Annotated in this window: 89 protein-coding genes, 1 tRNA gene and 1 pseudogene (2 of these 91 only partly in view); 54 read left to right on the plus strand and 37 right to left on the minus strand. The window is 57.6% G+C overall.

Features of this window, described 5'->3' with window-relative positions; all coding sequences use genetic code 11:
- Both ETAA8_RS32470 and solA read right to left on the minus strand, forming a co-directional pair.
- Positions 1-1,349 carry the 5' portion of an NfeD family protein gene (locus ETAA8_RS32470; RefSeq protein WP_202921408.1) on the minus strand. Its footprint begins 187 nt before the window's first position, so only the first 1,349 of its 1,536 coding nucleotides appear in the window; the start codon lies at positions 1,347-1,349; the stop codon falls past the left edge of the window.
- 107 nt (positions 1,350-1,456) lie between these two features.
- A complete protein-coding gene (gene solA, locus ETAA8_RS32475; RefSeq protein WP_145099034.1) occupies positions 1,457-2,584 on the minus strand; it encodes an N-methyl-L-tryptophan oxidase in 1,128 nt (375 codons plus the stop codon).
- 145 nt (positions 2,585-2,729) lie between these two features.
- Here solA and ETAA8_RS32480 point away from each other — a divergent pair, with 145 nt between their 5' ends.
- From ETAA8_RS32480 to tilS, 3 genes are all read left to right on the plus strand, one after another.
- The gene (locus tag ETAA8_RS32480; protein WP_238397631.1) at positions 2,730-3,797 is read left to right on the plus strand and encodes an ABC transporter ATP-binding protein; all 1,068 of its coding nucleotides are present in this window, start codon (positions 2,730-2,732) and stop codon (positions 3,795-3,797) included.
- 28 nt (positions 3,798-3,825) lie between these two features.
- On the plus strand, positions 3,826-6,144 hold the full coding sequence (locus ETAA8_RS32485; RefSeq protein ID WP_145099037.1) for an ABC transporter permease subunit: 2,319 nt from the start codon (positions 3,826-3,828) through the stop codon (positions 6,142-6,144).
- 81 nt (positions 6,145-6,225) lie between these two features.
- A complete protein-coding gene (tilS, locus tag ETAA8_RS32490) occupies positions 6,226-7,242 on the plus strand; it encodes a tRNA lysidine(34) synthetase TilS (RefSeq protein WP_145099040.1) in 1,017 nt (338 codons plus the stop codon).
- 23 nt (positions 7,243-7,265) lie between these two features.
- On the opposite strand, the gene ETAA8_RS32495 is transcribed toward tilS, so the two are convergent.
- Positions 7,266-8,912 carry an MFS transporter gene (locus ETAA8_RS32495; protein WP_202921409.1) on the minus strand — a complete coding sequence of 549 codons (1,647 nt, stop codon included), beginning with the start codon at positions 8,910-8,912 and terminating at the stop codon, positions 7,266-7,268.
- Positions 8,913-9,353: 441 nt separating this feature from the next.
- Between ETAA8_RS32495 and ETAA8_RS32500 the strand changes: the two genes are divergently transcribed.
- The 23 genes from ETAA8_RS32500 (at position 9,354) to ETAA8_RS32610 (ending at position 36,333) form a co-directional block, all read left to right on the plus strand.
- Positions 9,354-9,563, plus strand: a complete 210-nt coding sequence (locus ETAA8_RS32500; protein WP_145099043.1) for a hypothetical protein — start codon at positions 9,354-9,356, stop codon at positions 9,561-9,563.
- Between the two features lie 561 nt (positions 9,564-10,124).
- Positions 10,125-11,441, plus strand: coding sequence for a hypothetical protein (locus tag ETAA8_RS32505; protein WP_145099046.1), 1,317 nt, complete (start codon positions 10,125-10,127; stop codon positions 11,439-11,441).
- Positions 11,442-11,677: 236 nt separating this feature from the next.
- The gene (locus tag ETAA8_RS32510) at positions 11,678-12,223 is read left to right on the plus strand and encodes a dihydrofolate reductase (protein WP_238397842.1); all 546 of its coding nucleotides are present in this window, start codon (positions 11,678-11,680) and stop codon (positions 12,221-12,223) included.
- Between the two features lie 166 nt (positions 12,224-12,389).
- Positions 12,390-12,788: a DUF4440 domain-containing protein gene (locus ETAA8_RS32515; RefSeq protein WP_145099052.1), complete on the plus strand. Its 399-nt coding sequence runs from the start codon at positions 12,390-12,392 to the stop codon at positions 12,786-12,788.
- Between the two features lie 277 nt (positions 12,789-13,065).
- Entirely contained in the window at positions 13,066-14,169 is a 1,104-nt protein-coding gene (locus ETAA8_RS32520; RefSeq protein ID WP_202921410.1) for a S1C family serine protease, read from the plus strand.
- A 235-nt stretch (positions 14,170-14,404) separates the two neighbouring features.
- Positions 14,405-15,451, plus strand: coding sequence for a S1C family serine protease (locus tag ETAA8_RS32525; protein WP_145099058.1), 1,047 nt, complete (start codon positions 14,405-14,407; stop codon positions 15,449-15,451).
- Between the two features lie 135 nt (positions 15,452-15,586).
- The gene (locus ETAA8_RS32530; RefSeq protein WP_202921411.1) at positions 15,587-15,871 is read left to right on the plus strand and encodes a DUF4404 family protein; all 285 of its coding nucleotides are present in this window, start codon (positions 15,587-15,589) and stop codon (positions 15,869-15,871) included.
- 382 nt (positions 15,872-16,253) lie between these two features.
- A complete protein-coding gene (locus ETAA8_RS35095; protein ID WP_202921412.1) occupies positions 16,254-17,282 on the plus strand; it encodes a QcrA and Rieske domain-containing protein in 1,029 nt (342 codons plus the stop codon).
- A gap of 82 nt (positions 17,283-17,364) precedes the next feature.
- The gene (locus ETAA8_RS32540; protein WP_145099064.1) at positions 17,365-18,141 is read left to right on the plus strand and encodes a cytochrome b N-terminal domain-containing protein; all 777 of its coding nucleotides are present in this window, start codon (positions 17,365-17,367) and stop codon (positions 18,139-18,141) included.
- 102 nt (positions 18,142-18,243) lie between these two features.
- Entirely contained in the window at positions 18,244-19,626 is a 1,383-nt protein-coding gene (locus ETAA8_RS32545; protein WP_145099067.1) for a cytochrome b family protein, read from the plus strand.
- A gap of 91 nt (positions 19,627-19,717) precedes the next feature.
- The gene (locus ETAA8_RS32550) at positions 19,718-24,727 is read left to right on the plus strand and encodes a hypothetical protein (protein ID WP_145099070.1); all 5,010 of its coding nucleotides are present in this window, start codon (positions 19,718-19,720) and stop codon (positions 24,725-24,727) included.
- A gap of 210 nt (positions 24,728-24,937) precedes the next feature.
- Positions 24,938-25,714, plus strand: a complete 777-nt coding sequence (locus ETAA8_RS32555) for a cupredoxin domain-containing protein (protein WP_145099073.1) — start codon at positions 24,938-24,940, stop codon at positions 25,712-25,714.
- A gap of 32 nt (positions 25,715-25,746) precedes the next feature.
- Positions 25,747-26,676, plus strand: a complete 930-nt coding sequence (locus tag ETAA8_RS32560) for a cupredoxin domain-containing protein (protein ID WP_145099076.1) — start codon at positions 25,747-25,749, stop codon at positions 26,674-26,676.
- A gap of 83 nt (positions 26,677-26,759) precedes the next feature.
- Complete coding sequence (locus ETAA8_RS32565; RefSeq protein WP_202921413.1) at positions 26,760-27,998, plus strand: c-type cytochrome; 1,239 nt, start codon at positions 26,760-26,762, stop codon at positions 27,996-27,998.
- Between the two features lie 69 nt (positions 27,999-28,067).
- Entirely contained in the window at positions 28,068-28,874 is an 807-nt protein-coding gene (coxB, locus tag ETAA8_RS32570; protein WP_145099082.1) for a cytochrome c oxidase subunit II, read from the plus strand.
- An 8-nt stretch (positions 28,875-28,882) separates the two neighbouring features.
- Complete coding sequence (locus tag ETAA8_RS32575) at positions 28,883-30,694, plus strand: cytochrome c oxidase subunit I (RefSeq protein WP_145099085.1); 1,812 nt, start codon at positions 28,883-28,885, stop codon at positions 30,692-30,694.
- Positions 30,695-30,781: 87 nt separating this feature from the next.
- Entirely contained in the window at positions 30,782-31,810 is a 1,029-nt protein-coding gene (locus ETAA8_RS32580) for a COX15/CtaA family protein (RefSeq protein WP_145099088.1), read from the plus strand.
- Complete coding sequence (gene cyoE, locus ETAA8_RS32585; protein WP_145099091.1) at positions 31,807-32,721, plus strand: heme o synthase; 915 nt, start codon at positions 31,807-31,809, stop codon at positions 32,719-32,721. The genes ETAA8_RS32580 and cyoE overlap by 4 nt, the downstream gene beginning before the upstream one ends.
- 46 nt (positions 32,722-32,767) lie before the next feature.
- Positions 32,768-34,159 (plus strand): cytochrome c oxidase subunit 3, encoded by a 1,392-nt coding sequence (locus ETAA8_RS32590; protein ID WP_145099094.1) that lies wholly within the window; start codon positions 32,768-32,770, stop codon positions 34,157-34,159.
- 59 nt (positions 34,160-34,218) lie between these two features.
- The gene (locus tag ETAA8_RS32595; RefSeq protein WP_145099097.1) at positions 34,219-34,686 is read left to right on the plus strand and encodes a cytochrome C oxidase subunit IV family protein; all 468 of its coding nucleotides are present in this window, start codon (positions 34,219-34,221) and stop codon (positions 34,684-34,686) included.
- A gap of 35 nt (positions 34,687-34,721) precedes the next feature.
- Positions 34,722-35,507 carry an SCO family protein gene (locus ETAA8_RS32600; protein WP_202921414.1) on the plus strand — a complete coding sequence of 262 codons (786 nt, stop codon included), beginning with the start codon at positions 34,722-34,724 and terminating at the stop codon, positions 35,505-35,507.
- A 20-nt stretch (positions 35,508-35,527) separates the two neighbouring features.
- Positions 35,528-35,977, plus strand: coding sequence for a DUF420 domain-containing protein (locus tag ETAA8_RS32605; RefSeq protein ID WP_238397843.1), 450 nt, complete (start codon positions 35,528-35,530; stop codon positions 35,975-35,977).
- Between the two features lie 62 nt (positions 35,978-36,039).
- Entirely contained in the window at positions 36,040-36,333 is a 294-nt protein-coding gene (locus tag ETAA8_RS32610; RefSeq protein WP_145099106.1) for a hypothetical protein, read from the plus strand.
- A 4-nt stretch (positions 36,334-36,337) separates the two neighbouring features.
- On the opposite strand, the gene ETAA8_RS32615 is transcribed toward ETAA8_RS32610, so the two are convergent.
- On the minus strand, positions 36,338-36,697 hold the full coding sequence (locus tag ETAA8_RS32615; RefSeq protein WP_145099109.1) for a DUF983 domain-containing protein: 360 nt from the start codon (positions 36,695-36,697) through the stop codon (positions 36,338-36,340).
- A 139-nt stretch (positions 36,698-36,836) separates the two neighbouring features.
- Between ETAA8_RS32615 and ETAA8_RS32620 the strand changes: the two genes are divergently transcribed.
- From ETAA8_RS32620 to ETAA8_RS32660, 9 genes are all read left to right on the plus strand, one after another.
- A complete protein-coding gene (locus ETAA8_RS32620) occupies positions 36,837-37,028 on the plus strand; it encodes a hypothetical protein (RefSeq protein WP_145099112.1) in 192 nt (63 codons plus the stop codon).
- A gap of 3 nt (positions 37,029-37,031) precedes the next feature.
- Positions 37,032-39,425, plus strand: a complete 2,394-nt coding sequence (locus ETAA8_RS32625; RefSeq protein ID WP_145099115.1) for an outer membrane protein assembly factor BamB family protein — start codon at positions 37,032-37,034, stop codon at positions 39,423-39,425.
- 320 nt (positions 39,426-39,745) lie between these two features.
- Positions 39,746-40,915, plus strand: a complete 1,170-nt coding sequence (locus tag ETAA8_RS32630; RefSeq protein WP_145099118.1) for an AAA family ATPase — start codon at positions 39,746-39,748, stop codon at positions 40,913-40,915.
- Between the two features lie 29 nt (positions 40,916-40,944).
- Complete coding sequence (locus tag ETAA8_RS32635; protein ID WP_145099121.1) at positions 40,945-42,342, plus strand: CpaF family protein; 1,398 nt, start codon at positions 40,945-40,947, stop codon at positions 42,340-42,342.
- Positions 42,339-43,295 carry a type II secretion system F family protein gene (locus ETAA8_RS32640; RefSeq protein WP_145099124.1) on the plus strand — a complete coding sequence of 319 codons (957 nt, stop codon included), beginning with the start codon at positions 42,339-42,341 and terminating at the stop codon, positions 43,293-43,295. Before ETAA8_RS32635 ends, ETAA8_RS32640 begins: the two co-directional genes overlap by 4 nt.
- A 38-nt stretch (positions 43,296-43,333) precedes the next feature.
- Positions 43,334-44,311, plus strand: coding sequence for a type II secretion system F family protein (locus ETAA8_RS32645; protein WP_145099127.1), 978 nt, complete (start codon positions 43,334-43,336; stop codon positions 44,309-44,311).
- 2 nt (positions 44,312-44,313) lie between these two features.
- Positions 44,314-44,739, plus strand: a complete 426-nt coding sequence (locus tag ETAA8_RS32650; protein WP_145099130.1) for a TadE/TadG family type IV pilus assembly protein — start codon at positions 44,314-44,316, stop codon at positions 44,737-44,739.
- A gap of 10 nt (positions 44,740-44,749) precedes the next feature.
- Positions 44,750-45,196 (plus strand): TadE/TadG family type IV pilus assembly protein, encoded by a 447-nt coding sequence (locus tag ETAA8_RS32655; RefSeq protein ID WP_145099133.1) that lies wholly within the window; start codon positions 44,750-44,752, stop codon positions 45,194-45,196.
- A 148-nt stretch (positions 45,197-45,344) separates the two neighbouring features.
- Positions 45,345-46,832, plus strand: a complete 1,488-nt coding sequence (locus tag ETAA8_RS32660) for a pilus assembly protein TadG-related protein (protein WP_145099136.1) — start codon at positions 45,345-45,347, stop codon at positions 46,830-46,832.
- Positions 46,833-46,877: 45 nt separating this feature from the next.
- Here ETAA8_RS32660 and ETAA8_RS32665 read toward each other — a convergent pair whose 3' ends face one another.
- Complete coding sequence (locus tag ETAA8_RS32665) at positions 46,878-49,625, minus strand: right-handed parallel beta-helix repeat-containing protein (protein WP_145099139.1); 2,748 nt, start codon at positions 49,623-49,625, stop codon at positions 46,878-46,880.
- Positions 49,626-50,026: 401 nt separating this feature from the next.
- Between ETAA8_RS32665 and ETAA8_RS32670 the strand changes: the two genes are divergently transcribed.
- Positions 50,027-50,479, plus strand: a complete 453-nt coding sequence (locus ETAA8_RS32670) for a DUF4304 domain-containing protein (protein ID WP_145099142.1) — start codon at positions 50,027-50,029, stop codon at positions 50,477-50,479.
- Positions 50,480-50,515: 36 nt separating this feature from the next.
- Positions 50,516-51,211 carry a hypothetical protein gene (locus tag ETAA8_RS32675; protein ID WP_145099145.1) on the plus strand — a complete coding sequence of 232 codons (696 nt, stop codon included), beginning with the start codon at positions 50,516-50,518 and terminating at the stop codon, positions 51,209-51,211.
- A gap of 162 nt (positions 51,212-51,373) precedes the next feature.
- Here the strand turns inward: ETAA8_RS32675 and ETAA8_RS36045 are convergent, their stop codons facing one another.
- The 6 genes from ETAA8_RS36045 to ETAA8_RS32700 form a co-directional block, all read right to left on the minus strand.
- Positions 51,374-51,688 carry a DUF7716 domain-containing protein gene (locus tag ETAA8_RS36045; RefSeq protein WP_449224060.1) on the minus strand — a complete coding sequence of 105 codons (315 nt, stop codon included), beginning with the start codon at positions 51,686-51,688 and terminating at the stop codon, positions 51,374-51,376.
- 36 nt (positions 51,689-51,724) lie between these two features.
- A complete protein-coding gene (locus ETAA8_RS32680) occupies positions 51,725-52,267 on the minus strand; it encodes an RDD family protein (protein WP_145099148.1) in 543 nt (180 codons plus the stop codon).
- Between the two features lie 524 nt (positions 52,268-52,791).
- Positions 52,792-53,337 (minus strand): hypothetical protein, encoded by a 546-nt coding sequence (locus ETAA8_RS32685; protein ID WP_145099151.1) that lies wholly within the window; start codon positions 53,335-53,337, stop codon positions 52,792-52,794.
- 503 nt (positions 53,338-53,840) lie between these two features.
- Complete coding sequence (locus ETAA8_RS32690; RefSeq protein ID WP_202921415.1) at positions 53,841-54,155, minus strand: transposase family protein; 315 nt, start codon at positions 54,153-54,155, stop codon at positions 53,841-53,843.
- 194 nt (positions 54,156-54,349) lie between these two features.
- Positions 54,350-64,717, minus strand: coding sequence for a choice-of-anchor I family protein (locus ETAA8_RS32695; RefSeq protein ID WP_145099156.1), 10,368 nt, complete (start codon positions 64,715-64,717; stop codon positions 54,350-54,352).
- Positions 64,718-64,981: 264 nt separating this feature from the next.
- The gene (locus ETAA8_RS32700; protein WP_145099159.1) at positions 64,982-66,451 is read right to left on the minus strand and encodes a neutral/alkaline non-lysosomal ceramidase N-terminal domain-containing protein; all 1,470 of its coding nucleotides are present in this window, start codon (positions 66,449-66,451) and stop codon (positions 64,982-64,984) included.
- Positions 66,452-66,580: 129 nt separating this feature from the next.
- Between ETAA8_RS32700 and ETAA8_RS32705 the strand changes: the two genes are divergently transcribed.
- From ETAA8_RS32705 to ETAA8_RS32715, 3 genes are all read left to right on the plus strand, one after another.
- Positions 66,581-67,849 carry a hypothetical protein gene (locus ETAA8_RS32705; protein ID WP_145099162.1) on the plus strand — a complete coding sequence of 423 codons (1,269 nt, stop codon included), beginning with the start codon at positions 66,581-66,583 and terminating at the stop codon, positions 67,847-67,849.
- A 113-nt stretch (positions 67,850-67,962) separates the two neighbouring features.
- Positions 67,963-70,305, plus strand: a complete 2,343-nt coding sequence (locus ETAA8_RS32710) for a DUF1549 domain-containing protein (protein ID WP_145099165.1) — start codon at positions 67,963-67,965, stop codon at positions 70,303-70,305.
- 10 nt (positions 70,306-70,315) lie between these two features.
- Entirely contained in the window at positions 70,316-71,590 is a 1,275-nt protein-coding gene (locus ETAA8_RS32715; RefSeq protein WP_145099167.1) for a DUF1501 domain-containing protein, read from the plus strand.
- Between the two features lie 5 nt (positions 71,591-71,595).
- Here ETAA8_RS32715 and ETAA8_RS32720 read toward each other — a convergent pair whose 3' ends face one another.
- Positions 71,596-73,359 (minus strand): glycoside hydrolase family protein, encoded by a 1,764-nt coding sequence (locus ETAA8_RS32720; RefSeq protein WP_145099170.1) that lies wholly within the window; start codon positions 73,357-73,359, stop codon positions 71,596-71,598.
- Between the two features lie 120 nt (positions 73,360-73,479).
- The gene (locus tag ETAA8_RS32725) at positions 73,480-75,390 is read right to left on the minus strand and encodes a DEAD/DEAH box helicase (RefSeq protein WP_202921416.1); all 1,911 of its coding nucleotides are present in this window, start codon (positions 75,388-75,390) and stop codon (positions 73,480-73,482) included.
- 533 nt (positions 75,391-75,923) lie between these two features.
- On the opposite strand from ETAA8_RS32725, the gene ETAA8_RS32730 reads away from it, so the two are divergent.
- The 3 genes from ETAA8_RS32730 (at position 75,924) to ETAA8_RS32740 (ending at position 78,115) form a co-directional block, all read left to right on the plus strand.
- Positions 75,924-77,240 carry an alpha/beta hydrolase gene (locus tag ETAA8_RS32730; RefSeq protein ID WP_145099173.1) on the plus strand — a complete coding sequence of 439 codons (1,317 nt, stop codon included), beginning with the start codon at positions 75,924-75,926 and terminating at the stop codon, positions 77,238-77,240.
- Positions 77,241-77,395: 155 nt separating this feature from the next.
- A complete protein-coding gene (locus ETAA8_RS32735) occupies positions 77,396-77,743 on the plus strand; it encodes a hypothetical protein (RefSeq protein ID WP_145099176.1) in 348 nt (115 codons plus the stop codon).
- A 174-nt stretch (positions 77,744-77,917) separates the two neighbouring features.
- On the plus strand, positions 77,918-78,115 hold the full coding sequence (locus ETAA8_RS32740) for a cold-shock protein (RefSeq protein WP_145099179.1): 198 nt from the start codon (positions 77,918-77,920) through the stop codon (positions 78,113-78,115).
- Positions 78,116-78,288: 173 nt separating this feature from the next.
- Here ETAA8_RS32740 and ETAA8_RS32745 read toward each other — a convergent pair whose 3' ends face one another.
- The gene (locus tag ETAA8_RS32745) at positions 78,289-79,335 is read right to left on the minus strand and encodes a porin family protein (RefSeq protein ID WP_145099182.1); all 1,047 of its coding nucleotides are present in this window, start codon (positions 79,333-79,335) and stop codon (positions 78,289-78,291) included.
- Between the two features lie 136 nt (positions 79,336-79,471).
- Positions 79,472-79,969: a tRNA (cytidine(34)-2'-O)-methyltransferase gene (locus ETAA8_RS32750; protein WP_145099185.1), complete on the minus strand. Its 498-nt coding sequence runs from the start codon at positions 79,967-79,969 to the stop codon at positions 79,472-79,474.
- A 178-nt stretch (positions 79,970-80,147) separates the two neighbouring features.
- On the opposite strand from ETAA8_RS32750, the gene ETAA8_RS32755 reads away from it, so the two are divergent.
- From ETAA8_RS32755 to ETAA8_RS32770, 4 genes are all read left to right on the plus strand, one after another.
- On the plus strand, positions 80,148-81,377 hold the full coding sequence (locus ETAA8_RS32755) for a glycoside hydrolase family 88 protein (protein WP_145099188.1): 1,230 nt from the start codon (positions 80,148-80,150) through the stop codon (positions 81,375-81,377).
- 209 nt (positions 81,378-81,586) lie between these two features.
- Positions 81,587-82,687 carry a fatty acid desaturase gene (locus ETAA8_RS32760; RefSeq protein WP_145099191.1) on the plus strand — a complete coding sequence of 367 codons (1,101 nt, stop codon included), beginning with the start codon at positions 81,587-81,589 and terminating at the stop codon, positions 82,685-82,687.
- Between the two features lie 105 nt (positions 82,688-82,792).
- Positions 82,793-84,139, plus strand: a complete 1,347-nt coding sequence (locus ETAA8_RS32765; protein WP_145099194.1) for a DUF1501 domain-containing protein — start codon at positions 82,793-82,795, stop codon at positions 84,137-84,139.
- 210 nt (positions 84,140-84,349) lie between these two features.
- Entirely contained in the window at positions 84,350-85,351 is a 1,002-nt protein-coding gene (locus tag ETAA8_RS32770) for an IS1595 family transposase (RefSeq protein ID WP_145099197.1), read from the plus strand.
- Positions 85,352-85,591: 240 nt separating this feature from the next.
- Here the strand turns inward: ETAA8_RS32770 and ETAA8_RS32775 are convergent, their stop codons facing one another.
- The 3 genes from ETAA8_RS32775 to ETAA8_RS32785 form a co-directional block, all read right to left on the minus strand.
- Complete coding sequence (locus tag ETAA8_RS32775) at positions 85,592-86,281, minus strand: DUF3800 domain-containing protein (protein ID WP_145099200.1); 690 nt, start codon at positions 86,279-86,281, stop codon at positions 85,592-85,594.
- 68 nt (positions 86,282-86,349) lie between these two features.
- A tRNA-Pro gene (locus ETAA8_RS32780) sits at positions 86,350-86,447 on the minus strand.
- 216 nt (positions 86,448-86,663) lie between these two features.
- The gene (locus ETAA8_RS32785; RefSeq protein WP_145099203.1) at positions 86,664-87,221 is read right to left on the minus strand and encodes a hypothetical protein; all 558 of its coding nucleotides are present in this window, start codon (positions 87,219-87,221) and stop codon (positions 86,664-86,666) included.
- A 221-nt stretch (positions 87,222-87,442) separates the two neighbouring features.
- Here ETAA8_RS32785 and ETAA8_RS32790 point away from each other — a divergent pair, with 221 nt between their 5' ends.
- From ETAA8_RS32790 to ETAA8_RS32805, 4 genes are all read left to right on the plus strand, one after another.
- Entirely contained in the window at positions 87,443-87,622 is a 180-nt protein-coding gene (locus ETAA8_RS32790; protein ID WP_145099206.1) for a hypothetical protein, read from the plus strand.
- 1 nt (position 87,623) lies between these two features.
- Complete coding sequence (locus ETAA8_RS32795) at positions 87,624-88,094, plus strand: hypothetical protein (protein ID WP_145099209.1); 471 nt, start codon at positions 87,624-87,626, stop codon at positions 88,092-88,094.
- On the plus strand, positions 88,087-88,473 hold the full coding sequence (locus tag ETAA8_RS32800) for a hypothetical protein (protein WP_145099212.1): 387 nt from the start codon (positions 88,087-88,089) through the stop codon (positions 88,471-88,473). The genes ETAA8_RS32795 and ETAA8_RS32800 overlap by 8 nt, the downstream gene beginning before the upstream one ends.
- Before the next feature lie 137 nt (positions 88,474-88,610).
- Positions 88,611-90,224 (plus strand): ATP-binding protein, encoded by a 1,614-nt coding sequence (locus ETAA8_RS32805; RefSeq protein ID WP_145099215.1) that lies wholly within the window; start codon positions 88,611-88,613, stop codon positions 90,222-90,224.
- Here ETAA8_RS32805 and ETAA8_RS36030 read toward each other — a convergent pair.
- From ETAA8_RS36030 to ETAA8_RS32835, 6 genes and pseudogenes are all read right to left on the minus strand, one after another.
- Positions 90,162-90,617: pseudogene (locus ETAA8_RS36030) on the minus strand (transposase); the annotation flags it as partial. The gene ETAA8_RS32805 and the pseudogene ETAA8_RS36030 sit on opposite strands and share 63 nt — an antisense overlap.
- 106 nt (positions 90,618-90,723) lie before the next feature.
- Complete coding sequence (locus ETAA8_RS32815; protein ID WP_145099218.1) at positions 90,724-90,939, minus strand: transposase; 216 nt, start codon at positions 90,937-90,939, stop codon at positions 90,724-90,726.
- Positions 90,940-91,248: 309 nt separating this feature from the next.
- Positions 91,249-91,773: a hypothetical protein gene (locus ETAA8_RS32820; protein ID WP_145099221.1), complete on the minus strand. Its 525-nt coding sequence runs from the start codon at positions 91,771-91,773 to the stop codon at positions 91,249-91,251.
- A 62-nt stretch (positions 91,774-91,835) separates the two neighbouring features.
- Entirely contained in the window at positions 91,836-92,270 is a 435-nt protein-coding gene (locus tag ETAA8_RS32825) for a BON domain-containing protein (RefSeq protein WP_145099224.1), read from the minus strand.
- A 506-nt stretch (positions 92,271-92,776) separates the two neighbouring features.
- Positions 92,777-93,265 (minus strand): MDR/zinc-dependent alcohol dehydrogenase-like family protein, encoded by a 489-nt coding sequence (locus ETAA8_RS32830; RefSeq protein WP_145099227.1) that lies wholly within the window; start codon positions 93,263-93,265, stop codon positions 92,777-92,779.
- Positions 93,266-93,383: 118 nt separating this feature from the next.
- A complete protein-coding gene (locus ETAA8_RS32835) occupies positions 93,384-94,316 on the minus strand; it encodes an alpha/beta fold hydrolase (protein WP_315851593.1) in 933 nt (310 codons plus the stop codon).
- 232 nt (positions 94,317-94,548) lie between these two features.
- Between ETAA8_RS32835 and ETAA8_RS35100 the strand changes: the two genes are divergently transcribed.
- Positions 94,549-94,698: a hypothetical protein gene (locus ETAA8_RS35100; protein ID WP_202921419.1), complete on the plus strand. Its 150-nt coding sequence runs from the start codon at positions 94,549-94,551 to the stop codon at positions 94,696-94,698.
- Between the two features lie 115 nt (positions 94,699-94,813).
- On the opposite strand, the gene ETAA8_RS32845 is transcribed toward ETAA8_RS35100, so the two are convergent.
- The 6 genes from ETAA8_RS32845 to ETAA8_RS32875 all read right to left on the minus strand — a co-directional run bounded on the left by ETAA8_RS32845 (position 94,814) and on the right by ETAA8_RS32875 (position 102,634).
- On the minus strand, positions 94,814-96,142 hold the full coding sequence (locus ETAA8_RS32845; protein WP_145099237.1) for a hypothetical protein: 1,329 nt from the start codon (positions 96,140-96,142) through the stop codon (positions 94,814-94,816).
- A gap of 254 nt (positions 96,143-96,396) precedes the next feature.
- On the minus strand, positions 96,397-96,705 hold the full coding sequence (locus ETAA8_RS32855) for a hypothetical protein (RefSeq protein WP_145099240.1): 309 nt from the start codon (positions 96,703-96,705) through the stop codon (positions 96,397-96,399).
- Between the two features lie 101 nt (positions 96,706-96,806).
- Positions 96,807-97,562, minus strand: a complete 756-nt coding sequence (locus ETAA8_RS32860) for a LamG-like jellyroll fold domain-containing protein (protein WP_202921420.1) — start codon at positions 97,560-97,562, stop codon at positions 96,807-96,809.
- Between the two features lie 1,022 nt (positions 97,563-98,584).
- Positions 98,585-99,397, minus strand: coding sequence for a ZIP family metal transporter (locus ETAA8_RS32865; RefSeq protein ID WP_145099246.1), 813 nt, complete (start codon positions 99,395-99,397; stop codon positions 98,585-98,587).
- Between the two features lie 177 nt (positions 99,398-99,574).
- A complete protein-coding gene (locus ETAA8_RS32870) occupies positions 99,575-101,011 on the minus strand; it encodes a right-handed parallel beta-helix repeat-containing protein (RefSeq protein ID WP_145099249.1) in 1,437 nt (478 codons plus the stop codon).
- A 78-nt stretch (positions 101,012-101,089) separates the two neighbouring features.
- Positions 101,090-102,634, minus strand: coding sequence for a right-handed parallel beta-helix repeat-containing protein (locus ETAA8_RS32875; RefSeq protein ID WP_145099252.1), 1,545 nt, complete (start codon positions 102,632-102,634; stop codon positions 101,090-101,092).
- Positions 102,635-102,730: 96 nt separating this feature from the next.
- Between ETAA8_RS32875 and ETAA8_RS32880 the strand changes: the two genes are divergently transcribed.
- Positions 102,731-103,030: a GYD domain-containing protein gene (locus ETAA8_RS32880; RefSeq protein WP_145099255.1), complete on the plus strand. Its 300-nt coding sequence runs from the start codon at positions 102,731-102,733 to the stop codon at positions 103,028-103,030.
- A 33-nt stretch (positions 103,031-103,063) separates the two neighbouring features.
- On the plus strand, positions 103,064-103,531 hold the full coding sequence (locus tag ETAA8_RS32885; RefSeq protein ID WP_145099258.1) for a TIGR03067 domain-containing protein: 468 nt from the start codon (positions 103,064-103,066) through the stop codon (positions 103,529-103,531).
- Positions 103,532-103,732: 201 nt separating this feature from the next.
- Here ETAA8_RS32885 and ETAA8_RS32890 read toward each other — a convergent pair whose 3' ends face one another.
- From ETAA8_RS32890 to ETAA8_RS32920, 7 genes are all read right to left on the minus strand, one after another.
- On the minus strand, positions 103,733-104,821 hold the full coding sequence (locus tag ETAA8_RS32890; protein ID WP_145099261.1) for a formylglycine-generating enzyme family protein: 1,089 nt from the start codon (positions 104,819-104,821) through the stop codon (positions 103,733-103,735).
- 186 nt (positions 104,822-105,007) lie between these two features.
- A complete protein-coding gene (locus ETAA8_RS32895) occupies positions 105,008-107,416 on the minus strand; it encodes a DUF6288 domain-containing protein (RefSeq protein ID WP_145099264.1) in 2,409 nt (802 codons plus the stop codon).
- A 53-nt stretch (positions 107,417-107,469) separates the two neighbouring features.
- Positions 107,470-108,711 carry a sialate O-acetylesterase gene (locus ETAA8_RS32900; protein WP_145099267.1) on the minus strand — a complete coding sequence of 414 codons (1,242 nt, stop codon included), beginning with the start codon at positions 108,709-108,711 and terminating at the stop codon, positions 107,470-107,472.
- Between the two features lie 69 nt (positions 108,712-108,780).
- A complete protein-coding gene (locus tag ETAA8_RS32905; protein ID WP_145099270.1) occupies positions 108,781-110,163 on the minus strand; it encodes a sulfatase family protein in 1,383 nt (460 codons plus the stop codon).
- Positions 110,160-111,698, minus strand: a complete 1,539-nt coding sequence (locus ETAA8_RS32910) for an arylsulfatase (RefSeq protein ID WP_202921421.1) — start codon at positions 111,696-111,698, stop codon at positions 110,160-110,162. The genes ETAA8_RS32905 and ETAA8_RS32910 overlap by 4 nt, the downstream gene beginning before the upstream one ends.
- Before the next feature lie 226 nt (positions 111,699-111,924).
- Positions 111,925-113,847: a sulfatase gene (locus ETAA8_RS32915; protein ID WP_145099273.1), complete on the minus strand. Its 1,923-nt coding sequence runs from the start codon at positions 113,845-113,847 to the stop codon at positions 111,925-111,927.
- A 72-nt stretch (positions 113,848-113,919) separates the two neighbouring features.
- A protein-coding gene (locus ETAA8_RS32920; protein WP_145099276.1) for a sialate O-acetylesterase crosses the window boundary here: on the minus strand, positions 113,920-115,343 show its 3' portion. It continues 7 nt past the right edge of the window; only the last 1,424 of its 1,431 coding nucleotides appear in the window; its start codon lies off the right edge, out of view; the stop codon is at positions 113,920-113,922.

The raw sequence follows: 115,343 nt of genomic DNA on the forward strand, positions 1-115,343 counted from the left end.
GCGGGCACAACGGTGTCTGTCGCGTCGATCGATTCCGTGGCGTCGGCCATCGCGCCCCCTGGGGTCAGAATCAGCTGGCTGAGGAGCGGAATTCGCCCGAGGTACGAAGTCATGGCATAAGCAATTCCCGCGAAGATGAAACCGGCTGCCATGAGCGTGGCGATCGAGCCGATGGTGATTGTCAAATCGGCAGCAGTCTCCGGAATAATGAACCGCTGCGAGGCAAGGACCACCGAGACACCAAGCAGCAACAGGCCGGCCACGCCCGAGACACCAAAGCCGGGAAGGACGAAGAGTTCGATGGCGAGAAAGACGAGGCCGAGGCCAAACAGAATCACTTCGAGCCAACCCGATGTGCCCGAGAGAAAGCGACTCCAGAAGAACAGCGATGCGCAGGTGAGGGCGAGCAACCCGCCGATGCAAGTGCCCGGCGCGCAGCATTCGTACAGCACGCCGACAAGTCCCAACACAAACAGCAGCCCTGTGACCCACCAGAGGGTAAGGATGTAAACGGCGCGATCAATGTTATCGATGTCGTAGGTCTTCCATTTGCCGGCGACGTTATAGCGGGCCTTCAGTTCGTCCAGGTTGGCGACGGTTCCTTCGGCCAAAGTGAGCGCTTTCGCCCGCTCGCCCGAGACCGTGAGAAAGCTTCCTTTTTTGGACTCCAGAACCAATTCCCGCTTTTCCCAATCGGCACTATCAGCCTTGGAGCTGGCTTCTTTTTCGGTCAGGTATTCTTCGGCATTGGTCCGCTCGTTCACGTAGTGGAAGACTTCGCTGTCCATATCGACCATCGCTTCGGCCAAGGCTGGGGGCCGCTTGTGCTCGGCTGCGAGGACGCGCATTTCGGTGACCAGCGGGCTGCGGATTTTCTCCGGCGCGTGGCGGAACATAAAGTCCTGATCGAGAAAAATAACGCCGACGTCCCCCAGGCGGGCCGTGGGGCGCATGATGATTTCGTCGCAGCCCAGCGAAACGAGCGCGGCACCGCTGAGGGCTTCGCGGGGGATAAAGGCGACCGTGTGAACACCGCTAAGGCTGTTCAGCTTGTTGGCGATATCGAGGCTCTCTTGCAAATAACCGCCGGGGCTGTCGATTTCGAACACGATCAAATCGGCACCAGCCTGGCGCGCGGCGGCTAACTTGCGCTCGACGTATGCTTTCGTCCAGCCATCGATGGACCCGTTGAACTGAATGACCGCGGCCTTTTGGAATTTCGACTGCGGGCCAATCACTTCGGGCGCAGCCTCTTGCGCGAGCAACAGCGAAGCAAAAATCGCCAGCAGGAGTGCGCCGAGAGAGAATTGCCTCAGCCGGGACTGCGGGACGGAATGACGACGTCGCATAAGCAGTGTTGACAATGAAAAGTGGACACGAGCGGCAACCGACAGTTGCATTCTAGTGTGAGACGCAAGGAAATGCCCGTAACGATTCGAAAACCATATCACAGCACTCAGTGAAAGCGGGCCAATGACAAAAACTCAACGGGGAGCTTGGTTCGTTCCGTCAGCGCCCAATCGGCGAGGACTTCGCCCAGCACGCCAGTGAATTTGAAGCCGTGACCCGAGAGGCCAGCAGCGAAAAAAACGTGCTCGGCCTGTGGATGCCGGTCGAGGAGGAAATTCTCGTCGGGAGACATGGTGTAAAAACAAACGCTGCGGTGTGCGGGAGTAAGAGAGACGCCCGGCAAGTAATCGCGGGCGAAGGTGAGGACGCGATCTTGATCGGCAGGGTCGAGCAACCGAGCCTCGTGGAGCGGATCGGTCACGACCTGGCCGCCGCTATGTTCGCCGCACTTCAGGCCGCGCTCGTTGATGGCTGGCAGGCCGTAAAAGACGCCGTGGGGCAATTCGTATAAGTAGGCAGGCGCGCCATGGGCGGCTTGATACTCGGGCTGCGCAGTGGGGAGCCAATAAATGTGCTTGCGACGGACGATCAGTGGGACGTTGATCGCCCGGAGAAAATCGCCTGCCCAAGGGCCCGCGGTAACGATCAGCTTGGCCGCCGAGAACTCACCCTGATCGGTTCGCACAGTCACTCCCGCCGCCGAATCCTGCCAGCTAAGGACGTTGACGCCGCTGCGCAGTTCCGCGCCGCAATCAATCGCCGCGGCGCAATGGGCCTGCACGCAGCGTTCGACATACAGCAGCCCCGCCCGGCGCTCATAGACGGCGTGCATCTCGGCAGGAACACGAAAGCCAGAGAAACGCCGCTCCGATTCAGTGGCCGTCAGCAGTTCCACATCGAGGCTGTGCAACTCGGCGGCTTGCAGCACTCCACTCACGACCGCGCCTTCGCGGGGGCCAATTTGCAGCAGGCCGACTTGTGAAAAGAGTTTGTCGTCAACTTTTTCTTCGAGCTCGCCCCACAACTCATAAGCGCGGCGAAGGAGCGGCACATAATCGGCATGTTCGAAGTAAGCCTGGCGAATGATGCGGGTCTCGCCGTGGGAACTTCCCCGGTCGTGCCCGGCCGGAAAACGATCGAGCCCGAGGACGCGCGCCCCACGACGAGCCAATTGCCAGCAGGCAGCGCTCCCCACGCCGCCGGTCCCCAGAACGATCGCATCGTACGTACTCATAGTCGCCTATCATGCGAGCTGGCTGGTCTGCTGTCACCTGCCCGCACGGTTAACGGGCGAAACTAAACGCCGATTGGTCGGGTATTTATCTAGCGCTGTCGAGCATGGTTGAGGGCAATATCGCTGAGGCAACCAATACGGCAGAATGACGCTGTTCTTAGGAGAAGCGGGAAGTCGAGGGGACGAGTCATGGAATGACTCGACTACGGGGAAGAGAAAGGCGTGTGGCATGGGCGAAGCGGCCATCGAAGTCGAACAGCTATCGAAGACGTATGTCGAGGGAATGCTGCGGCGCAAAAAGCGCGAGGCGCTGCGGGAAGTCAGCTTTCAAGTTGAACGAGGGGAGATCTTCGGCCTGCTGGGGGGCAACGGCGCGGGGAAGACGACGTTCATCAAGATCCTGCTCGGCATTATTCGCCGCTCGCAAGGCAAGGCGACGCTGCTGGGCTATCCGGCCGGCGATATTCGCGGTCGCCGGCGAGTGGGCTATTTGCCCGAGAACTTGCGCGTGCCACGGCATTTGACCGCGATCACGGCGCTCGAATACTACGGCCACCTGAGCAACGTCCCCAGTAGCGTGATTCGGCAGCGGCGCGGCCCGCTGCTCGAGCGCGTCGGATTGGGCGCACGAGCGAACGACCCCGTCCGCAATTATTCCAAGGGCATGCTGCAGCGCTTAGGCCTCGCGCAGGCCATGCTGCACGATCCCGATATTTTCATTCTTGATGAACCGACCGATGGGCTCGATCCCCTCGCGCGGTCGCAAGTGCGCGGTTATTTGGCTGAACTGAAACAGCAGGGGAAGACGGTTTTTCTCAACAGCCACATTCTGCAAGAGGTCGAACTGATCTGCGATCGGGTGGCGATTCTCGACCGGGGAACGCTCCGCCGCGTGGCGAACGTCAAAGAAATCACGTCGGGCAAAATCGATGGGCTGGCAGGGGCGAATCAACTGCTGGAAGTGCAACTCGACCTGGTCGGCGACGAAGCCCGCCTGCGCGAGGTGCTGCCTGCCGATACGATCATCACCTGGCAGAAGTTAACAGCGGATTCGTTCCGCGTGGTGCTGCGGTTGCCCGATCAGGCAGCCGTCGACTTTTTTGTCGATGAGTTGCGCTTGCGCGGGGCGAGCATCATCGGCTTGGCACGGCGACGCATCAGCTTGGAAGAAGCGTACCTCGAAATTGTGGCTGCGGAATCGATCGACAACTAAGGCGTGCGTGCGAGAAGGCGATTGTTGAATGAGACCGTATCTGGCCATTGTCAAAGATTCGTTTCGCGAGGCGTTCGCTTCGCGCGTCTTGTGGATCGTGTTGATCATCATCACGCTTTTCCTGTTCGCCGTCTCGCCCCTTACTTATCGGCAAACGCTGACCACTGGCGTGCGAGAAGATGAGATTGCCTGGACCGATTTCATCGACCAGTTGCGCCAGGCTGACGAAGGGAAAGCGCGGCGCGGCGTGCAACGAATCTGGTCGCTACTGAGCACTGCTGGCCAGAAAGCAGTAGCCGATTACCAGCCCTTGCCTTCGTCTCCGCAACTGAAGGATTTCGCCCAGCATGCGGAGTATACGAAGCCGATTATGCGCGATTTGGAATCGATCCTGCAGAAGGACGATCTTTATCAATCGACCGCGTTCTCGACGGCCAACTTGCGGCTGGAAGGGAAAGAACTATTGCGGCGCGAGAGCGAACTAACATCCGAAGAGCGCCAGCGGCTCAATCGCCTGTTGTTTGAATCGGCCTTTGGCGATGCCATCGACGAGAGCAAGTCGACGTCGCTGCAGTTGCGATTTGGCTGGTTCGATATGCTGCCGCCACTCCCCATCAGCAAACCGCTGTTGGTGACTACGGTTCGCCGGCTCCTTCCCTTTCTCGTCGATAAGGGGTTGCTCGCCATCGGCCTGCTCGTGGCCATCGTCGTCACCGCGCCGGCCATACCGCACACGTTCGAAACCGGTTCGCTGCATTTGCTGCTAAGCAAGCCGGTTTCGCGATCGCTCCTCTACGTAAGCAAGTTCATTGGCTCGTGCGCGTTTGTGCTGCTATGTGCGACCTACCTGTTCATTGGCCTGTATGTGCTGCTGGGGCTGCGCTGGGCCGTGTGGGAACCGCGGCTGCTGTGGTGCATTCCGATCTATACTTTTGTGTTCGCCGTTTATTACTCGGTGGCCGCGCTCGCGGGACTGATCTGGCGGAATGTGATTGTCAGCATTCTGGTGGCGATCTTGTTTTGGGCCCTCTGCTTCACTGTGGGCTTTAGCAAGGTGACGATCGAAGCGTCGATGAACAAGTATCGCGTTCGCAAGATCGTGCCAGCTGGCCAAGACCTGCTCGTGATCGATGGCACGAACACTCCACTGGCTTGGAATGCTACGGAAAAGCGCTGGAACGTTGTTTTCCTCTCGAAAGAGCTGCGCGATGCTCAGCCCATTCTGTCGGTTGTGGCCGCGCTGCCGCCCATTCAGGGCCCGGTGTACGACCCCAAGGAAGATCGCCTGGTTGCGGTAATGATGTCGATTAACAACGGCCAGCAGACCGTGGTCACCGCCAGCGCTAAAGATAACTTCACGTTTCGCGATGGCCCCGCTGCGCCGCAACCAACGCTGGCGTTTTTGAACGAGCCCGATGGCCAGCCGCTGCTCTTTACGGGGCAAGGCTTGTTCCGGCCGCAAGGCGATCTGAGCACCAAGAAGGACGAACTGACGGTGCTGGGCTATAAGATTCCCTTCACCACGCGCGGGCCGCTGCGCGATGCGGGACCATCTCCCGCGCAGAGTTGGGACGAGCCGTTTTCGGCCACCTTCGGTCCCGATGGGACGCTCTATACCTTCTCGCGCGGCAAGCTGCAGAGTTATGCCAAGGGGGATAGCGGCAAGTATGTGCCGAAGGAGTCAGAAAAATTCGAGAAGCCTGGTCAGCGGCGCGGCTGGCTCGCGGCGAGCAAGAACACGCTACTTGTCGCCTTTCGCGATGGTTCGTTGCAACTGCGCGATCCGCAAACACTGAAGCTGCGAACGACCGTCACGCCCGCAAAGGATGAACGGCCGCGAGCGCTGGCTTCGTCTCCCGATGGCAAATGGCTGGCCGTGGTTGCCGAGAGTCGCCGGCTGTTCGTGCTCGAAGATGGCAAGGACGACTTCCAACTCGCGCGGGCGGGTGGCCAGGGTGATATTTCTGCGGTGCAGTTTGCGCCCGAGGGAAAAATGTTCGTGGTCGATCTGGTCGACCGCGTTACGGTGTACGAGACGGGAACCTGGAAGCAGACCGCGCGCTTTGCGCCGCCACTTCACTTGCAAACCATTTTTTATCACTACCTCATTCACCCGATCTATACCATCTGTCCCAAGCCGGGCGAGTTCTATCGCACCATCACCTATCTGCTGCTTGAAAAGGCAGAAGATAAAGGAACCGAAGATGGCGAGGAACCGCGCGAACCACAGGGGGATGCCCCGCCGCGCAAGGTCGAGAATCCCTGGCAGCCCGTTTACAGCAGCCTCGCCTTCATGCTGGTCATGCTCGCGCTGGGCTGCGTGTATATGGAGCGGCAAGAGTTCTAGCAGGGTTGAAGCGATGAAGGGAGGCAGGGATAAAGGATATCTTCCTCCCTTCGACCCTTTCCCCCTTCTACCCTCCCCCTCATGCTCAACCAACTCACCACAAGCTGGCCTGTTTCTGAGTGGCGCGATGTCACCGTGCTGGTGGCGGTCTCCGGCGGGGCCGATAGCGTGGCGCTCCTCTGCGGACTGCACGAACTGCGGTCGCACGAGCACGAAGCCAAGGGGAAGTTGATCGTCGGGCACTTTAATCATCGGCTGCGCGAGACGGCCGATCACGATGCCGACTTTGTGAAGGATCTGGCGGCCGATTTGCAACTGCCGTGCGAGATCGGCCGCGCTGAAGAGCCTCTATCGGCAACCGGTGGCGAAGGTTTGGAAGCGACTGCCCGCGCAGCGCGGTATGAGTTTTTGCTCCGGGCAGCGGAAAAGGTCGGCGCGCGGTATGTGGTCACCGCGCACACGTGCGACGATCAAGCTGAGACGATCTTGCACCGCGTCATTCGGGGCACGGGACTCGCCGGGCTCGCCGGCATTCAACGGGCTCGTCCCCTTAGCGAAGCAGTCACGGTCATTCGCCCACTGCTCGAAGTCTGTCGCGCGGAAGTGGTCGCGTATCTCTCCGACCGTTCGCAAACGTTCTGCCTGGACGAGAGCAACGAAGACCTCAGCTTCACGCGCAACCGGATTCGCCACGCGCTGCTGCCGCAAGTCGCCGCGCAATACAACCCGAATGTGCGCGAAGCCTTGCTCCGCCTCGCTCAGCTGGCCGGCGATGCTCAGCAGGTGATTGAATCGCGGGCCCGCGAACTGGTCGAACAGGCGGTGCACATCAAATCAACAGGCGAAGTTCGCCTCGACACTCGCCCGCTGCAAGGTCAACCCATGCACCTGGTGCGCGAACTGCTCATTCAAGTCTGGAAGCAACAAAACTGGCCGCTGCAGCAAATGGGTCTCGACGAGTGGAGCAACCTGGCTACGCTGGTTGTTGGTCCTGGCACCATGTCGAATTCTGCCACTAGCTCGCTCAATCTTCCCGGTTCCCTCCGCGCAAGCAAAGAGGCGGAGCAAGTGACCTTGCTCCGCCTCAAGAGTGTTTAATCGAATCGCTGAGTGAATAGCGACTACGCTTCGGCAATGCCAACCGGATCTTCGTGGATCTTCAGCGCCTTGTAGCCGCCAATCGACTTGAAGTAGATCAACAGGCCCAAGTAGATCACGGCCATCGTCGCTGGGATGGCGCTATCGGTTACCAGCGTGCGACGATCGCCACGAATGTCAGCTTCGACGACCTTCGTCTGCTCCGCGGTCCGCGGCTTCGCATCCTTGGCAGCTCCCAGCTTCTTGCCGTCGAGGCCGTAAGCATCAGGGAAGACGAGAAACTTGCTGGCCTGTTCGGCCTTGTACTCTTCAAACAGCGCCGGATCGGCCTTGGCAACTTCTTCACCCGCATAGCGATCCTTGAAGTAGCCGAGCCCCTTCGAACCAACAAGCCCAGCCGACATCATGCCGATGCCACCCATGATGCTGATGGCCACGGCACCTGACCGCGGAAAGCGATCGCTGGCTACCGCGAGCATCGTCGGCCAGAAGAAGGTCTTGCCGACGCCGTACACGGTTAGCGCCAACAGTGCCATCACAAAGGTCGATGCCATGCTCGTCAGGTTGAGGCCGATGAAGGCCAGCACGGCACAGGCGAGCAGAATCGCCACGGGCGACATGCCGAGCTTCTTTTCGATGAAGTGCGAACAGAAGCGGAGGCCGAACATAACTGCCGACGTGAATACGAACAGGAACTTCCCTTCGCTCGACGACAAGATGTTGCCCGTGATGTTCTGAATCCAGCCGTCCGTGCCCAGTTCCACCGCGCCGACCAGGGCGTGTGTGATGAATAGCACGAAGAGCAAAATCGAACCGATCGAAAACTTGGTGATGATGCCGATGCCGAGCAACAGCACACCGCCAATGGCATAACCGATGTATTGGGGAATTGGCGAACCGGGGGGAAACGCCGCTTTCGCGAGATCGCCAAAGAACAGCGCGAGCAGGAAGCAAACCACCGCTCCACCCAATAGACCGACGTCCTTGAACATTTCGCCGATGCTGAGGCCCTTCTCCGAAGCTTCCGACTTGGGAAACGACTGCCCCAGGAACATAATGCCGTACAGCACGGTCGGAATGAGATACAGTGCGAGCTGCATCTTCCAATGGATCTTGTAGATGTCGTCGAGCACCCAGCCGAGGGCGCTGCCGAGGATCAAACCGGCCGGCCAACTGGCGTGCAGAATGTTGAGGTAGTGGGTGCGGTTGTTCGGGAACAACGTCGCGACCAGCGGGTTGGCCACCGCTTCGAGCGTGCCGTTGGCAATCGCGAACAGGAACATGCCCACCGTCAGGTACATGTTGGCATTCGACTTGGCGAGGTCCAAAGCTTCTTTGGTCATGCTGGCGGCGTCTGCCGGTGCCATGGCCATGAACGTGACGATGGCCGAGGCAATGTGGAACAAGAAGGCAGCTGCCACCAGCCAACCATAGCCAACCTTATCGACGACGATTCCGCCGATAATGATGCCAAAGCAAAAGCCGGTGAAACCAGCAGCGCCGATGGCACCCAGTTCGGCACCGGTGAACCCGAATTCCCCGCCCCAGTTATCGAAGATACCGCCGCGAATCGCGAAACCGACGCCAGCGGCCAGGATTGCCATAAACCCTGCCCACAACAGGCGGTAGGCATTGGGCGCGATCGCGTCGCCCGCAAGGGACTTACTCATCGAACAGAACTCCGGGAGAGGACTCGGGAAGGTGGGCGGTTGACAAAGCTCGCGAGTATAGCCCGGTGGCCGCTAGCTGTAAATGAATTTCGCCACTAAGGGAGCCGAATTGCCCGGTAGCGGAAATTGCCGGTAGCTCACTGAGCGCTGCTTGGCGATCAAGTTCCTTTAGCCAACACCGCGCTGCGGCGCAAGCGACCCAGGAGTGCACTCCCCCGCTTTGCGGTAACCCGAAGACAAAACCCGCGAACCTTAGGGGGTTCAGAAACGTCGGAATAATACAGAGGGAGTTGTAGCGAATAACCCTGTAAGAAGTTCCCAAGCCCATTTCCCGTTTTCCCGTAGCTCAGTCACACCGTGACTGAGAACCGTCCGTCGGATTCGAGATTTCTCAGAGTTTGCCGCAGGGATGATCGCGGCCTTTCCCCTTGAAGGCATGCCATGCAAACCGGCCCCGGGCCTGATTTACAGTTGGTGCTCTGCCACAACCGAGCACACGGCAGGATTGCCGTCGATCTCAACGCCTTTGTCGAATTCGACTTGGTGCTTACCAAAGCCCTGCGCGCACTCGTCAGCAAATGGCCCGACCCTCGCCCCGCCAGTCCGGCCCACGGGCGAATGAGTCAGCCCCCCAAACGAAAGCCGAAGTAACACGTTGGTCAGTCACTCCGTGACTGACACCTTCTTCCGCCCTCTGACGCGGCCAATCGCAAACTCGTTGCTCAATCGCTGATCTTGTCAGCTGCAATTGCCTGTCAGGTATTCCGTACCTGACCTTCCGACGAGTTCGCTCTCCGCCCCCCTTCTCACGCCACCGCCCCTGCGGCGGTGGGTCATTGGCTTGTGCACTAGAGTTGCTGGGAACTATCTGAAAATGTTTTCAAAATGTGCTTGCGATGTGAGCAGCATGTCTTTAATGTTGTGAGTAGTTGCGCAGGATGTTCTGCGCAGTTCGTGAGAACGCCAGGCCGGGGTCGGGAGGTTTTTCGGGCTCGGGAGTGGTCGCATTGGCTGAGAGAGGTTGGCCCGAAAATCCTCCGGAACCCAATGGGGTGGAACGATCGCGCGAGGAGAGCGATCTCGCGAAGCTGCGCTTGTGGGTCAGGACAATGTTTCGGGTCGGCGCTGAGCGGCTGACGGCAACGTCTGCGCGCCCGAAAATTGCCCCGCCCCGGTTTGGGTTTGTTTGTTTTCATTTCGAAAGGAGCCGTTATGTCTCGCAAGCTACGCATCAGTGCCCAGGATATCGAGATTTTCAAGTTGGTTCGCGTCGAAGGGCGCAAGCAGAAGGATGTGGCGATCAGCTTTCAGCTGACGCCGAGCGCGATCTGCAAAATCGTGCAGAAGATGGAGCAGTGGCAAGGCTCGCTGGTGCCGCACATCACGCGGAAAACGGCGGAGTTTCGCGAGCTGAGCCGCGAGCAGCGGTTGTACAACTGCGTGCGATTGCGGCGACGGCAACTGCAAATGATGTACGAAGATTCGATGGAGGCGTGGCGCGAGTCGCGCAAGCCGCTCGTCTCGGCCAAGGTCGTGAAACGAAACGGCGTCATCGAGCGCGAGGAATCGTGGAGCCGGCAGTGCCGCGGCAATCCAAGCATGCTGCGCGAGGCCCGCGAGATCAGCCGCGAACTGGCCGAGCTCGACGGGCTCAAGCGCGACGGCACGGTGGACCTCAGCTGCGAGGGGAGACTGTTCGAGCCCGCCGCGCTGACGAAGGAAGAAATGATCGCCGAACTGCGCGCGGAGGTGGAACTGTCACTGCGGGAGTTGGCGAAGTGGGAGGGGGCGGGGAAAGAGGGGGAGAGTGGGAGTGAGGGAGAGGGGGAGAAGGAAGAAGAGAACAAGTTAGAAGGTAGAAGTCAGAATGCAGAAGTGAAGACGGAGGAAGAATTCTGGAAATTGAAAATGGAAAGTTTTGGGATTCAGGAGGAAGTGATTGTGGCGGAAGTCGTGGAGGAGTCAGTAGATAAGAGCGTAGCGAGTCATGTCGAAACAATTGAAGATTCCGGAAATTTCCAGACATCAATTCCCGCTCTTGTTTCTGTTCCTGTCTCCCCCTCTCCCTCACTCCCACTCTCCCCCTCTTCACCCGCCTCCTCAACTCCCAAGCTAGAGATTCCGCAGAACCTGACCGCAGAGGGGAGGAGCCGGTTAGCGCAGCAGTTGTCGCTGTCGTACAAGTTGCAGCATGCTCCGGAACTGCTCGAGCCCCACGAGCGGCCAGCGGAACTTCCAGTGCAGTCGCAGGGCGCGCCAACGCAGCCCGCACAGCCCGTGAAGAAGAGCAAGCTGCACGTCAACCAGCACGGCCGCATCTTTCGCGACGTGGGTGGCTACCTCATGCCGATCCCGGGCATGTGGGTCGAACCGGAGAAGCCGTGGAAGCGAGAGGAGCGGGAAAGGGCGGAGGAAAGGGAGAAGGCAGAACGCAGAATGCAGAATGAAGGAGAGCGGGGAGATTGCGAGCGAAGGAAAGGTCGTGCACAGTGCGGCCCCTCACCCCGGAGTACCGAGGCGAGGGAGTGAGGAAGGGAGGGTAATCGCGCGAGGAGAACGATCTCGCGGAATTGCGCTAGTGGGTCAGGACAATGTTTCGGGTCGGCGGTTGCCGGCTGAAGGTAACGTCAGCGAGCCCGAAAATTGCGCGGACCCGGGCTGGGACCTATTCTCTCGGCGGATAAATTGAACAAACACACGTTCGCTGGCGCTGCAGGAAATTTCACTTGTCACTCTCGTTCTCACTCTCCCCCTCTCCGGCTCGTATGCCCAGGCTGTCGTTGCTGGTAGCGGTGGCGCGAAATGGGGTAATAGGAAATCGCGGGGAGTTGCCGTGGCGGTTGAGCGCGGACTTGAAGCGGTTCAAGCAGTTGACGCTAGGCCAGACAGTGCTGATGGGACGCAAGACGTACGAGTCGATCGTGGCGGCCTTGGGCAAACCCCTGCCGGGCAGAGTGAGCCTGGTGCTATCGCGGCAAGCGGAGCCCGTTAGTGTGGAGGCGACGTTGCCCAGCGTGGCTATTGATGGCGCGGGGCAGGTCTTATTGGTGCGCGATGTGGCGGCGGCGCTGAGCCTCGCGCGCGAGCAGTCAGAACTGTTTGTGGTCGGGGGCGGCGAGATTTACGCCCTCACGCTGCCGCAGGCAGATCGGTTGTACTGGACATGGGTCGAGGCGGAGCCGGCGGGAGATACGTCGTTTCCGCGGGTCGAGTGGAATGAATGGAAATTGCAGCAGGAAACCCGCTACACAGCTGACGCCCGCAACCAGTACGATACGACGTTCGCGATTTACGAGCGTGCTCCCACTTAGCCCGACGCGTGAGCGAGGGTGAAGTGCAGCGAGTCCTGGGAAAATGGAGTGAGAGTTAAAGGTGCTCCCTCGCTGACGCGTCGGGCTAAGAAAGGCAAGACATCAGCAATACACGACAAAAAGACACGACAAACGAATTCACAACTCAAGTGAAGAAGGATCCATCATGGCTGCGAGTGTTACCGACGAACTGTTGCAACTGAACCAGACGCTGCTCAACGCGATCATCAGTGGCGATTGGGCGACGTACGAATCGCTCTGCGATCCGTCGATCACCTGCTTCGAGGCGGAGGCACGCGGGCAACTCGTCGCCGGAATGGCTTTTCACAAGTACTACTTCGATTTGCCTGGAACGCCGCAAAAGCCGGCGAAGGTGGTGACGATGAGTCAGCCCCATGTTCGCTTGCTCGGCGATAGCGGTGCGGTGCTGACCTACGTGCGACTGAATCAATCGCTCGACTCGGCTGGCGGTCCGCAGACTTCGCGTGTGGAAGAGACTCGCGTGTGGCAGAAGATGGGTGGCGCGTGGAAGCACGTACACTTCCATCGTTCGACACACACCTGACTGGTGGTGAGGCTGGGAATTGGATAGGAGCGCGGCAGAAGCAAGGAGATGGGCGTCATGGCAGAGCGTGCCGAGAACGTAGCTAGCGGCGATTGGCGGAGTGCGGCATTTTTTGGGGAATGAGAGGAAATTTGCAGGCGGGTCGGGTATGATTAACTCGACTTAGCAGGGAGCGCTCCGGCGGTTGGTCCCTCGCGCTGCGACCTTGCCTCTCGCTTGTTCAACAACTGGATGGCGGCCGATGACGGCAGGTAATACGTTCGGCAGGATGCACAGGATGCCCCAAATCGCGGGCATCTTGGTGGCGATCTTTCTCTCTCTCCCGTTTGCTCACGCCCAAGAGAGTAAGCCGGCGGCGAATCAGCCGGCACCCAATCAAGCTGCCGTCAAAGCACCGGATACGGCACCCTCTGTCGCGAAGACCACTTTGCCGGCATCTCCAGCAGCCTCGCCGGCGGCTGAAGAAACGATTGATCCGCGCCTGGCCAAGATTTTCGCCGGGGCCAATCCGAGCGGCATTGCCGACCTGCGACTGATGCAGGACCACGTTCGTAAGATCAGCGAAAAGCTGCAGAAGGCGACCGTGGGGGTGCAAGTTGGTGCTGCCCAGGGAAGCGGTGTCATTATTAATAAGGAAGGCTACGTGCTGACGGCCGCGCACGTTTCGGGACAGCCGAAGCGGCAAGTGTTGTTTCAGTTGTATGACGGTCGCAAGCTGTTCGGCGAGACGCTGGGGCTCGATCGGAGCGTTGACGGCGGCCTGATGAAGATCACCGAAGGGAAGGATTTCCCGCATTTGGAGATGGGGGATTCGTCGAAGCTGCGAGAAGGGCAATGGGTTCTCGCGACGGGGCATCCCGGTGGCTATCAATCGGACCGGAAGCCGGTTTTGCGGCTGGGGCGCTTGCTGCTGGTTGAGCGAACCGTGCTGACCACCGACTGCACGCTGGTGGGTGGCGATTCGGGCGGTCCGCTGTTCGATATGGAGGGGAAGGTCATCGGCATCAACAGCCGGATTGCGACGCCCCTAACGGCCAATATGCATGTGCCGGTGAATACGTTCAAAGATACCTGGGACCGGATGGTGAAGGCTGAGGCTTGGGGGCATTTTCCCGGCCAGGAGCCTTTTCTCGGTGTACGGGGTGAGAAAGATGCGAAGAATGCCAAGCTAGCTCACGTTTTCCCCGACTCCCCTGCGGAGAAGGCGGGGTTAAAGGTGGGGGATATTGTCGAGGCGTTCGACGGTGAGGTGATTACCGATTTTCCGTCTCTGTCGGCCCAAGTGCAGCAGCAGCAACCCGGAGATCGCATCAAATTGAAGGTAAAGCGAGGCGAAGAGACGTTGGAGTTGAAGCTCGTGCTCGGTAAGCGGGGAGAGTAGCAGCGAGACCGCTGTGCGCGTTGCCGCCGGCGGGAAGTGTTGCTGAGGTGAAGTGTCGCCGAAGTAATGTAAACGAGCTGTCAATAAATTCGTCTTTTGGCCACGAAGTCAGTATAGTTCAATGAGGAAGATCGTACGGAGTGAAACAAGAGCCAGAATTTCACGCCGTGCAGTAGTGATTCGAAGGACGTGATTAAATCGCGGTGAGGGATCATTTTCAGGGAGTGCTTGTTCCATGAATTTGTCTGCCGGCAGTTGGATGAAGTGGTCGCTGGTCCCCGTAGCTTTGCTCGCGCTGGCTCCGGTATCGTTACGGGCCACGGAACGTTCGCACTCGAAAGTGCTCGCCGCGTTTCGCGATGTGGTGAAAGACCCCGCTCAGAGTACGGTCCGCGTGTTTGCGGATGGTCGCAAGGCGGCTCTGGGCGCGGTGGTCGATTCGCAGGGCTTTGTGATTACGAAGGCCAGCGAACTCAAGGGAAAGCTCGAATGTCAATTGCTCGACGGTCGCCGCGTGACGGCGGACCTGGTCGGCAAAGACACCACGGTCGACTTGGCTCTACTGAAGATTAACGCGGGCAAACTGCACACGATTGCCTGGTCGGACAATATCGACGCCTCGGTCGGTAGTTGGTTGATTACTCCGGGTCTGGAGCTCGATCCTGTCGCCATTGGCGTGGTGAGCGTAGGGGCCCGCAAAATCGCCGCTCCCTCGGGTGCGCTCGGTGTGCAGTTGGATCAAAAAGACGATGTAGCCCGAATCGAAAAGATCATGCCCGATAGCGCCGCCTTGCGAGCTGGCATGGAAGCGGGCGATATCGTACTGAAAGTGAATACGAAGGATATCAAGGGTCGGCAGAACCTGATCGAGACGGTGCGCGGTTATATGCCGGGCGAGCGGATCGAACTGGTCGTAAAGCGCGGCGACAAAGAGATGTCGATTACCGTCACGCTCGGCAACCTCGCCACGCTGTTTCATGGCGGGGAACGGGCTGAGTTTCAGAACAACCTGGGCGGCCCGCTAAGTGAGCGTCGCGCAGGGTTTACGCTTGCCATTCAGCACGATACGGTCTTGCGTCCCGCCGATTGCGGCGGCCCCATTGTCGATCTCGATGGCAAGTGCCTGGGCATCAACATTGCCCGCGCCGGCCGCGTCGAAAGTTATGCCCTGCCAGCTTCGCTGGTTCGGGAAGTGATTGGCAAACTGAAGGCTGCGGCGGAAATTGCCCAGAAGAAAGTGACGGAAGTCTCGACTCCTGCCGAATCGGCAAAACCGCAATAGCGGCGAGCGAGAGACCCAAGTTGCACGTTCAACTGCTGCGGGCCCGGCGATTCTCCGTTAGAATTGACCGGGCCGCTTCGTTGAATGTGCTCACGAGTTTGTTTTGTAGATTCCTCTCCGAAAGTGATGCTGGCCATGACCGACAAAGCTGACCGCCTGCGCGCCGCCATTGCCGACTTGGAGCGGGAGCTTCACAACCTCGAAGCGTCAGACCCCGAGACCCGGGCCCTGTTGCAATCGGCCGCCGCGGATATTTCAACCGCTTTGCATCAAGCGACGGAAGAGGAGGGTAGTCTTCCCGATACCAGCGAGTCGAGGAACCTGATTGAGCAGAAGGTCCTGGAGTTTGAAGCTTCGCACCCGCAGATCTCGACGGCCCTGAGTCGCTTCATCGACATGCTGGGGCAGATTGGCATTTAACGACTTAGCAACGAGCAGAGTAAATCACTGGCAGACGAAAAAACACTTTTAAAACCGCGCTTCGCCCGATTCACCTTTTCGATTTGACGGGCTAAATTAACGCTCCCGCAACCGGGAGCCAGGCAAGGTACTCAACTTGCCAGCGGGACCGAAACCACCCGCTTCAGGGTGGTTGACAGAAGACGAGAACCGGCTAAAACTTAAACAAGCAGGGATTGTGAAAAATATCACAAGGTTTCCCGCCTGCCTGCTTGAGGGGTAAGTCATTTCCGGAAAACGACTTGCTGATCGCGCTGGTGAGGGTCGAAGGCGGACGATATATCCTGAAATTGTGCGCACGCCGCAGCTGAGGCGTCGTAATTGTGGGCAAAGGCTTGGCGTTATGGCCAAAAAAATGTCGGTTGAAGAGATTCTTGCGGCTGCCAAAGCTGGTGGCGCGAAAAAGCCAGCCGAACCTGCTGCGCCTGCTCCTGCCGCAGCAGCTCCTGATGTCGAGCCTGTGGCAGCTGAAGCTGCTCCTGCAGCGCCGGCACCGAAGGCTGCGGTGAAGGCGGGCTCAATGAGTGCTGCCGATATTCTGGCGATGGCCAAGGCTGGCAAAAAGCCCGCTGCACCTGCTGCTCCCGCACCAGTCGCCGCTGCCGCACCGGTTGCTGAAAAGCCCAAGCCAGCGCCACCCAAGACTGATGCCGCAGTTGCGGCTGCGGTCCCCAAAGATACCGCGAGTGTCCTTGCCGCCGCTCGCAAAGCAGCGAAGCCAGGGCCTGTTTCCAAAGCAGAGGCCGAGGCGAAGGGGATTGCTCCTGTCGTTCCTGCTGGCAAGAAGAAGCTCGAAGCGCCGCCAATGCCAGCCAAGCCTGCGTTTGCTCGGCCGGCCGCGGCAGCTGACCCCGACCGCCGGACGTTTATGGCAGCGGCCGCTGGTGCGCTGTTTGGTTCGTCGTTGGCCATCGGCTTTACTTCGTTGGCCGTCACTCACTTGATGTGGGTGCTGGGTTTGGCTCGCTACATGTTTCCGAATATTTTGATCGAGCCGCCGACTCGGTTTAAGGTTGGTCCGCCGACAAACTTTGGGCCCGGTCAGGTTGAGACTAAATTCATTCCCGAGTTCGGTGTCTGGATTGTCCGCTACGAGTTCGATGGCAAGCCAATGATCTTTGCCTTAAAGGCTGTCTGCACGCACCTTGGCTGCACGCCGAACTGGCTTGAGGCCGAGCAAAAGTTTAAGTGTCCTTGCCACGGTAGTGGTTTCTATAAGGACGGCATTAACTTCGAAGGTCCGGCTCCTCGTCCGTTGGAGCGCTATGCCATTAGTCTGGCCGACGACGGCCAGTTGGAAGTCGATAAGAGCCGCACGTTCAACCAGGAGCAGGGGCAGTGGAAAGATGCTGCTTCGTTCGTCTCGGTTTAGCTCTGGCTGCTTGTTGGTTCTGTCTGGCGCGAGTTGCTCGCTGGTTCCGCATTTTTTGGCGACTTGAATCACTGATATACCTATGGCCACGCTCGGCGAAATCATCCGCGAATCGCAGATTTGGAAGAGTGTCTTCCGTCATCCAGCTCCGTTGGATCGACGCAATCGCATCGTCGTGATGCTGACGAACTTCTTCCTGCACCTGCACCCCGTCTCCATCAAAAAGCAGGGCATTGCTCTCAGCTTTACGTGGTGCATGGGTGGTGTGACGTTCTTCCTGTTTCTGGTCGAAACCGTCACCGGCGTGCTGCTGATGTTTTATTATCGCCCCACGCTCGAGTGGGCGTACAACGATATCCTCGCGCTCCGCGATGTGACATCGCTCGGCATCTTGCGCGAGCTGCATCGCTGGGGTGCCCACGCGATGGTGATTACCGTTTGGCTGCATATGTACCGCGTGTTTCTCACGGGGTCGTACAAGCCGCCGCGTGAGTTCAACTGGGTGATCGGTGTCATCTTGCTCCTGCTCACGTTGCTCCTGTCCTTCACGGGCTACTTGCTCCCTTGGGATCAGCTGGCCATTTGGGCGATCACGGTGGGTTCGAACATGGCCCGTGCGACGCCGTTATTGGGCTACGAAGGTCCGGGTGCCATGTTCCTGCAGGTGGACGGCATCAACATGATTACGAACGCTTCCGACGCTCGCTTCGGTTTGCTCGGCGCGCGGTTCGTGGGCGAAGAAACGTTGAATCGTTTTTACGTGCTCCACTGTGTGGCGATTCCGCTGGCGGTTTCGCTGCTGCTGGCAATCCACTTCTGGCGAGTGCGTAAGGACGGCGGCATTAGCGGTCCGCTGTAGGTTGAAACTGGTCGCCGAGTAGTTGGCGGCTAAAGTGTGTTGGCGATTTTGTTCGGTCGGTTTTTGCCGCCGAACTTTTGATCAGGTGAATGGCAGGCTGCGATGCACGGACACGAACCACCAGAAATATTCGTCGCCAAGATTGCCGGCTTCTTGGGCTCGTATTACTTGCTCATGGCGGTAATGAATGCAGCCCTGGCGCTGATTGTCTGGCAGTCGGGGCGCGATCGCACGTTCTTCCGCCTGCCGGTCGTGAAGTTTCCGTTCACGGGTTCGGTCGTTTGGCTGCTGGTTTCCTTGGTCTTCCTGCTCATGGGCGCACTTGCCTATAGCGGCTCGGCTGAACTGGCTCCTTACATTTCGCTGCCGCTCTTCGTTCGCGAGGGGATCAACCGCGCAATGAACCCGACGGTCTACACCATCGGTTCGCTGGTGCTGCTTGGCTTTTTGTTTATCTTCCGTCGGTTCTTCGTGCAGCCCATCGTGGCTTGGGTGCTGCTGAATCTGTCGATGTTGCTGATGGGTATGTCGATGACCGATCAGAACTTCGCGCTGATCGTGATGAAGCCGGACAACGTGCCAATCGTTGGCTTGATGTTCCTCCTCGGCTTCTTCACCTGGCTGGGTGCCTATCAGGCCGTGCAAAACGACGATCGCGCCAAGTTAGGGCTGGAACCGCTCGAGAAGTTGGACAATGAGAAGGTGCTCGTCTGGCCCGATCTGGTCTACACCGAACTGATCTGCATGGTAGCTCTCACCGCCTTCCTGCTGGTGTGGGCGATTGCCCTGCAAGCTCCGCTGGAAGAGCCTGCGTCGGCAGTGAAAACCCCCAATCCGTCGAAGGCCCCTTGGTACTTTCTCGGTCTGCAAGAAATGCTCGTTTACTACGATCCGTGGATGGCGGGTGTGGTGCTGCCGAGCATGGTTGTCGCCGGCTTGATGGCGATTCCCTATATCGACTTCAACAAGCAGGGAAACGGCTACTACACCATCGACCAGCGGAAGTTTGCTTACGTCACCTTCCAGTTCGGCTTCCTCGTCCTCTGGATCACGCTGATTGTGATGGGTACGTTCCTGCGTGGTCCCAACTGGAACTTCTTCGGTCCGTACGAGATTTGGGACACGCACAAAGTCGAAGTGCTCAACAACGTCGACCTGTCGGAGTACTTCTGGGTGTGGGCGTTAGGCAGTAGTCGGCCAGCAGCGCCCGAAGGGTCGGCCGCCTTAGTCAAGTTCGGTTACATCATGCTCCGCGAATTGCCGGGCATCCTGCTGCTGATTGGTTACCTGACCGTCCTGCCACCATTCCTCGTGGTTGTAAGCAAGTTCTTTCAGCACCTGTTCGTCAAGATGGGTTTCATTCGCTACATGGTGATGACGAACCTGCTGCTGATGATGATGCTGTTGCCGCTGAAGATGGTGGCACGCTGGACTCTGAATTTGAAGTATTTCATTTCCTTGCCCGAATACATGATGAACTTTTAGCGCGCTCCGTTCCTGGGCTCCTTGAAAATTGCCGGTACGTAGTCCGTTAAGTCGAGTTTCGCAATAAAGGCCGCCGCGGCGGAGAGAAGTCATGCCCGCAACCGAATCGACCTGGCGTAGTATGACGCTCATGCATCGCATCTTTGCGGTGGGTGGCGTGGTGCTGACCCTGTGTACGGTCTGGATGTTTTATAAAGACCACTTTCGCTCTTGGAAGAAGTATCAAGAGACGAACGTCCTGGTCGATCGCCGCATGACCCAAATGCGGGAAGATCAGTACAAAACGGACGAAGCGAACAAGCAAGTTGCCAAGCTCGAAATTGCTTACAGCAAGGCCAAGGCTTCGCCCATTGATCCCGCCGCCATCGATGCATTCGGGGCTGAACTGAAGTCTTTCAAGGTCAACTTCAAAGACCTGCCGGCCGAGAGCGATCTGCCCGACCTGTCAGCTGAATTAAAGACGCTGCGCGAAGTATCGGACGCAGCAGTTGCCGATCGCGCGGCTGGCGATGCAGCCCGCGCGGCCGCTGAAGCGAAACTTGACGATGCGGAGTTGCAGCGAGCTGCCAAGGCGGCCGAAACCAAAGCGGCTGTGGTCGAAGCCGATGCGGCCAATCGCCGCGCAAGCATCGTCAAGCTGCTGCAGAGCAAGGTCGACAAAGCTTTCATTCACGAAACGCAAAAGCTTGGGGATCGCAAAGGACAATCGGCCCACGTCGATAAGGCCAAGGCCGATCTGGATATTGCCATTCGCGATAACCTGACCGGCGAAATGGCGGCTCTCCAAAAGGCCATCGATACCCAGGTCGACAAGCTCAATAAGATCAACGCCCAATATCAGGCCTTGAGCGCTCATCGCAAGACATTGGAAGCAATTGTCAAGCAGATCAACGCTCCCATCGAACTCGCTTTCAAGGACTTGGAAGACAGTCGTTCTGCTCTCAAGCGGCTCGCAACAACGGCCCGCGAGAAACGGGAAACGTTCATCGCCACCTACGATACCTTTCCGTACTTTGGCCCCGGCAAGCAGTTGCTGAACCTGCCGATTCTTGACGCCTTCGGTGCCACGCGCAAACCGGAGAATCGTTGGAGCGAAGGGCTGTTGCAGGACTATAACTTTGCCAAAGTTCGCCGCTTCGACCGCTGCACCACCTGCCACGGTTCGATGCAAAAATCGTTGCCCGGCGATCCCACCGCGCCTCTCTACACCAGCCAGGTGGCGTTCGAGGTAGTCGTCACTCCACGCACGCTCGAGGAGGTGAAGGCCAATCGTCTCGCTCTCAAATTGCCAGAAGTCGACGATCAAGGACAGCCGATTCCCTATAGCTTGGAAGAATGGCTAGGTCTGAAGTTGGCCGACCACGGCCTGGTCAACGTCGACGACGTTGTCATCAAGTACGTGCAACCGAAGTCGCCGGGTGCTGGTGCATTGCCAATCGACCCGAACGGCCCGGTTCAATTGCCAACCGGTGAAGAGATTCAGCAGCAGGCCGCCACTGGCATAACGCCGGTCGTGGAATCTCCAGTGCCGAAGAAGCCCGGCCTGCTGGTGGGCGACGTGATCGCCACCATCGCTGGCAGCGAACTTCGCGGGCAATATACCGGCGTTCAGCGCGCTGCAGTCTCGCTGATCGATCTCGCCGCTGCTGGCAAGCCATTCCGCATCGGTGTGTTACGAGGACTCAAGCACCCGTTTAACTCGCACCCTCGGTTGGACTTGTTCCTCAGCGATTCGAGTCCGCACAAGTTGTCGACTTTCGCCTGCACAATTTGCCACGAAGGGCAAGGAAGTGCGACCGATTTCAAGTGGGCTTCGCACACTCCGAACGATCCCACCCAAGCCGCCGAGTGGTCGAAGGAGCACGGTTGGTTTAATAACCATCACTGGATCTTTCCGATGTATCCGGCGCGCTTCACGGAAGCGACCTGTCTCAAGTGCCATCACGACGTCGTCGAGTTGGAACCGAGCCAGAAGTTCCCGGATCCTCCTGCTGAAAAGTTGATGCATGGCTATCGGTTGATTCGCATGTATGGCTGTTATGGCTGTCACGAAGTGAACGGCTACGATGGTCCAACACGTCGCGTCGGTCCCGACATGCGGCTCGAACCCAGCTTTTTTGCGGCAGCCCAGCAACTTGCCTGGGAGGTCAATCAGCGCGAGCAAGAACTGCGCACGATCAAGCCTGAGTCAGACGAAGACAAACAGGCTCTTGCCGCCCAGCTAAGCAAACTCGCAGCAATTACGAAGTTGGCCACTCAACTCACTGCCCATCCTGCTGAAGATGGGGTGCGACATACATTGCTTGGCATGATCGAAGAAGATCAAGCTGCCGCGCCTGGCAAATTTGGCCAAGTGCTTGCTCCGCAGAGCCATCGCCTGGCGGCAATGTTTCGCGATGTCGAGGCTCCGGGCACCCTTCGCAAGCCGGGTCCGAGTCTCCGCTCCGTGGCTCAAAAAGTTGATACTGCCTTTCTCTACGATTGGATTTGGAACCCGAAGAACTTCCGCGAAAGCACCCGCATGCCGCGCTTCTTCGGGCTGTGGGATCACCTGGCCGACGATGCGTCCCGGCACGTGGCAGAAGACTTGGAGCCAATCGAAGTTCGTGGCCTCGTCGCCTATCTAATGGACCGCTCGCAAAAGTTCGATCCAGTGCAACCGCCCGAAGGCGTCACTCCGTCAAGCGACGAAGAAAAACTGACCCGCGGTAAGCAGCAGTTCGAGACGCGCGGCTGTCTGGCGTGCCATACCCATCATGACTTCCCTGATACGAAGAAGTTCCGCAGAGAGAACGATATCGTCCAGGGGCCAGATCTGTCGAATATCGGAGCCAAGTTCAGCGCGGAGGCCAATCCGCAAGGTCCGACGTGGCTCTATAGCTGGATCAAGGAGCCGACCAAGTATCACGCCCGCACGGTGATGCCGAACCTGTTCCTCGAACCTCTGAAGCAGGTCGAAGTCGTCAAAGATGCCGAAGGCAATCCCGTCAAGGATGAAAACGGCATGGACAAAACCGAGACCAAGATCTTCGATCCTGCTGCCGACATTACGACTTACCTGCTCAGCGACAACAAGGGTGGTTGGAAACCGGTGAAGTCGGAGCAACAGCTAACCTCACCGATGTCGAAGGAAGAAGGAGAGGCGCTGAGGAAGTTGATGCTGGAGTACCTCAACGATGCCTTCTTCAAAGATGCAGCAGAGGAATACTTCACGACAGGCTTGCCGGAGGAAATGCGGTCGGAGTTGAAGGGTGCCGAGACCGAGTTGATTACTCCCAAGGGTGTCAACCTGACCGATGCTCAGCGGCTGCGCTACATTGGTTTGAAGACGGTTTCCAAGTATGGCTGCTTCGGCTGCCACGATATTCCCGGCTTTGAAGATGCCAAGCCCATCGGCACGCAGTTGCAAAACTGGGGTCGCAAAGATCCTTCCCGATTGGCCTTCGAACACATTTCGCATTACATCGGCGGTCACGGTGCTGCTCATGGTGCCCACGGAGCCACAGCCAAGGGACATGATCACGCGCCCGCGGCTGCAGCCAATCCGGGTGACGAGCGTGCGGGTGGTGGTGACGGCGCAGAGGCTGCGCCTGCCCACGACCATCAGCACGATCATATGGCGGAAGAGCACGAAAGCCTGCCGCCCGGCTCGGACGAGTATTATCACCATGAGTTGGAACATGGCAGCCGCATCGGCTTCATTTATCAAAAGCTGAAGGAGCCGCGCAGCTACGACTTCGACAAGACGCTGAACAAGCGCTTCAACGAACGCTTGCGAATGCCGCAGTTTCCGTTCACGGCCACCGATCGTGAAGCGATCATCACATTCGTGCTCGGGCTGGTTGCAGAGCCGCCGCGCGAGAAGTATTTGTATCGCGCCAACCCCCGGGACAAAGCCATTGCCGAGGGCAAGGTTGTGCTCGAGAAGTTCAACTGCGGCGGCTGCCATATCTTGGAAGCCGATAAGTGGAAGATCAGCTACCCGCCAGGTCAGTTTGGCGAACAATCACTCCCTGGCCCGGTGTTTCCGTTCCTCCAGGCTCATTTCTCACCAGCGGAGCTAAGCAAGCAAGCCACGCCCGATGCCAGCAATCGTCTGCACTCGACACTGCTCGGATTCCCAGCCCTCACCAAGGGGCAAGGGTTGCCGGAGTTGGTCGATCTGGAAGATGGCGAGTTGGTGCCGGAAGATCGCTACAACCCCAAGGACACCAAGCTGTCGGTTGAGATCATTGCTCCCACGATTGTCGATGGTTTTCCGTACTTGCCCGGCCAGGCCAAGATGTCGATTCCGGGCAGCACGGTCACGAGTGCGTACACCGACAACGGCGGTATGCTCACCCGGTACTTGTTGCCGCGTGTCACCCAGATCGAACAGCAGTCGAACCCGAATGCCAGTGGTAGCGAGGCCTATGGTTGGTTGCCTCCGCCACTGTTTGGCGAGGGGAGCAAAGTTCAGAACAATTGGCTCTACGAATTCTTGCTCCAGCCCTATCCGATTCGCCCGGCAGTGTTCTTGCGAATGCCGAAGTTCAATCTTTCGAGCGACGAAGCCACCAAGCTCGTCAATTACTTCGCCGCGATCGACAATGCGAACTACCCGTACGAATCGGCCGAAGTGAGACTCGATAGTCACCTGGCGGAAATGCAGGCTGCCTATGAGCGGCAGGCCATGCGCCCCGACGCCAATCGGCTGGATGACGCGATGAAGATCGTCGTCGATAAGAACTTCTGTGTGAAGTGTCATATCGTCGGCGACTATGATCCAGGTGGCAGCGTGCGAGCTAAGGCACCCGACCTGGCAGAGGTACACCGTCGTCTGCGCCCCGATTACCTGAAGCAATGGATCGGCAATCCGAAGATGGTCCTCCCCTATACGGCGATGCCCGTGAACATTCCGTACACACCGGGTGAGCCGCAAGGCAAAGCACCGGCGGAGTTGTTCGTCGGCGATAGCGTGCAGCAAGTGCAGGGGCTCGTCGATCTGCTCATGAACTTCGATCAATTTTCGAAGGGCAAGAACCAGATTACGCCGCTCGTGCCAGTGACTCCCCCCGCTGCGGCTGAGGGAACGACACCGGCTGCTGGCGCAACGAATTAAGTCCCGAGCAACAAAACCTCAATAGCAAAACTGAGTCCGCAAGATCTGCGGATTCCCGAACTGGCAGGCGAACACGGCGGTCCGCCATTGATAAGTTGATATGATGGTTCGATGGTCGAGATTCGTTTGTTTGTTTCCCGCCTGGCTCTGCTGCTACGTTCGAACGAGCGACCTGTAGTTGAGCCAACACCTTCACCAGGGAGTCCTCTCATGATCCGCATTACTCACCGCTTCGCCGCGATTGTCGCCGCGATCTTGTTGCCCACGTTCGCGCTGGCCGCCGACGGCAGCATCAAAATCAAGTTCAAGCTCGATGGCGAAGCCCCCAAGCCAGCCAAGCTGACGATCGATAAAGACCCGGCATTCTGCGGGCCTAAGATGCTCGTGGATGAGAGCATCAAAGTTGGCAAGGACAACGCCCTCCAGAACGTAGTGATGTACCTGTATCTTGCACCTGGCACCAAAGCTCCCGAGAGCGCTGCGGCCCTTGCTGCCCTGCCCAAGGAAGTAACGGTCGACAATCTGGGCTGCCGCTACGAACCTCGCGTGACCGCCATGTGCACCACGCAAACGTTGATCCTGGGCAACCCCGATCCCATCGGCCACAACGTGAAGGGGGACTTCTTCTCGAATCCTTCCTTCAACGATCTGATTCCTGCTGGCGGTTCGACGAAAAAGACGTTCGCCAAGAATGAGAACCGACCCATGCCTCTCGCGTGTGCGATTCACTCCTGGATGGGCGGTTACTTGTTGGTGCGCGACAACCCCTACTTCGGCGTCAGCAATGCGGAAGGTGTGCTCACCATTCCGAATGTCCCCGAAGGCAAGCGTACCTTTACCATTTGGCAAGAGAAGGCCGGTTTTGTGACCAAGGGCATTCAAGGCGGCAAAGAGACAGCCTGGAAACTCGGCCGCATGGAAGTCGATGTGAAGGGTGCTATGGATCTTGGCGAATTCGCCATCCCGCTGAGCCTGCTCAAGAAGTAATTGCCACTCACTCGGTTTAAGGAACGATAACCGTGCAACGGTTAGTTCAACTCAGTACGTTTTCACTCCTCGCCAGCGGCCTGCTGTTGGTCGCTGGTTGCGCGCGGTCGGTCGAACCCAACGCCTACACCCGGGCGGCGAATGTCGAATCGCTGCGGAAGGCCTTTGGCGCGGGTGGGACTGCCGAAGTTGGTCCTGCTGCTGCTGTTGCCGAGCCGACAGGTTGGGCGACGATCAAGGGTAAATTCGTGCTGCAAGGTCAGGATCCGGGGCGCACTCCGCTCAAGGTCGACAAAGACCAGGCCGTGTGTGCTCCGGGTGGCAAGCAGGTGTACGACGAGGCCTTGGTGGTCGACCCCAATACCAAGGGAATCAGGGATGTGGTGATCTATCTTTCGAAGAAGATTCCCAGCGACGAAAAGTGGGAACATGCCGACTACCTGGCCACGAAGACTGCCGAAGTGGAGCCACCCTTCGATCAAAAAAACTGCGTGTTCCTCAGTCACGTCTTCGTGATGCGTTCGACCCAGAAAGTACTAATTAAGAACAGCGATCCGATCGGTCACAATACGAGCATCAGCCCTTCGGCTGGCAGCAAGGCTGCGTCGATCAACGTGATTATCGGTGCCAATGACAGCACGATGTACGAACCCAAAGGGGAGTCTTCGATTCCCAATCCGGTGGCTTGCACCATTCACCCTTGGATGTCTGCCCGCCTGTTGACCCGCAGCAATCCCTACTTTGCCGTGACCGCTCCGGATGGCACGTTCGAAATCAAGAATGTTCCAGCAGGTGTTGAACTTGAGTTTGCCGTGTGGCAAGAGGCTGCAGGCTTCTTGAGCAAAGCATCAGTGAACGGTACGGAAGAGAAATGGACGAAGGGTCGCTTCAAGCGGACCTTGGCCAACGACGCAACGGAAGAAATGAACGTGACGCTCGACGTGTCGCAGTTTGTCAAATAAGTGAAGGCTGTGCCCTCTGAGATTTTGTCGAAAGCACTTGTAGCCTGCCCGCGGCCCAGCGAGTCGCGACCGGGATGAGATTTATGAACTTGCGTTGGATATTGTGCCTGCTTTTACTCGTCAGCGGTCTGCTGACTGCCGGCTGTGGTTCGCCACCGCCGCAGTTTCGCCGCTATTCCACTTTCATTCGCCAGGTCGAAGACCAGGTTCCCAAGGATGAAAATGGCAAGGCGTTTCGCTTTTCCGCTCAACAGCGGCAAGATCTGGACGAAATTCTGGCAGCCCTGTTTGGCACTCCAAACGATCCGCTGATTCCGGCCGTCAAAGACGTCGACATGACCCAGGTCATGACCAGCGGACCGTTGATGGTCGCTGCTGGTGCAGTCGGTAGCGACGCCCAGGGACGAGCCCGCGGCTTGTATCGCGAACATTGTGCACACTGCCACGGCATCACCGGTGACGGCGCTGGTCCGACCGCTGCTTTCTTGAATCCCTATCCTCGCGACTACCGCCGCGGCACATTCAAATTCAAATCGACTCCCGTTGGTGCGAAGCCAACGCACGCCGACCTCCGCAAGATCATCGTCGAAGGAATTCCTGGCACGGCGATGCCGTCCTTCCTGCTGCTGCCTGAAAGCGAAATTGACGCAGTCGTCGAATATGTCCGCTACCTGTCGGTTCGCGGCGAAGTCGAACGCAACCTTCTCAGCCAATGGGCCGAACAAAACCTGGGACCAGACGAACGCTTGATTAATGATCCGGCCAATCCCAGCCCCGAGAAAGTCGCTGTGATACAGGATGTCGTTGCCGGAGTCGTGGGAAGTTGGATCGCGGCCGAGTCAGAAGCCCTGGCAGTCGCTGGTCGTCCCGAAATGACCGGCAAAGAACTGGCCGAGTCGATCCAAACTGGCAAGCAATTGTTTCAGGGAACGCGAGCCAACTGTGCTTCTTGCCACGGTGTATCGGCCCTCGGCGACGGTCAAACAAATCTGTACGACAAGTGGACGGAAGAATTCATCACGGCCAAGGCCGATCCCAAACTAATACGCGAGTTTACTGGCCTGGGCATGCTGCAGCCGCGTAACCTCAAGCCCCGCAACCTCCGCATGGGAATCTTTCGCGGCGGTCGTCGTCCGCTCGATATCTTCTGGCGAATTCGCAATGGTATCGACGGTGCCCAGATGCCAGCTGCCAAGATCGACGCCCTGTCCGATCAAGAGATTTGGCACATTGTCAATTATGTCCAATCGTTGCCGTACGAACCCATCAGCGATCCGCGGCAAAACGTTCCCGAACCAGCTAATGCCCGCGAGATTAGATAGCGGCAATTCAGCGCCACCGGGTGACTGCCGTTGCCACCGTCTGCCAAGCAAGTCTGAGGAGAATTCATCGTGGGTCGATTTTGGAGTTTGTTGTTTTTGATGGTTCCGATTCTCGGCGTGCTCTGCTTTGTCTGGGCAATGGCCGGGTTTTGGCCCATGCAGAACCATTGGTTGCCCGAGAACATCGGCGGGGCTGACGCGCACGCCATCGATGGTCTGTTCCTCTTCATCCTCGGATTGACTGGCGTCATCTTTGTCGCGACTGGACTCGTTTTCTTCTGGTTTCTTTGGAAGTACGACGCAGCAGTCACGACCGAACCGGTGAAGTATTTTCACGGTAGCCATCAGTTGGAAGTGATCTGGTCGATCATTCCTGCTGCCGCGCTCTTGTTCATCGCCATCTTCCAGATGAGCGTGTGGGCGAATACCAAGATCAAGCGTCCCGAGCTTTCGCCTGGTGTGGCTCGGCCCGCTCTGGCTGAAATTACCGGGCGTCAGTTCGAATGGCGTATTCGCTACGCCGGCAAAGACGGCATCATTGGCACAGAAGACGATGTGTTCAAGGTGAACGACCTGCACCTCCCCATCAACGAAGACGTCGTGCTCCTCATCAAGAGCCAGGACGTATTGCATAGCTTCTTTTTGCCACACTTGCGCGTGAAGCAGGACGTGGTTCCTGGCATGCAGCAGTTTGTGTGGTTCCAGGCCAAGCGCCCCGGCACGTACGACATCGTATGTGCCGAGTTGTGCGGCTGGGGTCACTACAAAATGCGCGGCCGCTTCGTCGTGCAAAACCGGGCTGAATTCGACAAATGGCTGGAACAGGCGTGGCAGGAGCAAGAGGTTTCGTCCTTTGCTTTGCCCGCAGGAGAATAGGTTAACGCATGAGTACGACAGCAATTCAGCCGCATGGCTCGCATGGCCACAGCGGTTCGCACGGCATGGGCGTCGGCGAATTCGTTCGCACCTACGTCTTTTCGCTCGATCATAAGATCATCGGGCTGCAGTTTTTGTTTTCCACGCTGCTGTGGTTTCTCGTCGGCGGTCTGCTCGCCCTGGGCATTCGTTGGCAGCTGGCCTATCCGTGGCATGACATGCCGGTGATCGGCCGGATGTTGTTCTCGGCTGAGGGTGGCCAGATCTCGCCCGAGTTCTACACCACCCTATTCACGATGCATGCGACCGTGATGATCTTCTTTGTGATCATTCCGATTCTGGCGGGGGCCTTCGGTAACTACCTCATCCCACTGATGATCGGTGCCGACGATATGGCCTTCCCCACGCTAAACATGCTCAGTTACTGGTTCATGTGGCCAGCGTTTTTCTTCATCGGCATGAGCTTCCTTTGGCCACCTTATGGTGCCGGTGGTGGTTGGACTTCGTATCCACCGTTGTCGGTTGTGTGGGATGCCGCGCCGGGCAGTCACTGGCCGCAAACACTCTGGTTATTGGGTGTGACCTGCGTAGGTATTTCGTCGATGTTGGGTTCGGTCAATTACATGACCACCATCATTCAGATGCGGGCTCCCGGTCTCACCATGTTCCGCTTGCCCCTGACCATTTGGGCAATGTTCATCACCGCCATTCTGCAGGCCTTCGCGTTGCCGGTGCTCACAGCTGCTGGCTTCATGCAACTTACCGACCGCACCTTGGGCACGGGCTTCTTCCTGCCGGAAGGACTGGTGGTGAATAACAGCTTGCCGGCCACCGGCGGCGGTCAGCCAATCTTGTGGCAGCACTTGTTCTGGTTCTATTCGCACCCCGCCGTGTACATCATGATTCTGCCCGCGATGGGTATGGTCAGCGATATCATCGCCTGCTTCGCGCGCAAGCCCATCTTCGGCTACAAGCCAATGGTGTACTCAATCTCCGGTATCGCCGGGTTGGGCTTCATTGTGTGGGGGCACCATATGTTCGTCTCCGGAATGAATCCCTTCCTGGGCATGACGTTCATGGTCAGCACGATGATGATCGCGCTCCCGTCGGCCGTGAAAGTATTCAACTGGCTCGGCACCATCTGGGGTGGCAAGATTCAATTCACCACCCCCATGCTGTTCGCCCTCTCCTTCGTCTCGATGTTCATCATCGGCGGACTCTCGGGCATCTTCATGGCTGCCACGCCGGTCGACATTTTCATTCACGATACCTACTTCATCGTCGCCCACTTCCACTACGTGCTCTTCGCGGGCACGGCGATGGCCGTGTTCGGCTCGATCTACTTCTGGTTCCCGAAGATGTTCGGTCGCATGATGGACGAGAGCCTCGGTAAGGTTCACTTCTTCCTGACGTTCTTGTTCCTCAACGGCACGTTTTTCACGATGCACATTCTCGGTGCCGTCGGTTTTCCGCGCCGGCTGGCAGATCCCTATGACTACGAGACGTTCCGCCACCTCCTCCCCATGAATCAGTTCATGACCTGGTGCGCGATCGGCATGGTGGCGACGCAAGTGATCTTTGCGTTCAACTTCATCCGCAGCATTTTCTTTGGCCAGATCGTCGGTCGTAATCCTTGGGGTGCGAACAGCCTGGAATGGATGGCACCCAGCCCTCCTGGCCACGGCAACTTCGACTTCCAACCGATCGTCTATCGCGGGCCGTACGAGTATGGTTCGCCGGAAGTCGATACCGACTTTTATCCCCAGACTCAGCCGCCGCCCGCCGATCCGGCCAAGCGGTACAAAGATCCGCATCACTAACACTCGATTGGTTTTCAACGTCCCTTACGTCAACAAGCCTGAATAACCTTCTTCCGCTTTGCTGTTGTCTTTCCGAAACGTGCGCCGATGATTACTTCCTCACCGACAAGCTATCGCTGGCCTCATCGCCTGGCCCTGCTGTCGGCGGTGGTCACGTTTCCGTTGATTTGGGTCGGCGGGTTGGTGACGAGTTACGATGCAGGGATGGCAGTGCCCGATTGGCCGGGGACTTATGGCTATAACCTGTTCGCCTATCCCTGGACGACCTGGTTTTTTGGCCCCTGGGATATCTTTGTCGAACATGGCCATCGTCTACTGGGTGCAGCCATCGGCCTGCTGATGATTGCCTTAGTCGCGACGACTTTCGCCGTGCGAGCGCCGCGCTGGTTGATCCAATTCGCGTTCTTCTTGTTAGCCCTGGTCATCCTGCAAGGGATTCTCGGTGGTGCGCGGGTGAATCTCGATGAACGCCTGATCGCGCTCTTGCACGGCTGCACGGGGCCGGTGTTCTTTGTGTCACTTGTAGCCTTTGCTGTGGTCACATCTCCTCGGTTTCCGCTATCTCGCCCGCTGGAAAGTCAATCGACAGAAGACCGGCAGCCCGCGAATCGCTTGGCTACTGCCGCCTGGGGCTTTGCTGCAGTCTGCTATTTGCAATTGGTCCTCGGCGCTCTGGTGCGGCATGTGCCGGTCACCAGTACGGCGGGCTTCTTCCGCGCGGTGATGTTGCTGCACATTGTTCTGGCCGTAATGATTCTCGCTCAAGCCTTGTTGCTGGGCGTGACGATCATTCGCGCCAAGCAGGGAAATTCGGTCTCGCGCTGGGTAGGCTGGTCGCTGCTGCTGGTGGTGACGGTTCAGATCGGCCTGGGGATCATGACTTACGTTTCTAAGTATGCCTGGCCCGAATGGATGGGTTCGTTCCAGTTTGCCGCAGCACACGTGACACGCGAAAAATCGGTGCTTCAAGCGCTGCTGGCGACTGCTCACGTGGCCAACGGTTCGCTCATTTTGGCTGCTGCGGTCATCATGTCGCTGCAAGCCTCGCGTGTCTGGCGGCCTGCCGCTGTGATCGCCAGTAGTGCGCCATTCTTGCTCGTGAGGACCTCCGCATGAGCACTTCGACACTTCCCCTGGCCCGCCGCCGTAGCGAGTCTCTGACTCGCGCGCTCGATTACCTCGAACTTGCCAAGCCGCGCATTGGCCTGTTTGTTGCGCTGGTCGTCTTGGCCAGTTGCTATGTTGCGACTAATGGCTCGTCCAGCCTGCAAACGATGATTACGGCATCGCTGGGAACGCTCCTGGTTGGTGCCAGTGCCAGCGGCATGAATCATTGGCTCGAGCGCAAGCTCGATCAGCGGATGGTTCGCACAGCCTCGCGTCCGGTCGCCAGTGGGCGATTGTCTTCGTTCGAAGCCCTGAGCTTCGTCGCGGTGACGATGGCCGTTGGCAGCGCTCTCCTGCTATTCACCCAGAATCCTGCAGCACTCCTCTGGGGTGTGGGAACGTGGGCAGCATATGTCTTGATCTATACGCCGCTGAAGACCATCAGCAGTTGGAACACCTGGTTCGGCGCTGTGGCTGGTGCGATGCCTGTTCTGATTGGCTGGTCGGCAACTGGCGCCGAACTCAACGCACCGATTCTCGTGCTGTTTGCAATTCTGGTTGTCTGGCAGTTGCCCCACTTCATGGCCATTGCCTGGATCTATCGCCACGATTACGAGCAGGCCGGTCATCAGATGGCTACTGTGGTTGATAAAACAGGCCGACTCGCTGCCTGGCAAGCAATCTGCTTTGCGGTACTGCTAATCGTATTGCCACTCGGCCTATTCGCCGGGCCAAGCTCAACCACGGTGATAGTCGCGGCAGCACTCCTCGCGTTGCTGGCAGTAGCTCAGTGCTGGTTTGCCTGGCGGTTCTTCAACATTCAAAACGAACAAACGAGCCGGCGCTTGCTGCTCGCTTCGCTGATTTATTTACCCTCCACGTTGCCGCTCATTTGTTTGGCTGCGTGGCCTGTTGTTTAGTCCGCTCGCCTGAATATTTATCACCCGCTCAAACGGTAAGTCTGCTATGTCGGATCACTCCCACGCTCACGACGATCATGGTCACGGGCACATCAAGTTGCAGTACCAACGAAGCCTGCCGATTCCCAACGGCAAGCTCTGCTTGTGGCTGTTCCTGTCGACCGAAATCATGTTCTTCGCCGGTCTGATCGGTGCCTACATTGTGCTCCGCTTCGGCGCCCCTTCGGGCACTTGGCCATTGCCGCACGATGTGCACTTGGTCGAATGGATCGGGGCCATGAACACGTTCGTGCTCATCTGCTCCAGCGTGACGATCGTCCTTTCGTATGAAGCGGCCAAGTCGAATCAGTCCAGCATGTCGCGATTCTGGCTGGCCCTGACACTGATTCTGGGCACCGTGTTCATCGGCGTGAAGGGCTACGAATACAGCTCGAAGTTCGCCCACGGCATTTTTCCGTCGAGCCCGCGCAGCTTGATTCACGAACGGGCAGATATCTATTACGTCCAAGCGGTTCGGCAATCGCTGGCGGCACATAAAGCCGTTTTGGACGGCAAAGTTGCCGCCGAGCAAACGCTGACGGAAGAAGAGACGAAGCGTTTAGAAATCTGCAATCTGCTCGTCGACTATGTGAAGTGGACCGAGAACATTGCCTCGCTCGATAGCGACACCTTCAAGCGTCGCGCCGCGATGGAACGCCTGGCGATGGCCATATATCCGCTATTTCACGGTCACGATGCTCATCTTTCTCCGCAGCAGAAGCACGAACTCTTCACCAAGATGATGAAGACGGAACTCGCGGCGGTTGAGCGCGAAGGTTTCGATGTCAATCAAGCGATCAAGACCATTGCCGGCAACCGTGCCGGGGTAGCCAAGGAAGCTGAAGCGTTGACCGAGCAAATCAAGTTGCTCAATGAACAGAAAATGAAGCTCCAAGAGTCTGCCAAGCCGGCGGCAGCAGCCACGGGTGCAGTTGAATCAACGACCGCTACGACGTTCGTCGCGTTTCGAGATCAACCGAATCCCACCGCTCAGGTCGAAGCACAAATTGCCGAGGCAACCACCAAGCTGGGCGAAAAGACCAAAGAACTTGGCAAGTTCGACGAGCAGCTTGCTCCGCTCGATGCCCGGCTGAAGTCCATCACGGCTCGCACTCAGGTGCAAACAGTGCTGGAGGAAGCTCACGGCGGCTTGAATGAACATTTCTCCTGGCTCCGCCTGCCGATGAAGATTCCCAGCGGCAACATGTGGGCCAGCACCTACTTTTTGATGACGGGCTTTCACGCGATTCACGTGGCCGTTGGTCTGCTGGCGTTCGCTTTGATTCTGCCCATGCAGTTAGACTCGAAGAAGGCTGGAGTCATTGAGAACGTCGGTCTGTATTGGCACTTCGTCGATCTCGTCTGGATTTTCCTCTTCCCGCTGCTGTACTTGTTCTAAGCGATTTTTTCGAACGCCCGCCCGCTGGTATTGCCAGCTTGTAGATAGTGAGAGTTAACATGGATCACGACCACGGCATCGATAAAAAAGTGACGCGCCAACACCTGGGCGCCACCAAAGACGCCCATGCTTCGCACGGCGGGCTATCAGTTTATCTGGCAGTCTTTGCCTCGTTGTGTGTGCTGACGTTGCTCTCGTTCCTCGTTGGCAACTCCCAAGTCCTCCGCGAGAAAGCGCCGCAAGTAATGTGGGCCGCAATGATGGCCGTCTCCTGCGCCAAGGCGATGCTGGTGATGCTGTTTTTCATGCACTTGAAGTGGGAAGCCAATTGGAAGTATGTCCTCACCGTGCCGGCCAGCATGATGAGCCTCTTCCTGGTTCTCATGCTGGTTCCCGACGTAGGTCGCCGCACGCGGACCTACTCTGACGACCGCTGGCTGCACGCCGCCGAACCGCGCGAAACAACCGTTGAAGAGCACGATGCCGATCATCAGCATCCTCCAGCCAAGACTGGCGAAGGGCACTAAGCCCCGCGCCTTCTGCTTTGTGATTGTGAATGGTTATGAGTAAGGCGGTGTTGGGTTGGCTGGGCGTGTTGTTCATAGCGATGGGCGGCACCGTCCTCTGGTTGGGCTACAAGTACAGCCGTCCACCAATCGTCGTCTACACCTCCGATCCGGAGATTGATCGCGATTATCTGGTGAAGCCTGTTTCGGCTGGCGAGCCGATCCTGAAAGAGTTCACGCTCACCGAACGCGATGGCAGTAAGAAGGGCTCGGCCGATCTCGCGGGCCGGGTCAACGTGACGAACTTCTTCTTCTCGACCTGCCCGACGGAATGCAAGTATCAGAATCGCGAGTTTGAAATCATCCAGCGTGAGTATGGCCCAAGGGGAGTGCAGTTCCTCGGCATCACGTGTGACCCGGATACAGACACTCCGTCCCAATTGGCCAAGTACGCACAGCAATTTGAGATCGCCAACGACGGCGCTGCTTGGTGGTTTCTCACCGGCGATTTAACTTACATCCGGCGCGTGGCGGGTGAGATCTATCAAGTTCCGCTGAAGAAGTTTACGCACACCGAGAAGTTCGAAGTTCGCGATAAATGGGGCAATCCCCGTGGCAGTTTCTCGTGGAAGGATAGCGCCTCGCGCGCGGAAATGAAATTGCTGCTCGACCGCTTACTCACTGAAACGGAACCTCCTGCCGATGTGCAAGCGAAAGCGGCCGAACGGGCGGCGATGATCGAACGCGCCGATGCAAATGCGGCGGCAGAGAAAGCCAAGAACGAACAAGCATCTCCCCAGCCAGACGAAAAAGCTCCTCCTCCAGCCAAGACCAATTCTTAAGGAACGCTCGGTTGCAATCGGTGGTTCCTTATTTGCCGCATGTGAATGCCCTGCTGAATGGCCTGGCCACGGTCTTGCTTGTGGTGGGCTTTGTGCTCATCAAGCAGCGTCAGGAGCAGGCCCATAAAGTGACCATGCTCAGTTGCTTCGGCGTGTCGGTTGTTTTCTTGGTCTCTTATCTCACCCGCATCGTCTTTGCCGGCACCCATTTGTTCCCGCGCGACGAGTACCCTACCGCCGCCTTGTTCTACTATCCGCTGCTAGCCTCGCACGTCTTTCTGGCGGCAGGGGTTCCGTTTCTAGCGATTGCCACCATCTATTTCGGCCTGACCGATCAGCGCCGGCGGCACGTTCGTTTCGCCCGCTGGACGTTTCCCATTTGGCTCTACGTGTCGATTACCGGCGTGATTGTCTATTTGATGCTCTATCAGCTATTTCCCGAGACCGGCTTGCTACCTAAAATAAAGTAGTCTGGTTCAAGCAATCCGCTACCCATCGCGGGCGAACTGAACTCGAAAGTAGTTTTACCAGAATGACGCTTTCTCAATTCAAATCGATGTTCGCGGCAGTCGTCGTCCTGTTGCTGGTTGCTGGCCTCGCACAGGCTTGTCCAACGTGCAAGGACCAGATGGCGGCGGATCCAGCTGCGTACAACATCGCCCGCGGTTACTTTTGGAGCGTGCTGTTCATGCTGTCGATGCCCATCCTGATCATCACCGGACTGGGCAGTTACTTCTATTGGGAAGTTCGCCGCGCGTATGCCAGGCAGGCAATCGAAGAAGCACTCAATCCGCCCGAATCACAAGCGGTGTTGCCCAACTCTTAGGTGCCTACTCTTCGCCCGGCCGCGGATCCTGCCACTGATCGAACCCCAGCCATAGGCTGCGAGCATGTCGATGCAGCAGAATAGGCAGCAGGATGACGATGGCCACCAGCACGGCCATGTTTTGCGTGTCGGTCAGCACGTTGGCAAAGAACAGAATGAAGTACGTCACGAGCGAAGTAATCGCTGTGATGCCGTAGTTAATGTAGATCGAGCCGAGAAAGAAGCCGGGCTCACGCTCGAATTTCAGTCCGCAGTGCGAACAGGTTTCGTGCATGCGAAACAGCCCTTTGAAGAGTGGGCCGCGACCACAAACCGGACAAACAAGCCGCAGCGCACGACCGACAAGCTTAAGATAGCGAGACATTGGTTTCCTGGCGGCCGAACGAATGTGCGGGCGGCATCATGGAGCAACAGGCGAAGGTGTCAGCACCGATTATATCCCAATCGTCAGCTGCGGGATTTCGACGATTGAGAAACGCGGCCAAGCGCACTACGATAAAGCCATGCTAAGAAATGTTGGAAAAACGATGCAGGTTCTCGCGCTCCTTTTGCTGCCAGCCTCGATGCTGATGCAATTGACGGCCGAGATGCGGGCAAGTAGCGTCAGCGTGATGTTGCTGTTGATGCTGTTCGGCATCGCTCTGTTTGGCACCGGTCGCATGCTCGAAGGTTACGGCAGCAAAGCGGCGGAGTGAATCATGTCCCGCCGTGCCGCATTGTACTTCTTGCTTACCGTGGCCATTCTGGTCTGGCAGCAAAGCCCTGCGGCTAACGGCCAGATCTTTCCCGGCCCTACCAATCTGCCCGCTGCCGATTTGCAACTCCTCGATTCAGCCGGCGCGGCGCATCTCGAAAACGCCCGCCAACTCCTCGCGCAGCGGCAATGGGATGAAGCAGTGGAAGCGATTCGCCGCGTTCTCGAGAACGATGGCGGACGGCTGATTCGTGCCGATGTTCCCGCGCTCCAAGGATCACCATCGTTTGCCTGGTATGTGCCGGTGCGCGACTACTGCCATTGGCGGCTCGCGGCGCTGGCGTGGGAAGCTCCAGAAGCATTGGCCGCATATCGCAGACTCGTCGATCCCTTGGCCGAGCGCTGGCTCAGCGATGGCAAGCAACAACATCAGCCTGCGTTGTTCCGCCGCGTGATCGACGAAGCTTGGGCCAGCCGATCTGGCGACGATGCGGCGCTCGCGCTTGGCGACGATGCCTTCTCGAGCGGCAATCTCGTGCTCGCTCGCTATTGGTGGGAACGCACCGGTTTAGGCTTTGTTACGAGTGACGGCAAACCACTCTGGGTATTTGCGGAACCACGATCATCGGCAGTTGACCTCATCAAGTTACTTGCTCCCTCGCGCGCAATCGGTCCCAATTATCCGGATAGCGACCTGCCTGCCGCCGAGATTCGCGCCCGGTCGATTATCGCCGCGATTCTGCAAGGCGAAAGCGAGCGCGCACAACTGGAGCTTCGGTGGTTTCGTCTATTGCATGCCGCGGATGAAGGAACCATCGCCGGCCGCCACGGCAACTATGTCGAACTGCTAACCGCATTCAGTGAACAAGCCAAGACCTGGCCAGCTTTGCATCAGCCGTCGATCACGACAACTTGGGGTGGTACGCCCCTGCGCAACGGCGTGGTCGTTTCACCGCCCGATCCTGCCGGTCAGGCCTTGTGGAGCGTCAACTTGCCGCGCCTCACTTCCGATCGAGACATCATCGGTGCTGGCCGGCTGCGCGTGGCCGACGATATGAAAGCCCTTGCTGCCTACTATCCTGTGATTTGGAAGAATGACGTTCTCCTTCGCGCCGATGCGCGCGGCGATTCTTATCTGGCCGCCTACGATTTGACTTCCGGCAAACAGCGCTGGCGAATTGGCTATCAACGTCAAGCAAGTCGCACGGTGGAACCACCTGCAGACGACGGTTCCTTGGGCGAGATCAACGATGTGCATACCGACTTGCCGCGGCATGTTGGAGTTGCCCGCTTTACCTTAACGGTCGATGGCGACCGAGCCTTCGCTCGACTCGGTTCAGCCGTCACCTCTCCCCGCGCGCGCCGCTTGGAGCGATTGCTGGCGAAGGATCAGGGCTGGCTCATCGGCGTCGACCTGGCTGCTGAGGGCAAACCCCTCAATGGCTTTCCCATACGTCCCGAATCGGCCGAGTGGTCGTTCGAAGGAGCGCCAATCATTCACGACGGCGCGCTGTACGTCGCCATGCGCCATGTCGAAGGCTCGCGGTCGCAAGTTCACATTGCCTGTTATGAACTGGCGACCACGGCGGTCCCCACGAACGATGATGACGACGATTCGCGTCCCATCGGGCGGTTGCGATTTCGCACGCGAATCGCCTCGTCGGCCACATTAGGCGGGGGCAATCTCGACGAGGTCAGCCAATTACTGCTGACCGCCGCTCATGGGCAGATCTACTGCAACACCAACGCCGGCGCTGTCGGCGCGGTCGATGCTGCGTCAGGTCGGCTGAAGTGGGTTGTCACGTATCCGCGTGCCACTTTTGATGATGAATCTTCGGGTGGCAGCAGTTTCTTTCGCGATCTCAATCCGTGCCTCGCAGCCGACGATCTGGTGATCGTCGCGCCGCAGGATTGCGAGTTTCTCTTCGCGCTGGACGCAGTTTCTGGACGGCTGCGGTGGCGAACATTCGAGGGGGCTGCGGCCGACGCGAATTGCCTGTTGGGAGTGCGCAGTGGACGGCTCATTGCGGCGGGAGATCGGGTCTATTGGTTTGATACAAGAAATGGCAAGCAGCTCGCGCAGTATCCGGCGGGTCGTGCGCAAGGGCCACTTACCGCTTCTGCTTCGCCGCGCGGACTTGGCCAGGGAGTGCTGGCGGGGAATCAGATTTGGTGGCCAACTCGCGAAAGTATCTTGATCCTGCCGACAGAGCCGGCCGTTACCCCCTCCAACTTTTCGCCGGCCTTGCTGCGCGAGATCCCGCTGGTGCCGCGCGGAGTGCAGGGTGGCAATTTGCTGATTGTCGGCGATCGTTTGCTCATTTCGACTGGCACACAATTGACAGCGTTTGGACCACAGCCGCCAGGGACTCCCCAGCCTCAACTTGAAGCACGTTAAGACGGGCCGAATAAAGATTGGCTCGCGCTAAAATTAGTGGCCAATTGGCGTCACATGTGCAAATGGGTGGAGTTACCCAGTGCTCGTTGTCTTATTCACGTGAGTACGGCCAACAGCTGTCCTAGATGGTTCACTTGCCTACTTAAAAAGTACTCCTGCGCGTAGATGCTTCCCCGCGCTGCTGCTCTGATGCCTACCTGGGGAGAGCAAACTCTCCAGCTGTTCTTCGGCAGCAAGCGTGGTTGAAAGTTTGACATCGACCAGAGCGAGCCTAGCTTTGCGTGACCGTGCGGCTTTCCACCTTGGTGGTGTGTCAGCACATGAGGTTCAGCCGTCTTCCGACAGTCGAGCAAGAGAGGACGCGAGTTGCCTGGGCAACACGCGACAAGCGAATGCAGGCGTTGATTGCAGCCGATTTCGAGCATCGTGCCATCCCACTGCAAGCCATGCTGGCCGAGTTGGGGGTCGACTGCCCGCGCACCAACATCCTTAGCGCCAACGAGGCCGTCAACGTTCTGCGGAGCGGTAAGAGCTTCGACGTAGTGATTGCCAGTTGCAGCGACAAGTACAACGACGCGGTTCGGCTCGTGACTCAGCTGAATGCGACCACTCGCATTCCTTTAATCGCAGCGGGCATGACGGCGCACGTCAATGAGATCTTGAATCTGATTCGCGCGGGAGCCAATGACTATCTTGACCTGCACGGTAATGTGGCGGCCGACCTGGCCACCATTCTGGCGCGTTTGCGTAGCGATCATTCGACTCACGATGGCCATGCGACTTGCATTCTCTCGAGCAGTGGAGGCTGCGGCGCGAGTACGCTGGCTGTTAATCTGGCGGCGTCACTCGGCACGCCCGAGCAGCCAGCCTGCTTGATCGACTTGAATTTTCGGGGGGGCGATCTAGCCACGCTGCTCAATATTCGACCGCGGCATACGTTGGTCGATCTCTGTTGCCAAGGTCAGCGGCTCGACGAAGTGATGTTTCAGCAGTCGTTAGTGCAGCATTCGCCGGCGCTCAAACTGCTCGCTGCGCCGCCGCTCCTCACCCGCTTTACAGGCATCGATCTCGACTCCGTTGCCACCGTCCTGCGCATGGCCCGCGCTGCGTTTCGTCACTTAGTCATTGACCTGGAAGACAGCTCACATCCAGAACAAGCTCATGCGGTTCGTGCCTGCGACAAGCTCGTTGTTTTGTTGCGCATGGACTTCCCTTGTCTGCTGCGCGCGCGCCGCTTGCTCGATGATTTGCGCGAAGAGGGAATCGACCTGGCCAAAGTGCGCCTGGTCGCCAATCGCTTTGGCAATACGAAATCGCTCTCGCAGAAGCAGGCGACTGAAGCGCTGGGCATGCCAGTGTTTCATTGCCTGCCCGATGACGAAGGAGTGATGCTGGCCTCGGTGAATGTCGGCAACCCAGCGGTACTGGAAACGCCCACTGCCAAAATTTCGAAAGCTTATCGGAAACTAGCCGAACTGATCGCGATTTGAACTCGCAGCCTCCGTTGAACCTCTCCATCATGCAAACCAAACTTCCATCGTTGACCGACACACACCTGGACTTGCCTCCTGGCAAAGCGGATTCACGTCCCGATGTGGACGAGCGGTTGTTGCAACTGAAGCGAGATCTGCACCAACGACTCGTGCAGCGGATCGATCTGGCTGCGCTCCGTACGATGGACGAGCAGCAGTTGAGGTTGGAGTTTCGCAAAGGGGCCGAAGAGCTTTGTCGGCAACGTCCCGACTTGTTGGGTCTGGCCGAGCGCCGTCGAATTATCGACGAGTTGATCGATGAAACGCTCGGCTTCGGTCCACTCGAACCTCTGCTGCGTGATCCTACCATCTCCGACATTCTGATTAATGGTCCACGGCAAGTGTTTGTCGAGCGACATGGCAAACTGCAACCGGCAGGGGTTGTGTTCTATAGCGATGAACACCTGCTGCAAGTCGTGCAGCGCATCGCCGCCCGCGTGGGACGACGCATTGATGAATCGAGCCCGATGGTCGATGCTCGCTTGCCCGATGGGAGCCGCGTGAATGCCATCATTCGTCCCTTGGCACTCGATGGCGCGCTGGTTTCCATTCGGCGTTTTGGCGATAAGCCGCTGCAATCGGCCGATCTGGTGCAGAAGGGGACTCTCTCGGCCGAGATGCTCGCGTTTCTCGCGGCCTGCATTCAAGCCCGCTTGAACATCCTCATTTCCGGCGGCACGGGTAGCGGCAAAACCACGCTCCTAAACGTCCTCTCCGGATTCATTCCGCCCAATCAGCGAATCGTCACCATCGAGGACGCGGCCGAACTGCAACTGCAGCAACCGCATGTCGCCCGGTTGGAAACACGACCGGCGAACGTCGAGGGGAGCGGCGCGATCGTAGCTCGCGACTTGTTGCGCAATGCTCTCCGGATGCGACCGGACCGAATCATCATCGGCGAATGTCGTGGTGGAGAGACGCTCGACATGCTGCAAGCGATGAACACCGGGCACGATGGCAGCTTAACGACGATTCACGCGAATAGTTCGCAGGACGCGCTGTGTCGTCTGCAATTGCTGCTTGGACTCGCGGGGCTCGAGGTTCCCATGTGGTATATCGACCGGCAGATTGCTTCCGGTATTCAACTGGTCGTACATGTCGCTCGGCTCGCAGGTGGCGTGCGCAAGGTAGTGCAAATCACCGAGCTTCAAGAAATTCGAGAGGGTTCGCTGCAATCGGCCGACCTGTTCCGCTTCGAACAAACTGGCCTGAATGGCAAGGGTGAAGCCGAGGGGATGTTTCGCACCACGGGTGCGTCGCCCCGCTGCCTTGAACGATTGCATTCTTATGGGCTTAAGGTAAATCCCGCCTTCTTTCGTTCTCCCATCCCCGCGCCCACGAACTTCATTCCGGCAGTGTTAGCCGCTGCGGAGGCTCGCTCATGAACTCGCTCTTTGTCGCTGGCTTGACGTTTGTCAGTGTCGCCATGTGCGTCGTCGGTGTCGTCATGCTGGTAATCGACCTCTGCTTTCGCAACCAAAACCGCATTCGCCAACGAATGCAAGAAGAGTTTGGCGATGTGATGCAGCAGCGGGCGAAGAAATCGCCGCTGTTCAAAGACTTGCTGATGACAGAACCCGATGAGCAGTTGACCGTTGGCAACCTGATGACGCAATTGCAAACGCTGCTCGATCAGGCAGGCCTCCCCTGGACTGCACCGATGCTGCTACTCTCGATGTGCATCGGACCAGTAGTCGCCGCTCTGCTGACGGCAGCCATCACGCGCAATTGGTTACTCACCGCAATTGCTGCGGCCTGCATGCTGCCGCTTCCGTGGCTCTATGTCTGGCGAACGCGAGAATGTCGCCGCGCGAAACTCTGTGCTCAACTTCCCGATGCTTTTGACGTCATGAGCCGGGCACTAAGAGCCGGTCAATCGGTACCCGGGGCCTTTCAAGTCATTGTGAGCGACTTTCCGTCTCCCATCAAAGACGAGTTCGCCTTTTGTTACGAACAGCAGCACTTGGGAATTGCCCAGGAAGTTGCCTTGCGAGATTTAGCGCGGCGAACCGGCGTGATGGAACTGCAGATTTTCGTCGTGGCGATGGTCGTTCACCTGCGCGTCGGCGGCAACCTCAGCGAACTGCTGACGAAATTGTCGTCGATCCTTCGCAAGCGCGCTCAGATTCAGGGGCGCGTGAAAGCACTCACCGGTGAAGGCCGACTGCAGGCGGTGGTGCTCATCGCCTTGCCGGCCTTGGTATTCGCCGCGTTGTACTTGCTGAATCGTGAATATGCCCAGATTTTGCTGGATCGCCCGTGGATTCTGGCTGGCTGCGTGGGTTCGCAAAGCCTGGGCGCGATCTGTATTCAACGACTGTTACAGATCGATTTTTAACTCAATATAAATTTCGTCTGCCTGATCGAGGCTGAATCATGTTCGATGTTTTCAATCCCGTTGTGGTTCATTGCCTGGTCTACTTTATCGTGACCGGTGCTTTCCTGTCTGCAATCTACTTTCTCATCGATCACGATGGTCGCGTCCGCAATCGCTTGAGCGAACTGCGCGATCAAGAACGTGAACGGGCTGAAGCGCTCAGCAAGCAGCGCGGTATGCTTCGTTTGCTGATTCCGCTTGTTCCTCACGTGACCGAAGTGTTCCTACCCAACGACGAGCACACGCGCACTCGTTTGCAAGCGAAATTGACGCGCGCCGGAATCTATTCCACTTCGGCACTCTCGACCTACTTCACCATCAAGCTGGCTCTGATGGCCGGTCCGCCGCTGGTGGCGGTGGCACTGGGAGCTGTGGGAATCGCACCGTTTTGGCCCGCTTTGTTGGCAGGTGGAGTGCTCGGACTGTTCGGCATTGTGCTCCCCAGTGTGTGGCTTGCGCGGCGACAAGCAGCGCGACACGGCGTGTTACGCAAATCATTGCCCGACTTTCTCGATTTGATTATGGCCTGCCTCGAAGGAGGCCTGAGCATGCAAGCAGCCCTCAAGCAGGTTTCGGAAGAGTTGCGAACCGCACACCCAGTGCTGGCTAGCGAACTATTGATGGTCATCCGCGAAATGGAAATTGGTTGCACCCTCGAGCAGGCTTTGCAACATCTGGCCGAGCGAACCGCGCTCGATGAATTACGGACGCTCTGCACGTTTGTTTCTCAAGCCACCAAGTTCGGTACCACCATGGCCGATGCCGTCGCCCAACTCGCCATTGTGCTCCGCACCCAGCGCGAACATCGGGCTGAAGAAATGGCCCAACAAGCGGCGGTGAAAATCTTGTTTCCCACATTGCTCTTCATCTTTCCCACAATCTTTGTTGTGCTTGCCGGACCAGCTGCCATCAAGATTCGCGCGAGCTTAAGCCGCTCAGGCAACAGCGCTGCGCTCGCTGAAAACAGGAATCCCTAACCATGCGTCACCGATTCAAACAATTCAATCGCCGCGGCGCATCGGCAACCGAACTTGCGATTCTGCTGCCACTACTCATCACGCTGTGCCTGGTCTCCGTAGACCTTGGCCGTTTTGCCTTCGTCAGCATCGCCCTGGGAAATGCAACTCGCGTCGGTGCCGAATGGGGCGCTACGCATCGCTACGACACCGCCACTGCGGGCACCTGGAACGCCAACCTGGAAGCGGCCATTCTCGCTGAATTCACTGCAGAAGCTGATATCGACCCCGCTCAACTCGAAACCACCGTGACGACCGCAGAGGACGACTACGACCTGCTGCGCGTCACGGTCACGGCGACGTATCCGTGGAACACGATCATCACCTGGCCCATGATTCCGCGGCCACTCATGCTGGAACAGAGAGCCGTCATGCGGCGTTTTCGCTAAGGAGCCAATCATGCCACACACTACTCGCCGCAACCGCCGCGGAGCGGCCATGGTCGAAGGAGCTATCGTGCTGAGCGTATGCGCGCTGCTGCTCGGCATGCTGGAACTATCGCTCATGTTGGTGAACCACACCATGATGTCGGAAGGTGCCCGGCGCGTTGCGCGAGCAGCCATTGTGCGTGGCGATCGCTGCGGCAGCATGGGCGAGTGGGGACCGGCCCAGCTGACTATCAACGCCAACGATTCCCATGCAGCAGCAGCCGTACTTCGCGAAGTCCTGTTCACGCTTCCGCCTGCCGATGCCCAGATTCAGATCACGTGGCTCGATGCTGACAACAGTGCTGGCGATCGCGTGCGGGTGAACGTGAATCACACGCATCGACCAATCGTACCTGTCTGGGGCTGGAACACTGGCCTCGTTCTCAGTGGCACTTCGACCATGCAGATCATGCATTAGTAGGTCACATCGGCCTCGATGTGACCTGCAATTCGTAAGACCTTGAACCTCGCGCGTCGAAACTGCGATATCAATTCCAACAACAATCAGCCATTCATCTCAGTGTCAGGTCACATCCAGCGGATGTGACCTACCAATCGAGGTCTCGATGAAACCGACCACCTTCAAATCACAGCGCCGCGGCAAAGTCCTGGTGTTGGTCCTCATCACCCTGCCCGCACTTTGCGGGCTGATTGGCCTGGTCATCGACGGCGGACTCCTCACGTCCAATTCGCGGCAATTGCAGCATGCGGCCGATTCCGCAGCCACCGCAGCAGCCATGGAGAAACGCTGGGGAAAATCGAACACGGCGGCGCTAACCGTGGCGCAAGAGTTCGTCCAAACGCATCACCGCCTGACGTCGACAACCGTCACACTCAATTCGCCTCCGCTCAGCGGCCCGCATGTTGGTTCCGAGCGACACCTGGAGATCATCCTTACCACTCAGCAGCCGACGTTTTTCATGCGTGTCCTCAACGGACGCACTGCCGAAACGATTGCGGCCCGCGCCTGCGCGGGCTGGGAAGCGAGCACCATTCCTGCCGCCATCGTCGTGCTCGATCCGGGGCCTCCGCCGTTTCAAGTCTCTGCACTGCCGCCGTTCCTGCCACCACTTCCGGCGATCTTAGGAGGACTTGAAGTGCTCGGTGTTGGCAAGGTCGAAGTCGACGGCGCGGTGCACGTAAACACCGAGTGGGGAGGCAAGGACGAGAACAACCAGCAGATTGGCGAGCCAGCCGGGTTACTCGGCCTGTCGCACGCAGTTGCCGCTACACCGCTCCTTTCGCTCTCGAAGTTGAAGGCCCGAGAATTGCGCGTGGTTGGCGGCGTCGACAAAGTGACCAACTACGGCAAACTGCTCAGTAGCGATCCGCCGGTGTTGCAGGCGGGTCGGTTGCCGGTTCCCGATCCGTTTCGCCTCTTGCCGACACCCACTCTGGCCACCGATCCCACTAACGTAAGGGCCACGCAGTATGGCGGGCGGACGATCATCGGCATTCCGCTGATTGGTCCCACCATCACCCTGGAACCAGGCGTATACGACTACATCAATGTGATCTCGGGCAAGGTTGTTTTTAAGCCGGGAATCTACATACTGCGGCGGACGAATCCCGTTACCCAAATGGCGTTAAGCGTGCTGGCCGGTGAAGTGACGGCCGAGGGAGTCATGTTCTATATCACGGACACGACGAACTATGCACCCGCTTCGGGCGCGCCAGACAACACCGATGGTGAAACAACCGCACCCGCCGATCACATCGTCGGCACGCTTGTTCCCGTGGCGGCGATCAACGTCGGCTTGCTTGGCAGCAAGTTCACGGGGCTCAACGACCCGGGCAGCCCATTCCATGGCATGCTCGTCTATCAACGTCGCCACGATCGTCGGCCCATCGCGATCATCCAAGAGAATATTCTGGGTGCCGGCGCGATTCGAGGTGCCGTTTATTCCAAATGGGGACATACGATTCTAGTTGGCAAGGGGGATCTCGACCTCCGTTTCGTCAGCGGCACCATGCGCATCGTCGCGCTCCTCGACCTGGATATCGACCCCACAGTCACCCTGCCAGCCGCCGAAGACGTATACCTGGTGGAATAACCGTTGGGGAGAAGCCGTTGGCGAGTCATTTCATGACTCGCACTCTCAGTCACGGAGTGACTGAGTTACGGTGAGGGGATCGCGCAGCACATTCTCCAGAATTCTATATTGCGATTCGTAACTCGCTTCTCGTTCGACCGTTTCCTTTCCTCGACCTTCTGGCAACGCAGCAGCGGGGCTGAAGCCGACGTAAATGAGCGCACCCTTGCCGATCGGTTGTCGATAGAGAATCGCCTGCGTTTTGCCAGCGCCGATCAAGCGTTCGCCAGCTTCCGCCGAGAGTGGCAAGTGATTCGCGGCTTGCAGCCAGGCTTGCTCCGAACTTGCCGGCAGGTGAGCGAGCCACGGATGCTTCGGTTGGAGCACTTCGTAGCCGGCCGCCTTGGCGTTTTTCACCAGCTTGAGGTTCTCTCCCAACCAGAGTTTGCCTTCGAGGGCCGCGAACAAATCGAGCCGGTCGCGCATCAGCACGAGCACGCCGCCGCTGCGCAGGTACTCATCAACGAGCTTGAGATCGTCGGGCGAGAACGCCGTCGTCGCGACTTTCGCGCGCCCCAAACTACCGTCGTAAGCAACCAGATCATACTTTTTGAACTCCGTGGGCGAGATCCATTCTCGTTCGACGGCGGTTAAATCAGCACCTTGCTTGCGCAAGGCAAATTCAACCAGCGGAGCGTCGAAGGCGGGATAACCTTGCACGAGGAGAACTCTCTTGGCTTTGCTCTTCGGTTGCGACGACTCTGTCCGGACAAGACTCGAGACAGGAGCCTCCAGCCGCGTACTCACGGGTTGGCCGAGTACATTCCAGCGCCCCTGAATGCCAATCGACCAAGGTTCCATGCCCAGCGGAATTGCCCCGCGATCGGGCCCCCCTTCATCTTTCAGGCTGGCAAGCGCTGGCCAGGCCTTCGGCAACTCGACGCCACTGTTCACTGCGGGGCTATCAGCACTCAAGCGAACGTCAGCCACTTCGCGCCAATCGCTGGCATACTTCACAAAGCCCGGCGCTTGGTGCAGGTCATTGGCGGTCCAGCCTGGCGCGTAACGCTGCTGGCTAGCGGCGAAGGCCGGTGAGCGGCGGAACTTGTCGAACAGCGCGGGGAGCTTATCGCCGTCGGTCAAACTCCAAGCCAGGTTGCCATCGGCCACGAAGGAAGTCTCCGCCGGGGGCAACGTTCCACCCACCAAACCTTGCGACTGGCAAACGATGTTATTCAGCACCCAGCGCTCGGTGCCGTGGCTCATCGCGCGACCGAGGCCATCGGTCAGGTAGTCGTAGCGCGGCGGATCGACTACCAAAAACGTGTTGTGATAGATCTTCATCGACTCCCACGCGGGGCTGCCGTGATCGCCACCGAAGCGGCCGAATGAATTCAACTCTTGCACATCGTCCGGACCATTGGGCCAGCGATAATGCACAGGCTGGCGAAAATCAAACACGTTCCGCGCGATGGTCAGCCCCAGCCCAAGTTGCTTGCGGCTCTCGGGCAGCACTTTCTGCCGGCCATGACCGACGCCGAAGGCGAACGTGGTGAGAATGCGAGCAAAGCGGTTGAAGGTCACTTCCGTATTGCCGCCCCACACCGAGCCGTCGTAGGCCGTGGCCGAAGTGACAAAGATGCCGTCGTCGCTGATGTTCGCGACCAGGTTGTGGTGGAACTTCGTATTCCGCACACTGCCCAGAAAGATGCCGTCGACACTGTCGGTGAATTCGCAATTCGCGATCTCAAAATCCGAACTGTCGTCGCCGGTGGGAGACCAACGGCTGGCCGAGAAGAGCCGCGCTTCGACCGAGCGATACTTCAAGCTGCCGCGAAAAGTCCAGGGTGCCGCAATGCCGCGGACAGCGCTGTTGGTCATCAGCAGGCCCTGAGTATCGGTGGCCAGCATCGCCGTATTGCCGCCGTGAATGCTCAGCCCATCGAGGTGAATGTTCTGGCAATTGTGAATGTGCAGGGCCGATTGCACCGAGCCGCGCAAGGCCAAATCTTGCAGCACGATCCACGAGCAGCCCGTCAGTGAGAGGGGCGAATGTTCCCAGCCTGCGGTGACGACGAGCGGCAGTTTGCGAGGGTCACTTTCACCGCGATAGTTGTTCTCACCGAGGCCCGGCAATGTCGTCGGAGCCAGTCGGCAGTGAATGCGCTCCGTCTCTTCGTGAAAGAAGAGGCCGGGTCCGCAATAGACGAACGAATCTTTGCCGACTTTATTGTCGACGTTCCACCAAGGATTGTCCGTCTGCAAATCGCCGTGCAGGTTGTACCCATGCAGCGGAATCCACGAATCACCGAAATGCCCCATCGCATTCGTCGCCCCCGCCCGAATTTTGAAATCGGGATACGACTTCGTTGAACGATATTCGCCCGCGACGTTGCCGACCACCGGTTCCCAGGCAGTGGCTGGCGAATCATAAAACTCGCGCAGGCCGCCATCGATGACAACGAACTCGCCCGGGTAACTCCGAATGGTGATGGGCTGGCTTGCAGTCCCGCTGCGAGTGAGTTCAACGTGTTCGTAGTAGGTGCCAGCGCGGAGGACCAGCGTCTCGCCCGCCTGCAGCTGATTCACCGCATGCTGCACCGTCTGCCACGGAGCCTGCTCGGTTCCCGCTGCTGTATCCTTGCCCAGCTTGGCATCGACAAACTTCGCCGGACCTTTGCCGAGTGGACGAGCACTCGCCTGCGGCAAAGGACGAGCCGGCGGATGTGAAGCAAACCTGGCCGGCTCAGCTGCCGCGAGCAACTGACCCAGCGCGCAGCAAAGCAACAGGCTCAAACAGTTCGTAGCACGCATGGCGTGATCCTTCGGCGGGAGAACTTTTTAGGCGGGATTGGCCGCTTGCAGCAGACTGGCAAGCTGGCCGCATTCTAAGAAAGACGCACCGCCAGTGCCATTTATTTCTCGCCACCTTGCCGCGCTGCCTTTTCGGGTGCCACTGGCATCCTGCCAGTGCTTGTATCTCAGCTCGATCAAGCCCGGCTCGATGCGGCTCAAGAGCTATTTTGGCAGCGGGTGAGCTTGTCATTCAGTCGCCGCTCTGAGGTGACAATCACCAGGCCTCGTCACGAGCAATCAACCGGTGGCAATGCTTCACGCCTGTGGCAAAATGGATCTTGTTCCGCAAATGGCCTGGCTGAATCTGTTTACACTTCAGCACTGGCAGGATGCCAGTGGCACCCAAGGGGTCCCAGTGAATGAAGACGATCATTGAAACCGTGCTCGACGAAGTCCTTTCGGATGAGGGGTACCGCAAGCACGGCAAGACGTGGTATGCGATGTTGGCCGACGTAACGCATGTGATCAAACTCCAGCGATCTCGTTTTGGAAACCAGTACTACATCAATGTCTGTGTCTGGTTGGGGCCACAAGCGGAAGGCAAGCTGCCCAAAGAACACGAATGTCACTTGCGGAGTCGGGTAGAGGAGTTCAGCAAGGCGAGTCTGGACGCGATGCTGGATCTGGACAACCAGCGAGTCACGGACGAGAAGCGGTCGACCACGCTTCGCAGCACTTTACAGAAATCAGTATTGCCGGTCCTGGAAAAGATGGGCAGCATTGAGGCAGTTACCAAGCTTCATAAGAGAAAGCAATTGGGCGCCTTTGCGATCACGGCGGAGGCTTTTCCGCTGATCGGAAGTCCACATTAAAACTGTATTCGCAAGCGAATAAGCGAGCTTTTAGCGATGATTCTGCTCGATTTAGCTATCGGACATGTTGCCATCGACGGTCACGAGCCTGAGATAAGATCGCGTCGATTGCAGTTGAATTTTGTCTCGGCACCGATTGCGGCGCTCTTCCACCGCATGTTGCCGACGCCGTTCAAAATCAACTGCAACAAAATTGTTGTCGATCTCGTGTCATCGGCCTCTGGGGATTCTCGCCCAACGCATCAACTAAACGTCACCACGATCCCCTGGTCGTGGTCGCAGGCTGAATACGAGCATGCTTCTCCATTCGAACAGGAGCGGATGATCGCCAGGGGACTTCGTGACGCACTTGGCTGGGGAGCAAAATTTGAGAACTGGCCCGTGAGTGCGTTCGAAGCTGCCTACGTTGCCAGCGAACTACTCCATTTCGTGAATGAGTGGCATCTGTTTCGCGGCCAGTGGTTCACCGCTCCCGATCGAAATCGGAAGGCCAGAGTGTTCAGCCGCTACGACGAGCACGGCATTGCGCTCGAACTTGAAGTAGCCGAGAAGTCAACCAACTACACGCACGTCACGAGGTATCCTCTCACGCAGATTACCTCGGGCATGTACGGCTTGCACTGCGTGGCAAAATCGCTGAAGTGGATCTCGTCGAGCAAGATTCGGCTGGTGGGAATGACGCCATCTGAGTCGATCGATGTCGCAATCAAACTGAAAACGCCGCGAAAGTAGAATCGGACCTGACGTATGGGGCAGAGTATGTGCGCCAATGGCAGTCCAGTGGCAAGATAGCCCTTGCTCCGCGAATGGCCTGGCTGAATCTGGCTACACTTCAGCACTGGCAGGATGCCAGTGGCATCCAAAACAGTGCCAAGCCGATAGTGCTACCGACTGCTACTTGATCGATATGAATGCATCATGCTTGTAGAAGAACATAAACGCATCCAGGAGTTCGTCTAGTGTCAGAACTGGTTTCTGTTGCTTTGCGTTGGCAACGATATCCTGACCACTGCTCACCCCTAGGGCATATCTCAGACAATTAGTTCGTGCGATATCCGGCTCCTCACCTTCTTCGTAATCATCTGCACTCCATACGGCGAGCGTTGAGTTCAAAGACCACGGTTTGTTCGCTGGAAGGTAGATTGCTTCGTTCCACGGAAAGTCGTCCGGTGACTGAAGGAACTGCGACAAAGTAATCAATCTGTCCACGATCGTAGCCCTGGCTCTCGGCCTCCATCCCAGTTTTTACCCCCGGATCACGCGGGTGCCGCTGAGGGTGTCGTGCCAACCGCGGGGTTCTTGGGAGGTGAGGAACGAGAAGGCTTCGAACGGGATGTAGCGGGCGGCGGTGCGGCCGAGGAATTGACCGATAGAGGGGCGACCGCCATCCATCGAGATGACCTTGGTGCCGGTGAGCAACTTGCCGACCGTTTTCTGGCACAAAGCTTCGAGCAGAAAGAAATAGGAGAAGCCGACGATCAGTCCCAATAAGAAGCCCATGGCTTGTAAGGTGGCCTGGTCCTGCTCCGTAAACTGCCCACTACCCTTGGCGACCACGTAGACGATGCCCAGGACGACGCCAGCGCCGTAAGACAAGACGGTCAGTACGACGTTGTCGATGATGAGATTCAGAAATCGTCGTATTCCTGACGCGTTTGGCGCGCTCGCGTCGGTGGCGATGGCCTCGACCGCGAACGTCGGATCTGCGCTGGGGCTGGCGTAAGGATTGGGAACTTGCTCACGATAAACTCTCACGTCTAGCAAAAGTACGAATACAACCTTTGCCATACTGTAACACCTAAGAGCGGCGTTTGTAGTAGCACGCGCAGTTTGACTTACGTCGCAAAACCGCAAAAGGGGGGGGCAACAATGGGGTCGATTGTTGAACAGTGGATAGCGCAACTCTCGGGTTTGGCTGGGTGTTGGTGTCCAACTATCGAGTGATAGTTGGACAAGTTGGTTGAAATTGGTGCCACGCAAATCGGCGCAAGTGGAGTTTGGCTGGGATGACCACTGCGCAAACTAAAGGCCACATCGGGTGGATGTGGCCTGCTGGGTGCGCAGCAATCGCCTCTTCATCACGGCTAAAGATTCCGGCTAAAGCTACGGAGATGCCTGCAAGCGCATCGGTGGAGCGGCAGACGCGGTCGCGTTTGCCGCGGAGTTTATCTTTGAGAGACGTATCCCCTGGCAAGCCGGACACTGTCAAGCTTCGCAACGTGCTGAAGTCTGGGGCGCCTGTCGCTGGCGGGTTCTAAAAACGGCACCGTATTGATCGCTATTGCCTGACACGGGATGTGGGCAGAACTCGGCTAATCGTCGTCGTTGCTGTGCTTCTTATCTGGGTCGCGCCAAAGGGGGTAATTGTCTTTGTCTCGCAGAAGAATTTCGCGATCGCCGAGGTACAAGGTCTTGGCAAGCAGCAGTGGCCGACCATTCACGACGATTCGTGAACCGGTTACCATCAGCTTATCGGTGATTTGCAAATCGAAGTCCGAATTGAACATATACTTGGTTGTGCCGGCCAGCACGTCAATGAAATCGCCACCCGGCTGAAGTTTGACAATGACTCCGGTGTGGTCTCCGTCGAGCCTGACGTACCTCTTGCCCAGGACTACGTCGCGGATCGTAATTTCGGTCGCAGGATCGTAACGAAGGTCGAGATCCGGAGTGACTCGGTTAGCTGCGGTGACCGTTGGTCTGTCGGGGCCAGTGCGATCGACAATCGTGACCCGCTTGATGTCGCCTGGCTGCGGCGCGTTCACGACGACTCGTTGCGGTACGGGCCCCACCGCTGGTACGACGTCATTCTCGCGGAACACCTCGTGGTCGAACACGGCCTGAGGTTCGGGTGTCATTGGCCGGTCGCAACCTACGGATGCCAGAGAAATTGAAGCAATCAGCGTCGTAATTGCGGTTATGGATGCGCGCATATCAAAACCTCCTGCTGGCAGTGCTACTCGCGGTAGTGTGTAACTCACCTATCCCACGGGTAGCAACTGACGGAAAGGGTTAGCAACTCTCGTTCCGTTTTTCGCTGGGGTTCGCAAATGTTAAGTCGGAAGTGGAAGTTGGAAGGCACCTCTGCCGCGCGGACGCGGCGGCTGCCGTTGGGCAATTCCATCTTTATGCGTGAAGTGGACTCCGTTTTTCGGACCACGGGGATAGATGGTGAAAGGGAGTTGGATCGACGAGAACTGTAGGCAGCGCGTCGTCGCCTAAATGTTCAATTGCTTGGCTGCCGGAACTCTCGTTGGCCTCCTTCGTGAAATGCCGAATCACTATGAACTCGGTTAGTTATATATCCGACGCAACCAAGCGATTGATGACTTCACCATGCCTGCGGAACTGCGGTCGGCCTTTATTCAGATGGAACGAGCACCTGCTGAATCCAGGTAGGAAAGGCTTTGGAAAATGACGACAGATCGCACTTGGCCAAAGACCGACAGATCGTCGTCGCATGGGGCGGCTGCTCTCGATCGAAGCCCAGCGGTTCGCGAAGCTGTTCCCAATGCTCGGTCGCCCAGCGATTGAGAACCTCCATCTCTCGGATACGTGCGAGCAGTCCTAAAAGCACCAAAGCCAGGATGCTCTCGATCGGATGCCGAACACCATGCGGCTTCCGCGGATCTTTCACCTGTGCAATCACCCGAACCAATGACTCCATCGCAATCATGGGCGACCTCATTGCAGAATGTCTCCCTGCAATGAAACCCGCGCTACCGCAGACTCACCCACTACCCAACCATAGCCCGCAAAGTTCGCTTAGAAGACTTCGCAGGTCGCCTGCCAAAAGGTGCTGCCTGCACTTCTCCACCGCAGGACGATGCGCGCGAACGACGAAGCTATCCAGACTCATCGCAGTAGAGATTAGATCAGTCGGACGTCAGGTCCTGTGGCGGGGTTGTTGAAGTCGTTGGGGCCGGGGGCGGTGAGGGATTCGTCGGCCATGTCGGCGGCGTCCCAGCTGAAGAGGTCGCTGCCGTTGCCGCCCCAGGCGTCGTCGTCCGAGCCGTCGGGCGCGATGATGGGGAGCAGGGCAAGCACTTCGGGCGGTGGTGCAGCGGCGTTGGAGTTCAGCTGCCAGGCCGTCAGGAGTGCGAGCAGGGCTGCATCGTTATCCATTGGGTCGCTGTAGGTGTTCGCCGCATAGGTCATCGTGTTGGGAGCCGAAGTCCAGGTGCTGTTCTCTTCACCACCCAGCCCACCGGTGATCAGCAGGTCGTTGCCGTCCCCACCCGAGAGCGTGTCGCTCCCCGTGCCACCGATTAGCACGTTGTTCCCCGAGTGACCCAGCAGCCAATCGTTACCGTCGCCGCCCGACAGCAGGTCGTTGCCGCTGTTGCCTTGCAGCGTATCGTTGCCGCTGTAGCCATACACCCGGTCGTCTCCGGCCCCGGCATCGACGCTGTCGTTACCAGCCCCGGCATGGATGTAGTCGTTGCCCCCACCGGAGTTCACCACGTCGTGGCCACCACCGGCATAGATCACGTCGGCTCCGTTGCCCGAACTGATCGAGTCGTTACCGTCGTTCGGGCCTTGGAAGTCCTGCGGAGTCGGGTCGCCCGGATTCGTCGGCGCGTTATCCCCCCAGATCACGTTCTGGCCTTCGCCACCTGTGATCTGATCGTTCCCGTCGCCACCCACCAGCCAGTCGTTGTTCGAGCCCCCCGCCAGCGAATCGTTGCCCGCTTCGCCATAGAACACGGCCGGGATCTTGGCCGTGGTCTGCGACATCGTGTCGACTCCGTTGCCGCCGTACAGCACGGCCTTGCCCGGCACGTTGTAGTTCATGATCGCGCCGCCGATGCGCACCCGCACCTGATGCGGAAGCGCGGCCGTGGCATTGGCCGAGATCTGCATCAGGTCGTTCCCCGTGGTCCCGCGGCCGAACACGTCGCCGATCTGCACGCCCGTCAGCTTGCCGTTGTCGACCAGGTTGAGGTCTTCGATGCTGACCCAACTGAAGGGGGCCGTGTTGGCGCTGAGGACGTTCCCCGACGAACCGGCTCCCACGATCATCGCCGTGTTCTTCGGCACGTCCGTGACATCCAGGTTCAGCACATCGCCGACCGTATCGCCGGCCTGATTGAGCGCCGGTACCGGATCGCCACCGTCGATGAAGATGGTGCTTCCCCCCGCAGTCGCGGCCGTGGTCGGACGAATCAGCCGCGTCGTGGCGGGGACGGCTAGGCCCACGTGCATGGCTCCCGTGTTCCCGATGACCGGGGCCGGAGTTTCGCCGAAGATATCTTCACCATCGTTGCCGTACAGACTGATCGTCCCCACGCCGCTGGCCACGCGGGTGAACGGTAGCTCCGTCACCGGGGTGACCCCGCCCCATTGGTTCGACGTGAAGAGGAGGAACTGATCGTCGCCGTCGAAACCACGCAGGGCCACCGTGTTCAGGTCGTGCGGCACATTGGTCGGGGTGAACCGGCCGTCGATCGTGTCGCCCCCTTGCGTGCCCGTGTAATCGAAGCTGTCGATGTTGCGGAACGTCACCCCGCTGGCGTTGATTCCCGTCACCGCATAGTCCGCATTCATCCCGCCGGCTGCAGCAATCAGCACGTTCGGGTCAGCGGTCGTGTCACCACTGTCGATGATGAACAACTGATCGTTGTTGTTCGCTAGGTTGGCGTCTTCTCCGTCGACCACCACCGGGCCGGCAATGTCGTCGACCGTCAGGCCCGGACCCGCGAGGAAGAACTGATCGCTGCCCAGACCACCGAGCAGCGTGACCAGTCCGGTGTTCGAACTGGTGCTAAGGACGCGGAGCGTATCGGCGAGGCCGTCGTCCGTTGGACCACCGAAGCCGGTCGGATTGCTGCCGTCGAGCACGATGGTCGGGTTATTCGTCTGACCGCTGCCGAAGCTGGTCAGCGTCAGCGTGTCGCTGCCCCGCAGGCCGTAGACTTCGAAGCTGCTGAAGTTATCGCCGCTGAAGTCGAACGGCGTGTAACCGGTCGGCTGGACGCGGGTCTCACCACCACCGTTATCGGTCGTGTTGATCGTGTTGCCTGACAGGTCGCCCAAGATCTGCAGCCCACCGGCCGTGGCATTGAAGCCCGCCCGATTCACTTCGCTGACGCTGGTGAAGTAGGTGATCAGCGTGTTCGCCGGATTGGTCGTGCTGATCTCGCCGTCGTTCGCAGCAGTTCCCGAGCCACTGCCGATGCCGTACACCTGGGCGGTGCTGGCCAATCCCAGGTTGAACGTCAGCACATCGGTGCCTGCACCGCCGGTGAACAAGAACTCCGGCGTCCCCACCACGTTTGGATTATTCGTTACCCCAGGCACCGTGCCGACGAAGTCGGGCAGGCCCGTGCCGGTGTCGAACACTTCGACCGAGTCGTTCTGCCCGCCGCCGCGAATCTCCAGCGAGTTGATCGTGGCCAGGGTGCCGGTGTAGAAGTTGCCGGTGACCGGGCCCGTCCCCAGGCGATTGATCACCAGGTCGGCTCCGACCCGCTGCATCGTGAGTTGATTGTTGACCCCGTTATAGACCGGCGTGAGATCAATCAGCAGGTTCAGCGGACCGCCGGTCACGTCCTGCTCTTCGATGCTGACGTAGGTCACCGGGTCGAGCGCCGGATTGGCGGTCGGCGCGAACGAGAAGCCGCCGCTCCCCACGTCGCTGACCGTTTGCACGGTGAGTGCCGGGACCGTGATCACCAGGCGATCGCCGTCGGCCGTGCCGTGCGGCGCGTTGCCGTTCACGCTGAACGAGGTCGTTGTCTGCGGGTCGAAGTCGAACGTGTCGTAGTCGTCGCCGCCGTTTAAGAACGTCGTGCCAGCGCCGCCGTTGACAGTGATCACACCATTGATCGTCACCGTCCCACCGCTTCCCGGCGCAACTTCTCCGACTCCATTCGACTCCCCATCGCCCGCATCCACATTCACGGTCACCTGCGTCGCCGCCGTCACATCTCCATTCAACAACGCATCGTCACCCGCATTGAGCGTCACACTGCCACCGGAGGAGGTGATGTTGAAGGTAACGGGAAGCGTGAGATTGTCGGTAGCCCCTGCATCGCCGGTGCTGAGGACAATATCGCCGGTCGCATTGACGCTGCTGGTTCCCGAACCGGTGACCGTGCCGATGGTGAGCGCGTCCAGGTCCGTGTAGTTGAGCGTGCCCGTGACGTTGGCGGCCAGGGTGGCAACGTTGTTGGCCGCATTGGTCAACGTGACATTGCCAGTGACCAGTAGTTCCAAGCCGCCAGCGGTAATGTCATCGCCGGCAATCTGAGTGACTGTGCCGATCACCGCCAGAGTCAAGTCGCCAGCGCCCAGGGCCACATCGTCGTCGAGCAGCAAGTTGCCGCCGAGTGTGGAGAGTCGCACGTCGTTGCCGCTGCTGGTGATGCCGCTGACACTGTTACCGAGCACATCCACGGTGCCCACCGTCAGAGCGTTCACATCGGTATAGCTAATCGTCCCCGTGACATTGGCGGCAATCGTCGTTACATCATTGCTGGGGTTATTGAGCGTGAACGGCCCGGCCCCCGTCAGTTGCAAGCCGGTGGCGGTGATGGCCGCGGTCTGGGTTACGGCCGCACTCGAATCAATCCGGAAGTCACCTGCTCCGGTCGCTACCGGCTGGCTGATCGTCAGCCCTGCGCTATGCAGCGCCACATCTGCCGTGCTGGTGATGCCGACCGTGTTGACGGTGCCGACAATCAGACCGGTCGAGTCGGTGTAGTCGATAGTATCCGTGGTATTGGCGGCAAGCGTGCCGACATTGTTGGCGGCATTGTTCAAGGTAAACGAGCCCGCACCAAGCAGTTCCAAGCCGCCGGTGGTGGTGATGGCTCCGGTCTGGGTGACCGCGCCCCCCGCGCTGAGGCTGATGTTGCCACTGCCGCTAATGAGACCGCCGGCACTGATCTCTACGCCGTTGGTTTCAGTAATAAAGATGTTGCCCGTGGTAGTAACAACCGCGCTAAGGTTAGCCACGTTAGTCAGCAGTCGGTCAGCCAATGTGCCGATGCCGGCATTGGCGGTGGCAACGAGCGAGGTAGCGACGACATCGGTAGTGGCGGCACCTGGTGAAGTTATCGCGCCGAGGTTGGCATCCAGATCGACGGAGCCCGTCACGTCGGTGACGGTCAGCGTGCCGCCATTCAATATGATCGATTGGGAATCGATCTCGATATCGACAGTGGCAGCCAAAGCGTCGCCGGTGAATCTGACGTTGCCGTCTACTCGAACGAAGTCAGTCCCTGTGCCCGTCTCAATCTGCAAGCGGGCGTTCGCGTGCAGATTGTCAGCACTGGTAACAATGACTGAGTCGTCGCCGTCGTTGGCAGTCGTGTCAATGACCAGCAAGTCGTTGTTGAAGAAGTGACCGGACTCGATCAAGGTGGCGGTCAGGCCAGTGGTGCCAGTGACGACCAAGGCATCGATCGTTCCTGTGGCCGAGTCTTTGCCGTTGGTGATAGTCAGCGCGTCGTTGGTGCTGGCTGCCGGAGTGGCCAGCGTCGCGACCGCCATGCCGCTGATGTCGACAGGTTCCAGGTCGGCGAACGTGATTGTGCCACCTGTTGCGCCAGCGACGGTGACAACGCCACTTCCAAAAGTGGTGGCGCTCGGAGTGTAGGTGGTGCTCAGCGTGCGGACCAAGCGAGTGTCTTCGACCACGAGCACGTCGCCAAACGTCTGCGGGGGATTAAATGGAGGTTGGTTCGGTGTAACCAGCGGATCATTGGCTTGCGTTCCGCCGTCATAAACGATGCCGCCACTTGGAATCGGATCGGGTGATACATCGCTGTACTGGACAATTAATATGTCATCACCGCCCGCACCGAGGACATTGAGCGCGGGAATGGGGCTGACGAAGTTTGCGGTGATAGTGCCGTTGGTATTCGTGCGAGTGACAGTAAATGTGGTGCCGTCGCCAGTGACGACAAACGTATCGGCCAGATGCGTTCCAGCCAAGAGCGGCTGGCTGCTAAGCACTACGTCGTTTCCATCCCCACCGGCATAGCTGATGAACAGGCTTTGCCCATTCAGGGTTACGGCAGAACCTTCGGGCAGCTGATCGAAGGTGCCAACAACTGGATCTGCCCCGTTGTTTGTGATGAGTACAATTTGTTGCAGCGTTCCAGGATTCGGAACAAATGAGCCAATCACTTGCAACTCGGCTCCGCCCAAGTCGACCACGCCGGTCACTTGAGTTTGGTCGTGCTGTGTTCCTGGTGTGAGGCCGTTGATTTCAAACTGCGCAGTGTTCTGAACGACGCTGAACCAGGATGTCGTGTTGCTAAGTTCGTTGGCCACGACCACGCCCGGCAAACCGAATGGACTGGCCGCAGCAGGAATGAAGGTGATGCCTTCCGGAGCGAAGTCGGTTCCGCCAGCCATGTAGTCAACGTATACGGGCTTCAGCGGATCGGTGATATCGAAAACGGCTAATCCACCGGTTCGTTCTAAGCCAACGAAAGCCAGCGTGCGTCCTCCGACGACTCCCAGTGTGACGGCTTCCGGCTCAGGACCTTTGTTATCGCTACGGGTGTCAAACGAACCGGGGGAACTATCTTGGTTGCTGTTGAAGAGGGTTGGAATGAGCTGTGCGGTGATTCGCTCCAGCTGGTCGCCGCTGTCCCACACTAGCGCGCCGCTGGCATCCCAAATGCTGAACGAGCGGGCACCGAAGAGATCAATCCGTTCGTAGGCCGCATCGCCATCCAAATTGCCGGTGGCGCTACTTACCGTCAAACGCCCCAAGTTCTGATTCAGCTTGAGTGTGCTGGCGTTGGGAAACACCGCGGTATCGAGACCATATCCCCCATTGCCGACGCGAATCTCTTCCACGAAACCGCCGTAGTCGCGGGCATCGCCTTCATTCGCGGTCACATAATACGTTTGCCCAGCCACCGAATAGGCGCTAATGGCGTCAGGCTGATACATGCCAAAAACGGGCCAGTTGCGGATATTGATGGTGCCCGCGCTGAAGCCTGGGGCAAGATCGCGATCGCTTGCGTCGAAGCCGTTGCCAGGCAAGCTGTGATTCTTCAGGCCCAGCGAAACAATGTTGGTGAACGTGTTCGTAGTCAGGTTCAGTACCGCGAAGGCGTTATTTTCCTGCAGAGTTACAAATGCCTGCGTGCCATCTGGCGAGACGGCGATGTATTCCGGCTCGAAGTCGCGGCTCACACTGGTCGAGTCGGTTGGATCGGGAGTACTCGGGTCCGGTCCAAAGATGCGAACACCAGCGGCCTGCAGCGCGGCCTTCTGTCCATCGAACGCAGTGAAGTCGACAGTTATGGACGAACCTGAAGCAACGTTCGCAACCGTCAGCGGAGCGAAACCAGGGACACTAAAGATCGTGACCGAACCGAGGGGATCGTTGTTGCCCACAAGGTAGCTATCCGGCTCTCCTTCGTTGGCTGACAAAACGCGCGTGCCGTCAGGCGAGAAGGTGAGCATGTCGGGCAGCGCACCGGCCGGCGCGGTATGCAGCAGGGCGAGTGTCGCCGCATTGAAGAATCGAATCGTGCCGTTTTTCTGCTTAACGGTGTCTTCGACCGCTACCGCAACTAGGCCGTTACGTACTGCGACACTGTTTGGTGCGCCGCCGGTGATGGGAATGACACCGATTGGCGCGCCAGTCGTTCCATCGAAGACGGCGATGCCCGCGTTAGGATTGACTACGAAGACGCGATTGGTGACTGCATCGTAGGTGGGGATCTCCGCCCCAGTGCCGGCACTCGTCCATTGCTTGGTCAGACGGTCAAAGCGCAGGTCTCCCGTTTGCAAGATGCCGGGGCTCGCACCGGGCGCTAAGGTGCCGCCGGCAAGCGTTACCGAACCAATGATAATGCCGTTGCCGGGCTGCACGCCGCCGCCAAGTACGCCGCCTTTCACCAACACATTCCCGCCGAGCGTTCCATCGACGTTGAGCCTGCCTTCATTGATTGTGGTGAGGCCGGTGAACATTGAACTCGCAGCTGAAAGCGTGATCGTTCCCGCTCCCACCTTCGTCAGCGGACCAGCGCCCGAAAGAACTCCGCTGAGCGTATGTGAGGCGGCAGCCGACGGAACATCAATGACGCCACCGCCGGCATTAATGCTGAATGGCTTGGCATAGGTCAGAGCCCCGGTACTGGTCAGCCTAAGGGTGCCCGCGGTCGTTGCCGTGCCAAGTGAACCGGCACTGGTGGTGATAATCGCCGCGTTCGTGGAAAGCACGCCTTCTTGGATATTTAAGCCGCCGGTGTTGTTGAGGGGAACGCCAGTGATTGTCACCGTGCCAGCGGTGGTCTTGTTGATGACTGCGTCACCTTGGATTACTGTTCCACCGTTGAGGGTGATTGTGCCAGACTCGAAGACGCTGGGGATGGAGCCGGCAATGTCGATGTATCCACTGCGGAGTTCGAGGGAGCCGCCACGCAGATTTAGACCGCCGAACACTTCACTTTCTTCCCACAGAATCTGACCACCGGTGTTGGCGGTGATGTAGGTTGATTCCGGTAGATTTGGGTTTCCTACGCCATTGTTACCGAAAACGTATGTGCCACCATTGTTAGCGACGATGCTGGCAGCGTTGAAGTTGTGCGTGCCGCTGATGTTTTCGCTGCGCAGTGTGCCGCCGTCGTTGATGGTGGCAGTTCCCGTAAAGCCGCTGCTATTGCTGGACTGTCGAATGACGCCGCTGGTGACAAGAATGTCTCCAGCCCCGCTCAAGACATTTGTAACAACTACATTGTCGGTACGATTGAATTCCAAGGTGCCCAAGATCGAGACTGCGCCCGTACCCAGCGATCCGGTTGTGCCGTTGTTGCCAATTCGCAGAGTTCCGGCGCTAATTACCGTCGTATTGTAAGAATTGGCATTCGTGAGGATCGCGATGCCTCCTGCGCCCTTCATCGTGACCGATCCACTTCCCGAGATCTCGTTGGATACGGTGAAAGTGTTGGAGAGATTGAGCCATAAGCCATTCGGCGCGGCAACATTCACGACAACCGGTCCCGAACCGAGCGTGCCGGTAGTGCCTCCATTGCCAACTTCAATTGCGCCGCCGGTGATGGTCGTCGAGCCTTGATAGTCGTTGGCTTGAGTAAGCGACAACAGACCTGCACCAAGCTTAGTCAAGCCACCAGCGCCAGTAATCGGGCCAGTTTGAGTGACCGTGTCATCACTATTGAGCATCAGGCTCGTGGTAGTGCTCGCGCCCGTTAGCACGAAGCCCGTACTGTCGTCGCGCAGACTGACGGTTCCCGCAGCGGGAATACTTATGCTGCTAAAGTTGTTTGTTGCGTTGGTAAGGGTGACCGTGCCGGTGCCAGCGTTGAGCGTTGTCAGGCCAGCAACAGTTACAGGCTGTGTCTGGCCGATCGTTTCAGCAGTGAGTGTCAGCGCATCGGTAATCGATAAAGCTGCGGCATTGAGATTGATGGTGTCATCGCCGCCATCGCCAGCAATGATTAGGTCCGTGTTTGCATTCAGCACGAGGGAGTTGATCGTGAGTGTTTGATTATTCGCACCCAAGTTGATCGTCAGCGCGCCACCGGCAGTGGGAACGGCGAACGATGTGCTTTCAAAGGTCGAGGTTGCGCTTTGCAACTGTGCCTGACCGCCACCCAAATCGCTGAGCGTAATTCCTACATCGGCAGTGCCGGGCAAGTTAAAGGTAACGTTGGCTGCTGTGCCGGAATTCGAAATGGGCTCTAAGCCGGAGTATGTGATTGTGCCGAAGTTCTGCAAAACAATATTGCCCGAACTGGCAGTGGTGTGGTTGTAAACCACATCACCCTGATCTTCGCCAACAATCGCCAACTGGTCACCGGTACCCGTCGTCGGATCGCCACCGTCAAAGCTCAGGCCGGCAGCGGGGATGAAATCTCCGCCAGTCAAATCCAAAGTGACAAGATCGTTGCCGGCCTGCGTGGTGATTTGGATGCTACCGGTAATCGCACTCAGAGGAACACTGACCGAAAACGGGGTCAGCTGCGTCGCGCCGGCTCCCGCATCGAGCGAATTGTTCGGATCGCTAATGATGAGATCTGTGCCTGATACAACAAACGTCAGGTTGTCATTCGAGTTGGCACCATCAACGTCATTCACTAGCAAATTGCCCGAACCATCGATGGAGACATCGCCTGAGCCCGTGATTGGAATGAATACGAAGGAAGCGACTAGTTCGGTGGCGTTAATGTTTTGCAGGGCGGGCGGCGTCGTACTGTCATTCAAGTCACGGGTCTCAATAATCCATTTGTCCCCGCTCGCACCATACGACACGATGTTGTCAACGTTGCCTGCCCCTCCACCGGCACCTGTAAGAAGTAGCACTCCCTTATCGAAACTGAAACCTGGTATGGAGAGTTCATAGGTGCCCGCAGCGGCCAGTTTCGTGATGCTGAAGCCATTGCTGCTCACATCGGCCTCAACGGTGCCGTTGCCGGTAAATCGGCCAAAGAACATATTGTCCGTCAGTTGAGAATTCTTTGGAATGAAAACAAAGGCCAAACCGTCCCGCTCGTAGCTAGTGCCGTTTGTGCCATTGTCGTGCTGATAGATCGTGAACGATCCATCGGTATTGTTAGGTGCTGTTAGAACGAAATTGTCTTCGTTGACTCCGCTGACGGCGATCAAGACTCCGTCAGTTCGCGAATCCTTTCCGGGAATCGTTAATTTGTAAGTACCGTCTGCGTTGTCGACGAACTGCGTTCCGAAGTTGATCCCCGGAGAAGCTGTAAAGGTATCGATAGGACCATCATCTCCGTCTGCGAATCCAGCCGTCCAGCCCACAGAATAAGGGAAGTATCCAGCAGCTACATTGATGTTCCATTCTGTTCCACCAGGGGATTCCGCTACGGGGATAAAGTATCCTCCGGTCACACCATCGCGCGCGACTGCCGCCGTAGCAAACTCTGCCGCTTCCGGTGGTACAGACAGTGGATGAGCTCGATTCAGTTCCCGCACATTCGAGATTAAAACTCCACCAGAAATATCGTCTGCGAGGCTAGGGCCAATCTGCACGAAGTAGTCACCCCGGTTCGAGCCACTTCGGACGGCGAACCCGTTGGCGGCAAGTGGAGCAGTCACGGTAACCGCAGCCGTGGAATTAGCGGTAGTGTTCTGCACGACCTGCAAATTGGCCGCCGGAATGTCGGTAATCGCCATCACCCGGCGAGCTTCGAGCGGTTCGAAAAACATGCGGCGGGGAGAGGCGGTTTTCGATTTCAAGCTGCGGCGGCGCGGAGCGGTAGCTACGACAGGGTGCTTGTTTGGCATCGTATGGTTCGCAGTGGGGAGTTTGTGCGCAGCGGTAGCGCAGGGATACTAGGCCGCTGATGGAGGAGAGAGCCCGATCAGCGATAAAGAAGGAACAACTCAGTCAAGCGACCTGAGCGGTAAGGTTGTGCTAAACAGCCTAGTCGCGCTGGCTTATTTCACAATCCGCAACGCGCTAATCTTCTGTGAAGATTCCGCGAAGGCGTTTTCGGCCACAGAGATGCTACGCGAAAGACAAGTGACTGGATCATGTGCGCGAGAGTTCTACTTCTTTGGTGGTTGCACTTCCGCAGCCATTTTCAGCAGTTCTTCCGTGAGTTTGTCGGAGGCAGTTGGTTCAAGGCGGTTGGTACCAATCCAGGTTTCGTATCCACCAAGGCGATGTTGGCGAGGCGTAGGAAGGTAGCCGAGATAGCCATGGGCGAGTGAGACCAAAAATGAATTCGCAAATGGATTGCGTGCTTTGAACTCCAGGCCAATCTCGCAGAAGACTTCGCAAGGCATGGTGCCGATGCAGACATCTCCGATGCGAAACAGCTGAACTGGAACCGTGGTCGTTTCAGGATAGGCAGCCAAACGCATGGCTCGCTCGGCATAAATGAACGACAAATCAGATTTACTCTTCGGCCCTGCTGCGATGGTCTCCGTTGCCCATTTTTTCTGCTCGTCGGTCGGCTTGCGCCAGGTGATGGTAGGTTCGCGATAGGCGGCGGCCAGGCTGACGTGGTCCTGATACTTCAACTCCTTCATTGCCGTGTGAATCTTGGTCGCGACATCCTCAGCCACATAGCGAATTTGCTCATAGGGTTCTTTACGGCCGCGCGGTTTCACGAAGTTGTTGTTGTTAATGTCGCCGCTGGTTCCGTTGGCAAGAACGGCCACGAAGGGAGGAACATCAAGAGCCTGATTGCTCGTCTGCTCCGGCTTTTGATCGGCCGCGAGCAACTGCTTCAAGTGTTCGCAGCAGACTCCGTAGTAGTCGGCCGAAATGTGTTCCTTGCCGACACCCCCTACATAGTGCAGCGAGTACGTTGCGAAAACTGAAATCGGTCGACCATTTGGTTCACGAACCGAAACGAATGATACAGTCGGATCGGTGGGACCCGCGGGCTCGATTAAATTCGGACTTCCGCCGGGCGGATTCATCTTCACAGCTTCGACTTCGCCGAATGGATTTACCGGCGCAGTTCCTGGCTTCATGTGCCAGCGGCGATTAAAGACATGCTCAGGAACGTCGACTTTGCTAAAGGCAATCTGCGCTGGTCGGCAGTTGTTGAGCGCGCGAGCCACACCGTCGGCAATTCGCTGAGCGACAAACGCTTGATACTCATCGACGGTCTGATCGTGCTGCAAGCGATTCTTGCCGAGAGCACTGCTGGCCGAATGCGTGTGCGTCGCACTAATCAGAACCTGTTCGCGCGGAATCCCCGACTTCTCGGCGATCAACTTGCGAGCTTCATCGCTCACCACTCGATGGATGCCCAGCAAGTCGCAAACGACTATCGCCAACTTCGTCTTGCCGTCATCCAGTACCAGGCAGCGAGCATTCAGTTCGTCGTGAATGTGTTTCGACGGATACGGCACGAAGCCGCCGACAATTTCCAATCCCAGCGGAGGGGTAATGTTGCTGGTCGCAGCCCCCGCTTGAAAAACTTCAGCTCCCCATAGCGGGCTGCTAATGAGAGCGCAAATCAGACCGACTGCAAATGAAGCGGGCTTTAGGGCGGGCAGCATGGTGAGAATCTCGCAAGCGGAAGGGGCGATGCCGTGATACTCCCAAATCGTGCCGCAGATTGCCAGCGAAATTTGTGACGGTTACGATGCGCCCGTTTCCCCGCCTTCCCGCCTGCCAGGATGAACGCCATGCGCTGCACCCGCCGAGTTGCCCTTGGATCGATCGCTGCCACTCTTGCCTGCGGTTCTTTGCCCCTCAGCGCGATGAATACGCCGCGCAAGCGATTGGCCGTTATCACCACAGTCTGGCGCGATCGCTCGCACGCCTGGCATATGGCAGAGCGTTTTCTGCACGGCTATCCGCGGCAAGGAGCCTGGCATCGCCCACCCATTGATGTGGTCAGCGCCTATGTCGACCAGCAGCCGGCCGGTGATCTCAGTCCGCAACGAGCCAAGGAATTTGGCTTTCAGATCTACCCCACGATTGCGGATGCGCTGCAATGTGGTGGCAAGGATCTCGCTGTGGATGCCGTACTGATAATCGGTGAACACGGCACCTATGAAAAAAGTGAGTACGGCCAAACGAAGTACCCGCGCTACGAATTCTTCAAGCAGGTAGTCGAGGTGTTTCGACGATCGGGGCGAGTGGTACCGGTCTTCAATGACAAACACCTATCGTGGAACTGGGACTGGGCTAAGGAGATGTATGACGTGGCGAGCGAACTGAAGATTCCTTTCGCTGCCGGGTCTTCGCTGCCTGTTACCTGGCGAATGCCTGCAATCGACCTCCCGCACAACGCCGAGGCTGAAGAACTCTTGTGCGTGGCGATGGGAAGCGTCGACAGTTATGACTTTCACGCGTTGGAAGTCATTCAGTGCCTGGCAGAACGACGTCGCGGCGGTGAAACGGGAGTTGCTGCCGTACAAGCCCTGCGCGGGGAGGCTGTTTGGCAGGCAATGGCGGCCAAGGATTGGACAGCGGGAGGTTGGGATCCAAGACTGTTCGAAGCTTGTTTGTCGAGAAGTCAAACCCTCGCCCAGCCGCCCACCTTTAGCCATCGATATCCCACCCCAGCCCAAATTCGCGAGTGGGTCAAACAGCCGGTGGCTTATCGCATTGAGTATCGCGATGGCACGAAGGCCACGATGCTCCTGCTCAACGGTCTGGTTAATGACTTTACAGCAGCCGTGCGGCTCAAGGGCGAGAAGCAACCATTCTCAACCCTGTTCTATTTGCCGCCGACGCCGAACGTAACTTATTCTGCTTCGCTAATGTCCAAAGCAGAAGAAACATTCCTCACCGGCCAAGCGCCGTGTCCACTCGAGCGAACCCTGCTAACAACCGGCCTGGTCGAAGCTGGCGTTCGCTCACTGGGCAAAGATCAGGTTCGACTTGAGACGCCCCATCTCGCCATTCGCTATCAAAGCCCAACCCGAAGCTCGTTCTTAAGCGACTAGTTGGCCCGACGAAGCCAGCGATTCTGGTTGGATTGCGGGCGGGCGACCTGCTACAAGGTGGGTTACAAACTGCGATTGCGGCAGACCAAGCCTTGCTAGTTGTTTGAGCCGACATGAATCCCAACTTTCTCCGCAGCTGTCTCGTACTCTGCCTCGCAAGCTTAGCTTGCTATGGGCGAGTCGGTGCGGCCGAATCGCCCGACTTCGAGCGGCAGATCTTGCCTCTGCTGTACAATCGTTGCTTTAGTTGCCACAGCGAGAAGGTGGCCAAGCCTAAGGCCGAACTACGATTGGACTCGGCAGAGGGGATTCGCCAAAGCGGGGTGTTAAACACCGCCAGCCCCGACAAAAGCGAATTGCTGATTCGAGTCTCGTTGCCTCATTCGGATGAAGGTCTGATGCCGCCGTTGAAGGGGGGCGGGCAGCCGCTTAGTGAGGCCGAACGTGGGCTCGTGCGGCGTTGGATTGCCACGGGAGCGAACATGCAGGGGTGGCAGCGTTTCAATCATCGCGAGCCCGCGGTCGAGTTTCGCAACGCACCCTTATCGCGAGCCGATGTACCGGAGTTGGCTCGCAAGGTCGACGAACTTGTTCAGCAGTATCATCTGTCCAAAGGGACGGCGCTCAACGCCGCCGTGAGCGACGAGGGCTTTTTGCGCCGCGTCTATCTCGATGTTGCGGGCCGGATTCCCAGTTATGCCGAATCGCAAGAATATCTGGCCAGTAAAGTGCCAGACAAACGTGCCCGCTTGATCGACAAATTGCTCGACGGCGAGGGCTACGTTAGTCACACCTTCAATTGGAAGGCCGATCAACTGCGGCTAGTTACAAAGGGTTTTCCTGGCCAACCAGGATATATGTACGAAGACTGGGTCAAAGAATCGATTCAGTCGGGTATGGCCTACGACGAATTTGTGCGCCAGCTGGTCACTGCCCAAGGATACCTGTGGGAGAACGGCGCGGTTGGTTTCTATCTGCGCGATCTGGGAATGCCGTTCGACCATATGTCGAACATGGCCCGCATCTTCCTGGGAACTCGGCTCGAATGTGCTCAGTGCCACGATCATCCATTCGAGCCGATCACGCAAAAGGACTTCTATCAACTCACGGCCTATACCTATGGAGTTTCGAATCTTTATTCATCTGCTGGTTTCTCGCCAGACAACGTTAAGCAGTGGCCCGAACTGAAGTCGCTGTTGGACTCAAACAATGCTTCCAAAGCGCTTCGCGATGCGGCCAGCGGAACAATTGCTCCACTCAAGCGGCTGACCAAAGACACGGAACATAGCCTGACATTTCCCGAACATTATGCGTCCGAACCCGTGGCCCGCGGCAAGGTGGTCGAGGCGCGCACGATGTTTGGCGACGAAGCGCCGGCCACCGCCGAAAACCGCCGCGTGAAGTTTGCCGACTGGATAACTTCGCCGCGCAATCCGCGCTTTACGCGCAATATCGTTAATCGACTCTTCAAGCGAGTGATGGGGGTGGGATTGATCGAACCGGTGGATAGTCTGTCGCCGGTTAATCGGCCAGAGCAGCCGGAATTGCTTGAATTCTTGACGCAAACGATGGCTCAGCTTCGATACGACGAACGAGCGTTTCTCGCAGTGCTGCTTAACTCGCGAGTGTATCAAAGCGAGGCGGAACGAAAGGACTTGGAGCCGGGCGAGGTCTATATGCTGCGCGGCCCGCTGGCGCGGCGACTTTCGGCGGAGCAAGTTTGGGACTCACTCCTTGTCCTGCTGGTCGAAGATCTCGATTCTCGCAAGCCGCTCCCTCTCGATCGTGGACCGGCCGGTCGCGACCTGCTCGTCAAGCTGACCAACATGACTGCCGAAGAGTTGCTGAAGCGTTCGCACGAGATGGCTGAGTATCACGCGGTACGTCGACGCCACAACATCGAACTAGAAAACCAAAAAAGCTTGCTGAAGAAGGCCACTGAGTCCGGTGACGCTGAGAAAGTGCGGCAGTTGCGCGCTGAATATGCGACGACCAATGCCCAGTTCGAGCAGTTGCAACGTTCCATGCAGATGGGGGGCCTGGCGACTGCGAAGGAAACTGATCCTCGCTGGCAGAAGCTACCACCGTCGCTCGTGCGCGCCTCCGAGATTCCGACACCGATTTCCCTCGGCCATTTCCTGCGGCAATTCGGCCAGTCAGACCGCCGCGAAATCGATGCGTTTAACAAGAGTCCGAAAATCACTCACTCCTTGGCCCTGATGAACGGTGATCTGACCCAAACGGCGATCGAATCCGACTCGTATTTGCAGAAAGAACTCAATTCGATCCAGAATGCCGAGCAGCGAATTGACGCGATCTATCAGTCGATTCTCATCCGCCGCCCGAATGCTGAAGAAGCCGAACGCTGCCGAGAATTATTCGCCACCAGTCGCACGCCCGACGCTGACCTGATCTGGGCACTGCTGAACTCGCCTGAGTTTCTCTTTATTCAATAGAAGTCGTCCGATGCAAATCATACCCACCGAAACTTCGCGCCGCTCTTTCCTCGAAGCGTTTGCCAAGACCTTCTTCGGAGTCAACGTGCTCGGGCTGTCGATTAGTGCGTCGGCAATCGAGCGGCGAAAACCACCAGCTCAGAGTGTGGTCTATTTGTACTTACGTGGCGGCATTTCTCACATCGATACCTTTGATCCCAAGCCGGGCCGAGCCGAGATGGGCGGCGTGACGGCGATCGACACCAGCGCGGCGGGCGTTCAGGTCTCGGAGTGGTTTCCGAAGTTTGCGCGGCAGATGCACCATGTCTCGCTGGTTCGCTCGATGACTTCGACGCAAGGAGTTCACGATCGCGGCAACTATCTGGCCCACACCAGTTACTACCTCACGCCGACGATTGCTCATCCGGCCCTTGGCACTTGGGCCCTAAAGCAATTGGGGTCGGCCAATCCGCTGTTACCGGGCAATATCCTGATCAACGGCAGTCCCCAGCACCCTGGTAGTGGATACATGGAGTCGCACCTGGCTCCGCTGCCGATTGTCGATCCAGCTTCCGGTTTGCAGAACTCGGCGTTAAGACGCGGCGAAACCGCGCTCGATTTCGTGCGGCGTACGCAACTGGCGAAGTCGCTGGGACACAGCTTTCTCGAACGTACGCAACTGCGCTCGGTTGCAGCCTACGACAAGATTCACGCCAAGGCCGTCGACTTAATGAAGAGCAAGGATCTGAAGGCCTTCGACATTACGCAAGAAAGTGCCCAAACACAGGAAGCCTACGGATCGCATACTTTTGGAAAGGGTTGCCTGCTTGCGCGGCGACTTGTCGAACATGGAGTGCGGTTTATTGAGGTCGAGGACGATCAGAACTGGGACACGCACAACGATCAACTCGTCTCGATGCAGCGCATGACCCCCTCGGCAGATCAAACGTTGGCAGCACTGCTGAGTGATTTACATCAGCGCGGTCTGCTCGAAACGACGCTCGTCGTGATGGCGACGGAGTTTGGTCGTACGCCACAAATTAGCGAGGTCACCGCCGGGCGCGGGCATCATCCAGCCGTGTTCACGTGGTGGGTCGCTGGCGGCGGTATGAAAGGCGGCTATGTGTACGGCAAGTCCGATGCTGCTGGCGATCGCGTTGCTGAACATCCTGTCAACATGCCCGACTTCAATGCGACAATTGCCCACGCGATGGGAATCGACGTGGAGAAGATCGAGCATTCGCCTTCAGGGCGCCCCTTCACGGTCGCCGACAAGGGAAAGATCATCGAAGATCTGTTTGCATAATTCAGCTAGGGGGTTCGTTTGGTAACCGTGACGCTTTGGATGAGATACTTGTTGAACTTGTTGCCGTCCGATTCCAGGTTGAAGTTGAAGCCCCAATAATTGACGAACTGGGCATCGTCAATTTTCCACGTCACTGTGTGCCACTTCTTGTTATCGGGCACGGTGTACCAACCACCAGCCGTCTTGAAGCCGGTCTTCGATTCATAGACCAACTTGAAGCCAGAATTCTCGTTGGCCGGATTGCGGCGAACGACAGCAGTGATTTCGAGCGGGACCGTGGTGTAGTTCAAAAAGTTGGGATCGACCGTGAAGACGTTTCCACCGGGCACATCGCCGGCGCGGGCGGAGCCGCCGTAAGCGATGACCGCAGCGGCGACGTCAGCTCCAGCTGCCGTGTGGAGCCCCTTCTCGGCGGTTGTTTCGCCGAACGTGATCGAAACCGAGTTCGCGTCGGAGAAATCTCCGCCCCAGGGGAACGGCTTGGTCCGGTTGGCTTTTGCCTGCGAAACGAATGATTCCGGTACGTTGAGCACAAGCACCGGAGCAATGGTGAGCTCGTAGCTACGAGCTTCGACGACGTTGGTCGTGAGCGGGTTGGCGATTCTTACTTCGCGACCGAATTCGACGCGCTGAGGTTTGCCTGGTCGCGCCCAGGTGCAGAGCACAGTCCCTGCGGAGCCTTGGAAGACGAAGCCGTAGTGCTGGTCGTTGAGCAGCACCCAGCCGAGGTAAGTCGGACGCTGGCCAAGGTATTGAATCAGCTGTTGCATAGCGGTGTAGGCTGGCCGTGGTTTTCCCTTGGCATCGATCAACCCGAGTGGACCGCTGTCGCCATCGCGTCCCTCGAACCATTGAATGCAGGCGACCCCTTGGGCAATTCCCATCGTGTAAGCCTTCACCAAAGCATGCGCCTGGTTGTCGGCTCCCTTGCTGGAGTCGGAGCCCAATTCGGTAAATATGATCGGCACGTTCTCTTTGGCGGGATTTCTCACAGCCAGCATTCTGCGCACCGTGGGAACGATGTTCATGAACACCGCTTCCGAGCCTGTGTTATTTGCCACACCGTTCAGCACTTCGTAGGGATGCAGCACGATGTAGTCGAAATGGTCTTTCGCTCCCGCTTGAATAACCTGATCCAAATAATTCACATGCGCACTCTTGGCCGAAAGACCAACCAGACAATCGGGCTGGGCAGCCTTGGCTGCGTCATACGCGCTGACAACGATTTTGGCATAGTCCGCAGGCGTTTGATCCTTGCCCGTACCGTTTGGTGGCTCATTCCAGATTTCGAAATGACGCGACTTCCCCTTCACGTGAGTCGCAACTTGCGATACGTAGTTCGACCAGGCTGGCAAATTGTTGACAGGCAACGTGCCGGGGCGATCGAGTTGATTCCACTTGCCGCTTCCGTAAAGCAGTATTCCAAACTCAATCTTCTGTTCGGCGAGATACTCCAGCTGCCGATCCAGTTCGTCCCACTTCCATTTTCCTTCTTCGGGTTCGAGGCCTCCCCAGCCAGCCTGCGGCGAGCGAAAAACTCGCAGACCGATGGCGGACATTTGTGGAATCCAAGTGGCGTTGTCCGCCACCGAGCGATTTCTCACGTGGCTGGCACCGACGCCAAACGGACTCGGGAACGGATCGACGCTCGCCGGCTGAGCACCGGCAGGTGCTGCCGTCAGGAGTAGTGCGCAGGAGAGAATGAGAATTGATACGACCAGCTGCGCGGAAGTGCGCAGGCTACGCATCGAGTGAAAGTGGAGAGTCATCTCAGCTCACTTATTCGAAAGTTGGCTCAGGAAAGACGTGGAGCATCATTTTCGATGCTCCGCTATTGTCTGGCAATTGCGGCGAAGGTTGCAGCCGAGCCGAAGCTCAGAGCAAAACCACTAAGCTGGCTTGGCAGCCACTTTGCGCTTCGGCTTCTTGGGCTTCATCGGTTTCTCCTCGGCGCGAGGAGCGGACGGCGCTGCGGGTCGGCGCTCTTCGGCAAGTCGCGAAATGTTAAGTTCCTGGCCGGCCACACGGACCTTCTTCAATTCTTGAAACATGTCGCTGGGCATGCCCACGGGCAGGTCGACCGTGCTGTAGTCTTCGAAGATCGAAATGCGGCCAATGCTCGAGCCGTTGATGCCTGTCTCGTTCGCAATGGCACCGACGAGATTGCCCGGCTTCACTTGATTGACGTGTCCGACTTCAACTCGGAAGGTTTCCATCTCTTCGTCGAAACCGCGCGGGCCGGCGTGACGACTTGGGCGGGAATCGGGGCCCCGATCTCCATGCCGATCACGGCTGTTGCGATCGTGGCTGTGGCGAGGTCCGCCGTGGCTATCGCGCGAGGAGCCGTGCGTATCAAACGACTCGGAGGGCTTGAAAGCATCCTTCATGAGCAATGGCTTTTCGCCATTGGCGAGCAATGCCAGGGCGGCAGCAATCTGCTCCAGCGGAATCTCTTTTTCGCGGCGATACTGGTCGACAATGGAAGCGAGTGCTTCGATATCGGGATGAGTCAGTGCCGCCGTGATCTTGTCGTGAAAGCGAGCAACGCGCTGCTTGTTGATAGTGCGGTTCGAGGGGAGTTCCATCGGTTCGATCGCTTGACGCGTGGCCCGCTCGAGGTTGCGGAGCATGTGTCGATCGCGCGGATGGACGAACAGAATGGCTTCACCACTGCGGCCGGCTCGGCCCGTGCGACCAATGCGATGCACATAGGCTTCGCTGTCGAACGGCAGGTCGTAGTTAATGACGTGGCTGATGCGCTGCACATCGAGTCCGCGGGCAGCGACATCGGTCGCGACCACAATGTCGATCTTGCCCGAGCGTAGACTCTCGACGATTCGCTCTCGCTGTTTCTGGGCAACGTCGCCGTTGAGCGCAGCTGCACGATGGCCGTGCTGCGAGAGAAACTCGGCCAGCGGCTCGGTGGTGCTGCGCATCTTCACGAAAATAATCACGCCATCGATGGGCTCCGCCTCCAAAATGCGGGCGAGAGCGGCCTCTTTCAGATGAGGCGAGGCAACGATAAAGCGTTGACGAATCGTATCGGCAGTCGCGGTCTGTTGGCGAATGGTAACTTGAGCCGGGTTGCGCAAATGGCACTGCGCAATGCGGCGAATCGGCTCTGGCAATGTGGCCGAAAACAGCGCGATTTGACGCTCGGCCGGCAACTGCGTGAGCACCCATTCGACGTCTTCGGCAAAACCCATGCGCAGCATTTCGTCAGCTTCGTCGAGCACGAGCGTCTTCAGTCCATCGACCTTGAGCGAACCACGACGCATGTGATCCATAACGCGGCCAGGGGTGCCGACAATTACCTGCACGCCGCGATCGAGCGCACGGAGTTGGACCTGATAGTCCTGACCGCCGTAAATGGGAACGACGCGCAGCCCGCGCATTTCGCCAGCATACTTCTCAAAGGCTTCGGCAACCTGAATGGCCAATTCGCGGGTGGGAGTGAGTACCAGCACCTGCGGGCGGCGTTCCGCCAGATTGATTCGTTGTAACACCGGCAACGCGAAGGCAGCGGTTTTGCCAGTGCCCGTTTGTGCCTGGCCCAGAACATCGCGCCCTTCCAGAATGAGCGGAATCGTCTGCGCTTGAATGGGCGTTGGGGTGTGATAGCCCGAACGATCGAGAACGCGAACGAGGGCCTCGTTCAGCCCCAGCCCACGGAACATGTTTTCTGGAACCGAATCCTCGGCACCGGCCTCTTCAGGCAACAGCTCTTCAGCCGCTTCAAACTGCGAGGTTTCGGGGGACATCTCGGCGACTTCAACTTCGTCTTGGGCAAACTCAGACATGGAAACGAAACACCTTTGCCGAATTGAACGGCGATGCGAATGGCACCCCTGTCAGCACCAACTGGAGGGCGACAAGAACGACATCGTGAATAAAAGGACCGGGGGATGCACGTCAGTGCAAGCGTGAGTGAGGTAACCGCTTGCGGGCGAGATACCTTCAAAGTTCGTTTAAGCCGCCAGCCTGGCTTCCAACGGATGAAGGGCGGAGAATCCGCAGCCCAACGGGATGAGAAGTCTCGAGATCTGCCGAAAATGCATTTGTGACGGTAAGTTTACCCGAATGGTCCCTGGTAGTGAAGGGACTAAATGGTCAAAAAACGACTTGGTTTTCCGCATTCTACCAGCGTTGTTCCACGAGTCTGACGATCGCCCCAACTGTATTGCCAGTCATCTTGATACTTTGCCTCGCGCGCGCGGCCGCGGTCTTTGCACGCTTTTGATGCAATCCTGGCGATACTTCCAGCGGGCGACAGGTGGTGGCGATTCGTGCCTCGTAGTTTGGCGCAGTAGAATCGGCCTCATCGAGGTGATTCATGAATCTGGCACTTCTGCTCCTGCTCTGTACCCAGGTCGATCCGCCAACCAAGACCCAGGAAATTCCCCATGCAGGGCTGGCTCGCGCCTTTGTCGAGCGACTCGGTCGGGGCGAGTTCGACCAGGCGGTCGCGTCGTTCGACGACACAATGAAACGTGGGCTGCCCGCCAGCAAACTACGCGAAGTCTGGCAAGGCATTACTGGACAGTATGGCCCGCTGCAGAGCCTGGGCGAAAGCCGACGTGAAGTTGTTGACAAATATCAGGTTGTGTTCGTCACGCTGGAGTTTGCCCGTGGCAAACTGGAGGCGAAAGTCGTTTTTGATTCCCAGGATCGAATCGCCGGCCTGTTCTTTGTTCCCGCAGGAAAGTACAAGTCGCCTGCCTATGTTGATACAACAAAATTTTCGGAGGTGGAAGTGAAGGTTGGCAAGGGACTGTTTCCTTTGGCCGGTACCCTTTCGCTTCCCACTGGTGATGGTTTGTTTGCCGCGGTCGTACTTGTGCATGGCTCCGGTCCCCACGATCGAGACGAGACCATCGGGCCGAACAGACCGTTCCGGGATCTGGCTCAGGGACTAGCTTCGCAGGGTATCGCCGTGCTGCGCTACGAGAAGCGGACGAAACAACATCAACTGGTGATGGCGCTGACGACCAGTACCATTACGGTAAAAGAAGAAACAGTTAACGATGCGGCCGCAGCTGTCGAAACGCTCGCCGGCCAGGAAAAGATCGATCCCAATCGGATCTTTGTCCTCGGTCACAGTCTCGGCGGCATGCTCTTGCCGCGAATCGCGGCAGCCAATCCCAGGCCTGCCGGGTTCATCAGCCTTGCCGGTTCCACGCGTCCGCTCGAAGATCTGGTCTTGGAGCAAACGAAGTACATTCTGTTGTTGGACGGGCCACTGAATGCCGAAAAACAACAACAACTTAATGTCATCAAACAACAAGTAGACAAAGTAAAGTCCGCGGACCTGTCGATCGATACGCCAGCACGCGAATTACCCCTGGGAGTGGCCGCCAGGTACTGGCTGGACTTGCGCGACTATGACCCTGCCGCGGCAGCCCAGAGAATCGCAAGGCCGATGCTCATATTGCAAGGTGAGCGTGACTACCAAGTAACCATGGACGACTTTGCGCGATGGAAACAAGCGATAGGCTCACGAAATCAAGTAAAATTTGTTTCTTACCCAACGTTGAACCACTTATTCATGGTTGGCGCGGGGCCAAGCCGGCCCATCGAGTACCTTACCCCCGGAAACGTGGCAGAAAGTGTCATTCGCGACGTTGCGCAGTGGATCAAGTCGTCCCGCTAGCAAGTTGGCAACCTTTCGTTTAGGTAACAGTTTGTACTAATAAAGATGCCAAAAATAACAATAAGTTCAATTTGTCAACCCTTGCAACACCTTGTGCCCAGTTCTGGCGGCAGCTAGCCTAGATGGAGTCTTTACTCTTTCTTTTGAGGTGATGCATGGCCAAGAAGTCGTCGTCGAAGTCGGATCGTTCGGACCCCAAGCAAAACAAGAGCCTGGCGATTCGCCTGGTCGTCAAGAAGATGCCCGCCGCCAAGGCCACAGAAGTGGCCGAAGTGGTGAAGAAAGAATACGGCCACGAGATCAGCCAAAACATGGTCTACATGGTGAAAACCAAGGGGAACATGGCGACCGATGGCCGGGCTAAAAAGTCCAAGTCGGCCAGCGATAGCCCGCTGACTTCGCCAGCCCTCTGGGTAGACGCGATCAAGACGGCTCGCCAGCTGTTGAAGGCGACCGGCAGCCTGGCCAATGCAACAGCTTTGTTGAAAGCCATCGATGGCTAACTGGCACAACCGCTAGTTACGTTAAGAAAAAAGCAAACGGGGTGGGTTTTGCACCGGCTTACCCCATGTATTTACACTCTTTATCGAGTATATTGTTGGACACACACGGACGGCGACCAGTCGGCAACTTAGCCAAGCGGCGTTCATCCATGGCAACGCTCAGGGAATACGCAAATGGCTGAAGGCAGCATCAAGAAGCTTACCGACAAGGGTTTTGGTTTCATCACGGTTGGTCCCGGTAAGGACCTGTTCTTCCATTCTTCCGCAGTTCAAGGCGTCAGCTTTGACGACCTGCGCGAAGGCCAGAAGGTCACTTACACCGAAGGCCGCGGACAAAAAGGTCCTTGTGCCGAAAATGTAACCCCCGTCTAAATTGAATTGGCTTCTGCAGGTCAGAAGCTGAATCCAAGTGACACGGTCGAAAACAGAAGTAGCCCGCACACTGAACTGACTCCCATTCCACGGAAGGAAATGGGGCGGTATCAGGACGCACGACGTTGCGAGCGGGCCCCTCTTGCAGGCACGGTTACCAAAGGCTGGTTTCGCTACCAGAACGTAGTGTTTCCATGCCACGGAAAGTAGTTGGGTCGATTGCCGCCAAAGCGGAACTCGACGCCGACCATCAGCGAAAAATTGTGCATGGTATCCAGTCGCGACGTGCCAATCGCAAAGTTGTCGACAGCATCGAAGCGCAGCGAGAACCACGGCGAATAATAGTGCTTCAGGCCGATTCCCAGCGGAATCGTCAGCGCTGTATCGTCAATCCTCTGTCCCAAGTCATTCTCGAAGCGGAAATTAGCAAAACCTAAGCCCGCGAGAAAATAGGGTCGCCAACGCGAATCGCCCCAGGGATAATGGAGCAGCGCGACATCGACGTAATAGTTGCGTCCTTCTTCGGCAATGGGAGCACCGACTCCATTGAACAGTTCCGTGCGGGCAAAGGCATAACGACCTTCCCAGCCCCAAAAATGATCGAAGTCGTTGCCTAGCCGCAACCCGAGAAACGGCGCATTGTCCTGTTCGACGTGTCCCCCGACGATGCCGTCGTTAAGGATGCCCCCCATAAATATGCCCCAGTACCAAGGGCGATTTCGCCAGCTAGTGCCGACCAGCGGTTCGCCCCAGCCTGTGTGCCGAGCGATGTCGTTCGGATCGTCGTGGGCGAACCAGGCGTCGCGCGGCGGATGACCATGACTGCCATGTCCACCGCCGTGATGTTCGAGCTGATCGTAGGCGGGCGCATCAGCTGGCCAACCCTGGGCGGAGTTTTGTTCCAAGAGCAGGCGTTCGCCCGGCGCGGGAACGGGCTGCATTGGCCCGATCTGTGTGGGCGCGAGGCGCGGCTCGGTTGCGGAATCCGCGAAGGGATTATTGCCGGTTGGCGGGCCGCGCAGCGGCGAGGGTAGCGGCTCGGTGGCTTGAGCTTGTAGCACGCCGGCTGAAGTTGGCAATGCGCGAAGCGGATTGATCGGACCTCGTCCCACGGCCTGGCGAGCCGGTGTTTGAGAAAATGAAGTAGTCGCCAGCAGCGCACAGCAGCCCAGCACCACGAGGGTGATCGCGCATTTCGAGCTAGGTTCACAAGAGAACATGAAAAATGACCTGCTGGCAGAATCTGCTGCCGCAATTTCAGGAGGGCGGGATTCTGCGGATGCTTTGCTACCACGTCAAGAGAGAGTGGGCGGTCAGAGGCATAAACTTTTTGGTCGTCGCTGCTAGCAGATAGCGCTACTGCTCGAAGTATTCATCACCACAGCCCAGCTGCCGAACAGCTTCGTACATAGCGATGCCAGCGGTCACCGATAAATTCAAGCTACGAACCTGCGGCCGCATGGGAATACGCACCAGCTGATTGGGAAACTGCTCCATGATCTCTGCCGGTAGGCCACGCGTTTCACAGCCAAAGATCAGCACATCGCCGGCCTGATAGCGCGGCTGTAAATAACTTTGCTTGGCCGTTTTGGTGAAGAGCCACGTGCGACCGGCGCTGAACGGCTCGTGCAATTCGGTTGCCAGCGTTTGCCAATCAGGGACCACGCGCAGATCGAGCAGCGACCAATAATCGAGCCCCGCCCGGCGGACCGCTTTCTCGCTGATATCGAAACCGAGTGGCTCGACCAGCCACAAGCGGCAACCGGTGGCGACGCAGCTGCGGCCGATGTTGCCTGTGTTGGGCGGGATTTCCGGTTGATACAAAACAATATGCAGCAGGGGAGCAGTGTTCACGGGATGGCCGGTAAACAAAGGGCTGGGGAGGAGAGGCCGCTACGCGACGCTCGCTCATTGTACCTGACGGCTGCATTCGCTCACTGGCTCTTGTGGCCGACTCGCAGTTGGTGTTTATTGCGGGTGCAAAAATCACATTCCTACGGTCCATTTCCTTTCTAACGAATCATCTTCTTCCATGACTCAGACTGCCGTCCCACAGTATCCGGCTGCCTTGGAATTCGCCGAGAAGCAAGTCGCTGCCTTGACCTATCAACACCCTGATTTCTTTCCGATTTACACGGTGGGTGGCAAGTGGCACCACGGGGGCGAACTCTGGACCGATTGGACGGGCGGTTTTCTCGCCGGCATGATGTGGCAGTTCCACCTGCGCGAACGTAACGAACGCAAAGTTCGTGGGCTGAGTGACGACGCCTTGAAATCGTCCGCCTGGCGCAAGCGGGCCGAACACTATTCCCAGTTGCTTGAACATCGTCAGCACGATCGCGACGTCCACGACCTGGGCTTCATTTTCCTGAGCACCTATTTGCCCTGGTACGAAATCACCGGCGAGAAACAGTTGCACGACGTGCTGATTCAAGCTGGTCGTACGCTGGCGATGCGGTTCATGGAGAAGGGGCAATACCTGCGCTCGTTCGTTGCGCCGGAGTCGCTGTTCATCGACATCATGATGAACGTGCCCATCATTTTTTATGCAGCCATTGAGACCGGCGATCGCGACCTCGCGCGGATTGCCACGGCCCACTGCCGCACGACGGAGCAGACGCTGGTTCGCCCCGACGGCTCGACCGCTCACGAAGGGCTGTTTGACCTGAGCACCGGCAAGTTCCTCAAACAGACAACGCATCAAGGCCTGCGCGATGACAGTGCTTGGGCCCGCGGCCTGGCGTGGTCGCTGTACGGCTACAGCAAGTGCTATGCACTCACCGGCAATCAGGAGTTCCTTGAAATCGCCGAGAAGAACGCCGACTATTGGATTTCGCACCTCCCCGAGGACCGCATTCCCCTGTGGGATTTCGATGCGAACCCCAACGAACCGGCGCCGTTTGGCAATCAAAAGGAATCGAGCGCTGCTGCCATCGCGGCGAGTGGCTTGCTGGACCTGGCGCGCCAAACACAAGATGACGAGCGCGCAGAGCAATACGAAGCGGTTGCGTTGGCCACGCTCGATTCGCTCTGCCAACCCAAGTATTTGGCTCGCGAAACACCGGGCTGGGAAGGGATCCTTAAAGAGGGTGTTTATCACACGTCGAAGAACCTGGGGGTCAACGAATCGGTGATGTGGGGCGAGTACTTCTTTGTGGAAGCGCTGACGAAAGTCGTCTGCAGTCAATTCGATCGCGTCTCTGCCGAGACACTCGAACGCAACAGCGAGCGGTACGCAGCGTTTGGGCTCGATAAGAAATAGTTGTCCGGCACTGAAGTCGAGCACTCGCCGGCGGGTCGATACACTATCCACTTCCCCTGCCAGCGAACTACAATTGTGGCTCGGCACCTTTACCTTCGGACCTGCGAACTCTCTCGGCGCTGGCGGTTGGATGTGGTTGTGCTGCTGCCGAGAGCACTGGCAGCGAGGCCATTGGTGTGACAATCGTCCTTTTCCTTTGCGCCGCGATTATGAGCACAGCACCTCCCAAAATTAGCCAGTTGCGAGCGTCGATTCCTGAGACGTTTCGCCTGCGGTCGACGCTCAAAGGCGTTTCGCTCTTTTTGCTCACCGGCACGCTATACGTTCTCACGTTTATTGCTTGCCTGGCGGAACCACATCCCGGCCTTCAGTTTGCCTGGGGGTTCGCAAATTCGGTTTGCATCTCGGTTCTCTTTATCATTGGTCACGATGCTTGCCACGGCAGCTTGACCCCGTCCAACTTCCTCAACCAGGTTCTTGGCCGGCTCGCCTTTTTGCCTTCCTGGCATCCCTTCACCAGTTGGCACCTGGCCCACAATCAGTTGCATCATTGCTTTACCAACCTGCGCACCAAAGACTACGTGTGGGTTCCCCTGTCCAAAGCCGAGTACGACGCCTTGCCGGCCTACCGCCGTGCGTTGGAAAGGCACTATCGCACACTAGCGGGCGTGGGCAGCTATTACCTGATTGAAATTTGGTACCGGCACTTGATGTTTCCCCGCTCATCCGATCATCAAGTGCTGCCGCGGTTCACCTCGCTCTTCGACCGCGGGATTGTGGCCGTGTTTGCCCTGGGCCAAATCGCGATTGCCGCGGCAGTGGGCTGGCCGTCGACAGGTCAAATGCTCATCAACGTTGCGCTCGCCGTGATTGTGCCGCAACTGCTCTGGAATTGGTTCATGGGACTGGTGATTTTGCTGCACCACACGCACCCCAAGGTCCGCTGGTACGACGACCCCGAAGAGTGGTCGTTTTATGCTGGCCAGGTGCAGGGAACTGTGCACGTAAAGTTCCCTTGGCCGCTGGGGCCGATGTTACATCACATCATGGAGCACACGGCCCATCACATCGACCCGCGCGTGCCGCTGTACAACCTGCCCGCTGCCCAATTGGCCGTGGAGCAGTCGTATGCAGAAGATGTAATCGTCTCGCCATTCAAGATTCGCCAACTGCTCGGCATTTTGCGGCAGTGCAAACTGTACGACTATCGCCGCCAATGCTGGCTGGCTTTCGATGGCACTCCTACGACCGAGCCCGCGGCAGAGCTTGTTCGGTCGCAAATGTCTTGCGAAACGGCGAAGCTGAGTTAGTTGCCAAAAAAGGCGTTGCCTGCGACCCCCATTTCGCCGATGATATAAACGTCCGTCGATATTCCCTCGATAGCCCCCACCGCATTCATTGCAAGAGCCCGCCCTATGCTGACCCTCCTTGGCCAACAGCGGCGATTATGCGACGGTTTGCCCCGCCGCGACTTTTTGAAGATTGGCTCGCTCGGCCTTGGTGGTTTGGCGCTACCGCAGATGTTGCAGGCCGAGGCCGCTGCTGGCGTTGGTCGTTCGCACAAGTCGGTGATCATGATCTATCTGTCGGGTGGGCCGCCCCATCAAGACATGTTTGATCTCAAGCCCGATGCGCCCGTCGAAGTGCGCGGCGAGTTTCAGCCCATCAGTACGAACGTGCCGGGCATTCAGATTTGCGAACACATGCCGCGGATCGCGGCGATGATGGACAAGTTCGTTGCCATTCGCTCGCTGGTCGGCGCTCAGGGTGGGCACAGCTCGATTCAATGCGCGACGGGTCATGCTCCCCAAGGTGCGCCGCGAGGTGGTTGGCCTTCGATTGGAGCTGTGGTCTCGAAGGTGCAAGGCCCGCTCAACCCGACGATTCCGCCAGCGGTCGACGTCTCGCAGAAGATGGCGCACGACCCGTACAACATTCCCGGGCCCGGGTTCCTCGGTCTCGCTCATACGCCGTTTCGTCCCGATAACGAAACGCTGGCGAACATGAGTCTGCACCAAGACGTAACCATGGATCGGCTCGGCGATCGCAAGAATCTGCTCCTAGGTCTCGATCGTTTGCGACAACAGGCTGCAGCTGCCGACCAGCGCGGGCTCGATCCCTTTGTAGAACAAGCGATGGGCGTGCTGACGTCGAACTCGCTGATGCAGGCACTCGATCTGACTCGCGAAGATCCCAAGATTCGCGCCCGCTACGGCGAAGACGATCTGAATGCACTCGGCCCGGCACTAGGACGTTTGGGCTATGGTGCGCTGATGTCGCGGTTCCTTACCGCGCGCCGATTGGTCGAAGCTGGCGCAAGATTGGTGACTTGCTCCTTCGCCGACTTCGATTGGCACGGCAAGAATTTTGACCATGGGCGGAAGGTGCTGCCGCTGCTCGATCAAGGCGTCTCTGCCCTCGTGCAAGACTTGCACGAACGGGGCCTCGATCGCGATGTGACCGTCATCGTCTGGGGCGAATTCGGCCGCACACCCAAGATCAACGACAAAGGTGGCCGCGATCACTGGCCCGGCGTGGCCTGTGCCCTGCTGGCCGGTGGCGGCCTCCGAACTGGCCAGGTCATCGGTTCGACCGATGCCACCGCGTCCGAAGCTGTCGATCGGCCGGTTCAGTTCCAGGAAGTCTTCGCCACGCTCTATCACAATCTGGGCATCAATCTCGATGCCACGACCATGACCGACCTCTCCGGCCGGCCCCAATACCTGGTCGATCATACCGCTCCGCTGCGCGAGTTGATCTAACTCTCGGCACTCAACCCAGCAGCCGAAATCGCACCTGCGATTTCCACCTAAACGTCCAACTTCCGCACCATTGTTGGACACCAACCTGCAGCCAAACCCGAGAGTTACGCACACCACTGTCCAACTATCGACCCCATTGTTGGACGGAATGTTATACTTGACAAACCCACGGCGGATCGGTAAGATTCAGGCACACAAAGGAAACTTGCGATGCCTGCCAAACTGCCGAAGACAAACACCGACGCTGATCTTAACGCCATGAGCATGGCCGCCATCTTCGCAGATGAAGACAAAGCCCGCGAATTCATGGAAGCCAAGCGCTGGCCGAATGGTCCGGTTTGCCCACACTGCGGTAGCGAGAAAGCCTACCGTCTGACACCCAAGGCCGGATCGAAGAAGCCCGTTCGCAAGGGTGTCTGCAAGTGCAACAAGTGCCGCAAGCAGTTCACGGTGAAAGTCGGCACCATCTTTGAAGACAGCAAACTGCCGATTAGGTTCTGGCTGTTCGCTATCCACTTGATGACTTCCAGCAAGAAGGGCGTCAGCAGTCACCAACTTGCCCGCGAGCTTGGAATCACCGTCAAGTCGGCTTGGTTTATGACCCACCGCATCCGCGAGAGCATGAAGCTGGACCCAATGGCTGGGATGCTCAAGGGCGAAGTTGAGGCAGACGAGTGTTATGTCGGCGGTAAACCGCGTCGCGGTGGTCCGAAGGGCAAGCCTGGTCGTGGCACCAGCAAGAAGCCGGTTCTAGTGCTGGTTGAACGCAAGGGTGCTGCGGTTGCCACACCGATCAAGAACGTCACCAGCAAGAGACTTCGCCGCGCAATGGAAGCCGTAATCGCCAGCGAAGCAACCTTGATGACTGACGAAAGCCCGCTCTACACATCGACCGGGAAACTGTTCAAGGGACACCACACCACGAACCACCGCAGTGGCGAATACGCTCGCCGCGAGAACGATCTACGCATCCACAGCAACACCGCTGAATCATTCTTTAGTTTGTTGAAGCGTGGTCACTACGGCACGTTCCACCAACTCAGCGAAACCCACCTGCAACGATATTGCGTTGAATTCGCATTTCGCTGGACCCACATGAAGCTGACCGATGGCCAGCGGATGGTGAAGGCGATTCAGGCCGCTGGTGGCAAGCGGTTGATGTACAAGCAACCAAAGGATCGCAAGCCTGGAACTGGTCTGGTGGGTGAATAATCGCCACAACTGGTTGTGGCAGCACCGAGTGTCCAGACAAAATGCATGGGCAAGCTGCCCCGCAATTGACATTGTGCCAGTACTTACCGATACTTCAGACAGAGCGTCACTTTTTGCCGAAAACCGTGATGATGTCACGGAAACCCCTTTGCGGGTCGCATTCTTAACCGAATGCCTAGGCAACTAGGGCGCTTTTTTTATTGGAAACAGAAACGGCCATATCCCAAAATGCCGTGAGCCCTACGGCGTCTTTTGCTTCAGCGAAGTTAGCTTGTTAATCATCGCAATATGCGATGCTAGAGTTACCTTTGCTTGCTTTGCACCAGCCACCAAGTGACGGTCGTTTTGGTGGTATCCAACTGCTCCCATCAGGACATCGGCCATCTGAATCAGTTCGCTTTCGTGTGACCTTACAGGCTCCACCGTAGAAACGATGTCAACTGACCGGTTGAACCTCTTTCGCACTCCACGATTCAGGATATTGCGAAACTCTTCAAGTGAATGCTTTGACTGCCGCTGGTCAAAAAACACCTGAATTCTGTCTTCGTTATTGGCGGCGTATACAGCAAAGGAGTGCAGCAGGAACTGGTAGTAGAGCTTATAGAATCCGGTCTCTTTGCTTCCATCATGATAGGTGTCGTAGTCGATTTGCGTGGTATCAAATACGACAGATCGAAAGTGGAGCAGGTCGCGCCGGCACACTCGGAAAAACTCATTAACGTATTCGGCGTATTCGCCGATCTTCTGGTTGGAGACTTTCGTCCACTTCATTTCTGCGTGCATCGAGTGAAGATCGCGATAAGCAGCAATGCTCTCGGTGAACTTCAGTTCACACTCTGGGCTCGTGATGATTCCGCCGAAGACCATAAATCGGTCTTGAACGGTGCGGCTTTCGTCGCAGTACACCCGAAAAATTTTCCCGCCCGACATGCTCGCATCCAATGCTGTTGATTGCCGAAACGACTATCGCATTTTCATCGCCATCCGTATAATGAAAATGCGGCAGACGGGATTTGCACCCGCACGGACATTCCCGGTAAAGAGTGGTTCCACCAGCTTCCAAAGCTGACGCGTCTGCTAATTTCGCCACTGCCGCACTAAAGACCGACAGCCAATTGGCTGTCGGTCGGGATGATCGGCACCATTAGGTGCAAAATGTCGCACGGCAACTAGGGCGGCTGGGTCCGCAAAACACGTCCGCCCTAGTTGTCTTCTTTCACGCTGGCCGCCGTGCCGGCCTTCCTATTTGGCACTACTGCACTCCCTTCTGCATTGTTGAGAAATTACACAGCTCTTCCTGGCAGAGTATTGGTTACTTGGCAGCGTTATTAGCTTCCTGTTCCCGCGCTGCGAAGTCGAATTCGTCTTCTGAAATGTCGTCGATGCGCAACTGTGGCTGAGTTCCGCCTGCTGCCTTTGGAGCCTTTGCGGGCTTCGGTTCGCGTGCGCCCGGATACCACTCCAGCAGCCCGTAGAGACCGTTGGGAAGTTTGTGGAACGTGGCGGTGTTCTTCGAAAGGGCAGCGTAAAGGCCGCGCTTTGCATGCTCGTCGTTGGACGTGTTAAACTTGTAACCGCCCTCCAGCAACGAATCGTAAATTTCGTTTGCGGTGGTTGGACCAGCACCGTTCGCTTTGCGCCGTTCAAGGACCATGCGAACCGCGCTGGCAAGCGGTTGTCCATAGTACGCGTCAGGCTGCAAAGTCCCCGAAGCTTTGGTGGTGACGAGTTGCTCGTCGGTGTAGATCGGCTCTTGCTTGATGAGGCTGCGAAGGCTGTTGACCATGCGCTTCTTCTCAATCAAGTCCGCCTCAAGTTCTGCGATTTGTTGCTGAACTAGGGCAATGGTTTGCTGGACTGCATCAGACATAGTGATTCTCCCGGTAAAGAAGGTTGAACTAAATATGGGAACTTGGTACCCATCCGAAAAGCGGGCGCACCCCACCGATTGAAGCTAGCGAGCGGCGAAAGCACCATAAGTGCTAGGGCAACTGAGACTTGGGTTTTTCCAGATTTCTGGGCTGCGGCAACTGGACAGCAGTGATGATGACTGAACAGACGACGGAAAGTCGTTCAAGAAGGAGTTTGTTGATGACTGACAAGAGGAAACCACCAGTCCATATCCCGCTCGATTTCGAGACCGCGGTGGGCGGACTGCTGAAGGTCGATCCGAAGAAGCTGCCTGAGTCGGCGAAGAAGAAGCCAACGGCAAAGCCGGCCACGAACAAGTCCGCGAAGAAGTCCTCGCCGGAACGGGCGGCGAAGAAATAGCATGTTACAGGCGATTGGCGACTGGTTCTGGCAGTACGGGAAAAACACATTCGACGTGATCGTCGGCACAACCGGACTAATTCTCTCGATAATCGGCCTGTGGATAACGGTTGTAGTTTGGCGGCAAGTGAGCGGTATTAACGCGTACCTTCGATATCGAATCCTTGCCGAACAGTGCAGTGTCAAACTAAAGCCGGTCCTCAAGAACGCCAAGAACTACACAAGCATGTCACGATGGCAGCAGCTACATGCAGAGTTCAAAAAAGCTTCAGCAATTTGCGAGAGCCTAGAGGAAGTTGGGGGAAAACTGGGCAGCAGGTCAGTTGCTCTCGCGTCACAACTCCAGCGGGCAACAGCGAGCAACACAGCAATCGAGGATCTCGCAGAGACGTGTGTTGCTGATTTAGAGGCGCTCGCAGTCGCGGTTGAGTTGTATTCAAAAGGCAAGCAGTGGGAGGCGAAGAATGCTTGAAGAAGCGAAGGTGCGAAAATTTGTGTCAAAACTGGCCGAGGACACGGCCAGCGGTTCACTTAATTGGGAGGCGGCATCCTCGTTTCAGCTACAGACTGGATGGGGAAGGAACAATGCAATCGGTCCTATTTACATCACTCATATTGCCAATAATCAGATCATTGCCTACCGAATGACGTACAAGCATTGGCATGACGAAGAGAACTACGATGATGCCGAGGATGTGAGTGTCGAATTTGTGAATTCGAGCGGGACGAAAACATGGAGCGTTGCTGACGTTCCGCAGCGGCATAAATTACTCGATGCGATTGAATTTCGCGTGTCTGGAGCCGAATCTACCATCGACAGCTACCTTGGCGACGACGACGAAACAGAATAGGCAGGCTTTGAAATTGCCAGACATGCTTGGGTTGCACAAGTATAACATTCCGTTCCCGAACGACTCAGCGGAGGATCTAGCGACGACGGCGAAGCGACCACCACCGGCACGCAGGACCACTAAGAATAGGAGGGGTCATGCACATAGAACCGGAAATCGACGCCATGGAGCATGTGCCGCCATTTCCCCGACTTTGCCGGTATTTGTCGGAGCTGTCGCCTCAGCCGATAGTTGCCGTGGATGGGACGACGCATATCGTGTCGTATGTGAATCCGGCCTTTCTCCAACTGGTTAGGAAAGACGAAAAGGACCTCGTCGGTCGGCCTTTCGCCGATGCAGTGCCCGAGGGAACCGAGAACGGATGCCTGGCTCTACTTGGCCGCGTCTTTCGCACCGGAATCGCCGAAAATTTAGCGGAGCAGGAACACCGCCAATTGCAGTCGCGACCCGTTTATTGGTCGTACGCGATGTGGGCGATACTCGGCGCAAGCGAGAGGCCGGTAGGCGTTATGATCCAGGTAACGGACGTGACCGAGACCGCGCTTTTCCGCCAGAAGTCTGTTGCGATGAACGAGTCCCTGCTGATCTCCGCGACCCGGCAGCACGAACTCACGGAAGTGGCGGAAAAACTAAGTGAGAAGCTGCAGGCTGCTGTTCGCGGTCGAGACCACTTCCTCGCGGTATTGAGCCACGAGCTTCGCAATCCCCTCTCTGCATTCAGCAGCGGGCTACAACTCCTCAAGCTGAGTGTAGGGGATCAGGATCTGGCAGAAGATACCAGAGAAATGATGGAACGCCAGTTGAAGCAGCTGGTGCGATTAGTGGACGACTTGCTCGACATCAGCCGAATCACGACAGGCAAACTGAAACTCCACAAGGAAAGCGTGGATCTGGCGTCAGTCGTGCGTGATGCAGTGGAGGCAAGCCGCACGCAAATCGAGAATGGGCAACACCAATTGACGGTTGCTCTACCGCCGAGCCCGATCACGCTCGACGGCGATCGGACCCGGCTCGCCCAAATATTCCTGAACCTGCTGAACAACGCTGCCAAATACAGTGAGCCAGGGGGAAGTATCCGGCTGACCGCCAAGTTGGATGGAAGCGAAGTTGAGGTTAGCCTTCAGGACCAGGGAATCGGTATCCCCGCCGGGAAGCTCCCCCACATTTTTGAAGCGTTCGTGCAGGTGGACACGTCATGGCGACGCACGCAGGGCGGAATGGGAATTGGATTGTCCCTAGTCAAAGAATTCGTCGAACTGCACGGCGGACGAGTTGAGGTTCTCAGTGAGGGTCTCGGACAGGGCAGCGAGTTCATCGTCCGCTTGCCAGTATCTGTGGGTGCCTCCGTCGAGCCGACCAATCGTGCAGAGATCCCGAGCGGGCCGCGTCGACGCATCCTTGTAGTTGACGATAACAAAGACGCAGCGGCGACGCTGACGATGATGCTCAAGATTATGGGACACGATGTGCGAACAGCACACGGTGGGGAGGCGGCAGTGGCCACCGCGGAGGAATTCCGACCGAACCTAGTTTTGATGGATCTCGGGATGCCAAAGGTGGACGGTTATGAAGCTGCCCGCCGCATTCGAACTCACACGTGGGGCCAAAACATATTCCTAGTAGCCCTTACTGGATGGGGCGCTGAGCGTGACCGGCAGCGAACGCAGGAGGTCGGCTTCGATCGGCATCTAGTCAAGCCTGTGGACATGGACGTTCTTACGGGAATGCTCGCAGAAATGCCGGTTTCTTGACGTAACATTTGGATCTAAGGGGCTGTCTGAAAAACACGCTTTTGCCTTCCGTTTACTTGCTCTGTGGAGTATTAAGCGGATCATGTTGACGTAAATCATTGCTTCGCTAATCTCGGCAAGCCGTTCGTACTCGCGGCAGTGGCGGCGATACTGGCTCAGCCAAGCTAAGGTGCGTTCGACGATCCAGTCGACCAACTGGCCCGTATAAACGCCATCGGCGAACAAGGTTCGCAAGTGGGAGAGCGTGCATTTCATTCGCTCAACGAGCACCTTAGCGCCATCGCGATCTCGAATGTTGGCCGGATGCAAAAGCGCGGTGAGCTGCAGACCCTGCGTTCCGACCATCAAGTGCCTCTTGCGACCGCGGATCTTCTTGCCCGCGTCGTACCCGCGAGCTTGTTTTTCGCAGTCGTTTTCGCCGACTGACGGTCAATGAGGCCGAACGAAGGATATAATTTGCGGCCCTGCGATTTACGCTCCAGGCGCCGCAGCGCATCACTCACCCCCTGCCAGGGCCATCCATGCGCCACAGGCGAAAGTAGTGATAGTACAATTGCCACTTGCCAAACTCTTTCGGCAACGCCCGCCACTGACAACCTTCTTTGTTTCCGCAAAAGATGCCGTCCAGGATTCGCCGCCAGCCGATCTCCTTGTGGCCGCGCGGCTTTAATGCTGGCAGAAACCGCTTAATCACCTGCCACTCGGCATAGGTCAACTCCCAGGGACTCTAGGTGCCTTGCGAAGCCGAATCGCACCCTAGTCCCCATCGGCGAGCAATCGCTATCGTGACTGCCGAAGCTGATCCGCTTGGAATTCGGCAACGACAACCTGACTTCGACCTTGCTGACTGCGACCTTGATCTTGATGCGACATTCCGAAATCCTCTCGGGTGAGCGCAGAAAAATCCTTTCGCGGTGAGAAACAAAAGTAACGTCACTAAACTCAATCGCATCAAGGAATTTTCGATCCCACCAAAAAGGGTTCACGGCTTTGGGTAGCTCGCGTCAATGATCGTCTCAGCCCACTACCGCGATGACCCAACCGAAGCTTCACTGCCTGTGGAAATATCTTCTGCTTTTTCTTCGGTGAATATTGTCCTTACCCGGGCTGCTTCATCAGAATCGTCGGCATGCACTGAAAGGAGGATGTGACCCTGCTGCAATTTTCCCTCGTACCGCTGCGCTTCGTATTCCGGTATGCCCATGCCGATCAATGCCCCCGAAACTCCGCCCAATGTGCCGCCAGCAGCAGCACCAGATAGCGCCGCCATAATTGGCCCCGCAGCAATTAACGGTCCAACGCCAGGGATAGCAAGTAAACCAATTCCAGCGAGCCAACCCAAAGTTCCACCGACAACCGCGCCCGTGCTCGCGCCGATCGCCGTTCCCTCAGGTGCCTTTGTAGAATTGTCGACCGCGAAATCGCGAGTGCTTTCGTTATTTGAACACAAAACTGAAATGTCGTCGGAAGAGAAGCCGCCGGTCCGCAAACGATCAGCGATGCGAACCGCCTGGGCATTACTCGTTGCAAGACAATATACACTGGTCATAATTCATTCCCCTGATTTTGAACAATTCGAGTTTTAAAACTGATCCGTAATTCCTCAACTGCCTACGGTGCAATTTCGATTTGGTTATCGACATTGACAGCACCGGATGTATCCTTGGCAAACTTGTCGATTACATCCTTCTCCTCCTGAGAGCTAACGGGACCGCGTAGCGTAACCTTGCCATTCTCGGTGATGATTTTGACGTTGCGGCCATTAATCGACATGCCAGAGTGATTGACGATTTTCGTACGGATGTCTGCTGTCACTTTGATGTCATCAGCACCTTGACCTTGGTCAAACGGAGTTTTGGTGCTCGAACTTTGATCGCGAGTGTTGACAGCCGTGTTATCTCGACTTGTCGCCCCATCTGCCGGTAACCTCACCGACGAGTTGTCAGTTGAGGAGGAACCTGGCGGCGGTGCCGTCTTTGTTGTTGGGCCAAGTGAGTTTTCACAGCCAGCTAATAGGGCGAGTAAAAGGATTCCATAACAGCGCATTGGCAACCTCCTTCGAGAGAGAAAAAATGAAGTTAGAAGTAAGGCGGGCAAATCGCTTCAATTCGATTCGCACGATCAAATAGGCGAAGGTGCTTTGCAGCACGTCGTATGCCGCCAGTCAAAAACGCCCCGACAATGAAGCGGAGTTTTAAACCAGCATGCAAATCGATACAGAAGTGGGAATCGTGGATTGTTTCAGCAGCCCAGTTTGACGTAATTGCGGTCACAGTGCTCACGTAGCCGCCAGAGAGCGCTTCGAATCTAAGGCGCTCGCAGCGCGCGCATCTGAAAGTTTTGTCACTCAAGTCAATTTGCAACCGTGTGGTGTTGACGGCCCCGGGCAAACTCCGGTTAACCGCTGGGCCGGTCGAACTGCGGGAGGCTAAACGACCTGCTGCACTCGACTGGCACCGTAGACAACTCCGTGCTCGCGTAAAGCAGCGTGCCTTCGCTTTCGCGTGGAGTTAGTGCTACTTCAACGTCATGCCGGGACGATTCTAACTCCCTCAAAACTGACCTAATCGCTTCCAGGTTCGCCATGTGCTCTCTGTCGGCGATTCGGTGCCAATCGATCCTTCTTTGACACTGAGTACTGCGGGAATACCAGCAGTTAGCAGAGAAGTCGGTGGGACAGTTCGAGTCGAGTCCGTGCCGGCGGAAACGGTCACCGCTGGAGTTTTGGTCAGGCCCTTGTTCATAAACGCGCCGAACAGGAGTTTATCCGCCAACCCTGCGTAAGCGCCCGGAACCGAGATGGTGCCCCCCTTGCGGCAACACTTGATGGCTTCGTTGACTGCGTGCATCTGATCGGACGGCATCACCGCAGTCCTGATCTGATCGGCGACGACACCCAACGTACTCGCCGCATGAGCCTCGCGGCCAACGGCGTCGATGCAGCGATCGGGCCCACGTCCCTTAGTCAATTCTTGGAGCTTAGTGTAGGTATCAACCTTGCTGAAGTCGATCATCTCGGCTTTGCCATGCTCCTGCGCCATTTTCAGTCGTTCCGGAATGCGATCAAATGGCAATTATCAAGCAGCAAGTCGATCTTTTGCGTAGCACTGTTCGACTGAAAACACGTTGATTTGCTCAACAACCAAAATGCTCAGCAAATCAGTCGACAACAGATTTGACGTCCGAGCTGGTAAGAAAGGCTAGTAGCTCGTGGGTAAGCCGGCTCGACTCCTCTCTTTGGAGCCAATGTGCTGCCTCTTCAAACCATTTGATTCGACCATGATCGCAAAACGCGAGGCTAGCTTCTGCAAGTCCAGGTTCTTCAGTCGGGTCAGATCGACTCATCAGAATCAAAGCCGGCGGAACGATGCGGATCTGCATCGATCGTGTAGAACGACGAAAGAAGGCGCGATAGTAGTTCAGCATGGCGGTGGGCGCGCCAGACTGGGTCCAACCGTCGAGCAGATAGGTTCGATCGCTGTTATCAAACACGCCAGGTTGACTTGTCGCAACGACACTGCGGTACAGCAAATTGAAGTGGTTCGCTGAGAGGAGAAGTTCGGGCAAGTATGGCACCTGAAGCAATGCCACGTACCAGCTCCGCAATAGTTGAGTGGGACTACGCAGCAAGTACCTAAAGAACGCGCCTGGGTGGGGAGCGTTCAGAACTGCGAGCCTTTTCACCCGCTCGGGATATCGCGCAGCAACCCACCACGCAACAATGCCACCCCAGTCATGCCCGACTACATGGAATCTTAGCGCTCCTTCCGAATCAGCAAGTGCTACGACATCTTTCGCCAACTGGTCGATATCGTAGGCTGAAACTTCCGACGGCTTGTCGCTTCGTCCGTATCCCCGCTGGTTAGGAGCAAGCACTCGAAATTCGGCGGCGAGCGAGGGGAGTTGAAAGTGCCATCCTTGCCAGAGATCGGGGAATCCGTGGAGCAGAATCACGAGGGTATTAGAGCTATCGCCTGCCACGGCGCACTCGAAAGATACACCGTTAGCGAATCGTGACTCTACTAACGCGGGAATGTCGAGCGGTGTCAACCGTCTTTTCTCCGCCTTACGATCGTGAAAACTGCTCCTCACCGGCAATAACCGGTCGCCGGTGAAGTGACGCGACTGAATGCCTGTCCGGTGGGTGACAACTTGTGCGCTTTTGCGAGATTTGCTTTGAATAAATCCTGTTACTCGAGATGGCGGCGCGAGATGGCACTTTCACGTTCCACGCAAGCCCAAACCGCTCCAGTAACCGAATTACCCAAAAGCTCACGTCAATTTGCCACCAACGCAGCCCATGTCTGGCCGATGTCGGAAAGGCATGGTGCGTGTTGTGCCAGCCTTTACCCAGCCCAAGGATGCCAAAAAAGGCGTTGTTGCGACTTTCGTCGTTGCTTTTGAACGGTTGCTGCCCCCAAATGTGGCAGATGGAATTGATGCTCCAGGTGACATGATGCACGAACAGGATTGAGGGAGCAGAGGCAGCTACGTCACGCCCATCTTCACGACTTCGGCAACAGAGTCCTCGATCTACCCTTCCAGCTTCTCGACTGTGTTCGGGTCCGTCATCGTGCATTCGTTCCATCCTAATCCCTCTTGGCAGAGATGAACTCCACATCCACCGTCTCGCCGGGCCGTCCCGTTTCTACGGGGTCGAACCGTAGCCTTCTGATTGCCCCTCGATACGCCGCCGACGAGGACAGGTCCACTTCGTAGGTCCGCATTTTGCCATCCGGCACGATGGCGAACTTCACGCTCTGTTCCCCCCGAAACCCCGGCTTGTCGGCAGATTCCCAAAACAACTCGGCGGTCTTGTTCGTCGTCCGGTAAGCCGCTCGAACGAAGATTGTGGCGGCGTCCTTCGCCTGCCAGCATCCTTCAGGACCGAACATCTGCGGATCGTCCTGCTCGACTTTCAGCCGCCAGCTATCCTTCACCGGGATGCCCGTGTCGTTGGCGTTCACGAGCCACCAGTGCTGGCGGTCCTTCTTGAAGCGGTAATCCGGCACGGCGGATTTCGGGCGCTGCTTGTAGGCTTCTTTGCGAATGTTCGTCAGGGAGTCGAGGACGAGCGTGTAATGGTACTCGTAGACGATGTGGTGATCGAGGATTTCTTGCCGCACGGGTGCGACGTACCCGCTGGGATCATCGTCGGGACCGCCCGTGTTCGGCTTGCCGTAAAACCCGCCCACAAAACGGACGACATCGGGGTGAATCACGCCAAATCCCCAATCGTCGTCGTCCACGAGAGCGGCCCAATGTTCGGTGGCGAAGAACGTCGTCCAATGCGGCCTCGTGCCTTTCGCCGGTATCTTGGGAATCTCCTTGAGGGGCTTGTCGGCGAACGGACTGTCACCCGTGTAGGTCATCAACCGGTGCAGCTTGCCGGTGGTGTAGACGGCGGGCAATTCTTGATCCATCGCTCGGTATTGAGCGTGATCCTTACGATCATTGGTCAACCGATTGCGGACACGGACGGAGCGACCTTCCAGCGTGATCCACGTTTCAATTTGGCAATCCCCCGGCAAATTCTTCAACGCCCACTGCATCGGGACCGACTTGATGTAGAGGGTCTTGCCGTCATTTTTCTTCTCAATCAATTTCGACGGGTTGCCATAGACATCCCCGGCACTAACCGGGTTCCACGGCCAGTCCTTCCAGCCCGGATGCGGCGTGCCAAAGGGCATGGGGCCAGAATAGTATGATTGGCCGATCCACCTGCCGAGATCATGGACGTTGACGGCACTGTCAGTTTTCTTGGCATCGGCCAGAAACCCGATGCTACCGCCACGGTCGAGGTCCACTCCGATTTTGATGATCCCATTGTCCAGGTAAGCCATCTTCTCCGAGTCACGCACGACCGGGCGCTTCTCCTCGCCGACACAAAACGGCACGAGTCCGAGGATGGTCAGCAACAGTGCCCGAACAAAGATCATCGGTCGTCCCTCTTTGCGACAACACCCCATACGCCTTCAGCATCGCCATCAGTGGCTCCGGGTCAGCCAGCCGATGATCGGTGCCGACCTCAACCAACATGGCCCCGCTGTTCACCGCCAACTCTTACGAATCAGAAAGGGAATCACGTCGTCGGCCCGGCTGTGCAAGATCACGGTGTCTGGCCTCACCGTCTGAGCCTCAAAGTTCACATGTGCAACGCCTACCTTGGCAACTATTCAACTTGCCTCGGACGATGAAGCGGCGATTTTGTTTGCGGAATCTCCTGGTTCAGCCAACGACGTAGCTTGTCGTAATACTGGCGAGACGTTTCGTCCTCGATTCGCCGGCATTCGCCAAATGCTTTGGTCCTGCGTTGAAGCTCGGCGCTTCCTTCGGGCGTTTCTTTCAACTGTTCAACAGACGCCAGAAGTTGAGTCAGATTATCTTCGACCAGTTCCTCGATCAGGAAAGCCTCTTTGGGACTCATGTGTTGGAGCGTGATTTCGTTCCCCTCACGAGTCGCTTTTCGGGTACGGTCCATCTTGCTTCCTTCTCCTTCGATATTTCTTCGCTGCACCCATCTTAGCAGGCTCACTTCAATTCCCGATGAAGTCGTTGGCCGAGATGCTCAAATGGGCTGATCTATCTCCCCATGCCAGCAGCGTAGTGACTGCTGATTTGCTCAGGCGAAAGCACTTTCGGATAGATGGCAACTTCGTCCAATCCACCGCTGAGGAATCCCGTTCGATTGCGTGTCGCCAATTGCAATGGTGAATCGCCATTCTTGGGAATCACATGCCATCTGCCAGGATTCTCATAGAACGTGGTCTTGGTTCGATAACCTTTGCCCGTTGTCCCGTTGGTGTAGAGAATAACTCCCCGACTACGTGCCTGATTTTCATCGTAGGGTTCAAAACAGGCGACAAAGTGCAGCCACGGCGAGGGTATTTTAATTGGTTCCCGATAGTCGTCACCGGCTCCTTCATCACCGGCAAGATTCCAAGCGTAGGCGCAGATGCGATTCGGAAAGTTGGGATCATGTTTCGTGTAAAAGCGAAATCCCCACTCCCGTTCATTGGGTTCGCCCTTACCCAGCCAATGTACATATTGGCTGCCCGGTTCTGGAGTAAACTCAGTCTGATCGGGGCGCATCCACACTTCGACGGTCAGCCCGTCTCCGCTGGTGGAGATGCTGAAATCTGGCGAACTGGGGATTTCGATGTAGGATTTTGGAATGAATTTAATCGACTTATTCGAGTTGCCTTGAATCGCCCCTTCGATGCTCAATGTCGGAGTGCCGACGATCTTGCCATGCCGACAATGGCCGGATTCATCGACGACAACATCATCGAGCGATTGCTCGTTCAATCGCCAATAGCCAACAGGTTTGTCGGCCAAGATCGTTGCTGCGTAACAGTCGCTGGAGTTCGGTATCATTTCGGTGCGATCAAGCTCTGGAGGTCAGACCGTCTGCCAATTCCTGCGGCAGTCTAGCTTACGCCTTTAACGCAGATTCTCGCAACTTGAGTCCATCTCAAGAAGCCTCACCCATGAGCGAGTGATTTCACGAAGCCACGTAGAGCCTGGAAATACTCCGTCCGATTCCACTTGACGATTGAGTTGTGGTCACCCGTCGGCAATAGAATCAGTCGCTTTTGCTGACTGGCGGCCTCTTCTCTTCAAGGCTCGGCCTCGTGTGCCAATACGCCCACAGAAAAAAAACGGCCTGGAGAGGCAATCGAAGAAAGTGAACCACCGGCGAGGCGGAAAGCAATTCCTGGTGATGGTAGAGATAGATGTTTGAGGTAAAGACGGCGATCAACATGGCGATAATCCCCCATGCCGCCAGCCGTGAAGTTCGTGGAACTAGAGCAGTTGCATTTTAGGCCTGGCGGTATCCGCAGTGGTGGAAATAGTTTCGGCACTCGGGTTCGGTGAAGAGTTCGAGAACCTGGCCGCAGAGTTCCCAGAGCTTGTCGACGGTGGCGTACTACAACATGGTTCGATCACACTTGGAGCGAGACCATCTACCGCCCAGGGGATGAAGCTTGGGAGTCTGCAAGAAGTCAAGGCGAAATGCCTGCGATGCTGGCAATGTACCTAGGTACAGAACTCAAGAAGCAATACGAGCCGCTCGACGTAAGTCGTTGCGGCCCTAAGTACACCCAAGAGGGCTCGAACCTCTAACCTTCGGTTCCGTAGTTGGTCTTTTCGCACTTGCCAAAAAGCTCGAACTTCATTGCCAGAAAAGAGTTTAGCATTTTGACCGGGATGATCAATAGTTATCGCACGTGATCGAAAACAAGCGAAAGAACGCGGTAAATCATCGAGTTGCCGGTAATTACCGGCTGCTGTTTTCGGACGCAAATCATGGTCAATGGCCGGGGTCATTTTCCGATGAACAATCGTTGCGCCGCTAATCAACTCAAGGCCACGTCCAGTACCATCATCACGGCAAAACCGATCATTAAGCTGACCGTCGCCAAGTCCACGTTACCTTGCCGGTGGGATTCGGGGATTAGCTCTTCGACCACGACGTACACCATCGCGCCGGCTGCGAAACTCAGCGCATAGGGCAAAATCGGTGCGGCTGCCACAACGGCCGCGGCGCCGATTATAGCAGCAACCGGTTCGACGGCTGCGGAGAGTTGCCCATACCAGAAGCTCTTCCACCGACTCATGCCTTCACCGCGGAGTGGCATTGCTACTGCGATTCCCTCAGGAAAATTCTGCAGCCCTATCCCGATTGCCAGGGCCACCGCAGCCGAAAGACTAGTCGCCTGACTACCAGCGATCACCCCGCCGAAGGCAACACCAATTGCAAGCCCCTCGGGAATGTTGTGCAACGTAATTGCGATGACGAGCAGTACCGCGCGACGAAGGGAAGTCTTGGGTCCCTCTGCTTCTTCCAGTGGGAAGCCCAAATGCAAGTGCGGCAGCAATTTGTCCAACGACCACAGCGCGGCTCCTCCTAGCAGAAAGCCAACGAGCGGCGGAAACCAAGCCGGTAGCGGGCCGCGTTCCGAAATCTGAATCGCTGGAGCCAGCAACGACCAGTAGCTGGCCGCCAGCATGACTCCGCCTGAGAATCCGAGCATGGAGTCGAGCAGCTTGCGATTGACTTGCCCAGTCCAGAAAACCGCAGCCGCACCGAGGGCGGTTACTGCCCAAGTGAACAATCCGGCCAGCAGAGCCTGTAATGCCGGGTGGAGAGAGACAAACCAGGAATACATGTCGGCCACCTCAAGACCAGTTCGTCGACGAAGTCCAAGTAATGCGCGCGGAGGCAACCTTGCAAAATATCGGGAATAGAGTGAGCGCTGGATAGTTTCCGGCGGCTTCCCCGAAAAACAGGCTGTAGCCTATACCGAACAGAGTACGATCCAGTTCAGCCGATGAACAAGTTCGAGTTACCCGAGCAATAAGTTGTCACGCACTTCAGTTGGCATTTCTGGCGCTTCGAGCAATTTGTCGGTGGCGCCGCGAAGAATATTGCCGGTAACAAGATTGTGGCGACTCTGGCCGAGGATGCGAATCGCGTGGCGCATCGTTGGCTGCGCGCGGCGATCGACAACGGTATTATTTGCAACTCGACAACGGACGCAGTCTTCAAGTTCGATGCCCCGGTGCAGTGGGTCAAGGATTTGGCAGTCGGAGATGCCGCAGTCTTGGCAGCGCAAAAACGTCACCGCCGCGCCGCGTTCAGGCCTACCGGAACAGAATCGCTGCGTCGTCAGGCCGCTGAGTAGCACATTCTCGCAATCTTCGAACCGAAGCCCGTCTTTGGGAGGCTCGGAGTCAAGGCTTCGCCACCCAATCGCGTTGGCGCCAACGACGATGCCGGCACAATGGGTTGCAAACACCGACAGGTCCAGCGAGTCGTAGATCGAGTTACCGGTGATCGTAACCCGAGACGCATTGCGCAGCTCAACCGCGCGCCATTGGCTACCGAGCACGTTTCCGGTGATGTTGATGAGATGGGCTGTATCGGGCTTGAGTTTCTGCGGTGAATCGGCTGGCTGCGGTCGTGTTACTGGAGCGCCGACGATGCGAATATTGGCTCCGCCGGTTTGCACCGTTGCTTGGATCGTGTTGCCACTGATCGTGACCTCGCTTATCACGCCCTCGGTGGCATCGAACCAAATTTCGGAGCCTCCCGGATGTTGTGACAGGTCGGGACGCTCTGCCGGCGGTTTACTTGCAGAACCAGCCGTTGCGTTGTTGTATTCAATGTCATTGCCGACGATCTGCAGGTTATGGACGTCGCCGCCAACGGATTTGATCCCGGCAATCTTGTTCCAACTGATGTGACAGGCATGAACAATGGTCTGGTGCAGATTGCAGCGATCAAAGAACAAGCCGATTTCGAGGTTGTCGTACAAATGCGAGTCGGCCAGCACGAAGTCGCGGTTGCGCTCCACGAGATGCACGCCGATCTTGCAACGGCGAACTAGCACCTGGGAAATCACAGACTTCAACGTCTTCCGAAGTTCGATCCCGACGGCCTCGGGATGCTCACCGACGATTTCAATACCGCTGATTGTGAGAAACCGTTCGTGATTCCACGTGTGAGCCTGAACACTTGCCGGCGAAGCGGTTCCCTGATGATCGCCAATCACACGCAGGGCTGGACCAGGTCCCGTCATCACGATTCGCGAAGTCCCCGCTTCACCACGCACCGCACCGAATCCTCGCTGCTTCAGGTCGAGAACCAACGGTTTCGTGATGCGATACGTCCCTTTGTTGAGTCGCAACACGCCGTCGCCGTCGTTCAAGGCATGTTGCAAGGCGTCTGTATCATCGGCAACTCCATCGCCGATAGCGCCAAAACCAAACACGTTAGCCATCTTATTTTTCTCCGACCGAGTCGCAGCTGCGTTGGTGACAAGGTGGTGAAAGCACCCGTCTTCTTTAACTGGGCACGCTCATTCCGCTTTCACCAGATTGTTGGCCACGACACCAGCCGGCCCTTGAATCTCGACGACTTTTGCCTTCTCGTCTTTCGTGATCGCCGTGTTTCCAAAGACATGGGCGGGTTTGCTGCTGTCCTTGATAATGATCGCCGGGCCGGTGAAGCCCTGGACGGTGTTGCTCGTGACGATCACCGTGGCCTTGGTCGAATTGACCGCCGTTCGATAGCCGTTGAATGAATTAGCGTCGATGGTGGCGGTTGAACCTTCCCACACCCAGACGGCATTGCCCTGTTTCTCGCCGTGGCCGAGGAACTTGTTGTTGCTGATGGTTGCCGTTCCCTGCACCAAGACGGCAGCCACGCCACCCCCTTCGATCTGATTCTCCTGAATCAGGGCCGTGGAGCCTTTCACGGCGATGAGGGGCGGCACGCCACCAGTTCGGGAAAGTTGGTTGCCGCTGATCGTTGCCGTCGATCCATCGGTCACACCGATAGCAACCAGTTTGTTCTCATGGCACTTGTTGCCCTGGATCGTGGCGATTCCCTCTCCCCGCATCCCGATCCCGGCCATCTCATTTTCCCGGCACTCATTGCCCACGATCAGCGGGCTGGCCCCATCGCAGCCGATGCCCGCCATCTTGTTCTTGCTGCATCGGTTGTTGCGAATGATGGGTTCGGCTCCATCCCGGCAACCAATGCCAGCCATGTCGTTCTCGTAGCAGTCGTTATCCTCGACGACGGGAGCCGTTCCATCCATGCGAATCCCGATTCCCGCACGGCGGTTCTGGTAGCACTTATTGCCTCGCATGATGGGTCTTGCGCCTTCTCGGCAACCGATGCCTGCTCGGATGTTTTGGAAACACACGTTGTCGAGGATGATCGGGCTTGAGTTCCGGCAGCCGATCCCGGCACGCAGGTTCTCGTGGCAGGTGTTTTCTCGCACGACCGGCTCAGCCAGATCAGCCACGCCGATCCCACCGCCCAGGTTTCGATAAGATATATTGCTCGTGACGAGCGGCGTGACTTTGTGTTCCCTGCTGCCGACCACGGCGATGCCAACATCGCCGTTGTGGTGAACGATGTTGTTCGTTACCGAGGCGATAACACCCTTGATGCTGATCGCCGGGATCGTTCCTTCGGCCTGTACCGAGCCTTCGTCATCAGCCAGTTCTTCGCCGTGGGAATCGAAGTGCTTTTTCCAGAGTGCATCGTCATAGGCCCCGACGTTGGTGATCGTGAAACCGTCGAGCGTGCTGCCCTCGGCCATGACGACGCCGGGCTTGTCACCGATCTTGCCGCCACCGTCAATGATCGTGGCCTCGGCCCGCTTTAGCCCGGCCTTTCCCTTTGAGTCATCTCCTGCGCTGCGGACGATGATTCCGGCTCGCACCGAGATGCGCTCGGAGTAGCGCCCCGCAGCGACTTGCACCGTGTCACCGGGCTGGGCGGCGTCGATAGCGGCTTGAATGGTCTTGTGGTCTTCGGGAACACGAAGTGTCGCAGCCACGGCTGGGTGTGCCGTGGCAAGCAAGAGCAAAATCGTTGTCATTCGCAGCATGGTGAGTCCCTTTGTTTGGCTGATTCTAGCCCTTTCCCACCACGGGTAGAATCAAGGCAAGCGGCAGCCCCTTCTCCCACGCACAGGACGCACCAAATGGCAACTTTCATCACGAACATCAAGTTCTCTCAACAGGGCATCAAAGACGTCGACCACACCACCAAACGGGCAGCGATCTTCAAGGCCGAGGCTAAGAAGATGGGTGTGAAGGTGAAGGACATCTACTGGACGCTAGGCGACCATGACGGACTACTGATCTTGGAAGCCGCCGACGATGAAACTGCCACCGCCGCCATTCTGCATCTGGGAGCGATGGGCAACGTCCACACGACCACCTGCCGGGCATTCACCGCCGCCGAGATGGACAAGATCGTGAGTAAGGTGCATGGCGGCTGAGCTCACCACTTTTTTTGCCAATGGAGGTCCAATATGAGAACTACATTCTGCGGGTTCTGGATCGTTGGAGCGCTGCTCGTGGCGATCACGGCGATTGCCAGCGCTGACGACGCCAAAGACGAAGCAATCAAGAAGGACCGCAAGCTGATCGAAGGCACTTGGAGAATCGTGACGCTGGAAGTGAACGGCAACAAGTCAAATGACGAGGATGCAAAGAAGCTCTCGGTGGTCAACGGCCCGGATGGCGTGTGGAACCTGCTTTCCGAAGGCAAAGAAGTCGCCAAAGGGACGAATTCCTTTGATCCAACCAAGAAGCCCAAGACCATCGACTTCACGATCACCGAGGGCGGCGGCAAGGGGAGCGTGCATCTTGGCATTTACGAACTTGGGGAGAAGTCACGCAAGCTCTGCTTTGCTCCACCCGGCAAAGATCGGCCCTCCGAGTTCACGTCCACGCCCGGCAGCGAACATATTCTCGTGACGTTCGAGCGAGAGAAGTAGGAAGAAATGGGAGCAAACAAGACTCGCCGCCGCTTCCTCCAAGATGGCTCGGTCCTGCTTCTGGGAGCCGGGCTTGCTTCGACTTCCGTAGCGAGCTTTTGTCCGACGACTCGCAGCGCCGAGTTTGTCGAGTGGCTGCGAGGCGACCTCAACACTAGTTGCGGAAGATGCTGCGAAACTCGAATTAACCTGGGGAGCAGGCTATAGCCCGCAAACTACACGAAATCCCGTGTTCCCGGTGCGTCCGATGGGGGAGTAGTTGTTGCGGTAGGCACTGCGGCAGTGAAGGTCGAAGTAGTGCCAGCCCGCACCGCGCACGACTCGATTGAATCCAGTTGCCGGGCCTTGAGGATCTTCACACATACTCCTGGCGTACCAATCAAAGGCGTGATAGTCCTGGCAGCGTTCCCAGGCATTGCCGTGCATGTCGTAGAGGCCGAAGGGATTGGGGCGTTTGCTTGCCACCGGACGGGCGCCAATTTCTTGGCCATTCTTCTCGGCAGTGCGATTGAACCAGGCGTACTCATCCAGATCCGCAACAGCATCGCCGAACGAATATTGCGTTATGGTTCCCGCCCGACAGGCGAACTCCCACTCTGCCTCGGTCGGCAATCGGTATCCATTAGCGTTGGCGACTCGGGTCCACACCTTCTGTTCACTCAGCTCGTAACAACTATCTCGCTGCTCGTTCTGGCTGAGCCAGTTGCAAAAGGCGATCATGTCATTCCAGGTGAGCTGAGTCACGGGGGACTCATCAGTCACTTTGTAGCCAGGTGAGCTCCACAGGGCCTTTTGTTTGACCGGATCAGTTTCTGCGATCTTCGATGAGTTGCCCCCGCCAAAGCGTTCGGTCTCTGTCACATACTTCGCAGCTTCCACGAATTGGCGAAACTTGCCAACAGTCACTTCAGTACGCCCCAACCGGAATGGCTTCGGGAGAACCACTCGATGCTGCGGCTGTTCCTCATTCTGAATGCGATCAGCTTCCCCTGGGGCAGCACGCGGAACAGTCTTGAGCAACATCAATGCAGCTTCAACCTGTGCGGGAGTGCTTCCCATCGAGAACTCGCCCGGAGGAATCAAAACGAGCTTCATTCCGAGTGAGTTCTTCTGCACAATCGGCACGCCAAGGTGCTTTGACCAGGCTTCTTGATGGGACTTGGCTTGCTTCTCCGTGAATGGAGCAACGGCTGGCGAGCGAGGTTCCGCAGCGGTAACAATCCCGGTGGACAGGCAGCGGAGAACGATGAAAAATGCCCACGGTGGCATGGCTCTGTGTAGCAATTTCATTTCGCAAGTCCGATGTTCTGAAACCAAATGGATCCGCCCAGTCTAGACGTCTGCGTTGTCACGGATAACCTTGGCAGCTTTTGATTTGATGCAGCGATAGCTTGCACGGGCGGAGCCAGGCATAACGGCGAGGCTGAAGATCCCCTGTGGTTGACTGTTTCAAGGAGTATCCAGGTTGGATTCCGATCAAGGTTTCAGGTTCCGCAGCACGGGCCTTTCCGTGGAGGCTTCGATTTTCGCGATGGCTTCGCGCACGGCGGTGGCCTTTTTGAGGCTCAGTTGTTTCGGGAAATCGGGCTCGTGTTTCTCAAAGCATTCGGCCGTTTCACGCAGCTTCGGAACGGCGGTATGCGCGTGCGCGCCGTATTTTAGCAACTGCTCCAAAACCTTCGGCGTGCGCTCCTGGCTCGCCCATGGGTTTTGCGTGCGAATGTAGTCCGCGCAGGCAGGAATACCTTCCTCTATCTGGTGCGCGGCGAGGATCTTGAGGCCGTTGAGACGGACGCCGTCGGCGAACATCTCGCCGCTGGGTGCGGGCTTATCCACGGCGTCGAGGATGGCGGGGAGCAGCGGCTTGATTTCGTCGAAGGTCAACCGCTGGTAGATTTCACTCACTTTGCTCCGCGCGTGGCCGTCCTGGTTTTTAAGGCCCCGCGCGATCGCGGTGCAGAGCTGCTCTCGGTTCACGCCTTCGAGTCTTTGGGCGTCAGTGAGCATCTTGCCAAACACGGCGCTGCAAAGATAACGCTGCTCCATCGCGCGTGGATCGTTGTTTTCGGGGGTTAGCGCGATTCGATCGAGGATGTCGGGCAAGGCGGGCAGCGCGGGCTTGCCGATGGCGGCGAGCGCGTCGGCGGCTTTCACCCGGAGCCAGAGGTCGGAATGCTGAAGTGTTTTGCGAAGCTGTGGGACGGCGGGCGCCGCTGCGCCACTGAGTGCTTCTAACGCGTAGCAAGCGCCGAGACGTGCATCGAGCGACTGGGAATCAAGGAGCGAGATGATGGCGGAAACAGGCGCGGGTTTCCGCGCAGCGAGTTCAGCGGCGGCGCGCTCGCGCACGATTGGCGACCACGAGCCAAGGCGTGCGAGCAGTTCGGCCTCGGTGAGCTGTTGATAGGCGTTTTTGCGGTCCTTGTTCGTCCAGCCTCGCCCATCGGCGATGAGATTCTGCGTGGTGGCAGGGTTGAACTGCGACACCACGCCGGGTTTCTTTCCGGTAAGAGTGATTTTCTTCAAGGGCAGCGCGTAAGCGAGCAGGTAGGCGCCGGTGGCATCCCAGCCTTGGTAACTGTCATGGTCCGGCTCCGGTGGGCCTTGATGGGTGAAGGTGCCATCCCAACGCCGTGCGAGGTCGTGATACCACGAGCCGAATTCCAGCATCCAGGCGCCGGTTGCGTGCGGGCCGGCCTGGCCGATGGCAGGTAGCGACCAGGTCATGTTGAAGAAATTCCCTGTGTGTCCGCAGTCACGCTCGTTGCCGTGGGAAGCTACGGCCATGCGCGTGAAAAATTCCGCCGCCTCCGCTTCGCCAAGCCGCTGGAACAGCACCGCGGCCATACCACATTTGCCGTTGTCCTCGTGCGTCTCGGTCCAGGCAGGATGGTCGCCGTAGGGCACCGCGCCTTTGCCGACATAGAACCGCATGAGCCGCGCGCTCAGTTCGATGGCCTGCGCTACTTCCGGCTCTTTCACACCCGCGTCGCGCGCCATTACCAGGCCAATCGTGAGCGGTAGCCCCGGCGCATTCATCATCCCGTAGCCGCTCAGCCGCCCGTCTGGCAGCGCGAATTTGTGCCCCCACGAACCGACCGCGCTTTGGCCGTGCGCGGCTTCCAGTGCCAGCCTGCGCAATCCCGGCAACACAGATTCATCGCCAGTGGTCGAAATGTACTCGGAGAGCAGCATCATCACGTAGCCGTAATACCAGGTGCTGTAACCTTTCGTGGAAAAGTCCGCCGCCCACTGCGCCTCGCGTTTTACGAGCGGCAGATGCGCTGGGTCACCGCTGGCCAGCAACGCGAGGGCGTTGAGCGAACGCGGGATGCCGTCGGTTTGTCTTCCGTAGTCTGGCTGCGATACGCGCTCGGCGAGCGCCTGAGTGCCTTGCTCAAGAATGCGTTTTGACTTCAGGCAATCGAATGGCGCGGTCGCGCTGAACGAGCCCAGCACCGGCAGCTTCACCATGACCTCGCTCGTCTGTCCCCCGCGCCAGCGGGTGAGCATGAGTTTTCCGCCCCCCTCCACCGTTTCCGCCGCCGTGATGGCGCGGCCCAACTCCGTGCGCGGGTCGAACGAAAACAGCTTCCCGCCCGCGCCGAGCAGCACATCACCAACCTCGATCACACCCTGCGCGGGCGAGCCTCTGTCCACGGTAGTGATGGCGATTTGCCGCGCATCCGTGGTCACGAGCTTGTCACAGTACATCCACCCGCGCAGCCCGGTCGGACCGAGATTCCAGTCGTGTTTTGCGTTCGACGGAATCGTGTCCCCCTTTGTGAAGTCGGGCATCGTAATCTTTTCGGCACCCGCCGCGAGCGCGGAGCAAGCGAACGCGGAAAACGCCGCGCAGATGAGTGTGCTGAGAGTGGTTTTCATATTTTGCGAGAACTTCGTTGTGATTCGCGGCGTGTAGACTTCGTTGGGGCGGTTCAGCGAGGTTTCTGCTTTGTTGGCAGCAGCGGTTCGGCAAAGGCCCGGCCCATGAGCGCGAAGGTCTTTGCACAGCCGAGGTAATGATAGCCCGCGTTCGACGCGCCACGTTTCCACAGCGCGACTTCGGCTGGCGAGATGAGTTCCGCTTCGAACTTCTTCAGATGCTCACGTTTTTGCTCGTCGGTCATCGAACCGTCGGCATTGACGTAATCCTTGTGCTCCGAATCGAGGTAGTAACGCATCTGACGCACCTGCTCATACTTTCTGTCGATCTCGCCGAGTTCCTCCGACCAGAATGGCGCGGTCTGCACAGCGACGACGTTTCCTTTGAACTCCGGCCGCTCTGCCGGAGCCGCCATCGCCTGGCGAAACTCCAGGTTGTCCCGGCCCGCCTTTGCACCTTCCACCCCCATCACGCCGATGACGAACGGCATCTTGGGCGCGCCCAGATCGCGCCGCACGTCGCGGATGAAGTGCGATAGCAGCTCACTGTAAGCGTCAAAACGGCCAGGCTTGCCTTGAGACGGGTACGTGTGTCCATCCACCATATCGTTCCATCCTTGCAGCCAAACAAAACCGGCCAGCTCGTAGCCCTGCGACGGGTCGTAGTCCGGCACCACGCGTTTCGGGTCGGCGAGCACTTTTTTCACATGCTCCACCATCAGCCGGTAGTAGTGACCGGTTTCCCGCTTCTTGTCAGCGAGCCATTGGTCGATGTCTTTGGGAATGCCGTGGCCGGGAGGGCCGTAGTAGAGCTTCTTCTGGTAGTCATTCAGCTGATACGGACCCGCGCTTGGCGGCCGAAAGTCCGTGTGCAAGCTCTTTCCTCCCCACGCGGTCTTGATGATCAACACAGGTTCCTGGAACGCCCTGTCGAGCGTAAGGCCGAAAGTGAACTCTGGGCCGATTTTGCCGCCGTCTTGATCCGGCTTCTGCCGCGAGCCGTAACCGGCGGTGAGCTTGCCAAAGCCCTCCCCATTGTTTTCGCCGCTGCCGGTGAAGTAGGAGATCCAAACGTGATCGCACACGCGCGGTTTGCCGTCCGCTCCGCGCATTTGCTTCAAAAGTGGCGCCGTGGCCGGATCGTCGCCTATATAGTCAAAGGTTTCGATCTTGGCATGTCCCTCCATGTTCGACTGACCGGCAAGAATGAAGACCTTCAGAGGTTTTTTCTCAGCTGCGTGTAGATGGCCGCACGCGAGAGCAGAGAGTACCAGGAGAGTGGGGATAAGTTTCATGGTCTGAATGGGTAGAACTTGTTGGAAAACTAAGAATAAGTTTGGTTAAGGTGGAGAGCAGCCATGATTTCACTTCTTAGGCTCTTTCCTTCCGGCTTTCTTTTTCGAGATCTCGATCGGTACGTCGTTTTGACGCGTGGGGCCGGGAGTGCTGCGGCCATCAGCGATATAGCGCCGCATAAGGACGGTGAGCCGCTCGACGACCTCTGAGTTTGCCGCGGCGATATTGTTCGTCTCGCTCAAGTCGCTCTGCAGGTTGTATAGTTCGCGCTCTCCATTTTTGAAGAAGATGAGCTTCCAATCGCCTTTCCGGATGGCGAGGTCACCTTTCGGCGATTGGTGGATGGTGGCCTCGCGTACCGGGGCTTTCGCGGTGCCGAGCAGGTTGGGCAGGATGCTCACACTGTCCTCGGCCGCGTTGTCGGGAAGTTTCGCGCCGATGATTTCGGCGCAGGTGGCCATGAGGTCATTGAGGCAGATCGTGTCGTCGCATACCGTGCCCGGCTTCACTTTCCCGGGCCACTGCACCAGGAACGGCACACGATGCCCACCTTCGTAGATGCTGCTTTTGCTGGCCCGTAGCGGAGCATATACCCGGCCGGCAGCGCCGTTGTCACTGGTCGCGATGACCAGAGTGTTCGCGGTCAGACCGTGACGATCGAGCGCGTCGAGCACTTGCCCTGTGATCCAATCCCCTTGATAGAGCCAGTCGCCGTACTTATCGACACCGCTTTTGCCGTCAAATTCCGGGGGCGGAACGATGGGAGTATGCGGCGGGCAAAGAGGCAAATAGAGGAAAAACGGTCCACCGGCCTTGGCACGCCCGTCGATGTATTCGAGCGCTTTCTTGGTCAGCCAGGGTTGCGTTTCGACCTCGGTCACCTGGGCGACCACCTTGTCCTGCTCCACAATCATTCCGATGTTGCGAGCATGCGTGTAGCCGGCGAACACATCGAAGCCAAGCGCTGTCGGTCCGTCGGTTGCCCGCGCTCCAATGGGAGCTGCATCTCCCTTCTTGTCCACGCTGCCGTCCCAGTTCATCCCCAAATGCCACTTGCCGATGCAGGCGGTGTGATAACCGTGCTGCTTGAGGAATGAAGCTACGGTCAGCCGTTCGCGCGGAATGATCGGGCGTGAAAAGGTGGTGAGGACCCCGAATTGTCCGATTCGCGAGGGATAACGCCCCGTCAAAACACCGTAACGAGTCGGCGTGCAAACCGCCGCAGCGGAATGCGCATCAGTGAACCTCATCCCCGTGCGAGCCAGTCGATCGAGATCGGGAGTCTTGAATTCCGAATCGGCTCGATAGCAGGGAGGCTGCCCGTAGCCCATGTCGTCGAGCAGGATGAACACGATATTCGGTGGTGCTGCGGACTCCGCTGCCTGCAGCTGCACCCAGGGAACCAGCAGCAAAAGTCCGATCGCGCTTCTACATTTTGCGAGGTTGCTCATTTCTTCCCTTTTCTTTTCTTCTTGGGCGTCTCGCTCGCGGGCGAGTCGGTTTTGGTCGGGTCGTCCGGCCCTCCGCCGAATTGCTTCCAATACAGCTCTTTGTAAGGATTGACCTTGGGCCCAACGGCGTCTTCATTGACCAGTAGCGGCTGCACGTCGGTCCACCACTGGTCGTAGGCCGAGCGGAGCTTCGCAACCTCGTCAGGATGCTTGTCGATGACGTTGGTCGTTTCGCCCCTATCGGCTTGCAGATCGTATAGCTCCCGGTCTTCCACCAGCCGGAAGCGGCTATCGCGGATTGACGAGCTCTTGTGCTTCGACTGGGCCACTTGCCCTTTGGCCCAACGGCCGACATGGGTGACCAGCGTAAGATCCGCCCATTGGGCATTGGGATCTGCCAACAACGGCAGCAGACTTCGCCCCTCCACTTGTTTCTGCAGGTCGGCGCTTAGCTTAACGCCGGCGAGTTCAGCCAGCGTGGGGAGGATGTCGATGTGCGCGGTCAGTGCGGAGCAATCAACACCTGCTGCGAGCTTACTCGGCCAGCGCCAGAACGCCGGCGAGTGCGTGCCGCCGGAATACATCGAGCCTTTGCCGGCGCGATAACCGCCGCTATACAGTCGTGTGTGCGTGCCGCCATTGTCGCTCATAAAAATCACGAGCGTGTCGTTTTCGATGTCCAACTCCTTGAGCTGTGCCAGCACCTTGCCGATGTTGTCGTCGATGTTCGTGATCATTGAGTAGTAGGCAACATCGCCAGCGGCCAGTTGCTTGCCGCCGATTTCTTTTCCTTCATAGAGCTTGTCGTACTGCGCTCCGGGACTAACCAGCGGCCCGTGCGGAGCATTCGGCGTGATGTAGGCAAAAAACGGAGTGCTCTTGCTCTCGCTGCGATTCGCCTTGATCCACTTCATCGCTTGCGCGAAAAACAGATCAGTGCAATAGCCCTTCGTCTTCACAAAAGTGCCGTTGTGGCGAATAGCGGGATCAAAATACTTGTTGTTCGGCGCATCACCGCAACTGCCGGGATAAGACTGACCAATGCCGCCGGCGCCATGAATGAACACTTCGTCGAATCCGCGATTCTGCGGCTGATAAGGCTCTTCGTCGCCCAGATGCCATTTCCCGAAGATGCCGGTCGTGTAACCGGCCGACTTCAGAACCTGAGCTAGGGTGATGGTCGTGAGCGCCATCCGCTCGCGTTCGTTGATCGTGTGCGTGACACCATTCTTGAATTCATGCCTCCCGCTCAAGAGCGACGACCGCGTCGGAGCGCAGGTTGGGCTGACATGAAAATCCGTGAAGTGTGTGCCCTGGGCATACAGCCGGTCAAGGTTCGGTGTTTTGATCAGTGGATTGCCATGCGCGGCAATGTCTCCCCAGCCCATGTCGTCCGGCATGACCAAAACAATATTCGGCTTCGAACCCGCCATGGTCGCGCGATCGGCGGAGGCCGCGCGGTTATTCGCGCCGAGGACAACACTCCCTACGAGGCAAGCGAGGAGCAGATGAAATGACATTCCTTGCCGAAGCATAGTTGTCTCCCAAAGAGTTAAATGCGATTTCGGAATGGTCCCAGTTTAAGCAACGAAGATCGTCGACGGAGCGATGGACTTACGCCGGAGCGCTCACTTTGCTGCTTTCTTTTTGTTGCCTTTCTGGGGCGCTCCTTTGGCAGGTTCAGGTTCATCCTGCTTGCCAAACTTGGCGCGCCGATCGCGTTCGTAGCGGTCCGTCGCAGCAAAGGCACCTTCCTGAAGGCTAAAAGTCCCAGCGTTTTTTGCCGTTTTGGGTGTTCAGTTCAATCCAGTCGATCTCGACCAGCTTGCCATCGGCCGGTAGGTGAAGGCGCAAGATTCCGGATTCGCCACGCTGAGCGGGGATCTTCAGTTCGCGCTCCGTCCAGGTTTGTGCCTCGGCTGCAAAGGCTTCCGACTTCCGCGCAGATTTCACATCGCTACCAGTAAGCCATTCGATCCAACCTTTGCCACTTCCACCGCGCATGCGAACCACCAGTTTTGCCTCGCCATCGAGAGTGCCAGGGGCGAAACCGAAGAAAGGGGCTGCGCTCGTGCCCTGGACAATCGCAACACCTTCTTCTATCCGCACGCCGCAACCCCGCGCTTTCCAACCCTTCAATCCAGGGATCGCGCCTGGATCGTTGCGGTCGCTGGCTTTTTTGGGTGCAGGCCGCTGGTCGCGGGCTTTGGGTTTCCCAATGTCCTCCGGGCGATAATTCGCTGCATCAAAGTCGGTATTGGGAATCGGCCTTACGGTTTTCGTGCGATGGAGGAAGTCCTCGATCAGCGAGTCCAGTTCGCGGACCAACTCCTGTCTCTCGTCGGCGAGATTCTTGGTCTCTCCCAGGTCCTTGCGCAAATCGTAGAGCAGATACCGATGTGACTCTTTGTCACCACCATGGAAGATGCGAATCAGCTTCCAATCGCCGCGATGCACCGAAACCGAAGGCGGTAACCAGTCGGGCACGGGCGGTGAATGGGGAAAATACTGAAAGAGCGGGCGATCGGCGAACTTCTCACCTTTCAAAACCGGCAGGACGCTCATGCCATCGAACTGCTGCCCCTTCGCGGGCGGAATACCCAGGCCATCCAACAGCGTCGGATAGTAATCTTCACTCTGAAGCGGAACGTCGCTCTTCGTGTTGGGTTCAACCACACCGGGCCAGCACACGACACATGGCACTCGTGTCCCGCCCTCGAACATCGTCGCTTTCCCGCCTCGCAGCGGCGTGTTGCTCGTTGGCACCGTGCCGTCCACCACGCTATACATGTTGCCGCCGTTGTCCGACGTAAACACGATGATCGTGTTGTCGGCGAGTTTGAGACGATCGAGCGTATCAAGCAGCGTCCCCACGGCATCGTCCATGCTCTCCACCATCGCGGCATAGGTGGGACTACGCTGAGGATCTTTCGGATTCACTCGGCCACGATGTTTCTCAATCAAAGCCCGCTTGGCGTCAAAGGGGGCGTGAACACTGAACATCCAGTAATTGAGGAAGAACGGCTTGTCCTTGTGCTGTTCGATCCACGCCGTCGCCTCCTTGGCCATGCGGTCTTCGATGTGTTGCTGGGGCACATCGGGATCGTGGTCGAAATCTTTGAACTTCCACGGCGCTACATAGCTCCCAGCGGGCCCAGGGCCTGGATGATGAGGAACATCGACGTCAAATCCATGCACACGTGGCGAATAGGGCTCGTGGCCCAGATGCCACTTGCCGAAGTGACCCGTGGCATAGCCTACTGCCTTGAGTGACTTAGCCAGGGTGGGATAGTCCGTTTTCAGTCGCGTCACCGGTTCCGGCTGGACTGACTTGGCGGAGGGCGGCGCTGACACGCCGGGCGTGGCCTTCAAGACGACTTGGGGAAGGTGGCAGTTCGGCGTCGTGATGCCGGTCCTGGCCGGGCTCAATCCAGTCAGAATTGCCGAACGGGTCGGCGAGCAAAGCGGGCTGGCCGAATACGCGTGCGTGAACGTCATCCCACGCTTGGCAAGTCGTTCGAGGTTCGGCGTGTTGTAGAACTTTGTGTGGCCGTAGAGCGTGGTGTCTGCCCACCCGAGATCGTCGGCGAGAATGAAGACGACATTTGGCCGAGCAGGTTCCTCCGCCAGGCCTACGGCGGATTGAAACACACACAGGGCGACGGCAAACAGAACGTGTTTCATGGCAGGCTGCAAGGAACTGTGGCTAACTGGTTCGGAAGCGGGGCGTAGCACAATGAGTGCAGCACAAAGCGATTACTTCTTCTCCTGCTTCAGCAGTTCGAGCATCCCCTTACCTAACGCCTCACCCACAAGCATGTAGGTCTCGGCGTTTTGGTTGTAGTGGTAGCCTTGGCTCTTCGGCGATACGTCCGCTTCTCGCCAAAAGTCGCGCGACTCGACTGTCAGCACGTTCCCCATGAACTCCGGGTACTTCCCCTTGTCGCCGCTGACGGCAAGCTGGGCCTCTGCGACGATTTTATGTGGCCCCGCCAATTTCCAGCCGTCAAACCCGATTGTCGCGATGACGAAAGGCGCCTGTGGCGCTGCAAACTCTTTGCGCAGCGCTTTAATCAGGTGCACCAGGTTCTGTTCATACCGGCTCGCGTACGGTTCGCCCCCGTCCTTGTGCCCCTGCCACCACACGAAACCAGCGATCTCATAGCCGCGCCCCTTCCAGTGCGGAAACTCCTTGTCAAAGTTGTCCAGCACCCGGTGAACCTCGCCGAAGCAGTCGTCGTACTGCTTGCCTGCGTACCAGGTGATCGGTTGGGGCTTCGATCCTTTCTCCCACTTCGCAGGTGATTCCTTGTAACCCGCGTAGACATAGCCATCCTGCTCAAACTGCTTGCTGCCGGGCGGCAGATAGTCCCAGCCCAATGAGCGGTTCCCCTGTGAAGCCTTGAGGAGGAGAACCGGCTCTTCGTGATACTCGCCCACCATGTGCCCGAAGCCGAGTTCAGGGCCGATGTTGTTGTCACCGGCTCCGCATCCGATGCTGATCCACTTGTTCGCCGTCGCCGTCACCACGCCGTTGTACCAAACGTCATCGCGCTGAACCCAGTTACCCTTCTTGTCGACAAGGTAAGGAAACTTGCCATCTTGCTTCACGACAGTCGCCAGCGTGCCCGGAATATCCGTCCGCGCCAGCCAGCCGAGTCCGTTCGCGTGTTCAGTCAGGTACGTAATCTTGAAGGGGACTTTCTTACCCGCCGTCAGCTTGAGATGCGTATAGACGGCATCCTTGCCAGGTTCATGGCGGTGCACTTCCTTGCCCTCAACTTCCATGATGTTGTGGGTGGACTCCCCGTAGCCGGGGCGAAACTCGTAGACGCCGGTTGTCGTGCTCTGGATGGCCCCACGCACGATCTGCGTCCCGCCGCCTGGGTACGGCGTAGGATTGGTGCCGCCAAAGCTCTCCAGCTTGAGCGTCTTGACCGGTTCGATCTTTTCGTAGTCAGTATTCGGATCGTACTTACCGGGATACACCGACAGAATGGGGTCGATGAACTCCGCTCCCCAGCGACTGCCGCCGCCCGTCACCTGCCCGATGCCAACCATATTGGACTGCCCAGAGAGGATGTAGACCTTGACCGGCTTGTCAGCGGCGAAGACAGACGCTGCCGCCCAAGCCGAGGCCCAGAGGATTGTTTGCGTGATGACGAGACAGCAACGCTGCA

It is taken from the genome of Anatilimnocola aggregata (assembly GCF_007747655.1).
GTDB lineage: Bacteria > Planctomycetota > Planctomycetia > Pirellulales > Pirellulaceae > Anatilimnocola > Anatilimnocola aggregata.

Bases quoted from the DNA above. Each gene is read 5' to 3' on its own strand.
- ETAA8_RS32505 (WP_145099046.1), top strand. From the start codon at position 10,125: ATGTCTCGCAAGCTACGCATCAGTGCCCAGGATATCGAGATTTTCAAG.
- ETAA8_RS32610 (WP_145099106.1), top strand. From the start codon at position 36,040: ATGACGCTTTCTCAATTCAAATCGATGTTCGCGGCAGTCGTCGTCCTG.
- ETAA8_RS32480 (WP_238397631.1), top strand. From the start codon at position 2,730: ATGACGCTGTTCTTAGGAGAAGCGGGAAGTCGAGGGGACGAGTCATGG.
- ETAA8_RS32655 (WP_145099133.1), top strand. From the start codon at position 44,750: ATGCCACACACTACTCGCCGCAACCGCCGCGGAGCGGCCATGGTCGAA.
- ETAA8_RS32855 (WP_145099240.1), bottom strand. From the start codon at position 96,705: ATGGACCGTACCCGAAAAGCGACTCGTGAGGGGAACGAAATCACGCTC.
- ETAA8_RS32690 (WP_202921415.1), bottom strand. From the start codon at position 54,155: ATGATTGCGATGGAGTCATTGGTTCGGGTGATTGCACAGGTGAAAGAT.
- ETAA8_RS32870 (WP_145099249.1), bottom strand. From the start codon at position 101,011: ATGGCTAACGTGTTTGGTTTTGGCGCTATCGGCGATGGAGTTGCCGAT.
- ETAA8_RS32685 (WP_145099151.1), bottom strand. From the start codon at position 53,337: ATGACACCCGAACCTCAGGCCGTGTTCGACCACGAGGTGTTCCGCGAG.
- ETAA8_RS32765 (WP_145099194.1), top strand. From the start codon at position 82,793: ATGCTGACCCTCCTTGGCCAACAGCGGCGATTATGCGACGGTTTGCCC.
- ETAA8_RS32595 (WP_145099097.1), top strand. From the start codon at position 34,219: ATGGATCACGACCACGGCATCGATAAAAAAGTGACGCGCCAACACCTG.
- ETAA8_RS32825 (WP_145099224.1), bottom strand. From the start codon at position 92,270: ATGCGCTGTTATGGAATCCTTTTACTCGCCCTATTAGCTGGCTGTGAA.
- ETAA8_RS32615 (WP_145099109.1), bottom strand. From the start codon at position 36,697: ATGTCTCGCTATCTTAAGCTTGTCGGTCGTGCGCTGCGGCTTGTTTGT.
- ETAA8_RS32600 (WP_202921414.1), top strand. From the start codon at position 34,722: ATGAGTAAGGCGGTGTTGGGTTGGCTGGGCGTGTTGTTCATAGCGATG.
- ETAA8_RS32640 (WP_145099124.1), top strand. From the start codon at position 42,339: ATGAACTCGCTCTTTGTCGCTGGCTTGACGTTTGTCAGTGTCGCCATG.
- ETAA8_RS32540 (WP_145099064.1), top strand. From the start codon at position 17,365: ATGGCCACGCTCGGCGAAATCATCCGCGAATCGCAGATTTGGAAGAGT.
- ETAA8_RS32545 (WP_145099067.1), top strand. From the start codon at position 18,244: ATGCACGGACACGAACCACCAGAAATATTCGTCGCCAAGATTGCCGGC.
- ETAA8_RS32790 (WP_145099206.1), top strand. From the start codon at position 87,443: ATGACTGACAAGAGGAAACCACCAGTCCATATCCCGCTCGATTTCGAG.
- ETAA8_RS32805 (WP_145099215.1), top strand. From the start codon at position 88,611: ATGCACATAGAACCGGAAATCGACGCCATGGAGCATGTGCCGCCATTT.
- cyoE (WP_145099091.1), top strand. From the start codon at position 31,807: ATGAGCACTTCGACACTTCCCCTGGCCCGCCGCCGTAGCGAGTCTCTG.
- ETAA8_RS32620 (WP_145099112.1), top strand. From the start codon at position 36,837: ATGCTAAGAAATGTTGGAAAAACGATGCAGGTTCTCGCGCTCCTTTTG.
- ETAA8_RS32890 (WP_145099261.1), bottom strand. From the start codon at position 104,821: ATGAAATTGCTACACAGAGCCATGCCACCGTGGGCATTTTTCATCGTT.
- ETAA8_RS32530 (WP_202921411.1), top strand. From the start codon at position 15,587: ATGACCGACAAAGCTGACCGCCTGCGCGCCGCCATTGCCGACTTGGAG.
- ETAA8_RS32520 (WP_202921410.1), top strand. From the start codon at position 13,066: ATGCCCCAAATCGCGGGCATCTTGGTGGCGATCTTTCTCTCTCTCCCG.
- ETAA8_RS32745 (WP_145099182.1), bottom strand. From the start codon at position 79,335: ATGTTCTCTTGTGAACCTAGCTCGAAATGCGCGATCACCCTCGTGGTG.
- ETAA8_RS32785 (WP_145099203.1), bottom strand. From the start codon at position 87,221: ATGTCTGATGCAGTCCAGCAAACCATTGCCCTAGTTCAGCAACAAATC.
- solA (WP_145099034.1), bottom strand. From the start codon at position 2,584: ATGAGTACGTACGATGCGATCGTTCTGGGGACCGGCGGCGTGGGGAGC.
- ETAA8_RS32735 (WP_145099176.1), top strand. From the start codon at position 77,396: ATGGCCAAGAAGTCGTCGTCGAAGTCGGATCGTTCGGACCCCAAGCAA.
- ETAA8_RS35095 (WP_202921412.1), top strand. From the start codon at position 16,254: ATGGCCAAAAAAATGTCGGTTGAAGAGATTCTTGCGGCTGCCAAAGCT.
- ETAA8_RS32755 (WP_145099188.1), top strand. From the start codon at position 80,148: ATGACTCAGACTGCCGTCCCACAGTATCCGGCTGCCTTGGAATTCGCC.
- ETAA8_RS32875 (WP_145099252.1), bottom strand. From the start codon at position 102,634: ATGCTGCGAATGACAACGATTTTGCTCTTGCTTGCCACGGCACACCCA.
- ETAA8_RS32740 (WP_145099179.1), top strand. From the start codon at position 77,918: ATGGCTGAAGGCAGCATCAAGAAGCTTACCGACAAGGGTTTTGGTTTC.
- ETAA8_RS32720 (WP_145099170.1), bottom strand. From the start codon at position 73,359: ATGACTCTCCACTTTCACTCGATGCGTAGCCTGCGCACTTCCGCGCAG.
- ETAA8_RS32730 (WP_145099173.1), top strand. From the start codon at position 75,924: ATGAATCTGGCACTTCTGCTCCTGCTCTGTACCCAGGTCGATCCGCCA.
- ETAA8_RS32700 (WP_145099159.1), bottom strand. From the start codon at position 66,451: ATGCTGCCCGCCCTAAAGCCCGCTTCATTTGCAGTCGGTCTGATTTGC.
- ETAA8_RS32485 (WP_145099037.1), top strand. From the start codon at position 3,826: ATGAGACCGTATCTGGCCATTGTCAAAGATTCGTTTCGCGAGGCGTTC.
- ETAA8_RS32555 (WP_145099073.1), top strand. From the start codon at position 24,938: ATGATCCGCATTACTCACCGCTTCGCCGCGATTGTCGCCGCGATCTTG.
- ETAA8_RS32760 (WP_145099191.1), top strand. From the start codon at position 81,587: ATGAGCACAGCACCTCCCAAAATTAGCCAGTTGCGAGCGTCGATTCCT.
- ETAA8_RS32665 (WP_145099139.1), bottom strand. From the start codon at position 49,625: ATGCGTGCTACGAACTGTTTGAGCCTGTTGCTTTGCTGCGCGCTGGGT.
- ETAA8_RS32915 (WP_145099273.1), bottom strand. From the start codon at position 113,847: ATGAAACACGTTCTGTTTGCCGTCGCCCTGTGTGTGTTTCAATCCGCC.
- ETAA8_RS32650 (WP_145099130.1), top strand. From the start codon at position 44,314: ATGCGTCACCGATTCAAACAATTCAATCGCCGCGGCGCATCGGCAACC.
- ETAA8_RS32515 (WP_145099052.1), top strand. From the start codon at position 12,390: ATGGCTGCGAGTGTTACCGACGAACTGTTGCAACTGAACCAGACGCTG.
- ETAA8_RS32580 (WP_145099088.1), top strand. From the start codon at position 30,782: ATGATTACTTCCTCACCGACAAGCTATCGCTGGCCTCATCGCCTGGCC.
- ETAA8_RS32625 (WP_145099115.1), top strand. From the start codon at position 37,032: ATGTCCCGCCGTGCCGCATTGTACTTCTTGCTTACCGTGGCCATTCTG.
- ETAA8_RS32725 (WP_202921416.1), bottom strand. From the start codon at position 75,390: ATGTCTGAGTTTGCCCAAGACGAAGTTGAAGTCGCCGAGATGTCCCCC.
- ETAA8_RS32705 (WP_145099162.1), top strand. From the start codon at position 66,581: ATGCGCTGCACCCGCCGAGTTGCCCTTGGATCGATCGCTGCCACTCTT.
- ETAA8_RS32820 (WP_145099221.1), bottom strand. From the start codon at position 91,773: ATGACCAGTGTATATTGTCTTGCAACGAGTAATGCCCAGGCGGTTCGC.
- ETAA8_RS32905 (WP_145099270.1), bottom strand. From the start codon at position 110,163: ATGAGCAACCTCGCAAAATGTAGAAGCGCGATCGGACTTTTGCTGCTG.
- ETAA8_RS32510 (WP_238397842.1), top strand. From the start codon at position 11,678: ATGCCCAGGCTGTCGTTGCTGGTAGCGGTGGCGCGAAATGGGGTAATA.
- ETAA8_RS32775 (WP_145099200.1), bottom strand. From the start codon at position 86,281: ATGTCGGGCGGGAAAATTTTTCGGGTGTACTGCGACGAAAGCCGCACC.
- ETAA8_RS32565 (WP_202921413.1), top strand. From the start codon at position 26,760: ATGAACTTGCGTTGGATATTGTGCCTGCTTTTACTCGTCAGCGGTCTG.
- ETAA8_RS32635 (WP_145099121.1), top strand. From the start codon at position 40,945: ATGCAAACCAAACTTCCATCGTTGACCGACACACACCTGGACTTGCCT.
- ETAA8_RS32770 (WP_145099197.1), top strand. From the start codon at position 84,350: ATGCCTGCCAAACTGCCGAAGACAAACACCGACGCTGATCTTAACGCC.
- ETAA8_RS32800 (WP_145099212.1), top strand. From the start codon at position 88,087: ATGCTTGAAGAAGCGAAGGTGCGAAAATTTGTGTCAAAACTGGCCGAG.
- ETAA8_RS32910 (WP_202921421.1), bottom strand. From the start codon at position 111,698: ATGCTTCGGCAAGGAATGTCATTTCATCTGCTCCTCGCTTGCCTCGTA.
- ETAA8_RS32895 (WP_145099264.1), bottom strand. From the start codon at position 107,416: ATGAAAACCACTCTCAGCACACTCATCTGCGCGGCGTTTTCCGCGTTC.
- ETAA8_RS32630 (WP_145099118.1), top strand. From the start codon at position 39,746: ATGAGGTTCAGCCGTCTTCCGACAGTCGAGCAAGAGAGGACGCGAGTT.
- ETAA8_RS32575 (WP_145099085.1), top strand. From the start codon at position 28,883: ATGAGTACGACAGCAATTCAGCCGCATGGCTCGCATGGCCACAGCGGT.
- tilS (WP_145099040.1), top strand. From the start codon at position 6,226: ATGCTCAACCAACTCACCACAAGCTGGCCTGTTTCTGAGTGGCGCGAT.
- ETAA8_RS32500 (WP_145099043.1), top strand. From the start codon at position 9,354: ATGCAAACCGGCCCCGGGCCTGATTTACAGTTGGTGCTCTGCCACAAC.
- ETAA8_RS32695 (WP_145099156.1), bottom strand. From the start codon at position 64,717: ATGCCAAACAAGCACCCTGTCGTAGCTACCGCTCCGCGCCGCCGCAGC.
- ETAA8_RS32885 (WP_145099258.1), top strand. From the start codon at position 103,064: ATGAGAACTACATTCTGCGGGTTCTGGATCGTTGGAGCGCTGCTCGTG.
- ETAA8_RS32680 (WP_145099148.1), bottom strand. From the start codon at position 52,267: ATGGCAAAGGTTGTATTCGTACTTTTGCTAGACGTGAGAGTTTATCGT.
- ETAA8_RS32670 (WP_145099142.1), top strand. From the start codon at position 50,027: ATGAAGACGATCATTGAAACCGTGCTCGACGAAGTCCTTTCGGATGAG.
- ETAA8_RS32675 (WP_145099145.1), top strand. From the start codon at position 50,516: ATGATTCTGCTCGATTTAGCTATCGGACATGTTGCCATCGACGGTCAC.
- ETAA8_RS32710 (WP_145099165.1), top strand. From the start codon at position 67,963: ATGAATCCCAACTTTCTCCGCAGCTGTCTCGTACTCTGCCTCGCAAGC.
- ETAA8_RS32865 (WP_145099246.1), bottom strand. From the start codon at position 99,397: ATGTATTCCTGGTTTGTCTCTCTCCACCCGGCATTACAGGCTCTGCTG.
- ETAA8_RS32715 (WP_145099167.1), top strand. From the start codon at position 70,316: ATGCAAATCATACCCACCGAAACTTCGCGCCGCTCTTTCCTCGAAGCG.
- ETAA8_RS35100 (WP_202921419.1), top strand. From the start codon at position 94,549: ATGGTGCGTGTTGTGCCAGCCTTTACCCAGCCCAAGGATGCCAAAAAA.
- ETAA8_RS32880 (WP_145099255.1), top strand. From the start codon at position 102,731: ATGGCAACTTTCATCACGAACATCAAGTTCTCTCAACAGGGCATCAAA.
- ETAA8_RS32795 (WP_145099209.1), top strand. From the start codon at position 87,624: ATGTTACAGGCGATTGGCGACTGGTTCTGGCAGTACGGGAAAAACACA.
- ETAA8_RS32550 (WP_145099070.1), top strand. From the start codon at position 19,718: ATGCCCGCAACCGAATCGACCTGGCGTAGTATGACGCTCATGCATCGC.
- ETAA8_RS32830 (WP_145099227.1), bottom strand. From the start codon at position 93,265: ATGGCGCAGGAGCATGGCAAAGCCGAGATGATCGACTTCAGCAAGGTT.
- ETAA8_RS32525 (WP_145099058.1), top strand. From the start codon at position 14,405: ATGAATTTGTCTGCCGGCAGTTGGATGAAGTGGTCGCTGGTCCCCGTA.
- ETAA8_RS32495 (WP_202921409.1), bottom strand. From the start codon at position 8,912: ATGAGTAAGTCCCTTGCGGGCGACGCGATCGCGCCCAATGCCTACCGC.
- ETAA8_RS32590 (WP_145099094.1), top strand. From the start codon at position 32,768: ATGTCGGATCACTCCCACGCTCACGACGATCATGGTCACGGGCACATC.
- ETAA8_RS32900 (WP_145099267.1), bottom strand. From the start codon at position 108,711: ATGAAACTTATCCCCACTCTCCTGGTACTCTCTGCTCTCGCGTGCGGC.
- ETAA8_RS32645 (WP_145099127.1), top strand. From the start codon at position 43,334: ATGTTCGATGTTTTCAATCCCGTTGTGGTTCATTGCCTGGTCTACTTT.
- ETAA8_RS32660 (WP_145099136.1), top strand. From the start codon at position 45,345: ATGAAACCGACCACCTTCAAATCACAGCGCCGCGGCAAAGTCCTGGTG.